Origin of the sequence: Flavobacterium sp. PL12 (genome assembly GCF_039123485.1) — a bacterium.
Taxonomy (GTDB): domain Bacteria; phylum Bacteroidota; class Bacteroidia; order Flavobacteriales; family Flavobacteriaceae; genus Flavobacterium; species Flavobacterium weaverense.
The window spans coordinates 1-88237 of sequence record NZ_JBANDI010000015.1 but is presented as its reverse complement, the minus strand read 5'-3'; the positions used below and the strand labels follow the sequence as shown (position 1 = coordinate 88237).

The window sequence follows — 88237 nt, the reverse complement described above, 5'->3', positions numbered from 1 at the left end:
GCTTATAAATCATTCGAAAACCTCAAAGAAAAATTAAATTTTGTCCTGACTAATTTTGGAACAAAATACGACATTAAATTTTAACCATTACTTAGCAGCTGAAAACATTAATTGTATTAACTAAAAATATCAGAAATAGATTCTCACACGCTACGTTGAAAAAGATTAAAACTAACTAAAACGCGTCATGTATTTTTGAACAATAGAATCTGTGTTTTCATTCCTAATTTTCTGTTCTAATTGAATGGGCGGAGAAGCTCTTTCTAAACAATTTTTCACAGCACAAGTTTCACAAGTAACACCTACAATCTGTTTCTTGATTGAATCACTTTCCATAAACTTGAATTTCTTCTTAACTGCGGGTGTAATTAAGATTCCAACTGAAATACTTCGAATACAATCTTCTTTAAATGGATCTGGTGTTGCTGAAGAGAATACAAGATATTCATTCTTACTGTTATCATAACTCGAAATCTGTGCGTCAAAAAAATGATTTTTTTTCTGACTTAAAGATTCTTCTATTGTTCGAATAGAAACCCATCTTCTACAATAATGCTCATTCATTTCATTAGCATGAGGCTCTTGCTGATTTGTAATATGTAATTCTTTTTTTATCTGATACGTATCCGTTCCTATTTTATGAGATAGACGAAGAAAAAATAAATTCTTTAATTGGAAATCTTTTGGTAAAATATTAGTCAACCTCTGATAAAATGATTCTGGCGAAACATTAAAACTGCTCATCAAAGCAATCATTTCTTGCGGTTTTGGATCTGTCTTTAGTAAAAACGTACTAAGTCCGTCAATTAATTGCTGTCGCTGGATCAATAAGGCTCCAGCGAAGTAAGAAGCATAGAAATTATTTAAAACCTGATCAAAATTATCAAATTTAATCCAGCTGAACGTATACAATCTTTCCGTAATTTGAAGATAATTATAAGCAATTTCTTTGGCCAAAATAAATGCTTTTTGCGGCTCATCGATGTCGAGTGAAAGTAACAAAGTTTTACTTTTTGGAACAAAAATAGATCTTAAATCTCCTAATTGTTCTTGCTCAGAAAAAACAAGTTCTTTAATTGTGTAACCATATTCCTCTTTTAAAATTGCAGAAAGTTCTTCAACAGATATTTTAGTTTCGCTATTAACATGAAAAGCTTTGGAGAAATCCAGCACCTTCTGCTCTAGATCTTCAAAATAATTATTCTGTGCTTCTTGATACGAGCGCAAAGCTGCCAAAAAGAAGCTTTCCCTTGTCAAATTATAATGCTGAGCAATTTCTATAATTGTACTTATAAACGCGTTAACCTTAGCTGGCGCATTTGCAATGATATCGATTAAATCATTTTCCTGTATACCAAAAAGCTCTAAAGGTATTTCTTTTAAAATCCCCGACTTTAAAATTTCACCGATAGGAGCGAGATTATTATCAAGCTTTAATGAAACCATATTATCATAAGAAACCTCTAATTTTTCAGCTAAAAGTATGATTTTATCTGTTTTTGGATACTTTTTCCCCTTTTCAATTTCATTTAAATATGATTTCGATAGGTCAGTTATTTTCGCCAACCCAAATAAAGATAAATTCTTATTTGTACGAGCCTGCTTCATTTTCAAGCCAAAAATCAGTTTGATATAATCCCTTTCTATGTTCATATTTCAAATGTAACCAAAAAAGAATAGACACCCAAAAAAATATTTTTCAATTTTAGCGTACGTTCGCTTGTTTTATAAAAAACTTTTTGTACTATTGCAATGTCGACATATAACATATTATTACTAAACCAACATTATTGTTAAATTTAAAATGCATTATCATGGATTTAAAAGAAGTATATTCGGAATATTTGTTAAATTTTACTAAAGAAGCTACCGAGCATTATCCGGGAATTTTAACTGATGAAGCAATGACTTTCTTGTCTGTACTTCATGAAAAATTCAATAAAGGGAGACTTACCCTCCTGAAAAACCGCGAAGATCAACAACTACTATTTGATAAAGGCGCTCTGCCCACTTTTCCCGTCGAGACCAAGAGCATTAGAGAAGGAAATTGGGAAGCTGCTAAAACTCCTGCAGATTTACTCGACCGACGCGTAGAGATAACTGGTCCTGTAGATAGAAAAATGGTTATCAATGCTCTGAACTCAGATGCAAAAACTTTCATGGCTGATTTTGAAGATAGCACTTCACCAACATGGAGTAATTTAATGACGGGACAACAGAATTTAAAAGACGCTGTAAATAGAACAATTACCCTTGAAGACACGAAAAAAAATAAAAAATACAGCCTGAATGAACAAACGGCAGTTTTAATCGTACGGCCAAGAGGACTTCATTTAAATGAGAAACATATTTTAATTAATAATGAACAAGCATCAGGGTCGTTAATAGATTTTGGACTTTACGCTTTTCATAATCATAAAAAACTTATTGATAATGGAAGTGCTCCTTATTTTTATATTCCAAAATTAGAGCACTACTTAGAAGCGAGATGGTGGAACGAGGTTTTTGAATTTACTCAAGAATATTTTGGTGTAAAAAACGGAACCTTTAAAGCAACAGTTTTAATTGAAACAATCACCGCGAGCTTTCAACTAGACGAAATAATATTCGAGCTAAGGGAACATATCGTTGGACTTAATTGCGGAAGATGGGATTACATTTTTTCTTATATCAAAAAATTAAGAAACAATCCAGCTTTCATTGTTCCTAATAGAGACCAAGTGACAATGACCGCTCCTTTTATGAGCGCTTATTCGCAACTTGTAATTCAAAGATGTCACAAACGTAACATTCACGCTATAGGAGGAATGGCCGCACAAATTCCAATCAAGAACAATGAAGAAGCTAATAAAATAGCTTTTGACAAAGTAATAGCCGACAAAGAACGTGAAGTCAAAAACGGCCATGATGGAACGTGGGTAGCTCACCCAGATTTAGTTCCTCTTGCAATGACAGTTTTTGATAAATACATGACTAATAAGAATCAAATTGATTTAAAACGCGATGATCTTCATGTAACGGAAGCTAATCTTTTAGAAACGCCTAAAGGAACAATAACTGAAGAAGGCATTCGAAAAAACATAAGCATATCTGTGTTGTACATCGCTTCTTGGCTAAATGGTCAAGGCGCAGCTGCACTACATAACTTAATGGAAGATGCCGCAACCGCAGAAATATCAAGATCGCAGTTATGGCAATGGTTACAAAACAAAGTGGTATTAGATAATCAAAAAGTGCTTTGTGAGAAATATTATCATCGATTAGCGATGGAGGAATTCGAAAAAATAAGAGAGAAAGTAGGTACTGAAAATCACGAAAAACAAAAGTATAAACTAGCGGAACAGCTGCTAGACATTCTAGTAGTAAACGATAAATTTATCGAATTTCTGACTATTCCAGGCTACAAATATTTATAAAGCATACAACACAACTATCAACAAACAACCAAAAAACTACAACGATGAAAACTACAGAAACAAGAATACAAGAATTAGTTACAGACTGGCTTACAAACCCAAGATGGGACGGAATTGAGCGACCTTACACAGCAGCAGAAGTTGTGAAATTACAAGGTTCGTACCAAATAGAGCACAGCGTTGCTCGTATTGGCGCTACTAATTTATGGAATAAATTAAACACTCAAGATTTTGTAGCTGGTCTGGGCGCGCTTACAGGAAACCAAGCTATTCAAGAAGTTGAAGCTGGACTTGACGCCATATATTTAAGCGGATGGCAAGTTGCCGCTGATGCGAATGTAGCTGGCGAAATGTACCCTGATCAATCCTTATATCCTGCTAATAGTGTTCCTCTAGTAGTAAAACGAATTAATAATGCACTTTTACGCGCAGATCAAATACAAGTTGTAAATGGAACTGCTGATAAAAAACAATATTTAGTACCTATTGTTGCTGATGCGGAAGCAGGTTTTGGTGGGAATTTAAATGCTTTCGAATTAATGAAAGCAATGATCGAAGCTGGTGCTGCCGGAGTTCATTTTGAAGACCAATTAAGTTCTGCTAAAAAATGCGGACATTTAGGTGGAAAAGTTTTAGTTCCTACACAAGAAGCCATTAACAAATTGATTGCCGCAAGACTTGCGGCAGATGTTATGGGAACGCCAACAATAGTTGTAGCAAGAACAGATGCTGATGCTGCAAACTTACTAACAAGTGATATAGATCCGCGAGATGCCAAATTTATAACAGGAGAAAAAACAGGAGAAGGTTTTTTCTATGTGAATTGCGGAGTAGAACAAGGAATTGATCGCGGATTAAGTTACGCTCCTTACGCTGATTTAATTTGGATGGAAACTAGTAATCCCGACTTAGATTATGCTCGAAAATTTGCTGAGGGAATACACGCTAAATTTCCTGGAAAAATGCTAGCGTACAATTGTTCACCCTCTTTTAACTGGGCTGCAAAATTATCAGTTCCTGAAATGGAAACCTTTAGAGAGGATCTTGCCGAAATGGGTTATAAATTTCAGTTCATTACTCTTGCAGGATTTCACGCCTTAAACACCAGTATGTTTGAATTATCAAAAGCATATAAAGAAAGAGGAATGGCAGGTTACTCTGAATTACAAGAACGCGAATTTGCATTGCAACAACATGGTTTCAAAGCCGTAAAACATCAAAGTTTCGTTGGAACCTCTTATTTTGATGCAGTACAAAACACAGTAACTATTGGAAAATCATCAACGACTGCAATGAAAAATTCTACGGAAGCTGCTCAATTCTAGCAACAACCATTTGTATTGATATTTTTAAACACTTCGAAATTTGATGTTTTTAAAAAAATGACAACTGAAATAAGCGCAGAAAATGAAATCTAAATTTTATTTTCTGCGCTTTCTCTTTTCTATTAAAATTTACCAAATGCTTCGCTCAAACCAATTTAATCTTAGTATTTTTGAGTAATTAAAAGTTTAAACTAAATTCTTATGAAATACCATCAAATTGAACGCAATCTATTTATAAAAAATCGCGCAAAATTCATGGCTCAAATGAAGCCAAAAAGTGTTGCGATTTTCAACTCTAATGATATTTATCCAGTTTCGGCTGATAGTACTTTACCTTTTGCACAACACCGCGACATATTTTATTTAAGTGGCGTTGATCAGGAAGAAAGCATTTTATTGCTTTTTCCAGATGCTCCTTATGAACATCAAAGAGAGATGTTATTTTTGAAAGAAACTAGTGCGCACATTGCAGTTTGGGAAGGCGAGAAATTAACTAAAGAGCGTGCATTTGAAGTCTCAGGAATCAAAACAGTTTATTGGTTACACGAATTTGAAAAAATCTTGTTTGAGATGATGACCCATTCTGAGACTATTTATATCAATACAAACGAACATTACCGCGCTACGGTAGAAACTGAAACTCGCGAAGCTCGTTTTGTAAAATGGTGGAAAGAAAAATATCCTGCGCATACTGTCGCTAAAAGTAATCCAATCCTTCAACGTCTTCGCTCAGTAAAAGAAACTGAGGAATTGGATTTAATCCAAAAAGCGTGTAATATCACTGAATTAGGTTTTAGAAGACTACTTTCATTTGTTAAACCAAATGTAACAGAGTATGAAATCGAAGCCGAGCTAATTCATGAGTTTGTAAGAAATCGTTCTAAAGGATTTGCTTATACACCTATCATCGCGTCAGGAAATAACGCTAATGTATTGCACTACATTGAAAACAATCAGCAATGTAAAGCCGGCGATTTAATACTATTAGATGTAGCTGCTGAATATGCAAATTATTCTAGCGATATGACTCGAACAATTCCAGTTTCAGGGAAATACACTAGCCGTCAAAAAGAAGTTTACAACGCAGTTTTACGTGTAAAAAATGAGGCTTCTAAAATGCTTACGATAGGAACATTGTGGAAACAATATCATATTGAAGTTGGTAAACTAATGACTTCAGAGTTACTTGGATTAGGACTCCTTGACAAGGCTGATGTGCAAAATGAAAATCCAGATTGGCCAGCATACAAGAAATACTTCATGCACGGAACTTCGCATCACATGGGACTTGACACGCATGATTACGGAATCCTAACGGAACCTATGCAAGCGAACATGGTTTTTACCGTAGAGCCGGGGATTTATATTCCAGCGGAAGGTTTCGGAATCAGACTAGAAGATAACTTAATCGTTCAGGAAAGTGGCGAGCCATTCAACATGATGCGAAACATACCTATTGAAATTGAAGAAATAGAAGATTTAATGAACGCATAATTCAGTAATTTATAAAGTATAAATCGGTTTGCAGCAATGTGAACCGATTTTTTTTTGGGCGCAACCCAACTTCCGTGAACTTCAGTTTGGTCGGGCTATCCACTACAAGTCCTCGCAACGCATAAAAATGCGATGCTGTGGGCTTTTCACTACTATCCCTTGCGCACTTCCACGAGAAAACATAAAATAATAAAACTCAAATTCTATACTACATCTAAAAAACTGTAACTTTATCTACCTAACAACGTCCTATTCAATACATATAGGATTAAGAACGTTTTTAAAAATTTAAAAAATAATCAATCTTCATAGCCCAGAAATACAAAATCTTAAACATAAAACCATGCAAGCACACGAAATCGATTATCACATATATGGCGAAGAAATGCAATATGTAGAAATAGAATTAGATCCACAAGAAATTGTAATTGCCGAAGCAGGTAGTTTCATGATGATGGACAACAATATTAAGATGGAAACTATCTTTGGAGATGGTTCTGTACAACAAAATACAATATTTGATAAGTTGCTAAGCGCTGGAAAAAGAGTACTAACTGGTGAAAGTTTATTTATGACCGCCTTTATCAATCAAAATAACGCAAAAGGCAAAGTATCTTTTGCTGCACCTTATCCTGGAAAAATCATTCCAATTAATTTGACTCAATACGACGGCAAATTTATTTGCCAAAAAGACTCTTTTCTCTGCGCTGCAAAAGGTGTATCTATTGGAATTGAATTTTCTAAAAAATTAGGTCGTGGTCTATTTGGCGGTGAAGGTTTTATTATGCAAAAAATAGAAGGCGACGGAATGGCATTTGTACATACAGGCGGAACTCTAGCTAAAAAAGAATTAGCAAACGGCGAAGTGCTAAAGGTCGACACTGGCTGTATTGTAGGTTTCACTAAAGATGTTGATTACGACATTGAATTTATCGGAGGAATAAAAAATTCAATCTTTGGTGGCGAAGGTTTATTCTATGCAACGCTTCGCGGACCAGGAACTGTCTACATACAATCATTACCTTTCAGTAGATTAGCTGATAGAATCATTGCTTCCGCACCACGAGCTGGTGGAAAAAGTCGTGACGAAGGAAGTTTGTTGGGCGGTTTAGGAAACTTACTTGATGGCGATAATAGATTTTAAATTATCAGTAAGTTCAGATTTTTCAACATTAAATATTCATGCTTACAAAGGTATGATTGCCATTTTTTTCAATACTAATTGGCAACTATATTAAAAAAATCTCCTTTAATCATCCACTTGATGCCATTCGTACTTCATCGAAATGACAAAGTAAAATGAATAAAGTAATAACCATTTTGTCTTTACATTAACTTATATATCTTCTATGGTTTAAAAAATTAAGCATTAGTTTTGTAAAAAAACAAACTTTGAAACAAATCCAATTTAAAAACACGCAAATTTCCTTTTCTGATACGGGGAAAGGAACTGCTATTGTTTTGCTTCATGGTTTTCTAGAAAATAAGAAGATGTGGGATTTCTACATCTCTGAATTTGCTAAAAAAAACCGAGTCATTGCAATTGATTTGTTAGGACATGGTGAATCAGAATGTTTGGGATATGTGCATTCGATGGAAGATCACGCAGATGCTGTTCAAGCCGTGCTTTCCGATTTACGCATTCGCAAAGCCATCTTTATTGGGCATTCAATGGGTGGATATGTAGCTTTGGCTTTTGCCGAACTATATCCTGAAAATACAAAAGGATTAGTTTTATTAAACTCTACAGCAAGAGCCGACAGCGACGAACGTAAAATAAATCGAGATCGTGCAGTAAAGGCTGTAAAGCAATCATTTATCAATTTTATTTCGTTGGCTATTGCTAATTTATTCAGTGAGAATAATAAGGAGTGTCTCGCTTTAGAAATTGAAAATGTAAAAAAGGAAGCGCTAAAAACACCTTTGCAAGGAATTGTAGCATCATTAGAAGGAATGAAAATTAGAATGGATCGTGAGGTCTTGTTGCATCTCACACCCTACCCTAAATTAATAGTATTAGGTGAAAAAGATTCTGTTTTACCCTATGAGGAAACTAAGGAACAATTAGAGAATACTTCAGTAAAATTGATTTCTTTTCCAGACGGACATATGAGTCACATTGAAAACCGCGATGAATTATTAGTTTTATTACTCTCCTTTTGCAAAAAGATTTAAAGCATTCCTTTTGACAGATAGCCTCTTTCAATCAATTCTTCTTTATTTATTAGATGAAACATTTTACCATCTTTCATTAACGCTAGCTTGGTGGAAACATCTATCACATTTTTATAATTATGATCTGTAATTATGATACCTTTTACTTTTGACTTCTCAGTTATTAGAGCATTTATATTTTCGATCATAATCGGTGACAAACCATTATATGGCTCATCAATTAAAACGAATTTGGAGTTATTATTTAAAATCAATTTGATTTCTAAGTAGCGAAGTTCTCCTCCAGACAAATGTTTGATTTTTTTATTTAATAAAGATTGAATCATTTCATCGGCATAAAATTCAACCAACTTTTCTTTACAAATAGACAATTGAATAGTTCGTTTTACGGATAAGGCATTTGGAATAAAATTGTCTTGTGGCAAATAACTAATTTGTTTCAGTAACGCACTCGTGTTAGCTTTGACGACACCATCAACTCTAACAAATTTAAAATCCGCAGATTCAATTCCGAATATTATTTTTAATAAAGTTGATTTGCCAGAACCGTTCCTGCCCAGAATACCAATAATATCGTTTGTTTCACATTTTAGATAAACATCAGAAATTATGATTCTTCCATCATATTGTTTTTGGACGCTATCAACTTCTAAAATATTTTTAATCATATTAACTTCAGAATTAAATTGATAACTAAAATCACAGCTACCGAAAAAATGAAATTCATAATAAAAGCGTAAAGCACTAAATGTACTTTTGAAATTCCGTTGTTATAGTAGAATAAATATTCGTTTTTAGCATTTACTTCTTTTATCAAAATAGTGACGCAGAAACCAAAAATTATAAGAACATATTTAAAGGTTTCAAATCCGCCAAATATCCAAGCCACAGTACTTAACGCCAAATTAATCATTAGCGTTGTTTTAAAGAATTCGAATATATTTGCCAGCTTTTTGATATTGCAATAAAATTAAATTTTTTCTAAAAACGGAATATTTACATCTAAAATCTCATTCAATAAAAGTGTAATTTGCTCTAAATATTGACTTAAAATTGTTTCATCAATAATAGAATTCATCTCTTTCTCTTCTTTAAATACAAATGGTAAAAATCCTGATTTTAAATTTTTAAACGAAATAATTCCAGCTTCAATTGGCTGCCCGTTAGCTTTCTCCTCAAACATATACGCATAAGCCAAAACCTGAATAATCTTGTCGCTCTTAATATCGTCCGTTAAACCGTTCCAGTTTTTTAATATTACGTTCGCCTTATCTACCTTTCCAGTTTTATAATCAATAATTCGAATCGTTCCGTTGCGTTCTTCAATTCTATCTACATTTCCTTTAATCAAGACTGGAAAAGGTAAACTACTGTGATGTAATGTGCGTTGATACGTTTGTTCTAAAGCAATTATTTTAATAGCATCACCGTTTTTAATACTCTCTAATTCTACTTTTAGAAAATTAGAAACATTTCGCTTTGCTACTTCAAAAGCTAATAAATTCCGACCTTTTTTTATTTCACCTTCTTTGTAAACAAGTTTAAATTGTTTGAGAACCTCAACGTCAATTTGCTTGAAACAGTTCAATATGTCACTTTCCGAGATAAATTTTCCAATGAATGGCTCATACAAAACTTTTAATGTTTCATGAATTATGGTTCCTAAAGTGTTCAAGGCAATATTCTCTTCCACTTCTTCCACTTCGCTAATACGCAATATTTTTTGGAAATAAAACTGAATAGGATTTCTAATATAACTCGTCAAAGCAGAAGGAGAAAATCCTTTCTCAGCAATTTCTTTTAAGCGCAACATCACACTTTCTGACTTTGGAATAATCATAGGTTGATAAGCGGTTTCAGGAAGAATAGCGTTGTAAATTTCGTGAGTTGTGTTATGGTTTGGTTGTTTTTCCACCTCGAGCTGCGTTATAAATCGGCTTTTTTCTCCTGCGTCTAATCCCTCACTTTCTGTATTATAAAGCAAGTAAATATTCTTAGCACGTTGAAGCAAGTGGTAAAAGTGGTACGTGTAAATAGCATCCTTTTCCTTGAAAGTAGGCAAACCTAACTCCCGTTTCACATCATAGGGAATAAAGGAATTTTGGGACTTTCCAGCCGGAAACTTACCTTCATTCATCGAAGTAACTATTACGGTATCAAAATCTAAAACTCTACTTTCTAATACTCCCATAATCTGCAGTCCATTTAAAGGTTCACCTTCAAAAGAAACTTCAGCAAGATCTATTACTTGTTTGTAAATTGCATAAAGTGTTTCAATCTTATCTATATGCTTATGTTTTGAGTAATACGTAATGAGTTTGTTGATAACTTTAAAAATTGCAAAAACGAAAGCTTTAGTAATTTTCTCTTCTTCACTGTCATTGCTTAAATTATTTTTTATCGTTTGTAATAATTGAGATATACTTTCTAAAACTGGAATAGAACCACTTTCCCATTTTTTAAATAATAATAGAAACAACTCCGACGGTATCACATTTAACTCCATCAATTTTTGATGCGTTATAAATGTGTAATTATTTTTATTTATTATTGCAACTAATGCTGCAGTTTTAGCATAAGGCTCAACTAGCGGATGCGTCAAAATATCTAAAACGTCTTTATAGTAAAGCACATAACTGCTGTTATTACGAGACAGCGCATTAGTGTGCATTTTAAATAATTTTGCAAGCAATATTTGAGCTGGATTATTTTTACTAGAATAACCCATTGTAATATTTAGCGCTCCAACGCTTGCAGGCAAAGAATATAAAAGTGGAACCAAAAGATTTTCATCTCCAAGTACAATTGCAACTTTATCTAATTTTCCTAATGGATTATCATTAGTTATATTCTCAATAATGCTTCCCGCAATTTTAGCTTGACCAATAGTTTTTGGAGTTCCTATTACATGAATATTCTTCGATTGAGAAAAATCATCTACAATCCATTCAAAAGGATTTGATTTATAATGTTTCCAGTTTTCTTTAAATCGACGCACAAACAATCCGGCATCATGATACGGATCATTTAGAAAAGTTTGATCCACATCCCAATAAATTTCAGCTTGGTCAGAAGCTATCAACTGCTGTATTATCTTTTCTTCAGCGGCATTCAGAGCATTAAATCCTGCAAACAAGAATTGCTTCTCTTGCACTGACTTTGTGAAATGGTTTAAGTTATTAACAGCTTCTCTATAAATTAAACCTTGGTACCCTATTCCCTTATTTAATAAGTGATCATATAAAGATTGATAGTATTTAGGTAATAATTTCCAAAAATCAACATATCTCTCTAATAAAGGAGTTTTATTTTTAACTTCAATTCCCCACTTTTTAATATCCTCAATATCTTTTAAATAGGAAAGAACGTGTGAAGGATCAAGAAGATAACGATCTATTTCATTAAAATCTTGCAGTAAAGTTTTAGCCCAATTTGCAAAAAGTTCAAAAGATTGCTGTTGCGACTTTTCGGTAATGGATAAATAGACTTCATAAAATTCGAAAAGCAATTCAATTGGATCAATAGTACGAATTCCAGAGATGTCTTGGACAAAATCTTCAATACTTATTATTTCTGGCGAAAGAATATTAGTATTTACTTGCTTTTTTAATGCTTCGATTAAGAATATCTTTGCGCGCTTATTAGGTAAGACGACAATTGTATTCGAAAGCGAATTAGAATACTTTTCAATTAAAACAGAAGCAATTTTATCTAAGAAAGAAATATTTATCATAATATAAAAATAAAAAAAACGCCCCGATAAATCGAGGCGTTTTCTATAAAAGTTTGAAGGCAATTATTTTTGTAAAATAACTTCTGTTCTTCTATTTTTTGCTTTACCAGCAGCAGTTTTGTTTGTTTCAACTGGTTTAGACTCACCATATCCAACAGCATTTAAGTTGCTAGATTTGATACCTCTTTCTAAAAGAGCGTCTTTAACAACTGTAGCTCTTTCTTCAGAAAGTGTTTGGTTGAAAGCATCTGAACCATCGCTATCTGTGTGTCCTTCAACACTAAATTTAGCGTTAGGATAGTTTTTAAGAATATTTGCCATAGCATCTAATCTAGCTGGAACATCAGCAGATTTGAAAGTAGATTTACCTGAATTAAAGTAGATTGCTCTAGCTTGAATTTTAAGGTTATCTAAAGCTTCAGTAGTTACTTCTGGACATCCTCTGTTACTAGCTGGACCAGCTACAGTAGGACAATCATCATCTTTGTCTAATACACCATCTCCGTCAGTATCCGGCCAAGGACAACCTGCGTTCTCTTTTGGACCTGCAACAGTAGGACATTTGTCATCTTTATCAGCTACACCATCTCCATCAGTATCAGGACAACCTTTTAAAGCAACTAAACCAGCAACATCTGGACAAGCATCATCTTTATCAGCTACACCATCTCCGTCAGTATCAGGACAACCTTTTAAAGCAGCTAATCCAAATTCAGTAGGACACTCATCTTCACTATCTTGAATACCATCTCCGTCAGTATCAGGACATCCGTTGAATTGCTTTAAACCAGCAACTTCTGGACAAGCATCATCTTTGTCATATATTCCGTCACCATCTGTATCTTTACCACCAAATTTGAAGATAATTCCAGCAGAATGTTGGAAGTGAGATGGAGCATCTGGAGTTCCAGAAGCATCTTCTCTATCTCCGAATGATTTTTTGTATTTTGATGCAAGCTCTAAACCTACATTGTCAGTAAACCATAATGTTAGTCCAGCACCAGGGTTTAATGTTCCGTAGCTACTATCACCAAAGAAAGTATAACCTCCACCAACAGAAAGAGAAGGATCAATCACTTTAGATTTAATTAGGTTCATGAAGCTATATTTAACTGTAGCGTCAATACCATAATACATTAAATCACCAGGATTAGAAACTACCATTCCTCTTGAATCATGACCAGGAGCAGTTGGATCAAATTTCACATACTTGTCAATCTTGTTTACAGATCCAGCAAGACCAAAAGAGAAATTATCCCCAACGTATCTAGATACAGATAAATAAGATACAGATGGAAGAACATTCCAGTTGTCTTTTACTGCAAATGGTTGAGAAAAATGACGATCAAGCCAATTATTTCCACCACCAGCACTTGTCCTAGTATCAACGGCATTAACTCCAAAAGAGATAGCCCAAGGATTGTTACTGTCTTGTGCTTGAGAACTTAATCCCATCACCATCATCACAGCAACAAAAATTTTGTTAAGATGTTTCATACTTAAATTTTTTAATTACAATTTAGTTAATTATAAGCAAAAGTAGTACGTAAATTTTAAACTACAAAATGAAATGTTAAAAAAAAGCCACAATGCCCACTAAAAGTGGGAATTATATAATATTTAACTCTTTTCCAGCTGCTGTAAATGCATCAATTGCCTTATCTATGTGAGCAGTAGTATGCGCCGCCGACAATTGTACTCTAATTCTTGCCTTATCTTTTGGCACTACAGGAAAAAAGAATCCTATAACATAAATACCTTTTTTCAACAACTCATTAGCCATTGTTTGAGATAATTTAGCATCATAAAGCATAACAGGTACGATTGCTGAATCACCATCAATGATGTCAAAACCAGCTTTTTTCATTCCTGCTTTGAAGTAATTTGTGTTCTCTTCTAACTTATCGCGCAATAAAGTATCTCTTTCTAAAATTTCAAAAACTTTAATTGAAGCTCCTACAATCGATGGTGCTAAAGAGTTAGAAAATAAATACGGTCGTGATCTCTGACGCAATAATTCAATAATTTCTTTTTTAGCGGTCGTGTAACCACCCATTGCACCACCTAAAGCTTTACCTAATGTACCAGTGATAATATCCACACGTCCCATAACACCTTTAGCTTCAAGCGTACCTTTTCCTGTTGCACCTATAAATCCTGCAGCATGACACTCATCAACCATAACCATTGCATCATATTTATCAGCTAAGTCACAGATTTTATCTAATGGCGCTACTAATCCATCCATAGAGAAAACACCATCTGTCACAATTAGTTTGAAACGAGTTCCAGCTTCAGTTGCTTTAATTAACTGCTGCTCTAAATCCTCCATGTTGCTATTTTCATAACGATAACGAGCAGCTTTACATAAACGAACACCATCTATAATAGAAGCATGATTTAAACTATCAGAAATAATACAATCTTCGGCTCCTAATAATGGTTCAAAAACTCCACCATTTGCATCAAAGGCAGCTGCGTATAGAATAGTGTCTTCTGTTCCGTAGAACTCTGCAATTTTTTTCTCTAATGTTTTATGAATATCCTGTGTTCCGCAAATAAAACGAACAGACGACATTCCGAAACCATGTGTATCCAATGCATCTTTAGCAGCTTGAACTACTTCTGGATGTGATGACAAACCAAGATAATTGTTAGAACAGAAGTTTAAAACTGTCTCGCCAGTAGAAATAGTAATTTCTGCTGCTTGTGGCGATGTAATAATTCTTTCCGATTTAAAAATTCCGTTATCTACAATTGTTTGAAGTTCCGTCTGCAGATGTTGTTGTATTTTTCCGTACATATTAATTTATTTATACATTCATTTATGCGAATAATTCATTTTAAAGCTACAAATTTACTACTTCGATTCCTTTTCCGATGTAAATAAGCGCTTTTTTAACAACCTTATAACCCATCGACTCAATTGCACTTTGATAATTGTCTAATTGTTGCTGGTATTTCACTTGATGTGTCCCCGTTTTATAATCAAGTAAAAACACTTCCTTATTCTTAGTTATTACCATTCGGTCAGGCTTTACAGTTTTTCCCTCCTTTTGAATTATGGTTTGCTCGTTCAAAATCTCATGCTTATCATCAAAATAGCTCTCCAACTCATTATGATTAATAATACTTAGAATTGTATTATAAACAATTTCACTTTGATTCTGTGTGATTAATCCACTTTCAATGGCTTTTACTAATGCTAAGTCTACATCAGTTTTTGATTTTACAAATGACAGAATTTCGTGAATAAGATTTCCATATTCAATAGCCTCCTGCTGCAAGGTTCCCCACATCAAAGCTTCTCTTTGTGCTATTTTTATATTCTTTGGATTTAAAACTTCTCGAACGAATGGAATCGTCTTAGAAGTATCAACATGTTTCTTTTTATTCGACAACTTGGTTTTGTCTCCAAATTCATAATTTAATTTTTCGACGTGGAAGTCGGCATTACTTTTAATATAATCAATAAAAAAAGTACACATGTTATTTGTTGGCACCTCACCTTTTCTAGATAAATTCATATTCGAAATTACATAAAGCTGCTCCTCCGCTCGAGTTAAGGCTACATACAAAACATTAATATTGTCTAATAACTCTTCCTGTTTTTTCAAATTATAAACTTCAGCGGCTTCATCGCCAAAACCTTCAACTGCACTACTATTATCAATCAAAACTTTGGGCAAACCAAAATCTTCTTCATCGGCATTAAGCCATAATTTATCTTTTGGCTTTCTATTGTAATCTTCTTCAGCAAAAGGAAATATAACAACAGGAAATTCTAACCCTTTTGATTTATGAATAGTCATAATCCTAACCGCATTATTTCCTTCAGGAGATGGAATACTAAATTTCTCTGCATTTTTATCCCAAAAACTTAAAAAGTCAGCTATTCCTGCTTGGTTTCGAATATCCCGTTCTAAAACAATGTCTAGGAAATATTGCACGTATGCATTGGTTGTATTGGAACTCAGAAATTTTGAGATTATAACTTCAACAGCCTCATATAATGATTTTTTTCGAATGTTTTCGAAAGAGAGCGCTACGTTGAAACTCATCAACCAGCTTTCAAAATCAACTTCAAGTTTTCTTTCCATTCCTTGCGCGATGAAATCATGAACTGGTAATTGATCTTGAATGTTTTGAGCTAAATATTGCAAAAAGTTAGCTTTTGCCTCTAAATCAGAATTGTTCTTTAAGTATTTCAATAAATGAATAATCAATCGGACTTCTGTCGCGTTTTGAATCATCAAGGTTTCTGACGACAAAAGTGGAATTTTTTGCTCTGTCAAATAATTAGCTATTGCGATACCCTGACTACGCTTTCTGGTTAAAATTACAATATCTTTAAATTCAAAACCTTCAGCTAATACAGTTTGTATTGTATTTAGAGTAGCTTGAACAAATAATTTGGTTTTATCTAAACCTTCATCTTCCACTTGGTTTTCAGTAGAATCCTCGGGTTTTTCTACTTTTGGAATGAAAGAAATGTTCACATATCCACCTGTTTTATTATTTGTTTTTTGGTGACTGTGATTAGCGTATAAATCTTTATAATCAGGATGTTCAAATTCATTCGACAACATTTTAAAGAAAGCATTATTAAACTCAATTACCTGCGAATAGGAACGGTAATTTTTATCAAGATGTTTTAGCTTTTTTTCTGGGTTATTGAATGGATTTTGATCTTTACTTAAATCTATAAATTGTTCTGCTTTTCCACCGCGCCATCTGTAAATTGACTGTTTTGGATCGCCTACAATCATCAAAGTTCCTTTTTCGCCATCTATTTCACTGGAGGTAGCATTATCAATTAACGGAATAAGGTTTTGCCACTGCATCTCAGATGTATCTTGAAACTCATCTATAAAAAAGTGACGATACCGCTCGCCTAGTCGTTCATATATAAAAGGAGCAGGTTGGTTTTGAATTTCTCTATGTATCAACGCATTAAATTCAGTAATAGAAAGTATGCTCTGTTCTGTTTGAATTTTCTTCAATTCATTACTAACCGTATTTAATAAGGAAAGTGGTGTGATATTTTTTAAAAATGCTTTATAAAAATCTCGTTTCTCAAATGCTTTATAAATTGTCGCTAAAATCTGAAGTAATTCAGGAATTAGGTTTTCAATAATTGCCCGGTCTTTAGCCGTTTTATTAATTTTTACATCATCAAATTCGTGATACGTTTTATTCTTTGGGTTAAACTTCCCTTCTTGAATACTAACCAAATGTTTTGGAAAGTAAGCTCCAGAAAATGACTTAACATCAATGCCGTTCTTATCAATTAGTACCAGTGCTTCTTCAGCCAGCGTAATGCTCTCTTTTTCTAAAACTTTGCAAGCCTCCGATAATTTTTGCTTGATAGCAACAAATTCAGAGATTGATTTATCTTGGAAATGAGTGATTTCATTCCGATTGTTTTCGTTTAAAATCAATCGACCCGTATCCAGAATTTCACGTGAAATATCCCAAGATTTATCATCATCAGTTTTCTCCATCGTGAAATCTACGAGTAACTTAGTCAACGTCTCATCTTCTCCAGCCTGTGCGATAATTGCATCAACAGCTTCGACTAATAAATTCTCAGTATCCAAGGTTACTTCAAAAGCCATTGGTAAGCCAAGATCATGCGCAAAAGCACGAATCACTTTGTGAGTGAATTTATCTATCGTAGAAATATCAAAAGCTGCATAATTATGAATTATGTGCTTTATGATTTGTTGTGATTTAGTTTTGATTTGGATAATAGAAAGACCTAGCGGCTCTTCCTCCCATTCTTCTGGTTTGTCTATTTTTCTAACGCCAGCAACCAAGTCTTGCATTAAATCCATTGCTTTATCGCTTGGCTCGTCTTTTGCAAATTCAGATAACCTACCTACTATTCGGCTTTTCATCTCATGAACCGCTTTGTTAGTAAAAGTTATGGCTAGAATATTGCGATAGGCATCATTTTTCTTAGCGACAAGAATAATTTTAAGATATTCTTTGACCAAAGCATACGTTTTACCAGAACCAGCTGAAGCGTCATATATAGAGAAGGAAGGTCTTTGCATTAAGATTTTTGATTTTTGATTAACGACTTTAGATTTCTGATGGAATCTCAACGTGTTATTTTTTCGGATACACTAGCCCTGATGGAAACGACATCCTTTCTTGCCGGAGTTCGGCGAGAAAGATATAGTGTACAGCAGGAAATAGCTCCTAAAAACAAACGTAATAATGAGTTGATTTTAAAATTTGGCTCTAAACTTCGGGATAAACCTTAAAAGTAGTATTTTTGCAGCATGGAAACAAATAGACAGAAAAAAATAGGTGGGGTTATCCAAAAAGATTTGGTAGATATCCTACAAGGTGAAGTGAGAAAAAACGGAGTTAGTAATTTGATAATTTCGGTATCCAAGGTTGTTGTAACTTCAGATCTATCTGTTGCTACTGTGCATTTAAGTGTTTTTCCACAAGATAAAGCAAAAGAAATATTAGAAGCGGTAAAGTCGAATTCTAAAACTATAAAACATGACTTATCGCAACGTGTGCGCTTACAATTGCGTAAAGTTCCGAACTTAGTTTTCTTCATCGATGATTCATTAGATTACATTGAAAAAATTGACAATGCTTTAGCAAATAGAGACAATCCAATAGAAAATAGAGATTTATTAGACAAACGCCGATTCCAATAAGATTTGAATTTCCCACTGTACGTAGCTAAACGCTATATTCTTAGTCATAGTAAAAACAACGCTATTAACATCATCAATCGAATTGCCAGCATGGGAATTATTGTAGGTGCAATGGCTTTGTTTGTCGTATTATCAGTGTTTAGTGGTCTGAAAGTTTTTAGTCTTTCGTTTACAAATGAAATCGATCCCGATTTAAAGATCAGTAGCACGCTGGGGAAATCATTTTTTATTTCTCCAACCCAAGAAAGTGAAATTAAGAAAATTGATGGGATTGCTTCGTACACTAAGATAATCGAAGAACGCGTTTTATTCACTTTTAATGGGAAACAAGATGTCACATACTTAAAAGGAGTTGATTCGAATTTCGTTAAAGTTAATGCAATTGAAAAAAAACTTTTTAATGGTCAATGGCTCAAACCAGATACTTATCAAGTTGTTGTAGGTTACGGAATCACTCAAAAATTCTCGATGGGACTGCTTGATTTTAATAACCAACTCGAAGTTCTGGTTCCAAAACCGGGACGAGGAGCGCTAGAAAATCCTGAACAAGCTTTCAACAAAACCGATATTATTCCTGTGGGAATTTATGCTATTAGTGAAGATCTTGATTCAAAATACGTTTTTGCAGATTTAGGATTAGCTCAAGAATTACTAGAGTACAGAACCAACCAAGTTTCAGGGATTGAATTCAAAATAAATCCTGCATCGAATGAAAATGACATCACCGATAAATTAAAAACAATATTCTCTAATAAAATTACAGTAAAAAACCGAGCGCAATTAAACGAGTCGCTTTATAAAATGCTAAATACAGAAAATATTGCTGTTTATCTGATATTTACTTTGGTGATTGTTGTAGCGCTTTTTAATTTAATTGGCGCGTTGATCATGATGATTTTAGATAAAAAAGGGAATTTAAAAACCTTATTTAATTTAGGAACTGAAATTAAAGATCTGCGTAAAATATTCCTACTTCAAGGAACATTACTGAGCGTTTTAGGTGGAATTATAGGCCTTACTTTAGGAATTATAATTGTGTTACTACAACAACATTTCCAGTTAATTATGATCACAGAAACTCTAGCTTATCCTGTAATTTTCTCCCTCGAAAATGTTTTAGTGGTAATGGGTACAATTGTAACTTTAGGATTCTTAGCTTCATTGATCGCGAGTAGCCGAGTGAGTAAGAAGTTGTTGGAGTAAGGGTTTTTGATTTCTTCGTCAGTTCGAGCGAAGCTCTCGGGTGAAGATTAAAGATTTCTGATTTCAAATTTATAAAAAAAAATTAAACCACCTCATAACCCATATACGCTTCTTCAATTTCATTCAATGCAGCGAATAATTCTTCAGGTTTATCTAAAGTTACTAATTGTTGTTTGTGGGGTTTAAAAGAATGAATTCCTTTGAAATAATTAGTGTAATGCGGACGCGTTTCTACAATTCCAAGACGCTCTCCTTTCCATTCCATTGCCCAAGTTAAGTGATCCCCGATCGCTCGGATATGCACTAATTTTCTCGTTATGGATAGCGCGTAATTGCATTCCGTGCCCATAAAGTTGAGCAAGTAAACAAAAAACTACAACCCTAAAAAAATTGTAGTTATTATTATTTTTGAGAAAAAAATGATAACAAAATATAAAGCTACAACAACAGACCAAGCCTATTTTATAACCATAACAACTGTGGGTTGGGATAGATATTTTTACAAGATTGAATCAAAAATATGTTATTACTAACGCATTAAAACATTGTCAAGAAAAGAAGGGTTTAGAAATATATGCCAATTGTTTAATGTCTAGTCATTTGCATTTATTGTGCAAAGGAACGGATGGTTTTATTTTATCTGACATTATGCAAGATTTCAAAAAGTTTACTTCCAAATAAATCCTAAAAGCCATACAAGAAGAACCCAATCGCTCGGATATGCACTAATTTTCTCGTTACGGATAGCGCGGAATTGCATTCCGTGCCCATAAAGTTGAGCAAATAAACAAAAAACTACAACCCTAAAAAAATTGTAGTTTTTATTATTTTTGAGAAAAAAAATGTCAACAAAATATAAAGCTACAACAACAGACCAAGCCTATTTTAGAACCATAACAACTGTGGGTTGGATAGATATTTTTACAAGATTGAATCAAAAATATGTTATTACTAACGCATTAAAACATTATCAAGAAAAGAAGGGTTTAGAAATTTATGCCTATTGTTTAGTGTCTAGTCATTTGCATTTATTGTGCAAGGGAACGGATGGTTTTATTTTATCTGACATTATGCGAGATTTCAAAAAGTTTACTTCCAAACAAATCCTAAAAACCATACAAGGAGAGCCCGAAAGCCGGAGAGAATGGATGCAAGATTATTTTCAAAAATCTTGTGAACACATCAAAAAAGAGCAAAAATATAAAGTTTGGCAAGGTGGTTATCATGCCGAAATTGTTGAAAGTAATTGGTTTATAAAACAAAAAATTGAGTACATTCATAATAATCCAATTAAAGATAAAATTGTAACACTTCCCGAAGATTATTTTTTTACTTCACCAAGAAATTATGCGGGATTAGAAATTGTTTTGATAGATTTGTTTTAGTTTCCAATTGTAATGGGCACGGATTGCAAATCCGCGCTATCGGGGTAAGTTTTCTGATTTCAGATTGAGGATTAACGATTTTTGATTTCAGATTTTATAACTACAATTTAAACTACCTCATAACCCATATACGCTTCTTCAATTTCATTCAATGCAGCGAATAATTCTTCAGGTTTATCTAAGGTTACTAATTTTTGTTTATGAGGTTTGAAAGAATGATTACCCGATCGCTCGGATATGCACTAATTTTCTCGTTACGGATAGCGCGGAATTGCATTCCGTGCCCATAAAGTTGAGCAAGTAAACAAAAAACTACAACCCTAAAAAAGTTATAGTTTGTTGTTTTAAGAACAGTTATATTTACAATAAAAATAGGTAGAAAATATAAATTTACGAAAAGGAGGAGTTAGTTTTGGGAGTTTTATTGTGTTCTCGAGCGGGACGCTCGCGCTAGCGGGGAGTTTATTACAACTCATATTTAGACTTTAAAGAGTTTAAAAACTCAAATGCATCGCCTCCCGAATTTGGATTTTTATTATGTCCAACTAATCTTTTATCTAATTCTTTTTTTTGATTTTCTGTCAAAGTAACTACATCAATTTCATGTAATAAAAAATCTTTCACTTTCTGAATAACAGAAGCGTCATTAATACTTTGAAGCAAGTCAATTAAAAAATATTTTTCTGATTGAACACTTATGATGAATTCTGTTTACAACATATATAACGAAAAAAGCTGAAATTTAAACTACCTCATAATCCATATACGCTTCTTCAATTTCATTCAATGCAGCGAATAATTCTTCAGGTTTATCTAAGGTTACTAGTTTTTGTTTATGAGGCTTGAAAGAATGAATTCCTTTAAAGTAATTAGTGTAATGTGGACGCGTTTCAACAATTCCTAAACGCTCTCCTTTCCACTCCATCGCCCAAGTTAAATGATTTCGAACCGCTTCTACTCTATCAATCACTGTAGGTTTTGCTAAATGTTCTCCCGTTTTCATGAAATGTTTGATTTCATTAAAAATCCAAGGATAACCTATTGCAGCGCGACCAATCATGATTCCGTCAACACCATATTTATTTTTATATTCTAATGCTTTTTCTGGGGAATCGATGTCTCCATTTCCAAAAATAGGCATCGTAATTCTAGGATTATTTTTCACTCTGGCAATGTGCGACCAATCCGAATGTCCTTTATACATTTGGGCACGAGTTCTAGCATGGATACTTAAAGCAGCAACACCTATATCTTGTAACCTTTCGGCAACTTCATCAATATTAATAGAACTATCATCCCAACCCAAACGGGTTTTTACGGTAACCGGCAAATGCGTACTATCGATAACTGCTTTCGTTAAACGAATCATCAAATCGACATCTTTCAAAACTCCTGCTCCTGCTCCTTTACAAACTACTTTTTTTACAGGACAACCATAATTGATATCAATTATATCTGGATTTACAGCAGAAACAATTTTAGAAGACATGGCCATCGCTTCTTCATCTCCACCAAAAATTTGGATTCCAACAGGACGTTCGTAGTCAAAAATATCTAATTTCATTCGGCTTTTAATGGCATCACGAATTAAACCTTCCGAAGAAATGAATTCCGAATACATTAAATCAGCACCATGCATTTTACACAATCTGCGATAAGGCGGATCGCTCACATCTTCCATAGGTGCGAGTAGTAAAGGGAAATCAGGTAATTCTATGTTGCCAATTTTGACCATCTGCTTAATTTTTGTGCAAAATTACAACTTTCAACTCAAGACTAAAAAATTTTCTTTTCGGTCAAGTATTTCCAGTAGCGTTTCGGGACATGTTGTAAGTGCAATTTTGTATTTTTTCTTTCTTTTATATTCGTGTGATCGAAATATTCCCACCACAATTTTTGGTACTGGATTTCAGAATCCGAGAAAACGGAACTACTTTTATCATCAATTAATTTTAGATCTAAATCTAAAGACACTATTTCGACATTTTTTAAATCATAAAAAACACCGTATTTCCTTCGAATGTCATAAATAAGCCATTTTTGATCTTGATATCTATTTTTGAAATGATTCATTATTAAAGTTAAGACATCAAAATCCGGATCAATTTTAGCGAAGTAAATTCCGTCTTTCAACAATTCGAATCTAATAAAAGCTTCCATTCTGTGTTTTTCTCTACCTACACTTTTTGTTAATTGTGATACTTGCAAAACAGCATCATTAGAAAAATCCTTCATGATGTTCTTGCTTTTATTAGCCAAAGCGTAGTTGATGACTTTAAATAAAAGATCTTCAACACCCACTTTCTCTGATAAAAAAGCATAAATTAAAGTCCGAACTCCATCATTTTGTAATTGATCAGTCAGTTTTTTTATAACCCGATCAGACTTTGTAATATCTGTTACAATTTCTATGGGAGTAGCAAAAATATTTTGCTGCGAATCGTCTTTTTTAATAATTTGTGGTTCTTGATATTTGAATTCGAAAATTTCAAAAACAGTAGTTAGAAAACCTTCAAAAGTACTATCGTAAGAAAGAATCGTCATTGAGTAATGATAATTGGTTGCTAAAAGGATTTTCGAATTTAGATTTGGTGTCAGACAAAATTATTTCTTTTAAGTTCAAAGCATTTAAAAACTTAAGATGTGAATTCTCATTACTTACTGAAATAAAATATCGAGCCCGATTAACAGCCACGCCAATTTTCTTGAGATGATCTAAATTTAAATTTGTAAAACGCCTCGATTGAACAATCTTATGCGCAGACTTCACTCCAATACCAGGTACTCGCAAAATCATTTCTAAAGATGCGTTTTGAATAATCACAGGAAACTGAGTAATATTGCGCAATGCCCAACTCATCTTTGGATCTACTTCTAAATCTAAAAACGGATTATTTTTATCCAAAATCTCATTGGCTTTAAAGCCATAAAAACGCATTAACCAATCCGCTTGATACAATCTATTTTCTCTAACCAAAGGAACTTGAGCACCTATTGCCGGCAATCTAGCATCATTCGAAATAGGGACATAACCCGAATAATACACGCGTTTTAAATCAAAATTTTTATAAAAATGATCTGCAACTTGAATGATTTGAAAATCATTTTCTTGAGCAGCACCCACAATTACTTGTGTGCTTTGTCCTGCAGGAGCAAATTTTGGCGTGCTTTTAAATTTTTTCTTTTCTTCTTTATATTGAATAAGCTCACTCTTAACAAAACCCATCGGTTTGATCATGTCTTGGTGATTCTTGTCTGGGGCTAGAAGTTTAAGTCCCGATTCTGTTGGTATTTCAAGATTCATACTTAATCGATCCGCATACAATCCAGCTTCCCGCATTAAATCATCAGATGCACCGGGAATACTTTTTAAATGTATGTATCCGTTAAAATTATGTTCGAGACGTAATTTCTTGGCTACGCGAACAAGGCGCTCCATAGTATAATCGGCATTTTTGAAAATTCCTGAACTTAGAAATAAACCTTCAATGTAGTTTCTTCGATAAAAATTAATTGTTAAATCAACGACTTCTTCTACAGTGAATGCCGCGCGTTGAATGTCATTACTTTTGCGAGTAACACAATAAGCGCAGTCATAAATACAGAAATTAGTAAGTAGTATTTTAAGTAACGAAACACATCTACCGTCTTCCGTATACGTATGGCAAATTCCCGTTGCCGATGAATCTCCTAATCCTTTGTTTTTATTTTTACGATTCCCACCGCTAGAAGAGCATGACACATCGTACTTAGCAGCATCTGCTAGAATTTCAAGTTTTTCTTTTACTTTTTCGTAATTCAATAGAAGTTTTTTATAGATTTTATACTGCAAAATTAAGTATAAAATTTTGCGTAACTACGTAAGAATTAGTTAATTTAAAAGTCACAAGATGTTAAAATTTAATGCCAATTAAATACACAAAATTGTTAAAAACTTTACCTTATATTTGCACATTAAATGCAGTCGCATTTGGATTTAAAATTGACAGACACAGAAGATGAAGCATATTAGAAATTTTTGCATTATTGCACATATTGACCACGGTAAAAGTACGCTTGCTGACCGTTTACTTGGCGCAACTCAAACAGTTACGGCTCGTGAAGAAAAGGCACAATTGCTAGACAGCATGGATCTAGAGCGTGAACGTGGTATCACAATAAAAAGTCACGCAATTCAAATGGAATATACATACAAAGGGCAGGAATATATCTTGAACTTGATTGATACTCCAGGACACGTAGATTTCTCTTATGAAGTTTCTCGTTCTATAGCCGCTTGTGAAGGTGCGCTTTTGATTGTAGACGCAGCACAAAGTATACAAGCACAAACGATTTCAAATTTATATTTGGCTTTAGAAAATGACTTGGAAATTATTCCAGTTTTAAATAAAGTTGATTTACCCTCTGCAAATCCTGAAGAGGTTTCTGATGATATTATTGACCTATTAGGTTGTGACTTAGAAGATATTATTCATGCTTCAGGGAAAACCGGATTAGGTGTTGAAAATATTTTAGCAGCAATTATTGAAAAAATTCCACCACCAAAAGGAAATGTTGATGAGCCTTTACAAGCTCTTATTTTTGACTCACATTACAATCCGTTTCGTGGAATAGAAGTTATATTCCGTGTTAAAAACGGACAAATTAAAAAAGGCCAAAAGATTAAATTCATGGCCACTGGAAATGAATATTTTGCTGACGAAATTGGTACTTTAAAGTTAAACCAAGTTCCGAAACAAGTGATATCTGCAGGAGATGTGGGTTATTTAATTTCTGGAATTAAAGAAGCAAAAGAAGTAAAAGTTGGTGATACACTAACTGACGCTAAAACGCCAACAACCAATATAATTACTGGTTTTGAGGACGTAAAACCAATGGTTTTTGCTGGAATTTATCCAGTTGATACTGAAGATTATGAAGAGTTAAGAAACTCAATGGAGAAATTACAACTGAACGATGCTTCGCTTGTATTTTTACCGGAAAGCTCGGCTGCTTTAGGATTTGGATTCCGTTGTGGATTCTTAGGAATGTTGCACATGGAGATTATCCAAGAGCGTTTAGAGCGTGAATTTAATATGACAGTGATTACAACTGTTCCCAACGTTTCTTATTTGGCTTACACCAAAAAAGATCCTACAACACCGCTTATCGTAAACAACCCTTCAGATTTGCCGGAGCCTTCGCGCTTAGACCATGTTGAAGAACCTTTTATCAAAGCTACTATCATTACTAAGGCTGACTACGTAGGAAACGTAATGAGTTTATGTATCGAAAAACGTGGCTTGATTACAAATCAGACTTATTTGACTACAGAACGTGTAGAATTAACTTTTGACATGCCGTTAGCAGAAATCGTATTTGATTTTTACGACCGTTTGAAAACAGTTTCTAAAGGATATGCTTCTTTTGATTATACACCAATAGGAATGCGAACTTCAAACTTAGTAAAAGTAGATATTTTACTAAATGCTACGATAGTAGATGCTTTATCTTCTTTGATGCACACGGACAATGCTTACTCGATAGGTAAAAAAATGTGTGAAAAATTGCGAGAATTAATTCCGAGACAGCAGTTTGATATTCCTATTCAAGCAGCTATTGGGGTAAAAGTTATCTCTCGTGAAACTATTAAAGCATTGCGTAAAGATGTAACCGCAAAATGTTACGGAGGAGATATTTCTCGTAAACGTAAATTGTTAGAGAAACAGAAAAAAGGTAAAAAGCGTATGAGATTAGTTGGTAATGTTGAGATTCCGCAAGAAGCATTTATGGCGGTTTTGAAATTGAATGACTAATCCCCCTAACCCCCGAAGGGGGAACTAGGAGTAAATATAGAAACCTGATGATGTAAAAATTATCAGGTTTTTTGTTAAAACACATCCGTGCAAAACGTAGGTACAAATCTTTGTACCTTTGCACTTTTAAAAATAATTTAAATAAAAAATGAGCGAAGTTTGATTGCTTCGTTTCTCGCAATGACTATGATAGAAGATAAAAACCCACAACGTACTAGCATCGCACAATTAGGCGAATTCGGACTAATAGATCATTTAACTAAAAATTTTAAAATAAATCAAGCTTCTACTTTAAAAGGAATTGGAGATGACGCTGCTGTTTTAGATTTTAAAGACAAGAAAGTAGTTGTTTCCACTGACTTGTTGATTGAAGGAGTTCATTTTGATTTGGCATACATGCCGCTAAAACATTTGGGGTATAAAGCAGTGGTTGTAAACATCTCTGATATTTGCGCTATGAATGCAAAAGCGACACAAATTACGGTTTCTGTTGCAGTTTCAAATCGTTTTCCATTAGAAGCCTTAGATGAATTATTCGCCGGAATTACACACGCAGCAACTGAATACAATGTTGACGTTATAGGTGGAGATACTACCTCATCACAAAAAGGACTAATAATAAGCATTACCGCAATTGGTGAAGCTGATGAAGATGAAATCGTTTATAGAAACGGTGCAAAACAAACTGATCTTTTAGTAGTTACTGGAGATTTGGGAGCCGCTTATATGGGATTACAAGTTTTAGAACGCGAAAAACAAGTATTCCAAGTTAATCCAAATTCACAACCAGATTTAGATGCTTATACTTATTTAATAGAGCGACAATTGAAACCTGAAGCTAGAAAAGATGTTCGAACTTTACTTCATGCTTTAGAGATTAAACCGACTTCAATGATTGACATTTCCGATGGACTATCATCAGAAATTATGCATTTATGCAAGCAATCAAACGTGGGTTGTAATTTGTATGAAGATAAGCTGCCTATTGATCCACAATTTATAAACGTGTGTGAAGAATTCAATATTGATAGTACAACAGTAGCTATAAATGGCGGTGAAGATTACGAATTGCTTTTCACTATTGCTATGGAAGATTTTGAGAAGATTAAAGGAAATCCAAATTTTACTATTATTGGTCACATGACACAAGAAAGTGAAGGAGTTCACTTAGTTACTAGAGCCAACACAAAAATTGCTTTAAAAGCACGTGGATGGAACGCATTAGAAGAGTAGATTTTTTAAATAGAAAGCATAAAAAAACGGCATTTCAAAATGCCGTTTTTTTATGCTTTCTAAATTCTTAAAACAGTAAACCTTTATTTTTAGCTTCCTTAACTAAATCAAAATCACTACCATCAACAACTTCTAATAATTCTTTCAACTTTATTTTCCTTTGTTTTATTGCGCTTATTGAGATCGGTATATATTGAGTCATATCATTGATATCCGTACCTTTTGATAAATGAAATAAAATTTGCTTGTCAAACTGATCAATTTTTATGATTTCTGTTTGCGATTGTCTTAACATTTTTATTACAGATTTACTGTAATAGTTATCGCCTTTAATGACCTTATCGAATGCAAAAATTAATTCATCGAATGTTAAATCATTTTTGATAACTAATCCGCTAGGATTTATAGTTTTTATTAGTGTTTCTATCTTTAGTAATTCAGTGTACATCGTAAGCAAAATAATTTTGCAATTTGGCATGTATTCAGATATTAACCTTGCTAAATCTTCTCCTGAAAAGATACCTTTTTCTTCATAACTTGGCATGCTAATATCCAAAAATGCAATATCAAAAGCTTCAGTTTCTGTATTTGTAATTATATTATATCCTGATTCGCAATCTTTAGCTTGTTCAATAATAAATTCAAATTGGTCTGGTTTAAAGCGCGTAATTGCATTTTTGTACCCTTGAATAATGAACGGATGATCGTCAACAATTAAAATTCTATTCTTTGATCTTCCATTACGTGAATCAGTTATCATATCTTGTGTAGCACCCATTTTATTCTATTGGTAACGTAACTGTTATAATTGTTCCTTGTCCTTTTTCCGATTTAATATCGACAACACCATCACATTCACTAGTGCGGAAAAGTATGTTTTGAATTCCAATACCTTTTTTAGCCGTTTTTACATTAAAACCGATTCCATCATCGCTGATTTTCAAAATTATATAATTATCTTTTTTTTCAAATTCAACTCTGATAGTATTTGCTAGCGCATATTTATTAATATTTTGTAATGATTCTTGAAGAATACGATACAAATTAATTTTTTTTGAATTACTAATTAACTCCCATTTAATAGTAGAATCAATACTAGAAATAAATTTTGGCTTGTAAGTTTTTTTCTGCTCTTCGAATAATTCATCAATGATAGCAACGAAGTTATTGATTAATTCCGACTTCTCTCTGTTTAAGTCATGAGAAATTTCACGAATATCTTGCTCAATATTTTTTAATTCTGATAAGTAATTGGTTCTCTGAACCACTGCATCCTCATCCTGAAATGCATTTAATCCGTCTAAATTCATTCGGACGCCAAACATCCGTCCCAAAACACCATCATGAAGTTCCCTTGCAACTCTATTTTTCTCTTTAATTCTATTGGTTTCAATTGTGTTTTGCTGTGAGATCATTAAATTGTAAATATCCTCATTAGCTATTTGCTGTTCTTGTTTGAATAATAACTCTCTATTTTTAGCTTTTTGTGTTTTGATGGTAAAAATGAATAAACCTAAGATTCCTAAACCACCAAATAAATAAACCAAATTTCTATTTTGTTCTAATAGATCTGTGTTCTCACTTTTTATTTGATCCGTCTCGTACTCAATGCGAGTGAATTTTTCACCCATAGTGCGCTCTGCTTTTTGCAAGCTGTCATTAACATGAATATATTCTTCAGTGTAATATGCTGCTTTTTGTGGCTCTATAGTAGAAAGTCTTTTAAGAGCTAACAAAACGCTTCTATAATTTTGAGAAATTATGGACTCTTTAAGCGACTCTTCAGCGTACTGCAATGATCTTACTGAATCCTTTTTAAATGCAAAATATTCTGACAAACGCATTTTACTAACGATAATACCAGAAGTTAAGTGTAAACTATCCCTAAATTTTAATGCATAAAAAAACTGTTCAGGCAAACCTTCAAAATCTCGGATTTTAAATTTTGAATATGCTAAATTATCTAATAACATAGCATATACAAACGGCTTATCCGTTTTTAAATTCTTTTGCTCTAGCCCTTCTTTGAAATAACGCAACGCTTTATCATGTTTGTTCATATTCTGATAGACATAACCTATATTATTAAGAGATGTCGCTTTTGCTTGAAAGACTGCTTCCACAATATCATTGTCAATGGAAGCTAAAGCTTTAGAATTATATTCAACTGCCTTTTCATACTCACCAATCTCATTATAAATTACACCTAACATATTATATGATTCATAAACTACATCACTTTTTTCTTCTCCTTTTACAGCTCTTAAAGCATTAAAAACAGCTATCTCACTACCCAAAAAATCACCAGCATTAAATTGTAGCAAAGCTTTATTTAATTTAGTTTTTGCTAAATTGTAATTATCATTTCGTTGCAAGTACATTTTTTCTGCTTTAGAATAATAGATAAACGCACTATCTGAAACCGTCTGAAGTAAATAAAAATCCCCTAGATATGTATAAGCTTTGAGTTTACTAACTGTATCATTATTTGCAATTGCTTTTTCTAAAATTATGTCAACCGTTATTTTGAAATTCTTCCAATCGTCCATGTTGTAATAACGATTCGCCACTTTAAACAAGTTAACTGTATTCAGAGAGTCACTAGGTTGATCAATTACAATTGAAAAGGCTTTCCGAGTAAAATCTTCTCTTTTTTCTCGCGACAAAGTAAAATCATTTGCCATTGAAAGATAAGAGGAAAGACTATCCTCTGAAGAATTGATTGTTGTGTTGAATTTGCTTTTTTGATTACAACCAAAAACAGCAAATGCTAGAAGTATAAATACGCAATAAATATTTTTCAATCGGTGTTTTGAATTTTACCAAAAATAGCAAAAGAATTTATATAAAAAAAAAGCTATCAATAAAATTGATAGCCTTTAAAATATATTAGTTAACATAAAACCTTACTAGTCCACTTTTTTGTTTCCGCCAACTGCACCAGCACCAATTATATCTACTTTCTTATTTCCTCCTACAGCGCCAGCGCCTATAATATCTACTTTCTTATTTCCTCCTACAGCACCTGCTCCTATAATGTCTACTTTCTTATTTCCTCCTACAGCACCTGCACCTACAATCTCTACATTACCATTAGCATCAATAACTATTATTGGATCTGTTTGATTTGAAGTGAAAGACGTTAAAGCGATTGCTAAAGAGAATAATCCGATTGTTAAGATTGACTTTTTCATAAATCTGGGGTATTATGTTGTTGTTTGTTTGTTTGTTTTAGGAATCACTTAAATTGCGAATCCTTTCGTAAAACTACATAAGCATCATAATTTATCGGTGTAAAAAACAGTGTATATGGTGAATTGCATCCAACTAGTAGTGAATGGCATTCAAATTATGGTAAGTGATTCATTTTTAAATTTCTAGGTAATTTCCGCTAGAAAGATCAGAAATAATCAGATCAATATTTTTCTTGTAGGATTTAGAGAAAGGCAGCTTAACTGCGCTACTTTTAATGTAGCAAAACGAGTTACCATTATGTATTCTCGAAATGTAGTTTCGATTTACAATATAACTATTGTGTATTCTAATGAAAGGATAGGATAAGACCGTTTCAAAATGTTTAAGCGTCTTAAAAGCAGTAGTTATTTCGCCATTATATAAGTAAATATCCGTGGAATTATTATCAGCACGCAAATAAGCAATGTCTTTTGCATCAATATATCGATAATCACCGTAAGATTTTATACATAAAATTAAAGATTGGTCATGAATAATCTGCTGCTGTTGCGGAATAAAAATTGGTTTCAGCACATTAGTACTTACCTTATATGAATTGTTTTCCCTTTCAATATTTGACTTTTTCAGCTTTAAAATCAGTTTTATAAAATCGATTCTTTTGAGTGGTTTTAAAATATAGTCTGTCACTCCATATTGAATAGCATCAAATGCCAAATTCTTCTTTCTAGTAGTTATTATAATTTGAGGGATTTTATTTAAATATCTGTGAAGCTCATTTATTAATAATAATGATAAATTACTCTTTGGATTATGAGGGTCTATTTCTAAAAGTACTAATTGTGGCTCCTGTTCTAGGATAAGATTGATTCCGCTTTCATATGTGTTTGCAGCTGCCAGAAATACAAGTTCTGAAAAAGAGTCGGCCATGCGTTTCGTTTCCAAAACACCTTCTTGACTATCATCAATAATAACGTAGGAATAATTAATCAATGGCTTGTCGTAGAATTTTTAGGCATTATTACATTAAATATTTAAAGTGAAATACACTTTAAAGCATTAAGTTAACAGGAGAATTGACTTTAACTGAGTGACAAAAAATATCGCTGCAAGAAAAAAACCTATTTAACATTCTAAAAATAAGCATTTAACCATTTTTACAATAATTGTTGTCCAAATGTTTTTTCTAGATGTTAAAATATTCGGCTAAAGTGCAAATATATCCGATAAACAGCATTTTATCTATTTAATACGTAAAAAAATAAATTACATTTTATTAGATTAATCCTACTCGAAATTTTTCGTACTAAAAATAACTCCTCTAAAAAATAGCAATTTTGATAGTGTTATTAATAATCTTGCAAGCCTTCATATGCTATTTAACCAAATTTTACAAATCACTCGCAGAACAATGATCTAAAAAATAAAGCACTAAAAATACTTGGAACTAAATATTATTTTTTACAAATTTATCTTACTTTTATCAAAAATTTACTACTATGAAAAAACTATTTATTCTTTTATGTGCAAGTTCTTTTTTATCAGGCTTTGCTCAAGAAAAAGAGACAACGGAATTTAAAAGAAATGAACTAAAGGGAAATGCATTAATGTTAGTGCTTGGTGCATTTGAAGGTACATATGAAAGAATTTTGAACGAAGAATCAGCTGTAGGTGTTTCACTATTTACTTCATATGATAAAAATATTGATACTAAATTTAGTTTAACTCCCTATTACCGTTTCTATTTTGGAAAAAAAACAGCTGCTGGATTCTTTGCTGAAGGTTTTGGTATGTTAAACAATTATGATTTCAGCACCTACAATTATAATAATGGTGTAAATCCAACTAATGATGAAGGAAATGTTACCGACTTTGCTCTTGGTTTTGGAATAGGCGGAAAATGGATAACAAAAAGAGGTTTTGTATTTGAAATCAATTCGGGAGTAGGTAGAAACCTACTTAATAATGAAAGCAGTTATAACGATTTTGAAATCGTTGGTCGTGGAGGAATTTCTCTAGGATATAGGTTCTAAAAAAATCTAAAATTAAAAAATCCCAAATTCTTTAAAAATTAGAATTTGGGATTTTTTTTATTTTTTAAATATTACATTTTCATCAACCAGTTTTTAATAGAAACTTCGTTTTCGATAATTAATTTCAAGTCTGAAATACTTACACGATCTTGTTTCATTGTGTCTCTATGACGAATAGTAACCGTTTGATCTTCTATAGTTTGATGATCAACTGTAATACAAAATGGAGTTCCTAGTGCGTCTTGTCTTCTATAACGTCTTCCTACTGCATCCTTTTCATCATATGCTACAGCGAAATCCCATTTTAAGTCTTCTATGATTTTATGAGCAATTTCAGGTAACCCATCCTTTTTAACTAATGGTAAAACTGCCGCTTTTGTAGGTGCTAAAACTGATGGTAATTTCAATACTGTTCTAGTAGATCCATCCTCAAGCGTTTCTTCTTTTAATGAAGTTGCAAAAACAGCCAAGAACATTCTGTCTAGTCCTACAGAAGTCTCTACAACATAAGGAACATAATTCTGATTTAATTCCGCGTCAAAATATTGTAATTTTCGTCCTGAAAATTGTTCGTGTGCTTTTAAGTCAAAATCTGTACGAGAGTGAATTCCTTCTAGTTCTTTAAATCCAAAAGGGAAATTAAACTCAATATCAGCAGCAGCATTAGCGTAATGCGCTAATTTTTCGTGATCGTGAAAACGGTAATTTTCTCTTCCTAAACCTAAAGAAAAATGCCATTTTAAACGAGCTTCTTTCCAGAATTCATAATGCTTCATCTCTTCTCCTGGGCGAACAAAAAACTGCATTTCCATTTGTTCAAACTCACGCATTCTAAAAATAAATTGTCTCGCTACAATCTCGTTTCTAAAAGCTTTTCCAGTTTGTGCAATACCAAAAGGAACTTTCATTCTTCCTGATTTTTGAACATTTAAGAAGTTTACAAATATACCTTGTGCTGTTTCTGGTCTTAAATACAAGTCCATTGCCGTATCAGATGAAGCTCCGAGTTTTGTACCAAACATCAGATTAAATTGTCTAACCTCAGTCCAGTTTCTAGATCCAGTTTCTGGACAAGCAATTTCTAATTCTTCAATTAATGCTTTTACATCTTCAAGATCTTCATTACCAAGAGAACGACCCATTCTTTCCAGAATTTCTCTCTCTCTTGATTTATATTCCATTACTCTAGCATTAGTACTAACAAATTCTTCTTCATTAAAAGCATCTCCAAAACGCGTACGCGCTTTTTCAACTTCTTTAATTGCTTTTTGATTTAGCTTTTCAGCATAATCTTCAATTAGTACATCTGCTCTATATCTTTTTTTTGAATCTTTGTTATCAATTAATGGATCGTTGAACGCATCAACGTGGCCGGATGCTTTCCAAGTTGTAGGGTGCATCAAAATTGAGGAATCAAGACCTACAATATTGTCGTTCATTTGAACCATCGCTTTCCACCAGTATTCGCGTATGTTCTTTTTTAACTCCACTCCGTTTTGTGCGTAATCATAGACTGCACTTAAACCATCGTAGATTTCGCTTGACGGAAAAATAAATCCGTACTCTTTTGCGTGCGAAACTACATTCTTAAATAAATCTTCTTGTTTTGCCATAGTGTTGCAAAAATATAAAAAGTACTCTACTTAAAAAAGTAAATAGTTGAACATTGAAGCACTGAATTGTTTATTTTTACAATTAAATCTCTGATTATATGTTTAAAAGCATCATTAATCTCTTTTTTCCAAAAGTCTGTTCCGGTTGTAATTCTTTTTTACTTACAAATGAGAATGTAATTTGTACAGTTTGCCGACATGATGTACCACTAACAAATCATCATTTGAGTTTAGAAAATGAAGCTTTCAAAAAGTTTTATGGTAGGATTCCGGTTGTGCACGCCTCTGCGCAATTGTACTTTCATAAAAAAGGTATCGTCCAGCAACTAATTCATAATTTAAAATACAAAGGACATGAAGAAATAGGAACTATTCTTGGCGAATGGTACGCTGAAGATTTAAAAGAAATCCAATCGCTACAATCTATAGATGTAATTATTCCCGTTCCATTACATCGCAGAAAATTAAGAGAACGAGGCTACAATCAAGTTACTGCATTTGGACTTGCGCTTTCTAGTAGCCTCAATAAACCATACGATGATACTATCTTACGGCGGAATATATACTCTAAAACACAATCTAAAAAAACACTTCTAGGCAGAACAGAAGGAATAGAAACTATTTTTGACGTTTCTTTCACAGAAAAAAATCACGATAAACATTTTTTACTAATTGATGATGTCATTACTACTGGATCAACGCTCGAGGCGTGTTCACGCGCTTTACTAAAAATTCCAGGTGCTAAAATTAGTATTGTTTGTATGGCGATGGCGCAATCATAAAAATTTAATAATTACTGACTTACATAGGTATTAAAATAACCACATTCAGCAATTACGTCCTTGTAATATTTAGTGTTAGAATAGTCGTTTTTCAAATTTTTAAATCCATTCCAAGCGAGAAAATATATTCCATCATCTTCGATATTCCACCAATTATTTGAAATGTAATATTTTTTATTATAGAATTCATTGCGTTCACATTTCGAAATTAAATAGGAACATTTTGCTCTTTGTTCGTCATTAGTTGCAGCTTGTAGAGCTTTTTGATAATACGATTTAGCCACTGAACAGTCTGTTATCTTGTTTTTAAAAGTATCCTTAAATTCGTAAGGACTTGATCCGTAACCAATAATACTTCCTTCATAAAATACTCGCGCATTTCCAAAATGAGATATGTTATAAAATGCATTTCCTAAAAGCAAAGCGTTATCAAAAACATCTTCTTGACTAGCAACTTTATCCTGCATTAACTTCATCGTTGAAAGAAACTCTATGAGTGTGTATTTAGTTTTTTGACGCTCGGCGTGTTCACAATCGTGACAGTCTTTAATTTTTCCATTAAATGGATTGCCATATAAAACTAGATATTGTAAGTCGCCAGACTGTTCCATAAAAGAAATAGCAGCTGGAATTTTATTAGCAAAAGTTGCTTGCACTGCTTGATACTTATTAATCTTATCTAAATCTAAATCGTATATTTTTTCAGCTATATTTTCTAAAGCAGTTTTATTTTTCTTCGACAAGAAGGCCTTCATATTTACAATGTCTTTTTCGTTATCATAAAAATCAGAACCTTTTAAAAACAACTCAGACATAACGTTGTTTTTCTGTGTTTTGAATAAGGCAGCTAGATATTTTTTACTCCAATTTGTTGCGTTTTCATAACGAAAGTTTTCCAAATTCTCTTTCGGTAATTCAAAATACAACCAGTTCAAATCTGATAAAACTGTTTTTTCAGCGCTGGGAGTTATTTTGTCAATTTTGCTTAAGTTATTTATGAAACGAAGTAGCCTTAGCTGATTAATAGCTAATGCTGTTTTCGGCATTTTACTTTCTGCAGTATCAAAATTTTTGTCTGCTTGTGCAAAATTACCGTTCAAGGTTTCTAAATATCCAGCAGCTACATTCCATAAATAAGGCTTTGAAGTGTTTTTTGATTTGGCTATAGCCATTACCACTTTAATCGCATCTTGATTTATACTGTCTTTTATTCCTTGTTTATTTTTAAGCGCGTTTTGCTCTTTAAAAGATTTATCAATTTTATTCTCTTGGATATTTATTAATCGTGTCAGCAAATACTCTAAATGTTCGCTTTTTGGATTTAGCGCATAAATATTTTGTATCGCTTGAACTTCATCATTATAATAACCTTGAACTGCCCAAAGCGCAATTTTTTCATCATTATTTTTGGCCATAGTCAATGACTGATTCCAATCTAATTGCTCTTGCGGATGAAAACTGTATGCCGCTACAATTCGTAACTTTGGACATTTATCAAAAACTTGAGCATATTGATAGTTAGATTTAGCGTAATTGCCTTTTTTATATTCTAGTCCAGCTAAGTAGGATAAAGCTCGATAATATAAGGTGTTTTTTGGAACAGAATTCTCCGTTTTTCTAAAAAAAGAATCAGCATTTTCTTTATTGTTGCTATAAAAATTAGCTTTGATTGTCAGTAGCCAATATCTGTTTTTTAAAAATGGATCCGCTGTTTCATTATACTTAGACTCTATAGTTTTTAAGACTTTAGTATCGGTAAAAACAATAGTTTTTTGCGGCTCGTAACTCCAGTCATTGTTATTCACTGAAACAGTTTCGAGTGCTTGTGCATTTTTTAAAAATGTGATAAAATCAATAACTTTCTTTTCCTTCAAATTAATTTTTTTCGACCACTTTGCAACTGTTGGATTGGATTTTTTAGTACTTAAAAAAGAGTAAAGACTAGCAACATCTACAGCGCTAGAATCGATCAAAAAGAACTTTACATCTTGCTCATTTATACTTCCTTTTAGATGAGTACTCCAATCAGCAATCATTTCATCATTGAATCTAATAGTGTGTTCTCTGTCAAAACTTATTCCGTAAAAAATATCGGTTGATAAAAAAAGCGGTTCATATGATTTATCAACAAAGGTTTCTGGAGTGAAATTAGAATCAAAAGTCCAACCCCAATCGCCATCGCCACCGCATGCGTAAATTGCAGAATAAATCAGTAATCCTATCGTGCTAAAAACGAGTAGTAACTTGCTTGAAGATATCTTTTTCATAATTTCTTATATTGATTTCGTCTAGATCGTAGAATATAATTTCTTTAGGTGTTTGTTTTAAATTTGATTTTAAATCGCTTGCCATTTCAAACAAATCCTTTTGCGATATTAATTCTAATTTTAAAATGTCTTTAGATTTGTAAAATGTGCCTTTTTTATAATTGGAGTGTATAACTTTAAAATATTTATTATGCTGAAACACAAAATTGGAATCTTTCTTAAAATCACCAACATTAATTTTACTTCTTAAACCTATTACACGTCCATCTCGACTATGAATAGCCCATGAATAAATAGGCAAAGCAATATCTATTTCTAAAGGATAATTCTGCAGACTTTGAATATATCGATTTGCAATATTCCTGTCATAAATAGAGTTTAAAGAATCAACAGCGATTGTTCCCATATTATAGTACATCAATACTCCTTTCCTAACGTTAGGAATTTTTGTTTTAGTGTAATATTTTATTTGGTGTAAACGAATAGTCGCCGACAGCGTTTTACCTGAAATGCTCTTAAAACTTTCTATGAACTTTAAATAAGAATCTCTACTCGCTAAAGTCCAGTCGCAATCAATTTGGATTTCCTCAACCTTAATTTTATTTTTATTATTTATTTGCTGTAAAAAATCAAATGTTTTTTTAGCTAATTCTTGAACATCTACTTCATTATTCAACATCACTTTATTTTTGACGTAAATTACTGGAACAATTGTATAACCATTTATTTCAGTTTCAAAACGAATAGGGGATAGCGGAAAAGCTTGATTCTTTGAATCCAAGTCAATATCAAAATAGCGCACATATATTTTTTGTACATCGTTATTTTTTAAAGTTGCTATCTCAATTTCGGATAGTTTGAAAATAGTTTTCCAATAATAAAATGAAACAATAGGCACCTCTCTTTTTGCACAAGAAAAAGTTAGTAACACTAAAATCAATAAAATTATTTGCTTTTTCAAAAAATTTTCTATGTTAAATACACTGCTAAAATACTTCTTTTTTAATTCCTAAACTGACGATCGAAATGCAAATAATTATTTAAACAATACAGATCACATTATTGAAGAATTGAAACAAATACTAACTGATTATCAAGTAAGTTCATATAAAAAGGAGTTTACTATCAATTTATTTAATGAAATTATAACAAAATAGAATTTCCGTTTCCAAACTTAATTGCCTAAATTTGACTACTATAACATTTTACATTAATTAAAACAATCATATTATGGCTTTTGAATTACCACAATTACCTTATGCGTATGACGCATTAGAACCTAATATCGATGCTCGTACAATGGAAATCCATCATACAAAACATCACAATGCTTACACGACAAATCTGAACGCTGCAATTGCTGGAACAGATATGGAAGGTAAAACTATAGAAAACATCTTGATTAATCTTGATATGAAAAACATGGCTGTTAGAAATAACGGTGGTGGTTTTTACAATCACAACTTGTTTTGGACTGTTATGGCTCCAAATGGTGGTGGTTTACCAACAGGTGATTTATTAGCTGCAATCGAAGCTGCTTTTGGAACTTTTGAAGAATTCAAAGCAAGTTTCAGTAAAGCTGGAGCTACACAATTTGGTTCAGGTTGGGCTTGGCTTTGCGTTCATAAAGGAGGAAAAGTTGAAGTTTGTGGAACACCTAATCAAGACAACCCATTAATGCCAGGAATTGGTTGCGGTGGAACTCCAATCTTAGGAATGGATGTTTGGGAACACGCTTACTACTTACATTATCAAAACAGAAGACCAGATTATATTGAAGCTTTTTTCAATGTAATTAACTGGACTGAAGTATCTAGAAGATATGCTTCTGAAAAATAATATTTTTCAAAAATAGCGTAGCTATTTTAAAATATAAAAGTCGAATAAACAACTAGTTTATTCGACTTTTTTTATGTCTATACTTTACCTAAAACAGTTTAGTTCGAAGTAAATCCTTCAGTTTATTCCAATAAAAAAGGTGGAATTGCTTCCACCCTTTTTGCCCCAAATCTACCATAAACTTAACCTACTAATGTTATGGTGACCTAAAATTATACTAGTAGTTTCTTACTACCAAATAAATTAGACAAACAGCTTATAAAACCGATAAACTGCCCTTATGCCTGTCTTATTAATATGCTCTCGCGTCTTTTCCTTCATAAAAATTCATAAAAGCTCGGCTTACTACTCGGTTTCCTCCTGGCGTTGGATAATCACCTGTAAAATACCAATCTCCTAAATTTTTAGGACAAGCAATATGTAAATCTTCAACAGTTTGAAATATAATTTTAACTTCCGCTTTAATTTCTGGTGAACTCAGCATTTCAGCGATTTTATCTGAAACTTCTTGAGGTTCGAATGGTGCGTAAATTGCAGTAACATAGTTTACAAGTGCAGTGTCTTCTAAATGTTCTTGCGCTTTACATTGAGCATAAACTTCATCCACTATATTATATAAGTTTCTTTCCTTTAAAAGTTCGAGTGCCGCTCTAAATGCCACTAATCCTTCCATTTTAGCCATATCGATTCCGTAACAATCAGGATAACGAATTTGAGGTGCCGATGAAACAATTACAATTCGTTTTGGATTCAAACGATCCATCATCTTGATAATACTCATTTTTAGCGTCGTTCCACGCACAATACTATCATCAATGATAACTAAATTGTCAGTTGGTTTTATAACGCCATAAGTAACGTCATAAACGTGCGCCACTAAATCGTCACGACTAGAATCCTCAGTAATAAATGTTCTAAGTTTCGCATCTTTAATCGCTACTTTTTCAGTACGTATTTTTACGGCTAGTAATTCTTGCAACGATTCCTTCGTTAATTTATTTCTATTTTTAAGGATAAAATTATTTTTCCTTTGATTTAGAAAATCTTGAGCTGCTTCTACTAATCCATAAAAAGAAGTTTCAGCTGTATTAGGAATATAAGAGAAAACAGTATTATCAGTGTCCTCATCAATAGATTTTAAAACTGCAGGAAGAATAAGTCTACCTAAAGTTTTTCTTTCTTGATAAATTTCTGCGTCACTTCCTCTTGAGAAATAAATGCGCTCAAATGAACATGATTTTCTAACTGTTGGCGTTAGAATTTCTTCCATAGTAACCGTTCCGTCCTTCTTAATAATCAATGCACTGCCTGGATCGATCTCTTGTACTTTATCAAAAGGAACGTTAAAAGCAGTTTGAATTACTGGTCTTTCAGATGCAACGACTACTATTTCATCATCTTGATAAAAATAAGCTGGACGAATTCCTGCAGGATCTCTAAAAACAAATGCATCTCCATGACCTAAAAGTCCTGCCATTGCGTAACCACCATCAAGATTTTTAGAAGCTCTTCTCAAAATTCGAGCTACGTCTAATCTTTCAGCAATAATTGGTGAAGCTTCTCTTTTAGTTAAGCCTTCATTTTTACATTCTTGATATAAATCTGTTACCGCATCATCTAGAAAATGACCTATTTTTTCCATTACAGTAACAGTATCCGCCATTTCTTTTGGATGTTGACCTAATTCAATTAAACTTTGAAAAAGTTCTTGAACATTAGTCATATTGAAATTTCCAGCCAATATTAAATTTCTATGCATCCAGTTATTCTGACGCAAAAATGGATGTACACTTTCAATACTATTTTTGCCAAAAGTTCCGTAGCGAACGTGGCCTAAAAACAATTCTCCTAAATATGGAATTTTCTGTTTTTGAAGTGCGACATCGTCAGCATATTCTGGATGAGCATTAAGTTCCTCATTTATCCTATCGTTTATTTGAGTAAAAACGTCTTGTATAGGTTGTGCCTCATTAGATCTAACGCGGCTGATGTATCTTTCGCCAGGTTCTACATCTAATTTAATACTTGCAAATCCAGCACCATCTTGTCCACGATTGTGTTGCTTCTCCATGAGAAGATACATTTTCTGGATTCCGTAAAATGCGGTTCCATATTTTTCCTTGTAAAATTCAAGCGGTTTGAGTAGTCTTACTAGGGCTATACCACATTCGTGTTTTAAAGCGTCGCTCATTGTATATTATTTGTAATTGTTGTGTTGTTGTATGAATGAACTGCAGTGACTTCTATATTTTATATCAATAAAACTCGCTACAGTTAGCTGCTATTTTATAAAACAAAAAAACCCCGTTTCCGAGGTTTTTCATACATTATAATTCTATATCAAATTGTGTTAATGACTTAAATTGTTTCAATCTCGCTGACACGTCACTTTTCTCTAGATCAACCATTTTTTCTGTTCCAAATTTCTCCACACAGAATGAGGCTAAATTTGATCCATGAATAATAGCGTTTTTCATGTTTTCGAATGAAATATTTTCACTCTGCGTAATATAACCGGCAAATCCACCTGCAAAAGTATCTCCTGCCCCTGTTGGATCAAAAACTTCTTCTAATGGTAATGCTGGCGCAAAGAAAACATCTTTGTTATGAAAAAGTAGAGCTCCGTGTTCCCCTTTTTTAATCACCACGTATTTTGGTCCCATTGTATGAATTTTGGCAGCAGCCTTTACTAAAGAATATTCTCCAGAAAGTTGACGTGCTTCCTCATCATTTATAGTAATTACATCTACGCGTTTTATAACTTCTAATAATTCCGGTAAGGCGCAGTCCATCCAAAAGTTCATAGTATCAAGTACTACTAATTTTGGTTGCTTTTGCATTTGGTCTAAAACACTGCTTTGAACTAATGGATGTAAGTTTCCTAACATTACAATATCAGAATTCTTGTAATCTTGAGGAACTTTAGGTTGGAAATCAGCCAAAACATTCAATTGCGTATCTAATGTATCTCTTGAATTTAGATCATTATGGTAGCGACCACTCCAGAAGAAAGTTTTACCTCCTTTAACAACTTCAAGACCTGAAATATCAATATTTCTAGAAGTTAATAAATCTAAATATTCTTGCGGGAAATCGTCTCCAACTACAGAAACTATAGCCGATTGTAGATTAAAAAAAGAAGCAGATAGCCCTATGTAAGTAGCAGCACCACCTAAAATTTTATCAGTTTTTCCAAAAGGAGTTTCAATTGCGTCGAAAGCTACGGTTCCAACAATCAATAATTTATTCATTATATACGTTTCGAATTAAGGTGCAAAGATAGTTTATAAGTAATAAAATTGCAATGCATTTAAAACGTAAAATTTTACTAATTTTTGTATTTAGTTCAAACTGTTTTTATAGTAATTTAGCTTCTGCTTTCTCGTAAAAAGCGTCTATAGAAAGCTCTTTTTGCATTGAAGCCATAACCGCTAATTCATCGCATCTTTCATTTTGCGGGTGATTATTGTGACCTTTTATCCATTTAAAATCTACTTTATGTTTGCGGTAAACGATTAAGAAGCGCTTCCATAAGTCAGAATTTTTGCGATCTACAAATCCTTTTTTTTCCCAACCAAGAACCCATTTTTTAACGACGGAGTCTACAACATACTTCGAATCAGAAACCACTAAAACTCTAGTATTAAGATTTTTTAATTTTTCGAGACCAACTATAACTGCAAGCAATTCCATTCTATTATTTGTCGTGCGACGAAATCCCTCATAGAATTCTTTTTTATATGGTTTTCCAACCCATTCCATCACTACACCGTAACCACCGTTTCCAGGATTTCCTTTGGCTGCACCGTCAGTATATATATGTACGTCGTATTCCATTTTATTTTTAAACTATACACTATGAGAATAGCGGTTACTATTTTATATGATTATCGAAAAGAAAAAATTAGTTTATAATTTCACTCTCGAATTTTGATCAACTATGAGTCTAACAAACTTTCAATCACTTGAGGAAAATATTCTTGTTCCAATTCGTGAATTTTTACTGCAACACTTTCTGCTGTCTCATCTGGATTTAAAGCAACAGCTTTTTGAAAAATTATGGCTCCTTCATCATAATTTTCATTTACAAAATGAATTGTAATTCCAGTTTCTTTCTCTTTATTTTGTACAATAGCGCGGTGTATATTCATTCCGTACATTCCTTTTCCGCCATATTTAGGAAGCAAAGCAGGATGAATGTTAATGATCTTGTCTGGAAATGCTTTTATGATGTTTTCAGGGAATTTTAAAAGAAATCCAGCTAATATAATCCAATCTGCACCAATACTATTTAGATTTTGTAAAACTTTACCTTCATTTAAATCTTCTTTTGAGAAAATCTGCGTTGGTACGCCGTACTTTTTTGCTTTTTCAATTACGCCTGCATTTTTGTTATTTGTAAAAATAGCAAGTACAGTTCCACTTTCTTTTTGTGTAAAATACTGAATGATATTCTCAGCATTAGTCCCCGACCCCGAAGCAAAAACAACAATTTTTTTCATATAATTTCACGCTTTTAAAAGCACAAAAAAACGCATAATAAATGAAAATAAATAGCAATGCGACTGCTTTGTTAAAATAAATTTTATACATTAGACGTCACATTTATTAACTTATTGGTTGTTTTCAAATAAAGTTTTTTATTTTTGCCAACAAATTAAATTCTAAAATTAAAGATTATGTCAGACATTGCATCAAGAGTAAAAGCGATTATCGTAGACAAATTAGGTGTTGACGAAAACGAAGTTGTAACAGAAGCAAGCTTCACAAACGATTTAGGAGCTGATTCATTAGACACGGTAGAGCTTATCATGGAATTCGAAAAAGAATTTGATATTCAAATCCCAGACGATCAAGCAGAAAACATTGCTACTGTAGGTCAAGCAATCTCTTACATTGAGGAAGCTAAGAAATAATAAGTTCACACCTGGTTTCTAGAAATTGAATTTCTTGAAACCGGGTGTTATTATTTTTTTTTAAAAAAATTAAATTCGAGATTGAATTTTCAATCAAAAATATATTTATTGTAATACCCATGGCTCTTTTGTAATTTAGTACAGTGAAGAATGCATGGGTTTTATTTTTTTAAGATAACAAAAAGTAAAGAATTTATGGTATTAAGACGAGTTGTAGTAACAGGTTTAGGCGCTCTTACACCTATCGGAAATAACATTGAACAATATTGGGATGGATTGATTAATGGCGTTAGCGGAGCTGCTCCAATAACCTATTTTGATGCTTCAAAGTTTAAAACGAAGTTTGCTTGCGAACTAAAAAACTTTAATGCTGAAGACTTTTTGGATAGAAAAGAAGCGAGAAAGATGGATCGTTATGCACAGTATGCAATGGTAACATCTGACGAAGCTGTAGTTGATGCTGGTTTCAATTTCGAAAAATTAGACAAAGATAGAGTTGGTGTAATTTGGGGTTCAGGTATTGGTGGTTTAGAAACGTTTCAAATCGAAATGTTAAACTATTCAGCTGGAGATGGAACGCCAAAGTTCAATCCGTTCTTTATTCCTAAAATGATTTCAGATATTGCTGGTGGTCATATTTCCATAAAATACGGATTTAGAGGTCCGAACTTCACAACTGTTTCAGCTTGTGCTTCTTCAACAAATGCCATTATTGACGCTTTCAATTATATTAGATTAGGTCATGCTGAAGTTATGGTAACTGGTGGTTCAGAAGCTGCTGTTACAATAGCGGGAATGGGTGGTTTTAACGCTATGCATGCCTTATCGACTAGAAATGACGATCCAAAAACAGCTTCTAGACCAATGGACAAAGACCGTGATGGTTTTATCCTAGGAGAAGGCGCTGGTGCATTAATTCTTGAAGAATACGAACATGCTGTAGCACGTGGTGCTAGGATCTATTGTGAAATAGGTGGTGGCGGTATGTCAGCAGATGCATATCACATTACTGCACCACATCCTGATGGATTAGGCGCTAAAAATGTGATGTTAAATTGCTTGAGAGATGCTGGTTTACAAGCAAGTGATGTTGATGGTGTAAACATGCACGGAACTTCAACTCCGCTGGGTGATCTAGCTGAATCTAAAGCCATTTTACATGTCTTTGGCGAACACGCTTATACAATGAATTTAAACTCTACAAAATCTATGACAGGCCACTTACTTGGTGCTGCTGGAGCTGTCGAAACTATTTCATCTATACTTTCGTTAAAACACGGAATTGTACCTCCTACAATTAATCATTTTACAGATGATGAAAATATAGATTCGAAACTAAACTTTACATTCAACAAAGCTCAGAAAAGAGACATGAATGTTGTAATGAGTAACACTTTCGGTTTTGGAGGTCATAATGCTTGTGTATTGGTTAAAAAATTAGAAATCTAGTTATATATGCGTATAATCAGAAAAATATTTTCAAAATCCCGTTCTCTAGAAGACGGGATTTTTTTTGATTCTATTCAGAAAATTTTAGGATTTGCTCCTATAAATCTTGATATTTATAAAAAAGCATTTACGCATAGATCTGCTAATCGTTTAGATTTAGCTGGTAATCCTATGAATTATGAACGTCTAGAATTCCTAGGCGATGCGATGCTTAGTTCTGTTATCGCAGCTTATTTATTTGACAAAGCGCCATTAGGTGATGAAGGTTATCTTACAAAAATGCGCTCTAAAATTGTAAGTAGAGAACATTTAAACGAACTAGGTAAAGATTTGAATTTAGCTAGTTTTATCGAAAGTAAAGTGCCTATTAATCACTTTGGAGATAACGTGCACGGTAATATATTTGAATCTCTAGTAGGAGCTATTTATTTAGATAGAGGTTACGAGTATTGCGAAAAATTTATACAAAAAAGAGTAGTTGCTCCTTACGTTGATATTGCTCGATTAGAAGGAAAAGTAATTAGCTATAAAAGCTTAATTATCGAATGGTGTCAAAAGGAAAAGAAAATATTTCACTATGATATTTTTGAAGACAACGCCATCGATGGGCAGCGATTATTTGGCGTCAAGCTTAGTATTGACGACAAAGTAATTGCCAAAGCGAGAGCTACATCAAAAAAGAAAGCAGAGGAAAAAGCTTCCCAACGCGCCTATTTTGCTTTTCAAGAAAAAATGGAGCGAAGATAAACTATGTATTCATAAAACTACAACGTTATCGTTCATAAATTAACAAAAACATCACGTTTGAACGCCAATTCTCAAGGTAAGAAATAGTATATTTACATCTTATTTTTTTCACGATATGGCTGTTCAAAAACTAGATCTTGGCGAATTTGACGAAATAGATTATTATTTAATTGCTATTCACACCTTGTTAGATGACTACCGATTAGCGTATTTCATCAATCAAAAATTACCCATAAATCTAAGTAAAAGTACAAATGATGTTCAAATCAATATAAAAGAGGGAGAAATAAATTTTTCTCGGTTTTTTTATAATGATGAAGAAAGCGCCTTCTCTTGGAACTTAATTCAAAATAAAAATGAGGTTATTCAATATAGTAATGATAACACTCAAAATTTATTTTCAAACTTAACCATGGAAGTGGCTACAAAAGCCTATTTACTTCCTGAATTTAAAAAAGTAGACTATTTTTTAAAAATAGAGAACAATGAAGAGGATTTAGACCTACTCAATGTGCAACTACTTTTGAATACTATAGATAACGTATCGACAGTTTACGTAGTTGATACCAATCAAATAAAATCTAAAAACAATTTAATTTTTTAATAAAAATGCTTACAAACAAAAAAACTAAAATTGTAGCCACACTTGGGCCTGCATGTAGTACAAGAGAAATCATTAAAGATATGATTGATTCTGGTGTTAATGTTTTCCGAGTAAATTTTTCACATGCTGACTACAATGATGTAAAAGAAAAGATAGACTTGATTAGAGGTCTAAATGATGAGTTTGGCTACACAACAGCAATATTAGGTGATTTACAAGGTCCTAAATTACGTGTAGGCGTAATGGAAGAAGGAACTGTAGTTCAAGATGGTGATTTAATTACGTTTACAACGGCTGAAGATATATTGGGAACTGCTAAAAAAGTTTTCATGAAATACAAGAACTTTCCAAACGATGTAAATCCTGGAGAGCGAATTTTACTTGATGATGGTAAACTGATCTTTGAAATTGTTGAAACGGATAAAATTTCAGAGGTTGTTGCAAGAGTTATTCAGGGTGGTGAATTAAAATCTAAAAAAGGTGTAAATTTACCAAATACTAAAATATCACTTCCGGCAATGACCGAAAAAGATATTGCTGACGCAATATTCGCAATTCAACAAAAAGTAGATTGGATTGCATTATCATTTGTAAAAACACCGGAAGATTTAAAAGATTTACAAGATCTTATTGCAAAACATTCAGATCATAAAATTCCAATTATTGCTAAAATCGAAATGCCAGAAGCACTAGAGAATATCGATAAAATCGTTGCATATTGCGATGGTTTGATGGTAGCTCGTGGAGACCTAGGTGTTGAACTTCCTGCTCATGAAGTTCCTTTAGTTCAAAAAGAATTAATTCGTAGAGCAAAAACAGCCAGAATTCCAGTTATTGTTGCCACTCAAATGATGGAGACAATGATTACAAGCTTAACGCCAACACGTGCAGAAGTGAATGACGTAGCAAACTCTGTTATGGATGGCGCAGATGCAGTAATGCTTTCTGGAGAAACTGCAACAGGTAATTATCCTGTACAAGTAATTCAAAAAATGTCGCAAATTATTCAAGCAGTAGAAGATTCTCCGTTAATTCATGTTCCACAAAATACGCCGCAAATAAAAACAAAACGATTTATTACAAAAACGATTTGTCATCACGCAGCAACAATGGCTAATGCGATTCAAGCAAAAGCAATCTGCACACTTACAAATAGCGGATATACTGCATTCCAGATTTCAGCTTGGAGACCAAATGCGCACATCTTAGTTTTTACTTCAAATAAGCGAATCCTTACGCAACTTAATTTACTTTGGGGAGTGAGATCATTCTTTTACGAAAAAACAGTTAGCACTGATGATACCGTAACCGATATTAATGAAATTGTAAAAGCTAAAGGTTTCGTTGAAAAAGGTGATTTCCTTATCAATCTAGCAGCAATGCCAATTAAAGAAAAAGGAATGGTAAATACTTTAAGAGTTTCTGAAATAGAATAGTTTTACTAATCCATTTTAAAATACAAAGCCGTCTTGTAAAATATACAGACGGCTTTATTATTTTAATAAATTTAAAATTTTAAGTCTAAAATTATTTAAGATTAATTAAACAATCTTGAGCAAAATAACATTTATATTTGAACAATAAAAAATCAATCTAATTATGAGTTTCAATTCAAAAAATCCATTTTTAAATACTAAAAACTTTTCGACAGCCGTTTCTCGTAAAAATGATTCAACAATCATTGATTACAATCAGGAAATGACGTTGAGCGGAACTATTAATAAAAGTTTAATTTTATTCTTACTGCTTACCGCTTCTGCAATGGTGATTTGGTGGATGGCATTCAATGGCATGAATCCTATTGCTCCAGCAATTGGTGGCGCAGTTATAGGTTTAATATTAGTAGTTATTGCTGCATTCAAACCACAATATTCACCTTATTTAGCACCGGGATACGCTTTGTTTGAAGGTTTATTCATAGGTGGTATTTCGGCTATATTTGAAGCTAAATATCCTGGAATAGTTATTCAAGCAGTTGGAGCAACATTTGTAACTTTTATGGTATGTCTTGTATTGTATAAGTACAAGATTGTGAAAGTAACAGAGCAATTTAAATCTGTTGTTGTAGCAGCGACTTTAGCTATTGCTACCTATTATCTTATTTCGTGGTTAATTTCAATGTTTACAAGCTTTGTGCCGGTGCATTATGGCAGTTCGTTAATGAGTATTGGAATTAGTGTTTTTGTTATCATTATTGCCGCTTTAAATCTATTTTTAGATTTTGATAGAATCGAAAAAGGAGCTGAGCAAAAAATGCCAAAGTATATGGAATGGTACGGAGCTATGGGATTAATGATCACGTTAGTTTGGTTGTACATCGAGTTCTTAAGATTACTATCTAAACTTAATAGCAAAAACTAATACAGTCAATCCTGATATAAAAAGAGAAACCCTTTCCAATTGGAAAGGGTTTCTCTTTTTTATGCAGCTTTCTCAAAAGCGATATAGTGACTCAGTTCCCCTTTTTTATTAAATACAGGATAACCTTTAATTAAACAAATGTAAGTCTCTCCATTCTTTTTGTAGTTGATCAATGTTTTCTCAAATGGTTTCATCTCTATTACAGCATTACGAATTTCAGTTGAGGTAGTTGCATTTGTATGTTCCCCTTGAAACATTCTCGGACTATTACCTAAAACTTCGTTAGCAGTATATCCATTCATTGCAGTTATATTATGAGATGCGAAAACAATTCTTAGTTTAGCGTCTGTTAAAATAATAACTTCTTCTTTAAGACTTTGCTCAAAGTTCCAGCCGTTATCAATCCATTTACTTTGCGAAGCAATGGAATTTAGTTTATTGTAATCTAAGAAAAAATTCTTAACTTCTTCTCGAAATATGTTATTGAAATCCCAGCAATACACGGGAGTAGTTTTACTATTTAAGGTACCGTGATGTCGCGCGATCGCCTCTTCGTATTGTTTAAAATCGTTCATAAGTTGTGTATTAAAAATCAAATGTAATTTTTATTAGAAACAAAAAGTAATAATTATACAACTTTAACCCTTGTTGAACGTGCTCAAAACTACTCTAAAAATCAAATTTAAGTTGGACAACAATAAATTCTTTTTGTTCTGTATTCAAATTACTTAAAGAAATACCTAACAGTCTTACCGATTCTTTCATGCGCTCTTGATATAAAAGTTCGCTCACTATTTCCAAAATCAGCGCTTTGTCAGAGACAAAATAAGGCATGGTTTTACTACGGGTTTGCTGCGTAAAATCACTGTACTTTATTTTCAGAGTAACCGTCTTTCCAGCCACCTTATGTTTTTTTAATCTCTTTTCCAAAGTAGCCGCTATTGCATCTAATTTTTCGATCATAAAAATTTCAGAAGTAAGATTGCTATCAAAGGTGTTTTCTGCCGCTACTGATTTTGTAATGCGATTTGATTTTACTTCACTGTTATGAATACCTCGAACAACATTGTAATAGAAGTTTCCAGACTTACCGAAATTTTTCTCTAAAAATTCAAGAGACTTACTTTTTAAATCTACACCGGTAAAAATACCTAATTGATACATTTTTTCAGTGGTTACTTTCCCCACGCCATAGAATTTCCGAATTGCTAAATTTTCCAAAAATAGTAGCACTTCATCAGGATTTACAGTTTTTTGTCCGTTTGGTTTATTGTAGTCGCTGGCAATTTTAGCGACAAACTTGTTGATTGATATTCCTGCTGATGCAGTTATACCAACTTTTTCAAAAATGCGTTGTCTAATTTCCTGCGCTAACAAGGTAGCACTTGGATTCCCTTTTTTATTAATAGTCACATCGAGATAGGCTTCATCAAGTGATAAAGGTTCAACTAAGTCTGTGTATTCGTAAAATATTTTCTGTATCTGGCTTGAGATTTCTTTATAACGATCAAATCGTGGTTTAACAAATATAATGTCTGGACAGTTTTTTTTAGCCATTACACCGCTGATTGCACTTCGAACACCAAATTTTCGGGCTTCATAACTTGCTGCAGCTACTACTCCTCCATTTTCTGAACCTCCAACTGCTATCGGCTTTCCACGAAGTTCTGGATTATCCATTTGCTCGACAGAAGCGTAGAACGCATCCATATCAACATGTATAATTTTTCTATTTGGAATTAAATCCTCCATCATAAATAAATTAAATAATCACCTCTATAGGAGAATGAAATTCTACTAGGAATTACTTTCCTTATCGATTATTAGATTGTGTGTTTTCTTTTCTGTTGGAAAAAAGAAACTCATTGGCTTTGCCTTAAAATGATTCCAGATTGAAATGGTTACAAATCTAAGCTCAAAAAGTGATATCGCACGAGAGCGGAATGCAAGACCTAATGAAAGACTGAAACTCACTATAAAGTTCACTAATCCTATTATACCAATACCAAATACTCCCCAAAATAACATAGAGTGACTTACTTTATAATTTGCTCCGTACAAGGCTAATGCGAGGTTTCCACTACCAAAAGTGATGTGTCTAATATCAAGATTCAATCCTAAAAATAGACCAATAGAAGCGGTACTACCCATAAAAACACCAAACCAAAAGTTTGATATTACACCAGCCCATCTTTTCTCATATAGTTTCGCCAATTTTACAGTTCTTGTTTTTCCAAAATTCCGTTTAAGAAATGGATGTTCTGTAATTCTAAAATAAACTTGATTGTGCTTGTCTCTATTAGCAACGCTACCCGAAATAATTCCTGATAAAAATAGAAATACTCCAGCGATGGCAGCGTGGAAAATCGCCAATGAATGTATCGGACTTAAATCTATCAGCAATGATTCCCACTTAGTGGCAGCAATATTATAGTGTAAAAAATAATCTATTAACCATATTCCCAATAGTGAAACAGGAAAAGCCATCAGTACGTTTCCAACAAATGCTATAAACTGAGAGCGAAACACGCGAGCAAATAAAACCGCAAATGCCTTATGCTTTTCAGCTCCTTTGCCTTCTTGAACAACTCCTTCTTCTAAAGCTCTAATCAAAGCAGACGCGGTCATTGCTGGTTGCTTTGTCGCCAATGTAAAACCTAAAATATAAATGGCGATGAAACCAAAAGCATAATTCATACTGTATAAAAAAGCATGCCCAAAGAAACTAGTATCTGCTTTAGAAAGTAATACTTTTATAACACATAGAATACCAACTATAAAACCTCCACCTAAAGCGGTTCTAAACATTTTAAAATATTCCTTTCTTCCTTCAGTGATGTAGTGCTCACCAGTTTTTGCAGTGTGCTGCGTTATTTCATAAGAAATCAATTGGGTACTTTCCCCAATGAATTTTCTAACGTTATTTTTGTAGCAGTTGAACCTTATCAGTTCAAGAGCCAATGCAATTCCATTATTCTTTTTGTCTTTATCAGTATCAACTGTCAACAATGATATTAAAAATTTTAAACGGACTAACTGCTGTCTGATTTTTAATAAATTCTGATTAACACGAAGGGAAATTCCATATTTTGAACTATTATGGAAAGCCTTGTCAACAAATCCTTCACATTGTTTTTGAAGCACTAACAATTGAGAGAATGATATATCATCAGATGCGATGTAATGTTTACCAGATGTTCGTATCCTTTCCTCAATTAAATACAGTTCTTGTTCGAAAGCAGAAAAAGGACTTTCTAAATCCTCAAATTCAGGAACCATTTTTATTACGTCTGTTTCACTGGCGCGACCACTAATTCTTTGTATTAGCAAGTGTTCTGCAATTAGAACTTCTGATAGCACGGAATTAGGTTCCATACTTTCATAAATCGATTTGAATTTTAAAAGTTCGTAAAGTTCTGATAATTGACTTAGCGGAATTCGGTTCAGCCAAATTGCATCATTAGCTAAGTAAAACACCTGATTAAGAACGTATTCTAAAGTGTCTTTTTGTGGTTGGTACGGTAAGAATTTTGCAAAAATTCTTTTTTTAACTTCAAAAATAAAATCAACATCTTGCAAAATCGCAGCATCAGAAAGTATCTTGTTAAATTTTCGATCCTTAAATATTTCTTTCAAATATATAGACAGCTGCTTCCGACAAGAAAAGTTCTGCTTTAAAAACGAGATCATTTCCTGTAAGTCTACCGTTTGTTCATCCTTAATATTTAAAGGCCTAATCAAACGAATCAATTCGACTAATGGCTCTAAAACATCATTCGTTTCTCGCCAAGATTGAGCCTCACCAAAAAATTCGATCAAAATTCCTGCCGCCGTAGCTTTTGGCTTTGCTGTAAAAAATAATTTCATTATTCTAATCAAATTTCGGTAAAAATACAAATAGGCGACACAACTTTCGATAAACTATTCATAAAAATTGATTTGCTACCGCAAAAAACAACAATAATAACATTCTCTTTATCTCTTGATTAAGTAATTGATAGATAAATGCCTATTTATTAAAGTAGGAAGTTAGCAAAATAATAGATTCTTTAAGAAAAACCAAAATTAAATTTTAAGTATATTTGGCTTCATAACAGTATCTTTATTAGAGAGAAAGATGAAAAAATGTTGTTTGAAATTAGAAAAATTCAAACCCAAGTCTACATATAATAGCTAACATAAAACCTAAAAAATGATTGAAATTGAAAGAAAGTTTTTAGTAAAAAATGAAGATTTTAAAAAATCCGCATTTACTAAAAATCACATTGCGCAAGGATATTTGAGTTCCGTTCCTGAACGAACTGTTCGTGTGCGAATAAAAGGTAATCAAGGTTTCCTTACTATTAAAGGAGCATCAAATGCAAGCGGTTTATCACGTTTTGAATGGGAAAAGGAGATTTCTGTCGAAGAAGCGCAACAATTACTACCTCTATGTGAAAAAGGCGTTATTGACAAAACTCGTTTTGACATAAAAATAGGAGAACATATTTTTGAAGTAGATGAATTTTATGGAGACAATCAAGGACTGATTGTTGCAGAGATTGAACTCGATACTGAAGAAACTTCCTTTGAAAAACCAGAATGGCTAGGAGAAGAAGTAACAGGAGATATAAAGTACTACAATGCTTATTTAAGCCATAATCCTTTTACTCAGTGGTAATTAATCAGCTAGAACTTCAATAGTAACTTGCATGGATCCGCTACCTTTATTAGCTACTATATCCATAAAAGCTCTTTTTGAAAGATCAATTTCTCTAGCTTTTACAAATGGGCCTCGATCCGTAATTTCGACAATTACCCATTTCCCATTTCTTTCATTTGTGACTTTTACTTTAGTGCCAAAAGCCAACTTTTTATGCGCAGCGGTATATTTATTGTTATCGAATCTACTTCCGCTTGATGTTTTTCTTCCAGTGAATTTATCAGCGTAATACGACGCGTGCGCCTCTTTCTTATACGGTTTGTAAATACCTAAACTATTAATCAAAGAGTCTGTTTTTTTTTCCTGAATTTCAATTATAGTCTTACTCTTTTTAATAGAATCCTTCTGAACAGGCACTTTTAGTTTGGGTGCACTATTATTTTTTTGAGCACTTGCAAATGTTATAACCGCCAACAAAAAAAATAAAGTAATTGATCTTTTCATATCTATTGTTTTAATTAAATCTACTTTACAAAAACCATACCTAGATAAAAAAAGCTCTATTTCTAGAGCTTTTTTTAGTATTTTACAACCACATAGACCATGGAATTCTACTTAAAATAAGTAATAAACCTAAGCCATAAAAAATAGAAAATGTTTTGAATTTTGATTCTGAAGTCAATAATTTTTTATGTTTAGTCCAACCAATTGTAATTAAAGCGATACCGATAATATTAATTAAGGGATGTTCTAAAGAGGTAAGGCGTAAAGCTTTATCTGACATTTGCCCTAGCGAAGCCAAACCTAAAGGCGATATAAAATATAATATCAATCCAATTAACAGTTGTGTGTGTATAGCAATCAAAGCTAATATGGCAATTTTTCGATCTTTGGCAGTAAATTCTTTTTTGGAAAACATTCCAATTAAAGAGTTAATTACTGCAATGACTAATACTAAAAGCGCTAGATAAGCCCAGCCCGAGTGAAATTTTTGAATAAAATTGTACATAAATAAGGTTTTTGTTTTTAACAAATATAGCAAAAAAAGGCATAAAAAAAACCCTCATTTCAATTGAAATGAGGGTTAGATTATTTTATGTTAAACTAGTTGAACGTGTAACGAACACCAGTTTGCATTTGCCATCTTGAAGAGTTTAAACCTACATCATCAAGTTGATTGATGTTGTTCCCAACAGTCGGGTTATATCTAAAAGTTGGTGTAGTGTTATCCGCTAGGAAACCAACTTGTTGTAACAATTGTACTTGGTCATTACTAGTGAAGTATCTTTTACCCCAGTTTTTATTTAAAAGATTGGTAAAGTTAAATACGTCTGCAGTAAACTCAATTGTATGTTTCTTTTTACCTACGTTCAATGTGAATTCTTGAGCGAATTTTAAATCAACAATATGAGTAGTTTTTAAACGGTCACCGTTACGCTCAGCATAACTTCCTTTTCTTCCTCTTAGATAATCATTACCTTCAATGAAAGCACTTAAAGCATCCCATTGTTGATCAGCTGTTAATTCTCCTGGAGCAGTATTTGTTAATTTATCCGCTAGGAAACCAACTTGTTGTAACAATTGTACTTGGTCATTACTAGTGAAGTATCTTTTACCCCAGTTTTTATTTAAAAGATTGGTAAAGTTAAATACGTCTGCAGTAAACTCAATTGTATGTTTCTTTTTACCTACGTTCAATGTGAATTCTTGAGCGAATTTTAAATCAACAATATGAGTAGTTTTTAAACGGTCACCGTTACGCTCAGCATAACTTCCTTTTCTTCCTCTTAGATAATCATTACCTTCAATGAAAGCACTTAAAGCATCCCATTGTTGATCAGCTGTTAATTCTCCTGGAGCAGTATTTGTTAATAATACAATTTCAGATTTAGCAGCAGGAACATAAATTAATGCTGAGTTAGAGAATGTATCTTGTAATAAACGACCGCTATCATTGTAAACATAGCTGATTGGAGTACCTTGAGCTCCTTCGTAGAAGAAACCAATTCTAGATTTAGTAAACTTATTCCATTTGAATGTAGCATTACCATTAGAAACGATTCTGCTTCCTGGATCAAAATCAGATCTTCCAAGAGTTAAATAGTTTGCACCATTAACAGTTTCTGTATTGTTCCACTGTGAACTGTTTTGAGATGAAGTTGCATCCATTAAAACAGTAGACTTACCATAAGAATATGTTCCAGAGATATTAGCATCAATAAAATTAGATCTAAAGTTTTTAGCTAATGTAAACGCTACATTGTATGCTTTACCTTCACTTGTATTTGAACCTAAATAAACACCTAAGTAAGAAGGGTCAACTCTAACACTTCCATTGTAACGTGGTCTTTTATCAGCACCAGTTAAATTACTTGATGAATTTTTTATATTTAAGTTTTCGTAAGTAACTGCACTGATATTATCATTGTATGTAATTTCAGAAGTTAAGATAAGACCTAAAGGTAATTTTTGATCTACAGCAAAACTTGCTTTGAATACCTGTGGTAATTTAAAATCTTTAGCAAACAAATCAATATTTCCACCTGTTTTTCCTGAACCTGGTCTAGGGAAAGATGAAGGAAGTGGAGCAATTTGACTATCAACGCTAGTATTTGGATTAAATACTGGCATTTGAGCTGCTGATGTAATTTGAATAGCACCTTGAGTTACTCCATTATTATTGTAAGTTCCACCTGGCCATACTAAAGGTAATCTTGAAGTAAATACTCCGAAACCTCCTCTAATTTGAGTTGATTTTTTACCGTTAACATCATAATTAAAACCTACTCTTGGTGCAAAGTGTGGAGTAGTAGTAATTCTTTCTCCTACGCTAGCGCCTTGTAAATCTTTACCTGCAGCTTGCAATAAAGCAATTGTTCTATTATTAAAGTCATTGTTACCCATACCTCTTTCCCAAACTGGTACGTCAACTCTTACTCCATAAGATAATTTAAAATTATCTGTTAATCTCATGTCATTCTGAACATAGAAACCAAATTGCTTAGTTCCAAATTCAGCTGCTCCTAAAGACTCATCACCACTACCTCCAATTAATGAGTAGTTTAATTGATATCTATTTGGTTTTTTGTTCAACAAGAAATCATCTAAGCTTGCGTAACGGTACGAACCGTAATTGTTTCCAAAAAACACATTTTTAGACTGAGAAAATTCATTATGAGTACCAATAGTTATTTTATTCATACCAACATTGATTTCAAAGTTGTCAGTAATTGTTAAAATTCTTTGGTCTAAAAGGTTTGCAGTAGAAAATCCTTCTGCACCAAAATAAATACTTTGGTTAGCTCCGTCGAAGATTTGTACAGTTGGAAAAGGATCTCCAGATGCATCTCTATCATCAGCAACATTTGTATAAGCAACAACTAAGTTATTTGAAAATTTATTTCCAAATCTTGAGTTTAACTCTAATGACGTTGAATTAGTAACAGAATTAAATACTTGACTACCATTAATAAAGTTAAGTGCAGTAGCTGATGAACGGCTTGGAGAAAATTGCTCAGCTGTTACATAACTATGTTTAACAGATAATTTATGGTTATCGTTAATATTCCAGTCTAATTTACCAATGATTTTATCACTTTTAAGTGTACGTACATTGTTTTCAAAAGAACCTGGATCGTAACCGTAAGTTGCTAATTTAGTTCTTAATTCTCCTAATCTATTTCCTGACAAACCTGTGTAAGTTGACAAAGCAAAAGGTTGTGGAGTTTCGTTATCTTGTCTTTCGTAGTTAACAAAGAAAAATAATTTATCTTCAACGAAAGCTCCACCTGCACGAACACCATATGTTTGCGCTGAGAAGTCAGCTAATTTTTGTCTACCTGCTGTTCCTGCTAATGAAGGAGGTGTTTTGGCAGCTAATGATTGGTCTCTGTATAAAAAATATGCAGATCCTTCAAAATTATTTGTTCCTGAACGAGTAATTGCACTAATTGCTCCACCAGCAAAACCTGATAATTTTACATCAAAAGGAGCTACACTTACTTGAAATTGCTCAATAGCGTCAATAGAAATGGGGCTTACTCCTGTTTGACCACCGTTTGTTCCGTTTGCAGCTAATCCAAAAACGTCATTACTAACAGCACCATCAATATAGATCGCGTTGAATCTATTATTTTGACCACCAATAGATAAAATATCATCACCTCTCAATTGAGCTGAAGGCGTTAATCTTGCAAAGTCAGAAATATTTCTAGATAAAGAAGGCAATGCCTTAATTTTATCTGAATTAATTACTGTTTGAGCTCCAGTTCTTTGTGAATTAAAAGTATTATCTCTCGTAGCTTTAACTACAACTTCTTGCAATTCATTAGACTCTTCAGCTAAAACAATTTTAAAATTTTTGTTTTCACCTAGTTGAAGGTAAGAACCTTCTTCTTCAAAGTTTTTGAATCCAACAAAGCTAACAACAATCTTGTACGGTCCACCAACTCTCATGTTTGAGATGCTGAAACTCCCTGAACCATCCGTAGATGCAGAGTAACGAGTACCTGAAGGAGTGTGCACTGCAAGGATAGATGCTCCTGGTAAGGTTTGAGAATCCTTATCGTAAACACTACCACTAATAGAAGAATTAGTATTACCCTGTGCGTTAATATTTGGGATAGCGCAAAAAAGTATCGCTAACACAAAAAACAACTTAAATAATTTTTTCATATTGATTAGTTTAATAATATTTGGCAAAAATATAACATTTTTGTTTTAAAAGGTTAACATAGCGTTAAGATTCCTCCAATTTTTAAACGCTTATTTTACGTAAAAATGATTAATTGAGCTTTTTGTTAAAAAAAATACATTTTTGCTTAAGAAATTAAATTATTATTAACATTTATATATTATTTCTTGAAATTCTATAAGCTTATTTTTTTTATTTATTTATAAAAAAATACTGTTACAGAGCTACTTATACTTAGAAAAGCACTGCTCATCTCAGATTAATTAGTTACTTTTCTTACGAAAAAAAAATAAGATTTGGTTTCGAACACATAAAACAGCAAATTTTAGGATAGATTTCATATAAATTTGTTCTAAAAATTATCAAATGATGATTTTGCAGAAAATTGAATTCACTTTGATGATCATTTAATATTTTAATATCAACCTATTTTAAATCATTCTTGACTAGTTGCTTTCAGAATTGCGGTAGCGATTTGATGGAATTTGCATTTAAGAAGTTGATCCTTGTAAAATGAATTACAGAAAACGAAACTTTAGAACATTAATTTTTGAATCAAACAGTTTTTTTTATTTTGAAACCAGTAAAGACTGTTAAAGATAGAATGGATTTTATTTTTTCAGAATTTGTCAATACTTTTTTGAGTTCTTCGTGTATAATGCTATTTGTTTTTCCGCTTAATTAAGTTTCTATTTTTGTTAAAAAGAGACATCAATTGAAGGTGTGATCCTTTTAAAAATAAAGGTGTAAAAAATCAGTGAATTTATGTGGGATTAACTTCTTAATATAATTTAATACAGTTATGAAAGACTATTGCATTTTAGGGTCGTGATGTACTAATATAATTATTAGAATTTAATAATTGATGTCTTTTCATTAGATACTTACAAAAAACCATGCTTGTATTTTTTGTCCTATGGATATAAATTAAAGCAGCACATAGCTTATGTACCAAGAATTGAAGATTGGCTCTGACCACCAAAAATAGAGCGGTGCTTAAAAAATAATTTAGCCAATATTAAATCCTCGAAAAACTAACAACGAAAACACTATAAATTAGCGATGCTGTCTAATTCAAATTTGAGAGGTGTAATTTTTTCCAGAAAGCGATTTTTGCTGCTACCTGTCATTGGCTCACCAGTTGGCAACTTTAAACGCAATGCATCAACCTGAACACCATTTTTCCAAAAACGATAACAAACGTGCGGTCCAGTGGCTAAACCAGTGCTACCTACTAAACCTATAACTTGTCCTTGCGTTACACGTTGTCCACGTTTAACTAAAATTTTAGACATGTGAAGATATTGTGTAGAATAGGTTCCGTTGTGTTTTACTTTGACAAAATTTCCATTTCCTGCTGTAAAACCACTTTGCTCTACAACACCACCCGCTGTAGTAGTAATAGGTGTTCCACGTGGTGCTGCGTAATCAGTTCCTTTATGTGCTTTCCATCGATGTTGAACCGGATGAAAACGACTCGAAGAAAAACGAGAGGATATCCTACTAAATTTTATAGGAGATTTAAGGAAGAAATTTTTAAGCGTTTTACCATTTTCATCATAATATTCGACTTTTTCAGAATTGGGATTCTGCGCAAATGGGAATGCATAAATAATTTTTCCTCTGTACTCGAAAAATGACGCTTCTAATTCCTCGACTCCATCATATATACTATCATTAATAAAGCGCTCTGTAAAAGTAATCGCAAAGCGATCTCCTTTTTTTAATTTCATAAAATCGATGGAGTACGCATAAATCTTGGCGATTTTACTTGCTAGAGCTCCTTCAATTTTGGCATTGCCTAAAGTTTCTGATAATGATTCTTTTAAAACGCCACCAATAGTGCGACGTTTAATAGTAATAGGTTTTGTTTTCTTGTAAGCCACTACTGCACTGTCACGCATATCAACAACATAATAAGTAAGGGCATCTGGTTGGTAAATAAAAACTTTTAAGTCGTGTTTTTTATTCTTAGATCGAAGTAATGTATATGGTTTATGATATCTAATGGATCTCACATTAAAAGTATCTTTTATAGCTGCAATAATATCGTAAACTCTTCGATCACCAATATTTTGATTTTCAATAATAGTTCCAAAAGTATCTCCTTTTTGTACTGTATCCTGCACTACATTATAGTCAGCATATACAAACCCAAACTCTGCCTTTTTGGGAACAACTTCTACTGTTTTTTCTTTTACTACTTCCTTTTTTTCTTTATTACAAGACACCAAAGAAAATAGCACTATTATAACTATGAATATTTGTTTCAAACCGTGTTTTTTAATTCAATCTACATTTCCGCTCCCCAATTTTTTAATTCATGCTCGCTCCATAACTCAGGAAAGAATATTCTTCTCTGATACTTAGGATGCATGTATTTTTTCCAGTCACTGCCACCAGTCGCTTCACCATCACCTTTACCACTACTATCAATATATTTTTTAGCAGTATTTAAATGTTGCATTACCCATGTTATGTTCACGGTATGATCATAGTGACGCATTGCTTGAATTAATTCTGGATTTTTTTGGTCTAATTCTGGCAATTGTTTGAATTTTTGCCAGATATTAATGGTGTTGTATTCCTCCATGTGGTTGAGGAATAATTTTTTGTATTTTTTTTCAAACTCATCTAAAAGAAAGGACTTTTTACCAGTGTGATAATCTTTTCCGGCTGCTTGCCAATATAAATGTTCGAAAGCAAAATCATAAGAAGTGCTTCTATCAATAGAATCTCTGAAACGGTGATCAATAAGATTAATCAAATCAGTTGAAGAAAATTCGATCAAGCGATATTGTGCACTTTGAAATCCGCTAGCTGGAGTCAAAGTATTTCTAAATTTCATGTATTGATCTACATCCATTCCATCTTCCATAATACTAAATGAGGTCGTTAACATATCAAAGTAACGACTGATTCTCATCAGGCGTTCCGTGAAAAAGACAGTGTCGATGTTCTCGCAATATGAAATTTGCTTCATCTCCCAAAGTATCATTTTGAAAATTAATTCATTAACTTGATGATACATTATAAAAACCATTTCATCAGGAAGCGTGGTTCTTTGAGTTTGAATATTTAGTAAAGCATCTGTTTGGATGTAATCCCAATAAGTAATGGGTTTAGACCAAAGTAATCCTTCGAGTTGAGTCTCTGTTTTTTGATTTATCGCTTGGTATTTAAGCTCAATTTCTCTTAAAAGGTATTCTGAATTCTCAATTTCGTTCATTCTTATTTTGTTTTAAAAGAATTTTTCAATCCTTTATATGCATCTATATCTGCCTTAATAGATCCTACAGCTAAACTAGCTTTTATTCGAAGCGGTAATTTATTTCCATCATCTGAAATCCAAACTGTTAGACTCTCTTGCTCTTTAAAAACACGTCCTGATTGTACTAACGGTCTAAATATCATAGAAGGAACAACGCCAAATTTAGTGGTTATATTTTCCCGACCAATAAACTTTAGCTTAAATTTTGTAGTTTCATCATCAAAAAACATGTCTATAGCAATAGCTTCACCCACTTTTAACTTATCAATATTAGGATGATTCCTCAAATAATAAAAAGTTGAAAGAATATCTTGTGTGTTTTTTGGGATCAATAAAGTTTTTTCACTCTTACTCTTATAGTCTTTAACTACTACACGATTTGTTGATTGATTGAAAAAACCTTCTTGGTTTTTAGTGTATCCACCTTCATTAATTTTTCGAACGTATTGAACTGGATTACCGGTTTCTTTATCAATATAGCTTTCGTACAAGTCATCAACTTTAAAGAAAAAGCGTGACATTCCAGTAGTATATCCTTTTCCAACGACGTGGAAAGCCTTTCTATTGTTGACTGTTGCGTCTTTAACTTCGAGCGTAGCATACCCAGCGTTTACAATACCGTAATGAATTCTAAATTTAAAATATTCGCCTACACCATAAGCATCTTCCTGAGGAGAATCAAAACTTACGGTAGCAATTAATATAAGGAGGAGTAGTATCTTTTTCATTTCTTTTCTTTGTCAGATTAAGGACTGTACCTGCAAACTTTGTTCCAAATATATTAAAACAAAAAAACTCAGTCAAATAATGACTGAGTTTTTATGCTATTAACTAACCAAAAAACTATAAATTATGAAATTTATATCAATTTAGGAAGGAAACCACCCCCTCCAGTTTTGCGAGTGCAAAGGTAGTTAACAAATCCAGTTATTATTAGTTAAAAATATACTTTAACATTATATGTGTAAAAAACGATACCGTTCATCGGTTAAAATTTCACATACTATAAAAATAAAGCCTTTCTACAACGTTCCGCGTAATGCTTGCTCTCGCTCTATAGACTCAAAAAGGGCTTTAAAGTTACCAGCACCAAAACCTTTAGCTCCCATACGCTGAATGATCTCAAAGAATAAAGTTGGTCTATCTTGCACCGGCTTGGTAAAGATTTGCAACAAATAACCCTCTTCATCAGCATCTACCATAATAGCCAGTCTCTCGATTTCACCTAGATCTTCTTTCATTAATTTCATGTGATCTCCTAAGCGTTCTGGAATCGCTTGATAATAGGTATGAGGTGGCGCTGACAAAAATTCGATTCCTCTAGCCTTCAATTGCGAAACAGTCTTAATGATATCGTCAGTTGCAATTGCGATATGCTGAATTCCAGGTCCACCGTAAAAATCTAAGTATTCCTCAATTTGTGATTTTTTCTTTCCTTCAGCTGGTTCGTTTATTGGAAATTTGATTCTACCATTTCCATTAGACATTACCTTACTCATTAATGCAGAATACTCCGTATTAATTTGTTTGTCATCAAACGAAAGGAAATTTACAAACCCCATCACTTCTTCGTAAAACTTAACCCACGTATTCATTTCGTTCCAACCGACATTACCAACCATGTGGTCAATGTACTTTAAACCTGTTGGTTCTGGATTATAATCTGATTTCCATTCCTTGTAACCAGGCAAGAATACTCCGTTGTAATTCTTTCTTTCTACAAAAATATGTACAGTCTCTCCATAGGTGTAAATTCCAGAACGGACCACTTCACCAAATTCATCTTTTTCAACCGTTGGTTCCATAAAAGAACGAGCGCCACGTTTCATTGTCTCTTCATAAGCACTTCTTGCATCTTCAACCCACAATGCAGCTACTTTTACTCCATCACCATGTTTTTTTAAATGGTCATTTATTGGAGAATTCTCATTTAATGGTGTAGTCAAAACGATACGAATCTTATCTTGTTTTAAAACATAAGAAGTTCTGTCTTTTACCCCAGTTTCTAGTCCAGCGTATGCTAATGATTGATATCCAAAAGCAGTTTTATAATAATGCGCAGACTGTTTTGCATTTCCTACGTAAAATTCTACGTAGTCTGTACCTAATAATGGAAGGAAATCTTGAGCTCCTTCAAATATTTTTTCTAAACCGTATTCCACTGATTTTAATTCTTTTGACATTTTTTTTTAATTTTTATATGCAGTTCTATTTTAAACGCAGATGAGGCGAATAAAACAGATTTACACGGATTTTATTAATTTTATATTGTTTTAAATTTTTAGCTCACAATGATTCAAATCTCAGATAAATTGATTTTTTGTCGTTTTTACGTTAAATGATAATGCGAAGTCTTAAAAAATATTAAGCGATAAGGAGCCTATAAGATTAAATGTGATTGCTTCGTCCCTCGCAATGACTACTCAACCCACGATTTATAATATTGACCATCGTCTAATCCCATCGCTTCTTCAGTAACCATAAGTGGACGGAAAGTATCAACCATCACTGCTAACTCATGCGTTTCTGTGTGACCAATACTGCGTTCCATCGCTCCGGGCGCTGGTCCGTGTGGAATTCCTTTAGGATGCAAAGTGATATGACCTTGCTCTATGTTATTACGTGACATAAAGTCACCATCTACATAATACAAAACCTCATCGCTATCAATATTGCTATGATTGTATGGAGCTGGAATAGATTTTGGATGATAATCGTATAATCTTGGAACGAAAGAACAAACAACAAAAGTTGCTGTTTCAAATGTTTGATGCACCGGTGGTGGTTGGTGCACACGTCCTGTTATTGGTTCGAAGTTATGAATACTAAATCCGTAAGGGAAATTATATCCATCCCAACCTACAACGTCAAAAGGATGTGAGGCATAAACTACTTCATGCATCATTCCTTCTTTCTTTATTTTAATAAGGAAATCTCCTTTTTCATCATGAGTTTCTAACTCAGAAGGCAAAATAAAATCACGCTCACAAAAAGGTGCATGTTCTAAATGCTGTCCTGACTCATTCTTGTATCTTTTAGGAGTGTAAAAAGGCGCAAAAGATTCGACATAGAAAAGTCTGTTTTCTTCAGTATCAAAATCGATTTGGTAAATCATTCCGCGTGGAATTATAAGATAGTCACCGTATACAAAAGGAATATTTCCCATCATCGTACGTAACTTACCTTTTCCTTTATGAATGAAAATCATTTCGTCAGCATCGGCATTTTTATAAAAGTAATCGCGCAATGATTTTCGTGGAGCAGCTAAACCTATTGTGCAGTCTTTATTTACCAACATAGGTTTGCGACTGTCCAAAAAGTCATCTTCGGCTTTCAATTCGAAACCTTTAAACAACAATGATTTTATATTTTTGCCAATAGCAATTTTTGGCTCTACAGAATACGATTTTAGAATTTCTTTAACCTGCGTAGGTCTGTGAACATGATAAAGCAAAGAAGAGTGACCATTAAATCCTTCTGTTCCAAATAGTTGTTCGTAATACAAACCGCCGTTTGGCTTTTCAAATTGCGTGTGACGCTTTTGAGGAAAACTCCCCAATTTATGATATAAAGGCATGATTTTTTAAATTAGAAGATTTGACAATTAGAAAATAAGTAAACGAGAAAATAACAGCATTTTGAAAACGAACTCATTCTCTACTTTATCTTATTCGTAGTATTATCTAATCGATCTACTATTCAGGATTTCTCTTGATTAGAAATTGTAGATATCCTAATAAACCAGGCCAAGTTATTTTCATAATAACAAATATCGGAATTTTAATTAATATAAATTATATTTAAAACATAAAACCAACACTAAACCAAGTAAAGCCTTTAGGCAACTCTGGTGACCAAGAATATTTTATTTCTATTGGACCAACTATAGTTTCTAAACCGTATCCTACGGCATAACCAGAATATTTTGGGATTGAAATCCAGTCCACTCCTTCAAATATTTTATCTCCGATATTAGCGAAATTGGCTGAAAAATTAATGTGGTTCTTTTTATAAAATTCGTAATCTAAAGTTCCAGTAGATTTAATATAACTATTTGCCACTATGCTCATGTAATCATAGCCATATAAATATTTAAATCCGTTAAGGGTGTTATAGCCGTAACCTCCCAAGATAAAATTAAAGAAAGGAACGCTTTTTTGTCCAAAACTAAATCCAGCATCAGTTTGAAATTTAATCGTTGCATTTTTAAATAACTTTGCTGCTACTCCAAAATCTCCTTTAGCAATAGAAAACGGTTGAAAATTTCCTGTGTAATCTGATGAAAATAAAAATGATTGAATGTCTCCATTAAAATACCATCCTTTTTTAGGGAAGTATTTATTATCGAACGAATCAAATTTCATGTACCCAAAAGCACTAACATAACTACTTCTGTCAATTATTGGGTCAACATTCGCGAGTGTTTCCGATTTGATTTTTAAATACTTGAGTTCTAATCCACCACCAACTAAAAATTTTTGTACAAATAAGGATTGAAAATACACTTGATTGGTAAGATCTGAAAAATCTACATTTAAAGTATTTATGTTCGTATTATTGACAGTATTAGGACTTATTTCTTTAGCAATATTTCGGTTAAATTGATTGTAATGCGATTTAAAACCAAAACTTAAATTGAATCCATTTTCAATATAATAATCTAGATTATATCTAAAGTTATCACCTAATACAATATCTAGCGACGCAATATCATTTTTTAAAAGTGCTTTTTTACGAGTCAAATTTATTAAGACACCACTCTTAAATAAATTATCGTAATGCAAACCAAATTTCAAATAGGTCTTTGTAGGATTCTCTTTTAAACTTAAATTTAAATCTACTCCTTCTGCATTAGGTTCAAATGCATAAGAGATCGAACTAAAGTTTTGAGTAGCATTAATATTGTTAATCCCTTTCAATAAATCGTTGTAAGTTATTTTTGTATTCGGTTTGAATCTCAATTTTCCACTGATATATTCTTTAGTATAATTTTCTAATTTATTAGTGTTAATAGAACGAATTTTTAAACTATCAGAATTTAAAATCAACTTTGGTTTTACGTATGGATTATCCTCATCAACTAATTTTTTTAATTGTTCGAAAACACCAAAAGCTGCTTCTTCACCTTTTATAATAATATCTTTCCCTTTATCAAATGAAATCACACCATATTGCGTAATATCTGGTTTAATATAAATATCAGTATTGCTAATGTTTTTTTTCATTCGTTCGATCGAATGTAGATTTGTGATTTGAACTAGAATTTTAGTCGCATCCTTTAACTGATTCCGGTCTAAAAGATCATTTTGGACATCAACACCTATAATAATATCAGCCCCCAGTTTTCTCACTTCTTCAATGGGATAGTTGTTAATAACTCCGCCATCAACAAGAATATCGCCATCTATTTCCACAGGAGAAAATAAAGATGGAAAAGCGGAACTCGCAATCATTGCTTGTGCTAAATTTCCTTTGTTTAATAGCACTTCCTTACCTGTTTCAATATTAGTTCCTATACATAAAAAAGGCGTTGGCAACTTATTGAAATCTGTCACATGCCTTACATTTCTTGTAATTCTGCTTAATAAATTATAATTGTACATTCCTTTTGATAAAGCTTCAGGAATTCCAATTTTCAGTTTGTTAAACGGTAAAACTAAAGCGTATAATTCTTCATTTCTTCTTTCGTAGAAGTTTTTAGAGGATCGCGGAATAAAATCATTGATTAATTTACTAAAGTCGGTGGCTTGAAAAATAGAATCAATTTGAGAAGCATTATAGCCAGAAGCATACAATCCTCCTATCACAGCACCCATGCTAGTCCCGCCTATGTAATCGACTTTAACACCTGCTTCTTCCAATACTTTAAGAACACCAATATGCGCAAATCCTTTTGCTCCACCACCACTGAGAACTAAACCTATTTTTGGTTTTTTTTGTTCTTGTGCAACAGTGCTTTGTGAAAGAAAAAATATAGCGATTATAGAATAGAATAATAGTTTTGAAAACGAGTCTAAGCCCCAGATAGAAGTAGAAAGCCGCGACAGTGAAAAATCTATTTTTTCTTGAAAAAAAAGAGCGCCCCTAGAAGCTCCTTTTTTTTCATTAGAATAAAAGATTTTTTGCAGAGCGCTTGAAACGGATAGCTGGAATAGGCTCATAGAGAAAGGACTAGTTATTCTTGTAAAATTCGACAATTTTTTTGGCTTTTGATACTCCTATAACGTCTGAAATATCTTTTTCTGTGGCTAATTTCAATCTTTTAACACTTTTAAAGTGTTGAATTAAAGTCAACATCGTTTTTTCACCAATTCCAGGAATGCTTTCAATTGAAGAATTTAGCGCTGCTTTACTCCTCTTATCACGGTGATGCGTAATCCCAAAACGGTGTGCTTCGTTACGCAACTGCTGAATAATTTTTAAAGTTTCGGATCTTTTATCCAAATATAAAGGAACAGAATCACCTGGATAAAATAGTTCTTCAAGTCTTTTTGCAATTCCAATTACAGTAATTTTTCCTCTCAAACCTAAATCATCAATACTTTTAAGTGCCGAAGAAAGTTGTCCTTTTCCACCATCGATAATGATTAGATTAGGCAATGGTTCGTTTTCATCTAGCAGTCTTTTATATCGTCGATAAACCACTTCGGTCATCGAGGCAAAATCGTCAGGGCCTTCGACAGTTTTTATATTAAAATGACGGTAATCTTTCTTACTCGGCTTTCCATCTTTAAATACTACACACGCCGCAACCGGATTTGTACCTTGAATATTAGAGTTGTCAAAACATTCTATGTGGCGCGGCTCTACAGGCAATCGTAAATCTTTTTGCATTTGCGCCATAATGCGTTTAGTGTGTCGATCTGGATCTACGATTTGGAGTTGCTTCAACTGCTCGATTCGGTAGAACTTAGCATTCCGAATGGATAAATCTAAAACTTGCTTTTTATCTCCTAATTGCGGAACCGTCACTTTTACATTTTCACCAACTTCAACTGCAAATGGAACTACAATTTCGCGTGATAGTAAATGAAAACGTTCACGAAGTTCAATAATAGCGAGTTCTAGTAATTCCTCATCTGGTTCATCTAATTTCTTTTTGATTTCCATAGTGTGCGAACGGATAATCGAACCATGAGAAATCTGGAGGAAATTTACATAAGCAGCGCTCTCATCAGAAACTATTGAAAATACATCTATGTTTGTAATTTTTGGGTTTACAATTGTAGAACGTGACTGGTAATTTTCAAGAATTTCTATCTTCTCTTTAATTTTTTGGGCTTCTTCAAAATGCATATCAGCGGCTAAGTTTGTCATAACGCGCTTGAAATCTTTCATGCTTTCTTTGAAATTACCTTTCAAGATTTCGCGAATAGCGTCTACTTGTTTTTGATAATTTTCTAAAGTTTCGTGTCCTTCACAAGGTCCCATGCAGTTGCCAATATGGTATTCGAGACATACCTTAAATTTTCCGCTTTCAATATTGCTTTTACTAAGATCGTAATTGCACGTTCGCAGCGGATATAATTCTTTTATTAATTCTAAAATAGTACTTACTGTTTTGAAACTCGTGTATGGACCAAAATATTCAGAACCATCTTTAACCATTCTTCTAGTGGCAAAAATTCGCGAAAAAGGTTCTTTTTTAATACACAACCATGGATAACTTTTATCATCACGCAACAAGACATTATAGCGTGGTTGCAGGGTTTTTATCAAATTGTTTTCTAATAAAAGCGCATCGGTTTCTGTAGGAACAACAATATGCTTTATAGTAACAATCTTCTTTACGAGCACATTGGTTTTAGCCGTATCATGAATTTTATTGAAATAAGAAGAAACTCTTTTTTTTAAATTTTTAGCTTTACCCACATATAAAATTTTCCCGTCCTTATCGTAATATTGATAGACGCCGGGATTGTCTGGTAAAGTTTGGATTTGGAGCGCTAAAGATGCTGGATTCATCTAACAAAGTTAATCTCAAAAATTACGATATACAAACTAAAATTTTCTTAAATAGTTATGCCAAAAGTTTTACGAGAAATTTAGTTCGTAATTGGTTATTATGGCTATTTTTATCTTTTCAAGATATAATGATGAAAATTAATACTACTCCTATTGTTCTTTTTGGCGAAACCATTATGCCTGGAGAGAACAAAACTATCAACGTTGAGATTGCCAGATTGCATACTACTACAAAATTAAACATGCCTATTATCGTTCGGCGCTCTAAATTTGACGGACCTATTGTACTTTTTTCAGCTGGAATTCATGGTGACGAAATCAATGGTGTCGAAATTGTGAGACAACTGATTCGTAAAAAGATAAATAAGCCGAAGAGAGGAACAGTAATTTGCATTCCTATAATTAATGTTTACGGTTTTATCAATAAATCCAGAGAATTTCCCGATGGAAGAGATTTAAATAGAGTATTTCCGGGCAGTAAAGCAGGTTCTTTAGCGAGTCGATTTGCTTTTCATATTTTAGCTGAAATTATGCCAATTGTTCAATATGGTGTGGATTTTCATGCTGGTGGAGCCAGTCGGTTTAATGTGGCGCAAATTAGAATAGCTCCCACTAACAGTGATTTAAAAGTTTTAGCCGATGCTTTTAACGCGCCATTTACATTATATTCTCGAAACATCGTAGGCTCCTTTAGAAATTCAAGTGAAAGAATGAACGTTAAAATGTTACTTTTTGAAGGTGGAAAATCACTTGACATTAATACGAGTATTGCTGACGAAGGTGTAAATGGCGCAAAACGTTTACTTTCTTATTTAGATATGCTAGATTCAAAACACATTGTAACCCAACAAGCATCACATACTATTTACATTGAAAAATCAGGTTGGATTCGGGCTAAATGTTCTGGATTACTGCACGATTTTGACATGATAGGCAAATTTGTAAAAAAAGGAACTGTCCTGGCTATGATAACAGATCCTTACGGAAAATTTGAAAGAAAAGTTAAAGCACCAAATGCTGGTTACATTATTAATGCAAATCATTCACCTATCGTATATGAAGGTGATGCGATTTACCATTTGTCGAATGCATTAGATTCAGAGGAAGCAGAATAAATTACTTAAAATGAAAAAAACAGAACTACGACTTAAATATAAAGAGTTAAGAAAATCACTTTCTGAAAATCAAAACGAAGAAATGAGTCTGGCTATAGCCAATAATTTAATCTCACTTCCTATTTGGCATAAAACCTATTTCCATATTTTCCTTCCAATAACAGAACATAATGAAGTAGATACCGAATTTATTTTGCATTTACTATCTGGAAAAGACAAGGAGATTATTATCTCTAGAAGTGATTTTGAGACGAGAAATATGCAGCATTTTCTATTGACTGATAATACAAAAATTGAGAAAAACGAATATAATATTCCTGAACCGGTTGATGGAATCGAAGTGCCTCCTGCTAAAATAGATGTTGTATTTGTACCGCTTTTAGCATTTGACATAAAAGGACATCGTGCAGGTTACGGAAAAGGATTTTATGATAAATTCCTTTCGGAGTGCAAACCAGAAACTATTAAAATAGGACTATCTTTTTTTGAAGCGGAGGAATTAATTGAAGACGTTTTTAAGGGCGACATACAGTTAAATTATTGTGTTACAGCTAAGAAAGTTTACGAGTTTTAAATGGTATAAAAAGAAAAAGAAACTCGATATTCCATCGAGCTCCTTTTTATATTTCTACTAAAACTAACTTTGGTTATTTTGGATCTAAAATATTCTCAATTCTCTTTATACAATCTAAGTAATGAAATTTTGTTTCTGCATTCGCTGCTCCACTTTTTGCGGTTGCAAGCGTTCCTTTCAAAACATTTAATTGCCCTCTTACTAATCCTCTAATATCAGATTGAGATACATTGTAATAATCTCTTGATGATCCTGCTTTTAATTCTTCGTCCATCAAAAAACTCATTCTTTCAATATACGCGCGCTGCAGGTTTCTTCTGTAAATAGTTACATTCGATCCTGAGCTAGCTTCTTTCCAAATACCTTTGCGCATGTCTTGAAGTAAGTCATTAGCGGTATAGTTATTTGCTCCTAAAATTTCAGCATCCATCAAGCGTCCTATTCGATCAAAGCTTAAAATAGTATTTAAATGACGAACTTGCAAACCTCTAAAACGCTCCGTATAACCTGAATAATTAATGTTTTTTAATGTAGGGATATTCACTAACCAAGTTGGTGATGCAAAAGCATTCGATTGTAACCACTGCATCGCTTCTTGCTGTTTTACTTTTGACACAACATCGTAAATACTTCCTTGTTGGTTTGGCTTTTTAGTGTTTTCATAAACTCCACCTACATTCGTCACGACATGTCCTACATATCGACCCCAAACATCCATCATTTCTTTATATAACTCCTCTAGATCTTCGTAATTATTAGTTACATCGCTTGTCCATTTTGACAAATTAGCAGCAACATATTCTAAGTTTTTAAGACCGTAAGTACTTGCTTTCACTGAATTGTTTCCAATGTCTTCCGTTTGCGAAGAAGGATCAAATGAACTACTTTGTTTCCCAAATTTATAATTCAAATCTCCTGCTTTTTCTAAAATCCATTTGTCTAATGTAGGAACTTCAGCTTCTGGAGATTTAACATTTGGAATCACACGATATCCCCAGTTTAAAGCATAGTGATCGTAAGGTCCCATTTGGCGAATAAAACGAACTCCTTTATCTCCTGGCTGAGCAATATAATTAAAACGAGCATAATCCATTAAACTTGCTGCAATTCCGTATTTCTGAGTAAACGCAGCATTTCTATAGCTTTCTACATCATAAGCACTGCTCGCTCCCATATTGTGTGGAAAACCTAGCGCATGCCCTACTTCATGAGCAATTACAAAACGCATCATCTCACCCATTTCTTCATCAGAAGTGTTTAAAGTTCTAGCGGAAGCATTAGCAGCTCCTGTTTCTAATAAATATCTATTACGATACGAACGTAAATGATTGTGATACCAGATAACATCGCTCTCAATAATCTCACCCGTTCTAGGATCAGAAACACTTGGCCCAACAGCATTACGCGTTGTGCTTGCCACATATCTAATTACAGAATACCGAATATCCTCCGGACTAAAATCTGGATCTTCTTCCTTTGTTGGTGGATCTTTAGCAATAATTGCATTTTTAAAACCTGCTGTTTCAAATGGTTTTTGCCATTCTTCAATTCCTTGTTTTATATATTTACGCAATTTTTCAGGAGTAGCTGGATCTAAATAATATACGATTGGCTTTATTGGTTCAACCAATTCTCCTCTAGCGTATGCTTCCGGATCTTTTGGCTCCAGCCTCCAACGGCGGATAAAAGTTTTACTATCTGATTTCAATTCATTGCTTCCGTAGTCAATTTGGTTCATTGTAAACCAACCAACTCTTGGATCTGCAAGTCGTGGTGTCATAGGAACTTCTGGCAACAAAATCATCGACTGATTCATTTGGATACTTATCGTCTCCGCATCTTTCATCACTGGAGGATTTGATGCGTTATAGGTAAAATCTTGAACGACTTCAATATTCATTGGAAAACTCTTCATTGCTGTAATAAAACTACGAGAGTCATCTAGTCCTTTAACTTTGTAGGATTCACGCATCGAAGCTGAAAGTCCGCTGATCGCTTTTACATCAGTGCTATAAAACTTAGTAACATCGATTACTGTATTTTCGGAATTACTGCTGAAAGCGACAATATCAAAAGCAAATAAAACAGGCTCATAATTATTGTTTTTTACCGAAAGACTAATTGGCAAACTAGAATCTGCAACAGCGCTATATGATTTCACTTTAAGCAGCACCTTATCTTGGAAACGCTGCCAAACGACTAATTGCTCATTCGTTTCAGAACCTGCGTTAACATAACCGCCACCTAAATCAGAAGGTAATTTAGAAAGCCGACTTACTAAAAGCATGTCTCTATCTAAAAGTTTATTAGGGATTTCAAAGAAGTATTTCTTATCGACTTTGTGAACAGTAAAAAGACCATCATCTGACTTGGCGTCTTTAGTAATTACTTTTCCATACTCTTTAATTGTGGTTTCTGGTTTTTTCTCAGGCAAAGCAGATGCAGCTTGCGCCATCTTTTCTTTTTCCTTTTTAGATTGTGCAAATTGACTCGTTGGGATTAACAAAAGTGAAGTTGCCGCAGTCAAAATAAAAAACTTTTTCATTTATTATTTTTTAGTGGTTATAGTTTTCCAAAAATAATTTTTACCATCCCAAAAGCGAATGTTCTTCTTTTCTTTAACTATTAATTAACAATTGTTAAATCGCGCATTTACTGCGACTTCTGAATAAATATAAAAGTAATTGCAAAAATTAGAGTTAAGACAAGGAGTTCTTTATAACTGCACTTTTAAAAATGTTATGAGAATAAATGTAAAAAAACAAGCGCTCTTGATTGTAATCAAGAGCGCTTGTTTTTGCGTACTAACTATAACTTAAAAAGCAAAAGGTAATCTACTCTTGTCCGTGAAAAGCTTTTTTATTGAAAAATATTAAAATTCCAACTCCTGTTGAAATCGCCATATCAGCTACATTGAAAATCGCATTGAAAAACGTAAATTCTCTTCCGCCCCAAATTGGTAACCAGCTTGGTAATATCCCGTGCCAAAAAGGAAAATATAGCATATCGACCACTTTACCATGAAACCAAGTTCCGTAAGGTTGATCTGAAAAAAGAGTGGCTAATTCTTGATGACTGTCATTAAAAATTACACCATAAAAAACGGAGTCAATTATGTTACCAAAAGCTCCTGCAAGAATTAGTGAAATTGCTACGATTAGATAATTTGAACTTTGCTTTCTTTCAACAGAATCCCATAACCAATACCCTATACCTCCTACAGCAACCAATCTAAATAAAGTCAGGAATAATTTTCCGTATTGTCCTGGAATTTCAGTTCCCCAAGCCATTCCCTCATTTTCTATGAACAAGATTTTAAACCATTTAAATACCTCAACCTCTTCGCCTAAAATGAAATTAGTTTTGATGTATATTTTTGAAACTTGGTCAACAAGTAATAGAATAAAAATAAGGAGATACGCTTTTCGTAATGACATTTTGTAAAATTTAATGGGCAAAAGTAGGTAAATTCTAAAAATTAAATTCCAAATCCCAATAATTTTATAAGTAAATTATGGAATTTGGAATTTAATATTAAAAATGTAAAATTCTTATCGTTGCAAGTTCTTTGCTTCGATACTCATTGTAGCGTGAGGAACAATTCTTAGTCTGTCTTTACCAATTAATTTACCGGTAACTTTACAAACTCCGTATGTTTTATTTTCTACACGGAAAAGTGCATTTTTTAAGTCACGTATAAACTTCTCTTGACGAATCGCCAGTTGAGAATTTGCTTCTTTTGACATCGTTTCGCTTCCTTCTTCAAAGGCTTTAAATGTAGGCGAAGTATCATCAGTCCCGTTATTCAAGTCATTCATGTAAGCGCTTTTGATTAAATTTAAATCAGATTGTGCTTTTTGAATCTTGTTCAGGATAATCTCTTTGAACTCTGCTAAATCTGCGTCAGAGTATCGTACTGTTTCGTCTGCCATTTTCGTATTATTTTGAAATTAATATCATTGTTTTTATTTCGTCGAATTCAATTTCTGTACCGTTTTCTATTTCGTCTACAAAAACTAAATCGCTCGTTAATGTTTCTGATTTGATGTAATCTTCATTTTTCAGAATCGCTGTTTCCAAAATCCCATCTCTTTTCAATTGGACTTTAATTTTATCAGTAACTTCAAATCCAGAATCTTTACGGATATTCTGAATTCTATTTACTAATTCCCTAGCAATTCCTTCTTGCTTCAACTCTTCAGAAATTGTAATGTCAAGTGCAACCGTTATTCCATTTGAGTTAGCGACTAACCAACCCTCAATATCTTGCGATGTAATCTCTACATCTTCTAGGGTTAAAAATACATTATTTCCCCCAATAATTACCTCTAAAGTACCTTTCTTATCTAACTCACTTATCTGTTCTTTTGTAAATCCTTGTATCTCCTTAGAAACCAGACCCATATCCTTACCAAAGCGCGGTCCTAGTGCTTTAAAATTAGGTTTAATCTGTTTAACAAGTATTCCTGAAGCATCATCTAAGAGCACAATTTCCTTAACATTTACTTCCGCTTTTATCAAGTCAGATACTGCATCAATTTCAGCTCTTTGATTTTCATCAAGCACAGGAATCATTACTTTTTGTAGTGGTTGACGCACTTTAATCATTTCCTTTTTTCGCAATGATAAAACTAATGAAGAAATCGTTTGTGCTTTCTGCATTTTACTCTCTAACGATTTGTCAACAAATTGCTCATTGTATTTAGGAAATTCGGCCAAATGTACACTATCAAATTGCTCTGACTCTGTAGCTAAAGTTAAATCTCTGTAAAGTTTGTCCATGAAGAAAGGAGCGATTGGCGCCCCAAGCTTACTAATGGTTAACAAACAAGTATATAATGTTTGATACGCTGCAATTTTATCTTGTGCATATTCACCTTTCCAGAAACGACGACGACATAAACGTACGTACCAGTTACTTAAGTTTTCTTGTACAAAATCTGATATTGCACGAGCTGCTTTTGTAGGTTCGTAATCTGAATAGAAACCATCTACGTCTTTTATCAAAGTATTTAATTCTGAAATAATCCATTGATCAATTTCAGGTCTTTCGTTCATCGGAATTTCAGCTTCTGCATATTTGAAACCATCAATATTAGCATACAAACTAAAGAATGAATACGTATTATATAATGTTCCAAAGAACTTTCTACGAACCTCAGCAATTCCTTCTAGGTCAAACTTTAAATTATCCCAAGGATTCGCATTTGAAATCATGTACCAACGCGTTGCATCGGGACCGTATTCTTTTAAAGTTTCGAAAGGATCAGCCGCATTCCCTAGACGTTTAGACATTTTCTGTCCGTTTTTGTCTAAAACTAAACCATTAGAAACTACATTTTTATAAGCTACTTTATCAAAAACTAAAGTCCCAATAGCATGCAAGGTATAAAACCAACCACGTGTTTGATCGACTCCTTCAGCAATAAAATCAGCTGGGAAATCTTTGTTTTGATCGATTTTATCTTTATTTTCAAAAGGATAATGCCATTGTGCATAAGGCATTGAACCTGAATCAAACCAAACATCTATCAAATCAGCTTCACGCTTCATTGGCTTACCAGAAGCAGAAACTAACGTAATTTCATCTACTACATTTTTATGTAAATCGATTAAATCATAATTGGACTCAGCCATATTTCCAATTTCGAAACCTTTAAAAGGATTTTCTTTTTGGAAACCTGCAGCGATAGATTTCTCTATTTCATTATATAATTCTTCAACTGAACCAATTAGGATTTCTTCTGTTCCTTCCTCGGTTCTCCAAATTGGTAATGGAATTCCCCAATATCTTGAACGAGATAAATTCCAGTCATTAGCATTTTTCAACCAGTTCCCAAAACGGCCTTCACCAGTTGCTTTTGGCTTCCAGTTTATAGTCTCGTTTAAATCGAACATACGATCTCTAACTTCTGTAATTTTTATAAACCAAGAATCTAAAGGATAGTATAATATAGGTTTGTCGGTTCTCCAGCAATGTGGATAACTGTGGACATATTTCTCCACTTTAAACGCTCTATTTTCTTCTTTTAATCGAATAGCTAGCTCAACATCTATAGAACGTTCTGGAGCTTCGCCGTCGTTATAGTATTCATTTTTGACATATTTACCAGCATATTCACCTACATGTGAAGTAAATTTTCCTTGTAAATCGACTAAAGGAACTGGAGTTCCATTTTCATCTAAAACTAACATCGGTGGAATTTCAGGAGAAGCTTCTTTAGCTACTTTTGCATCATCCGCACCAAATGTTGGCGCCGTGTGTACAATTCCTGTTCCATCTTCAGTGGTTACAAAATCACCTGCAATAACTCTAAATGCGTTATCAGCATTTTGGTATGGTAAAACAAATTTCAATAATTGCTCGTAACGGATGTCAACTAAATCAGCACCTTTACATTCTGCAAGAACTTGGTATGGAATTTTTTTATCACCTTCTTTGAAGTTTTCAAAATCAGCAAGTTCAGAACTTTCAAAAAATCCTTTACCAAATTGTTTTCCAACTAAGTTTTTAGCTAAAATTACTGTCGAAGAACGAAACGTGTATTGATTGAATGTTTTTACTAAGGCATAATCTATTTTTGGACCTACAGTTAAAGCAGTGTTTGAAGGCAACGTCCATGGAGTTGTTGTCCAAGCTAAAATAAAAATTTCATCTAAATCTAGCGCTTCTAACTTATAATGCTTTAAATTTTTTGAAGTGATGTAATCGTAAAACTTAGAGAACAGTAATTCTTTGTGCGCATCAATTACTTTGAATTGAGCTACAACAGTAGTATCAGTTACATCTCTATAACTCCCTGGTTGATTTACTTCATGCGACGATAATCCTGTTCCCGCTTTTGGAGAATAGGGTTGAATCGTGTAACCTTTATACATTAAATCCTTATTGTAGATTTGCTTTAAAATCCACCAAACGGTTTCCATGTATTTAGATTTATAAGTCACATATGGATCTTCCATATCAACCCAATAACCCATTTTTTCAGTCAAGTCATTCCATACATCCGTATAACGCATTACGGTTTTTTTACACGCTTCGTTATATTCTTCAATAGAAATGGTTTTCCCAATATCTTCTTTAGTAATTCCTAATTCCTTCTCTGTTCCTAATTCTACTGGCAAACCATGTGTGTCCCAACCTGCTTTACGCTTTACTTGGAAACCTTTTTGAGTTTTATATCTGCAAAAAATATCTTTAATAGCACGTGCCATCACGTGGTGAATTCCAGGCAATCCGTTTGCAGAAGGTGGACCCTCAAAAAATACGAACGGTTCGTTCCCTTCACGTGTCGTTACACTTTTCTCGAATATGTTTTCTTTCTTCCAAAAATCTAGTACTTCTGACGCTACTGTAGGTAAGTCAAGTCCTTTGTATTCAGTAAATTTTGTGCTCATTTTATCCTTTTCTTTAATCGAAGTGCGAAAGTAATAAAATAATGTCGAAAGTCGAAAGAGATTGCAGTTTTTGGAAAGGAGTTAGTAGATTAAAATTCATAAATTTTAAATGGCGTTACACTATATTTAATTTTTTTTATTTTCAGTTTATTAAAAAACACTCTTTTGCAAAAAAATTATAAAATTCTCACTCTTATTTTGGCAATCTTGATGCTACACTCTTGCGGAACCTATCGTATAAATAAAACCGCAGCGTTTACTAAATTAACTGATTTACAAACGTTAAGTGGAACCTATATCGGAAAATCTGAGGCGAGTTCAAAAAATAAAAACGTTAGTTATCTTTTAAAAAATTTCAATATTGATAGTGAGAAAGCTGATTTTGTTAATCTAATTTTCGAAGAGCCAAATATTGTGAAACTTAATTATTTAGTAGATTCAAAAGAAGGAACAGTACAGCGAGAAATAGTATTGAAAGGTGAGCGTAAAGAGCAGTTTTTAGAAATTTATTTTTCAAAACAACAGTCATTTGTTCCGTTGCTTTACAGCAAAGTAAATATAAAGCGGATACGTATTGGTCAAGATAAAGATGGCGACTTACTAATAATGGATTTCTACGATTATAGTGGAAATTTTCTGTTTTTTGGTGCCGGAAGTGATTTTGAGAAAGCATGTCATTACACTAAATTCGATAAACAAATTGGATTGTTTCCAGACTTCAAGAATGGTAAGTGGGGATTTATAAATGGCGATAAACAGGAAATAATCAGTGCAAAGTATGACTTTGCTTATGCCTTTGCTAACAATGCAGCTAAAGTAAAACTCAATCATAAATGGAGACTTATTGATTCTGATGGAAGAGAAATAACTCCAATCGTTTATGAAGTTCTCACTTCTGATTATGTTTTCCAAAAACAACCTGTTTATCTTGTAGAAAAAAATAATAAAAAGGGAATTTTAGATGTTCAAGGCAATGAAATAATACCAACAGTTTACGATTCTATTGATAGACTTTATAGTCCAGAATTTCGATTAAAACTTGGAGATAAATTTGGTCTTGCGACGAAAGAAAAAATAATTATTCCTGCTATTTATGACGAAGTAGAATATTTCGGGAATAGTCCTTATGTCGTAGTTAAGAAAAATGGAAATATTTATTTGGTAGACAAAGAAGGTTTTGAATATAAAACAGAAGTTACTCCATTAAAAGATGTTTTGTTCAAAAGTCAAACCCACTATTATAAACCTATTTTAACTTCGAAAAGGAAAATAAATTTGGACGAACAGTTTTCTAAATAAACTTAAAATAAAAAAAAGCCATTAAAATTAAATCTTGATGGCTTTGCTGGTTTTGGTTAATTACTTCTTATTGAAAATCTGAATAGAATTATCTAAGACATAAAATATATTTTCTGTCACAGGATCTATTTCATAAATTGGTTTATTATTTTTAAAGATAATTTTATCTAGTTCAACACCATCTGATTTTCTAACTTTTACTAAGACTTTCTCTCCTGTTTCTGCTTTTGCAAAAATATATGAGTAATCTCTATTTTGCTTCATCGTGTTAAAACGAGAATTAAACTTAGCTGCTACAATTCCCATTGCTGCTGATGCTACCGCTTGATTTTTAGATTTTTTCAATAATTTTTGATCAGCATCTTTACGAATGTTTCCAACAATATGACCTCTTTCATCTCTAACAACTAAATCAATTTCTTGTCCTGCAAATCCATTTACCGCTGATGCAGCTCCCATTGCAAAACTTCCGGCGATTGAAGCTCCTTTTAATAATCTTCGTCCCGTTTCTCCTGGCTGCTTATATACGTTGTGGTATTTAATAGTTCCGTCAAGCGCTACACCCATTACTTCTACTGGTCCTGATAATGCAACTCCCCAAGGATAATTTTCAATACTATTTAAATCTTTCTCATTTTTTACATTCACTTTTGCAAACGGCTCTGGCTTATCACTTATACTTGGATCAAATTTATAAAGTTTCTCGTCATTATAAACTAAGTAAGAATTTGTAGGCTCGTCATAAGTAGGCAATACTGGTCTTTTTTCGTTAAACTTAATATTACGTTTCCATAGTTTAACGCCTGTTTTATAATCTACCATGTTACCATAAGTTCCTGTAAGATACATCACTTTTTCACCTACTCTTCCTAGATTATAAATAGGATCTTCTTTGTCATCAGCAATTTCTATAAATTTTTTCCAAATCTTTTGCCCGTCCTTATCGATAAGCATCATTTCATTTTCTGCAACATATAAAAAATCTTGCTCAATAGAAATTACTTTTTTCAATCCGTCTCCTCTCGCATCTTTTTTCCAAATTTTTTCTCCTGAGTTTAAATTAAAAAAATTAAAACCACCGTAATGTGCAATCAACAACTTTGTTCCCCAGTCTTCTAAGTAAATTACCTTTTTAGTTTTAATAGATTCTTTCCAAATACTTTTACCAGTTTCTGTGCTCAAGACATTTAAGTATTCCTTAGTAGATAATAACCCTTTACTATTTACAACAACGATATTTTTATCATTTTGTGTTAGAAAGAATTTTGAATAATCTTCGTCAGCTTTCCAATTTAACTTTCCAGATTCTCTCTCAAAAGAGTACAATTTACCGTAAAGTAAATAGTAAACAACAGATCCGTTTACACGAGCAACATTTGTATTCGCTGATTCTTTTAGAGAAAAACTGAACAATGATTTGGCTTTATCAACGACTGTATTCCACTTCAAATTACCCGTTTTCATGTCAATTAATGCAATTGCCATATCACCACCACTTTTTAGAGTAAGCAAATACTCATCTGTTTCAGGAAGAAAATCAGATTGTGTAACCCAGAAAGATTCTTTAGAGGAATTATAAACTACTTTCCCAGTGTCTGTGTTTATAATTATAAATTTTGAATTGATGTACGCTTCAACATAAGGACTTCCTGCAATGCTTGTCAAATCGCTTTTGTCTTTGAATATTTTACCAAAATCTGGATCTGTCAAAATATCTGCAGCTGAAGTTTTACCAAAATCGTCACTAGTTAACGTCCATACTATTTTCTTAGTATCTGGGTTAATTCCTTTGATTGTGTTTCCTTCTTTGAAAACAACAATTCCAGTAATTTCGTTTTGAACTAAATCTTGAACATTAGATTCTGTAGTAATTTTTTCATCGTAATTCCGCTGCGAATATCCGGAAAAACTTAGTAATAAAATGGCAATAATTGATAGTGTGATTTTTTTTATGTGTACTCTTTAAATTATTTATAATTAAGTCTTATTATCGCTTTATACTTAAGAAAACAAATTTGAAAAGTGTTATTTTTAAGAAATCCCAAATATATATAAAAAATTTAAAATTTATTAAGAAAAAATTTCCTTCAAAATATCGAGTGATTTAGGCTTTTTAAAACCGTCTAAATGGAAACTATAGTAATCAATTAATACTTTTAAAACGATTTGTCTTTCGATAACATGGAAGGTTTTTTTATCACTGTCAAATTTTAAATCAATCAGTTTTTTAAATAAATTGGTTTCATGTTCAGTCAATGAACTAATTGCATGAAAAGGTGTAAAAACACCTTCTGTCATTTCGAAAAAAGGCATATTAACGTCAGAAGTATCAGGATAAAAACCCAAATATTTTGTAGTTTCCAACATCAGTATCAAATGGAAGTTGGCAATATCGTCGTGATTATCTAGCCATTCTAAGGCCGCTTCTAAAAATTCAAATAACGGTTGGTTTTTCTCTTCTTCATGAATCGAATGATGCAAGATTTCAGAAATAAACATCACAATCGTACTTTTATAAATATCTGAATGTATGGAGTGAAAAGGGGTACTAATTTTTATCTCTTTAAAATTCTCTAAAGTTCCTTTATTTTTATGAACCGCCTCAATCTCGAGAATTGTCAACGGCTGGAAATAAGCAATTTTTTGATTGGACTTTCTAGAGGAAAAAGCATCGCGAACAAAATAAGACTTTAACCCATGGGATAATGTGAAGCACTTTACAATTAGGCTTTTTTCTTGAAATTTTAATGACGAAATAACGATTGCTTTGGTTTTGACTTGCACTTATTCTTTATTAAATATTCGTTATTTTTTAGCTAGGGCTGCACTGAAAATCTACTTTGAGAAATTATCGAATGATCATCACCTTTTTAACCTTAGTCTCTACTCCATCTTGAGCAGAAATAAAAATCATATAAACTCCTGAAGCCACTTTATATTTTCCAAAAGCAGTTGTATCCCATTCTATCGTACCACCTTGAGCAGTAGTTTCATAAACTAAATTTCCAGCAACATCTGTAATTTTTACATTTGCTTTGTCTAATAATCCTGCAATTTTTACTGTTCCTTGGTATCCTGGACGAACAGGGTTAGGATAAACAAATGCATTATTAAGATCCTCACTTGCTGCCGTAGATGTTCCTTTAAAAGAAATTAATCCTTTGGCAGTTGCGATGAAAACTTCGCCTGTCACACTATTTATCGTAATATCATTTATCGTATTGCTTGGCAATGGAGAATTATTTATTGTAAAATGATATTTCGTTTCTTGACCATTTGGAGAAACGAAAAACAAACCAGAATCTGCGGTACCAATCCATTTATTGTTGGCTCCATCGACTTCAATATCAGTTATAAATTGTTCGTACAGCAATTCTTGCGCTAAATTATCATCCAAGATAATTATAGGGTTAGCGCTAATCTGTCCCTCAGTTTGGTAATTCCCGACGTTAGACAATACACGCAATCCTTTGTTAGTACCTATCCATAGTTGGCTTTTATTGTCTACAGCAATTGAGCGAACATCAGGCGATGGCAAATTACCTTTTTGGCTTCCTTCTGTAATCAATTTTAGAACGCCGCCCTTCTCATTGTAACCCACTACACCTCTCCTCGAAGCTGCCCACTTCGTATTATTTTTATCAATCACTAATCCTCCGTAATTAGTGAGCTCAGGCAATATTGTTGCAAAGGAAACACTTTGCCATTGCCCATTTGTCTTAAGAACTTTTAGCGCTTTTTCCACTAAATTATTAGTCAGCCATAAATTGCCCTCTTTATCGAAAACAGGATTATTGATACGAATATCATTAGGAGCCACGGCGACTTCAATACTTTGCAAACCATTTGGTGCCGTATTTTGTGGAGTAAATAGCTTTGTTGGTTTATCATTTTCTATTTTCAAAAGCCCCGAAAAAAAAGAAGAAATATAAACCTCATCATTATTATTAGGATTGATTGCGATGTTAGACAAAGCTCGAGCTCCTAAAACTTCTGAAGTAGGAATGTTTAGCCAAGTTGTATAATCAAATTTAGAAATTCCGTACAAACTAGGGAATCCTTGAGGTGATTGATACGGATTGTAATTTCCAGGATAAGAACCGTAAACTGCCCAAAGTGATTTAGGAGATGCTTGTAGTGAAAATATGTTGTTGCGAGAAGGACCAATAGGAGTAATATCCTCAAAATTAATCGTATTTGAAAGTGGTGACGTAATCATGCCGTTTTCTTTTGTTCCAATAAAGACAGTTTGAGCGATTATCGTAGCACAGCTAAAATTAGGTTTACTTTCTATTATTTCATTACTATTAATCTGACGTACGACATTCATTTGGTCATCAAATACATATACAGTATTTAGAGCCGTTACGGTAAAGTAACCCGCTGCTACACTACTGTATAAAAATGGTGGAGTAATTTGCTCTATTGATGCAAAACTATTCGAACCTGAATTAAATTTATTAATATTTCCGGCCGTATTTATTGTGTATAATTCTGTGCCAAAGGTATTCACACTCAGCCAGTTCCCCGAAGCAACTATTGACCACTGATTAAAATCAATTAGATTTTGATTAGCAATGGTTGCTTTTCTAATTCCATTACTAGTTGCAGCATAAATAAATCCATTATGAACTGCAGTTTGGTTCACTTTTAATTCAGCACCATTATCACCTATGAAGTAGGTATCACCAAATTGCATCGTTGCCAAATTAAACTGAACAATACCAAAGTCGCAGGAAACATAGGCAAAACCTTCATGTTCAAAAAAATGATTTACTTTTTTTATTTCTGATGGAAGCTGTTTACTAATTATATCAACGACTTTTAGCATACTACCATCCGCTTCATTAATCACTATTATGAGACCGTTTTCATAACCTATAATAGTTTTATTAAATTTTACACTGTGGTAAATTGAAGAAATAGTTTGTCCTGAAAGTCCATCAACAGTATTAGTAGTTTTGATAATGTTGTTACTGCTGTTTTTAGAAAATAAAGCATTTTCTGAAGCTGCAAATACAGTATTGGCAGATCCTGAAACGCCTTTAATTTCACTGTAAGAGAAGTAACCTTGCCACTGCAATTTATTTTGTGCAAATCCTATTTGGATAAAAAGCAGAAAGAAAAAATACAGACTATTATTTTTCATTATTTGCGTGAATATTGGATTACAAATATAGAACAAACGAAAGTCTTAGCATTTTGTTACTCAAAAAAAATGCCTTCACTTACTATTACATTAAGGGAAGGCATTTAGAAGTGAAAAAAGATAAATTTACACCACTCCTTGGGCAAGCATTGCGTCGGCAACTTTTACAAATCCAGCAATATTTGCTCCTTTGACATAATCAACATGACCTGTCTCATCAGTACCATATTTCACGCATGAAATATGAATGTCAGCCATAATATCTTTTAATCGTTCATCCACTTTTTCGAATGACCATTTTAAACGAAGTGAATTTTGCGACATTTCAAGTCCTGATGTAGTAACTCCTCCAGCATTTGAAGCTTTTCCAGGCGCATAAAATATCTTCGCTTGTTGGAAAACAGCCATCGCTGCTGGAGTAGAAGGCATATTAGCTCCTTCTGCAACGCAAATACAACCATTTTCTACTAATGCTCTCGCATCTTCCTCGTCTAATTCATTCTGAGTTGCACAAGGCAATGCAATATCACATTTGACATTCCAAGGTCGCGCACCAATGATATATTTAGCTTTAGGATATTTAGTTACATAATCCTTGATCGTTCCTTTCAATTCATTTTTAAGCTCCATGACATATTCTAATTTCTCAGTATCAAAACCATCTTCGTCATAAACATATCCAAGAGAATCAGAAAGTGCGATTACTTTACCACCAAGTTCATTTACTTTTTCAATAGCATACTGTGCAACATTTCCTGATCCTGAAATCACAACTAATTTATCTTGAAAACTATCTCCTTTTGTAGCTAACATACTTTGCGCAAAATAAACGGTTCCGTAGCCTGTAGCTTGTGGTCTAATTAACGAACCTCCAAAGGACATTCCCTTACCAGTTAAAACACCAGTAAATTCATTTCTCATTTTTTTATACTGACCAAACATATATCCAATTTCCCGAGCTCCAACACCAATGTCACCAGCCGGAACGTCAGTATCAGGACCAATATGCCTGCATAACTCATTCATAAAGCTTTGACAAAAACGCATTACTTCAATATCTGATTTTCCTTTAGGATCAAAATTAGAACCACCTTTACCACCACCCATTGGCAGTGTGGTTAAACTATTTTTAAAGGTTTGTTCGAAAGCTAAAAATTTAAGAATACTCAAGTTTACAGAAGGATGAAAACGAATTCCTCCTTTATACGGTCCAATAGCTGAATTCATTTGAACTCTATAACCACGGTTTACCTGCGTTCTACCATTGTCATCGATCCATGGCACCCGAAATATTACAATTCGCTCTGCCTCGACCATTCGCTCTAAAAGCATTTTGTTTTGATACTTCTTATTATTTTCAATAAACGGAATTACGGCTTCGGCAACTTCAAGAACTGCTTGCATAAATTCAGGCTCATTCGGGTTGTTTTTAGCAACTTCTTCGATAAAAGCAGATATACTTTGTGACATGATAAAATAGGATTAAAAACGTTCGAAAAAAATGATTTCTTGGTTTTACAAAGATAAGTCACAATCAAAATATTGAAGTTTTTTTTTTGTAATGGCCTAATTATTCGCCATTCGGTAATTAACGACTGCCAAAAATAATTTATAGCAAATATGAAATAAGGAATTTTATCGAATTCGTAAAATCAATAAAAATTAGGGTAAGAAATTACATATGAATATAAGACCAATTTAAAGTTAGTAAGCTAAAAAACGCTAGCTAAACCTTGAAAACACCTCTACTACTTTAAAATGTATTTAGTGGATACTCAAAAATAATAAATAATGTCTAGTCCTAAAAAAACGATACAGGATTAATAAAATAAATATACAAATTATTAAACAGTAGTGAGCAAAAGTTTACTACTGTTTTTTGTTTT

The 88237-nt window shown here is 33.0% G+C and carries 66 protein-coding genes and 1 pseudogene; 24 read left to right on the top strand and 43 right to left on the bottom strand.

Going from position 1 to position 88237, the window contains the following annotated elements; all coding sequences use genetic code 11:
• Positions 1-171 precede the first annotated feature (171 nt).
• On the bottom strand, positions 172-1653 hold the full coding sequence (locus tag RCH19_RS08780; RefSeq protein ID WP_343022902.1) for a helix-turn-helix domain-containing protein: 1482 nt from the start codon (positions 1651-1653) through the stop codon (positions 172-174).
• 161 nt (positions 1654-1814) lie between these two features.
• Between RCH19_RS08780 and aceB the strand changes: the two genes are divergently transcribed.
• The 5 genes from aceB (at position 1815) to RCH19_RS08755 (ending at position 8410) form a co-directional block, all read left to right on the top strand.
• Complete coding sequence (aceB, locus tag RCH19_RS08775; RefSeq protein ID WP_343022901.1) at positions 1815-3416, top strand: malate synthase A; 1602 nt, start codon at positions 1815-1817, stop codon at positions 3414-3416.
• Positions 3417-3460: 44 nt separating this feature from the next.
• Positions 3461-4741: an isocitrate lyase gene (gene aceA / locus RCH19_RS08770; RefSeq protein WP_343022900.1), complete on the top strand. Its 1281-nt coding sequence runs from the start codon at positions 3461-3463 to the stop codon at positions 4739-4741.
• 201 nt (positions 4742-4942) lie between these two features.
• Positions 4943-6235 carry an aminopeptidase P family protein gene (locus tag RCH19_RS08765; protein WP_343022899.1) on the top strand — a complete coding sequence of 431 codons (1293 nt, stop codon included), beginning with the start codon at positions 4943-4945 and terminating at the stop codon, positions 6233-6235.
• Between the two features lie 343 nt (positions 6236-6578).
• Entirely contained in the window at positions 6579-7379 is an 801-nt protein-coding gene (locus RCH19_RS08760) for a TIGR00266 family protein (RefSeq protein ID WP_121925107.1), read from the top strand.
• 248 nt (positions 7380-7627) lie between these two features.
• Positions 7628-8410, top strand: a complete 783-nt coding sequence (locus tag RCH19_RS08755; protein ID WP_343022898.1) for an alpha/beta hydrolase — start codon at positions 7628-7630, stop codon at positions 8408-8410.
• Here RCH19_RS08755 and RCH19_RS08750 read toward each other — a convergent pair.
• From RCH19_RS08750 to RCH19_RS08730, 5 genes are all read right to left on the bottom strand, one after another.
• Positions 8407-9078: an ATP-binding cassette domain-containing protein gene (locus RCH19_RS08750; protein WP_343022897.1), complete on the bottom strand. Its 672-nt coding sequence runs from the start codon at positions 9076-9078 to the stop codon at positions 8407-8409. The two genes, RCH19_RS08755 and RCH19_RS08750, sit on opposite strands and share 4 nt — an antisense overlap.
• Before the next feature lie 302 nt (positions 9079-9380).
• A complete protein-coding gene (locus RCH19_RS08745) occupies positions 9381-12143 on the bottom strand; it encodes a PD-(D/E)XK nuclease family protein (RefSeq protein WP_343022896.1) in 2763 nt (920 codons plus the stop codon).
• A gap of 63 nt (positions 12144-12206) precedes the next feature.
• Positions 12207-13640, bottom strand: coding sequence for an OmpA family protein (locus RCH19_RS08740; RefSeq protein WP_121924893.1), 1434 nt, complete (start codon positions 13638-13640; stop codon positions 12207-12209).
• A 112-nt stretch (positions 13641-13752) separates the two neighbouring features.
• Positions 13753-14946: a glycine C-acetyltransferase gene (kbl, locus tag RCH19_RS08735; RefSeq protein WP_343022895.1), complete on the bottom strand. Its 1194-nt coding sequence runs from the start codon at positions 14944-14946 to the stop codon at positions 13753-13755.
• 46 nt (positions 14947-14992) lie between these two features.
• On the bottom strand, positions 14993-18202 hold the full coding sequence (locus RCH19_RS08730; protein WP_343022894.1) for a UvrD-helicase domain-containing protein: 3210 nt from the start codon (positions 18200-18202) through the stop codon (positions 14993-14995).
• Positions 18203-18433: 231 nt separating this feature from the next.
• On the opposite strand from RCH19_RS08730, the gene rbfA reads away from it, so the two are divergent.
• Entirely contained in the window at positions 18434-18826 is a 393-nt protein-coding gene (gene rbfA, locus RCH19_RS08725; protein ID WP_073352883.1) for a 30S ribosome-binding factor RbfA, read from the top strand.
• A gap of 3 nt (positions 18827-18829) precedes the next feature.
• The gene (locus RCH19_RS08720) at positions 18830-20029 is read left to right on the top strand and encodes an FtsX-like permease family protein (RefSeq protein WP_343022893.1); all 1200 of its coding nucleotides are present in this window, start codon (positions 18830-18832) and stop codon (positions 20027-20029) included.
• Between the two features lie 82 nt (positions 20030-20111).
• On the opposite strand, the pseudogene RCH19_RS08715 reads toward RCH19_RS08720, so the two are convergent.
• Positions 20112-20312: pseudogene (locus tag RCH19_RS08715) on the bottom strand (tRNA dihydrouridine synthase DusB); the annotation flags it as partial.
• Between the two features lie 224 nt (positions 20313-20536).
• On the opposite strand from RCH19_RS08715, the gene RCH19_RS08710 reads away from it, so the two are divergent.
• Both RCH19_RS08710 and RCH19_RS08705 read left to right on the top strand, forming a co-directional pair.
• Complete coding sequence (locus tag RCH19_RS08710) at positions 20537-20710, top strand: transposase (RefSeq protein WP_343022892.1); 174 nt, start codon at positions 20537-20539, stop codon at positions 20708-20710.
• A gap of 161 nt (positions 20711-20871) precedes the next feature.
• Positions 20872-21414, top strand: a complete 543-nt coding sequence (locus tag RCH19_RS08705) for a transposase (protein WP_343022891.1) — start codon at positions 20872-20874, stop codon at positions 21412-21414.
• Positions 21415-21879: 465 nt separating this feature from the next.
• Here RCH19_RS08705 and RCH19_RS08700 read toward each other — a convergent pair whose 3' ends face one another.
• From RCH19_RS08700 to RCH19_RS08685, 4 genes are all read right to left on the bottom strand, one after another.
• On the bottom strand, positions 21880-22077 hold the full coding sequence (locus RCH19_RS08700) for a hypothetical protein (RefSeq protein ID WP_343022890.1): 198 nt from the start codon (positions 22075-22077) through the stop codon (positions 21880-21882).
• 79 nt (positions 22078-22156) lie between these two features.
• Positions 22157-23149: a tRNA dihydrouridine synthase DusB gene (gene dusB / locus RCH19_RS08695; protein WP_343022889.1), complete on the bottom strand. Its 993-nt coding sequence runs from the start codon at positions 23147-23149 to the stop codon at positions 22157-22159.
• Positions 23150-23190: 41 nt separating this feature from the next.
• Complete coding sequence (locus tag RCH19_RS08690; protein ID WP_343022888.1) at positions 23191-23958, bottom strand: TIGR03915 family putative DNA repair protein; 768 nt, start codon at positions 23956-23958, stop codon at positions 23191-23193.
• On the bottom strand, positions 23936-25216 hold the full coding sequence (locus RCH19_RS08685) for a putative DNA modification/repair radical SAM protein (protein ID WP_343022887.1): 1281 nt from the start codon (positions 25214-25216) through the stop codon (positions 23936-23938). Before RCH19_RS08685 ends, RCH19_RS08690 begins: the two co-directional genes overlap by 23 nt.
• A gap of 196 nt (positions 25217-25412) precedes the next feature.
• Between RCH19_RS08685 and lepA the strand changes: the two genes are divergently transcribed.
• Together lepA and thiL are read left to right on the top strand one after the other, a co-directional pair.
• Positions 25413-27209 carry a translation elongation factor 4 gene (gene lepA / locus RCH19_RS08680; protein WP_121924886.1) on the top strand — a complete coding sequence of 599 codons (1797 nt, stop codon included), beginning with the start codon at positions 25413-25415 and terminating at the stop codon, positions 27207-27209.
• 186 nt (positions 27210-27395) lie between these two features.
• Entirely contained in the window at positions 27396-28442 is a 1047-nt protein-coding gene (gene thiL / locus RCH19_RS08675) for a thiamine-phosphate kinase (protein WP_343022886.1), read from the top strand.
• Between the two features lie 67 nt (positions 28443-28509).
• Here thiL and RCH19_RS08670 read toward each other — a convergent pair whose 3' ends face one another.
• The 4 genes from RCH19_RS08670 to RCH19_RS08655 form a co-directional block, all read right to left on the bottom strand.
• Positions 28510-29220, bottom strand: coding sequence for a response regulator (locus RCH19_RS08670; protein ID WP_343022885.1), 711 nt, complete (start codon positions 29218-29220; stop codon positions 28510-28512).
• Between the two features lies 1 nt (position 29221).
• Positions 29222-31246, bottom strand: a complete 2025-nt coding sequence (locus RCH19_RS08665; RefSeq protein ID WP_343022884.1) for a tetratricopeptide repeat protein — start codon at positions 31244-31246, stop codon at positions 29222-29224.
• 105 nt (positions 31247-31351) lie between these two features.
• Positions 31352-31636: a 3-oxoacyl-ACP reductase gene (locus RCH19_RS08660; RefSeq protein WP_343022883.1), complete on the bottom strand. Its 285-nt coding sequence runs from the start codon at positions 31634-31636 to the stop codon at positions 31352-31354.
• Positions 31637-31811: 175 nt separating this feature from the next.
• Positions 31812-32627: a LytTR family transcriptional regulator DNA-binding domain-containing protein gene (locus RCH19_RS08655; protein ID WP_343022882.1), complete on the bottom strand. Its 816-nt coding sequence runs from the start codon at positions 32625-32627 to the stop codon at positions 31812-31814.
• 506 nt (positions 32628-33133) lie between these two features.
• On the opposite strand from RCH19_RS08655, the gene RCH19_RS08650 reads away from it, so the two are divergent.
• On the top strand, positions 33134-33667 hold the full coding sequence (locus RCH19_RS08650; protein ID WP_343022881.1) for a DUF3575 domain-containing protein: 534 nt from the start codon (positions 33134-33136) through the stop codon (positions 33665-33667).
• Positions 33668-33738: 71 nt separating this feature from the next.
• On the opposite strand, the gene RCH19_RS08645 is transcribed toward RCH19_RS08650, so the two are convergent.
• Positions 33739-35280 (bottom strand): glycine--tRNA ligase, encoded by a 1542-nt coding sequence (locus RCH19_RS08645; RefSeq protein ID WP_343022880.1) that lies wholly within the window; start codon positions 35278-35280, stop codon positions 33739-33741.
• A gap of 98 nt (positions 35281-35378) precedes the next feature.
• Here RCH19_RS08645 and RCH19_RS08640 point away from each other — a divergent pair, with 98 nt between their 5' ends.
• Positions 35379-36062, top strand: coding sequence for a ComF family protein (locus RCH19_RS08640; RefSeq protein ID WP_343022879.1), 684 nt, complete (start codon positions 35379-35381; stop codon positions 36060-36062).
• A gap of 11 nt (positions 36063-36073) precedes the next feature.
• Here the strand turns inward: RCH19_RS08640 and RCH19_RS08635 are convergent, their stop codons facing one another.
• Positions 36074-38329, bottom strand: coding sequence for a hypothetical protein (locus RCH19_RS08635; protein ID WP_343022878.1), 2256 nt, complete (start codon positions 38327-38329; stop codon positions 36074-36076).
• Positions 38289-39290: a hypothetical protein gene (locus tag RCH19_RS08630; RefSeq protein ID WP_343022877.1), complete on the bottom strand. Its 1002-nt coding sequence runs from the start codon at positions 39288-39290 to the stop codon at positions 38289-38291. Before RCH19_RS08630 ends, RCH19_RS08635 begins: the two co-directional genes overlap by 41 nt.
• Before the next feature lie 269 nt (positions 39291-39559).
• Here RCH19_RS08630 and RCH19_RS08625 point away from each other — a divergent pair, with 269 nt between their 5' ends.
• A complete protein-coding gene (locus RCH19_RS08625) occupies positions 39560-40168 on the top strand; it encodes a superoxide dismutase (RefSeq protein ID WP_121924878.1) in 609 nt (202 codons plus the stop codon).
• Between the two features lie 292 nt (positions 40169-40460).
• Here the strand turns inward: RCH19_RS08625 and RCH19_RS08620 are convergent, their stop codons facing one another.
• The 4 genes from RCH19_RS08620 to RCH19_RS08605 form a co-directional block, all read right to left on the bottom strand.
• Complete coding sequence (locus RCH19_RS08620; protein WP_343022876.1) at positions 40461-42359, bottom strand: amidophosphoribosyltransferase; 1899 nt, start codon at positions 42357-42359, stop codon at positions 40461-40463.
• Positions 42360-42495: 136 nt separating this feature from the next.
• Positions 42496-43419, bottom strand: a complete 924-nt coding sequence (locus tag RCH19_RS08615; RefSeq protein WP_343022875.1) for a PfkB family carbohydrate kinase — start codon at positions 43417-43419, stop codon at positions 42496-42498.
• A 106-nt stretch (positions 43420-43525) separates the two neighbouring features.
• A complete protein-coding gene (gene rnhA, locus RCH19_RS08610; protein WP_121924875.1) occupies positions 43526-44005 on the bottom strand; it encodes a ribonuclease HI in 480 nt (159 codons plus the stop codon).
• A gap of 101 nt (positions 44006-44106) precedes the next feature.
• Positions 44107-44670, bottom strand: coding sequence for a phosphoribosylglycinamide formyltransferase (locus RCH19_RS08605; protein WP_343022874.1), 564 nt, complete (start codon positions 44668-44670; stop codon positions 44107-44109).
• A 177-nt stretch (positions 44671-44847) separates the two neighbouring features.
• Between RCH19_RS08605 and RCH19_RS08600 the strand changes: the two genes are divergently transcribed.
• From RCH19_RS08600 to RCH19_RS08575, 6 genes are all read left to right on the top strand, one after another.
• Positions 44848-45084 carry an acyl carrier protein gene (locus tag RCH19_RS08600; protein WP_007137004.1) on the top strand — a complete coding sequence of 79 codons (237 nt, stop codon included), beginning with the start codon at positions 44848-44850 and terminating at the stop codon, positions 45082-45084.
• A gap of 195 nt (positions 45085-45279) precedes the next feature.
• Positions 45280-46533: a beta-ketoacyl-ACP synthase II gene (gene fabF / locus RCH19_RS08595; protein WP_343022873.1), complete on the top strand. Its 1254-nt coding sequence runs from the start codon at positions 45280-45282 to the stop codon at positions 46531-46533.
• 6 nt (positions 46534-46539) lie between these two features.
• Complete coding sequence (gene rnc / locus RCH19_RS08590) at positions 46540-47280, top strand: ribonuclease III (protein WP_343022872.1); 741 nt, start codon at positions 46540-46542, stop codon at positions 47278-47280.
• Positions 47281-47395: 115 nt separating this feature from the next.
• Positions 47396-47884: an IPExxxVDY family protein gene (locus RCH19_RS08585; RefSeq protein WP_121924872.1), complete on the top strand. Its 489-nt coding sequence runs from the start codon at positions 47396-47398 to the stop codon at positions 47882-47884.
• A gap of 5 nt (positions 47885-47889) precedes the next feature.
• The gene (pyk, locus tag RCH19_RS08580) at positions 47890-49320 is read left to right on the top strand and encodes a pyruvate kinase (protein ID WP_343022871.1); all 1431 of its coding nucleotides are present in this window, start codon (positions 47890-47892) and stop codon (positions 49318-49320) included.
• 163 nt (positions 49321-49483) lie between these two features.
• Positions 49484-50245 carry a Bax inhibitor-1/YccA family protein gene (locus RCH19_RS08575; protein WP_343022870.1) on the top strand — a complete coding sequence of 254 codons (762 nt, stop codon included), beginning with the start codon at positions 49484-49486 and terminating at the stop codon, positions 50243-50245.
• Positions 50246-50304: 59 nt separating this feature from the next.
• Here the strand turns inward: RCH19_RS08575 and RCH19_RS08570 are convergent, their stop codons facing one another.
• The 3 genes from RCH19_RS08570 to RCH19_RS08560 form a co-directional block, all read right to left on the bottom strand.
• Positions 50305-50820 carry a PAS domain-containing protein gene (locus tag RCH19_RS08570; protein WP_121924869.1) on the bottom strand — a complete coding sequence of 172 codons (516 nt, stop codon included), beginning with the start codon at positions 50818-50820 and terminating at the stop codon, positions 50305-50307.
• A 94-nt stretch (positions 50821-50914) separates the two neighbouring features.
• Positions 50915-51997 (bottom strand): DNA polymerase IV, encoded by a 1083-nt coding sequence (gene dinB, locus RCH19_RS08565; RefSeq protein WP_343022905.1) that lies wholly within the window; start codon positions 51995-51997, stop codon positions 50915-50917.
• Between the two features lie 45 nt (positions 51998-52042).
• On the bottom strand, positions 52043-54112 hold the full coding sequence (locus RCH19_RS08560) for a recombinase (protein WP_343022869.1): 2070 nt from the start codon (positions 54110-54112) through the stop codon (positions 52043-52045).
• Between the two features lie 325 nt (positions 54113-54437).
• Here RCH19_RS08560 and RCH19_RS08555 point away from each other — a divergent pair, with 325 nt between their 5' ends.
• On the top strand, positions 54438-54905 hold the full coding sequence (locus tag RCH19_RS08555; protein WP_343022868.1) for a CYTH domain-containing protein: 468 nt from the start codon (positions 54438-54440) through the stop codon (positions 54903-54905).
• Here RCH19_RS08555 and RCH19_RS08550 read toward each other — a convergent pair whose 3' ends face one another.
• From RCH19_RS08550 to uvrC, 10 genes are all read right to left on the bottom strand, one after another.
• Positions 54906-55391, bottom strand: a complete 486-nt coding sequence (locus tag RCH19_RS08550; RefSeq protein ID WP_343022867.1) for a septal ring lytic transglycosylase RlpA family protein — start codon at positions 55389-55391, stop codon at positions 54906-54908. It abuts the gene before it with no gap.
• An 82-nt stretch (positions 55392-55473) separates the two neighbouring features.
• The gene (locus RCH19_RS08545; RefSeq protein ID WP_343022866.1) at positions 55474-55896 is read right to left on the bottom strand and encodes a hypothetical protein; all 423 of its coding nucleotides are present in this window, start codon (positions 55894-55896) and stop codon (positions 55474-55476) included.
• Between the two features lie 95 nt (positions 55897-55991).
• Positions 55992-59561, bottom strand: coding sequence for a carboxypeptidase regulatory-like domain-containing protein (locus RCH19_RS08540; RefSeq protein WP_343022865.1), 3570 nt, complete (start codon positions 59559-59561; stop codon positions 55992-55994).
• Positions 59562-60629: 1068 nt separating this feature from the next.
• Positions 60630-61853 carry a peptidoglycan DD-metalloendopeptidase family protein gene (locus RCH19_RS08535; protein ID WP_121924862.1) on the bottom strand — a complete coding sequence of 408 codons (1224 nt, stop codon included), beginning with the start codon at positions 61851-61853 and terminating at the stop codon, positions 60630-60632.
• A 20-nt stretch (positions 61854-61873) separates the two neighbouring features.
• On the bottom strand, positions 61874-62809 hold the full coding sequence (locus tag RCH19_RS08530) for a tryptophan 2,3-dioxygenase family protein (protein WP_343022864.1): 936 nt from the start codon (positions 62807-62809) through the stop codon (positions 61874-61876).
• A gap of 2 nt (positions 62810-62811) precedes the next feature.
• Positions 62812-63579 (bottom strand): DUF3108 domain-containing protein, encoded by a 768-nt coding sequence (locus RCH19_RS08525; protein ID WP_121924860.1) that lies wholly within the window; start codon positions 63577-63579, stop codon positions 62812-62814.
• 294 nt (positions 63580-63873) lie between these two features.
• On the bottom strand, positions 63874-65034 hold the full coding sequence (gene hppD, locus RCH19_RS08520) for a 4-hydroxyphenylpyruvate dioxygenase (protein WP_343022863.1): 1161 nt from the start codon (positions 65032-65034) through the stop codon (positions 63874-63876).
• Positions 65035-65270: 236 nt separating this feature from the next.
• Positions 65271-66428 carry a homogentisate 1,2-dioxygenase gene (locus tag RCH19_RS08515; RefSeq protein WP_343022862.1) on the bottom strand — a complete coding sequence of 386 codons (1158 nt, stop codon included), beginning with the start codon at positions 66426-66428 and terminating at the stop codon, positions 65271-65273.
• A 223-nt stretch (positions 66429-66651) separates the two neighbouring features.
• Positions 66652-69012 carry a patatin-like phospholipase family protein gene (locus RCH19_RS08510; RefSeq protein WP_343022861.1) on the bottom strand — a complete coding sequence of 787 codons (2361 nt, stop codon included), beginning with the start codon at positions 69010-69012 and terminating at the stop codon, positions 66652-66654.
• A 10-nt stretch (positions 69013-69022) separates the two neighbouring features.
• Positions 69023-70816, bottom strand: a complete 1794-nt coding sequence (gene uvrC, locus RCH19_RS08505; RefSeq protein ID WP_121924855.1) for an excinuclease ABC subunit UvrC — start codon at positions 70814-70816, stop codon at positions 69023-69025.
• Between the two features lie 131 nt (positions 70817-70947).
• Here uvrC and RCH19_RS08500 point away from each other — a divergent pair, with 131 nt between their 5' ends.
• Both RCH19_RS08500 and RCH19_RS08495 read left to right on the top strand, forming a co-directional pair.
• Positions 70948-71931 carry a succinylglutamate desuccinylase/aspartoacylase family protein gene (locus RCH19_RS08500; RefSeq protein WP_343022904.1) on the top strand — a complete coding sequence of 328 codons (984 nt, stop codon included), beginning with the start codon at positions 70948-70950 and terminating at the stop codon, positions 71929-71931.
• A gap of 10 nt (positions 71932-71941) precedes the next feature.
• Complete coding sequence (locus tag RCH19_RS08495; RefSeq protein ID WP_343022860.1) at positions 71942-72505, top strand: 5-formyltetrahydrofolate cyclo-ligase; 564 nt, start codon at positions 71942-71944, stop codon at positions 72503-72505.
• A 73-nt stretch (positions 72506-72578) separates the two neighbouring features.
• Here RCH19_RS08495 and RCH19_RS08490 read toward each other — a convergent pair whose 3' ends face one another.
• The 4 genes from RCH19_RS08490 to ileS form a co-directional block, all read right to left on the bottom strand.
• Complete coding sequence (locus RCH19_RS08490) at positions 72579-75050, bottom strand: zinc-dependent metalloprotease (RefSeq protein ID WP_343022859.1); 2472 nt, start codon at positions 75048-75050, stop codon at positions 72579-72581.
• A 289-nt stretch (positions 75051-75339) separates the two neighbouring features.
• Complete coding sequence (locus RCH19_RS08485) at positions 75340-75942, bottom strand: lipoprotein signal peptidase (RefSeq protein ID WP_343022858.1); 603 nt, start codon at positions 75940-75942, stop codon at positions 75340-75342.
• A 114-nt stretch (positions 75943-76056) separates the two neighbouring features.
• Entirely contained in the window at positions 76057-76437 is a 381-nt protein-coding gene (locus RCH19_RS08480; protein ID WP_121924850.1) for a TraR/DksA C4-type zinc finger protein, read from the bottom strand.
• A gap of 7 nt (positions 76438-76444) precedes the next feature.
• Positions 76445-79903 (bottom strand): isoleucine--tRNA ligase, encoded by a 3459-nt coding sequence (ileS, locus tag RCH19_RS08475; RefSeq protein WP_343022857.1) that lies wholly within the window; start codon positions 79901-79903, stop codon positions 76445-76447.
• A gap of 165 nt (positions 79904-80068) precedes the next feature.
• Between ileS and RCH19_RS08470 the strand changes: the two genes are divergently transcribed.
• Positions 80069-81202: a WG repeat-containing protein gene (locus tag RCH19_RS08470; protein WP_343022856.1), complete on the top strand. Its 1134-nt coding sequence runs from the start codon at positions 80069-80071 to the stop codon at positions 81200-81202.
• Positions 81203-81262: 60 nt separating this feature from the next.
• Here the strand turns inward: RCH19_RS08470 and RCH19_RS08465 are convergent, their stop codons facing one another.
• The 4 genes from RCH19_RS08465 to gdhA form a co-directional block, all read right to left on the bottom strand.
• Complete coding sequence (locus RCH19_RS08465) at positions 81263-83125, bottom strand: PQQ-binding-like beta-propeller repeat protein (protein ID WP_343022903.1); 1863 nt, start codon at positions 83123-83125, stop codon at positions 81263-81265.
• A gap of 147 nt (positions 83126-83272) precedes the next feature.
• Positions 83273-83986: a DNA repair protein RecO gene (gene recO / locus RCH19_RS08460; protein WP_343022855.1), complete on the bottom strand. Its 714-nt coding sequence runs from the start codon at positions 83984-83986 to the stop codon at positions 83273-83275.
• Between the two features lie 64 nt (positions 83987-84050).
• Positions 84051-86351, bottom strand: coding sequence for a T9SS type A sorting domain-containing protein (locus RCH19_RS08455; protein ID WP_343022854.1), 2301 nt, complete (start codon positions 86349-86351; stop codon positions 84051-84053).
• 126 nt (positions 86352-86477) lie between these two features.
• The gene (gdhA, locus tag RCH19_RS08450) at positions 86478-87821 is read right to left on the bottom strand and encodes an NADP-specific glutamate dehydrogenase (RefSeq protein WP_343022853.1); all 1344 of its coding nucleotides are present in this window, start codon (positions 87819-87821) and stop codon (positions 86478-86480) included.
• Between the last annotated feature and the right edge of the window lie 416 nt (positions 87822-88237).

Coding starts and splice junctions, on each gene's coding strand:
- RCH19_RS08780 (WP_343022902.1), bottom strand. CDS start 1,653: ATGAACATAGAAAGGGATTATATCAAACTGATTTTTGGCTTGAAAATG.
- aceB (WP_343022901.1), top strand. CDS start 1,815: ATGGATTTAAAAGAAGTATATTCGGAATATTTGTTAAATTTTACTAAA.
- aceA (WP_343022900.1), top strand. CDS start 3,461: ATGAAAACTACAGAAACAAGAATACAAGAATTAGTTACAGACTGGCTT.
- RCH19_RS08765 (WP_343022899.1), top strand. CDS start 4,943: ATGAAATACCATCAAATTGAACGCAATCTATTTATAAAAAATCGCGCA.
- RCH19_RS08760 (WP_121925107.1), top strand. CDS start 6,579: ATGCAAGCACACGAAATCGATTATCACATATATGGCGAAGAAATGCAA.
- RCH19_RS08750 (WP_343022897.1), bottom strand. CDS start 9,078: ATGATTAAAAATATTTTAGAAGTTGATAGCGTCCAAAAACAATATGAT.
- RCH19_RS08745 (WP_343022896.1), bottom strand. CDS start 12,143: ATGATAAATATTTCTTTCTTAGATAAAATTGCTTCTGTTTTAATTGAA.
- RCH19_RS08740 (WP_121924893.1), bottom strand. CDS start 13,640: ATGAAACATCTTAACAAAATTTTTGTTGCTGTGATGATGGTGATGGGA.
- kbl (WP_343022895.1), bottom strand. CDS start 14,946: ATGTACGGAAAAATACAACAACATCTGCAGACGGAACTTCAAACAATT.
- RCH19_RS08730 (WP_343022894.1), bottom strand. CDS start 18,202: ATGCAAAGACCTTCCTTCTCTATATATGACGCTTCAGCTGGTTCTGGT.
- rbfA (WP_073352883.1), top strand. CDS start 18,434: ATGGAAACAAATAGACAGAAAAAAATAGGTGGGGTTATCCAAAAAGAT.
- RCH19_RS08705 (WP_343022891.1), top strand. CDS start 20,872: ATGTCAACAAAATATAAAGCTACAACAACAGACCAAGCCTATTTTAGA.
- dusB (WP_343022889.1), bottom strand. CDS start 23,149: ATGGTCAAAATTGGCAACATAGAATTACCTGATTTCCCTTTACTACTC.
- RCH19_RS08690 (WP_343022888.1), bottom strand. CDS start 23,958: ATGACGATTCTTTCTTACGATAGTACTTTTGAAGGTTTTCTAACTACT.
- lepA (WP_121924886.1), top strand. CDS start 25,413: ATGAAGCATATTAGAAATTTTTGCATTATTGCACATATTGACCACGGT.
- thiL (WP_343022886.1), top strand. CDS start 27,396: ATGATAGAAGATAAAAACCCACAACGTACTAGCATCGCACAATTAGGC.
- RCH19_RS08670 (WP_343022885.1), bottom strand. CDS start 29,220: ATGGGTGCTACACAAGATATGATAACTGATTCACGTAATGGAAGATCA.
- RCH19_RS08660 (WP_343022883.1), bottom strand. CDS start 31,636: ATGAAAAAGTCAATCTTAACAATCGGATTATTCTCTTTAGCAATCGCT.
- RCH19_RS08650 (WP_343022881.1), top strand. CDS start 33,134: ATGAAAAAACTATTTATTCTTTTATGTGCAAGTTCTTTTTTATCAGGC.
- RCH19_RS08645 (WP_343022880.1), bottom strand. CDS start 35,280: ATGGCAAAACAAGAAGATTTATTTAAGAATGTAGTTTCGCACGCAAAA.
- RCH19_RS08640 (WP_343022879.1), top strand. CDS start 35,379: ATGTTTAAAAGCATCATTAATCTCTTTTTTCCAAAAGTCTGTTCCGGT.
- RCH19_RS08635 (WP_343022878.1), bottom strand. CDS start 38,329: ATGAAAAAGATATCTTCAAGCAAGTTACTACTCGTTTTTAGCACGATA.
- RCH19_RS08625 (WP_121924878.1), top strand. CDS start 39,560: ATGGCTTTTGAATTACCACAATTACCTTATGCGTATGACGCATTAGAA.
- RCH19_RS08620 (WP_343022876.1), bottom strand. CDS start 42,359: ATGAGCGACGCTTTAAAACACGAATGTGGTATAGCCCTAGTAAGACTA.
- RCH19_RS08615 (WP_343022875.1), bottom strand. CDS start 43,419: ATGAATAAATTATTGATTGTTGGAACCGTAGCTTTCGACGCAATTGAA.
- rnhA (WP_121924875.1), bottom strand. CDS start 44,005: ATGGAATACGACGTACATATATATACTGACGGTGCAGCCAAAGGAAAT.
- RCH19_RS08605 (WP_343022874.1), bottom strand. CDS start 44,670: ATGAAAAAAATTGTTGTTTTTGCTTCGGGGTCGGGGACTAATGCTGAG.
- RCH19_RS08600 (WP_007137004.1), top strand. CDS start 44,848: ATGTCAGACATTGCATCAAGAGTAAAAGCGATTATCGTAGACAAATTA.
- fabF (WP_343022873.1), top strand. CDS start 45,280: ATGGTATTAAGACGAGTTGTAGTAACAGGTTTAGGCGCTCTTACACCT.
- rnc (WP_343022872.1), top strand. CDS start 46,540: ATGCGTATAATCAGAAAAATATTTTCAAAATCCCGTTCTCTAGAAGAC.
- RCH19_RS08585 (WP_121924872.1), top strand. CDS start 47,396: ATGGCTGTTCAAAAACTAGATCTTGGCGAATTTGACGAAATAGATTAT.
- pyk (WP_343022871.1), top strand. CDS start 47,890: ATGCTTACAAACAAAAAAACTAAAATTGTAGCCACACTTGGGCCTGCA.
- RCH19_RS08575 (WP_343022870.1), top strand. CDS start 49,484: ATGAGTTTCAATTCAAAAAATCCATTTTTAAATACTAAAAACTTTTCG.
- RCH19_RS08570 (WP_121924869.1), bottom strand. CDS start 50,820: ATGAACGATTTTAAACAATACGAAGAGGCGATCGCGCGACATCACGGT.
- dinB (WP_343022905.1), bottom strand. CDS start 51,997: ATGGAGGATTTAATTCCAAATAGAAAAATTATACATGTTGATATGGAT.
- RCH19_RS08560 (WP_343022869.1), bottom strand. CDS start 54,112: ATGAAATTATTTTTTACAGCAAAGCCAAAAGCTACGGCGGCAGGAATT.
- RCH19_RS08555 (WP_343022868.1), top strand. CDS start 54,438: ATGATTGAAATTGAAAGAAAGTTTTTAGTAAAAAATGAAGATTTTAAA.
- RCH19_RS08550 (WP_343022867.1), bottom strand. CDS start 55,391: ATGAAAAGATCAATTACTTTATTTTTTTTGTTGGCGGTTATAACATTT.
- RCH19_RS08545 (WP_343022866.1), bottom strand. CDS start 55,896: ATGTACAATTTTATTCAAAAATTTCACTCGGGCTGGGCTTATCTAGCG.
- RCH19_RS08540 (WP_343022865.1), bottom strand. CDS start 59,561: ATGAAAAAATTATTTAAGTTGTTTTTTGTGTTAGCGATACTTTTTTGC.
- RCH19_RS08530 (WP_343022864.1), bottom strand. CDS start 62,809: ATGAACGAAATTGAGAATTCAGAATACCTTTTAAGAGAAATTGAGCTT.
- RCH19_RS08525 (WP_121924860.1), bottom strand. CDS start 63,579: ATGAAAAAGATACTACTCCTCCTTATATTAATTGCTACCGTAAGTTTT.
- hppD (WP_343022863.1), bottom strand. CDS start 65,034: ATGTCAAAAGAATTAAAATCAGTGGAATACGGTTTAGAAAAAATATTT.
- RCH19_RS08515 (WP_343022862.1), bottom strand. CDS start 66,428: ATGCCTTTATATCATAAATTGGGGAGTTTTCCTCAAAAGCGTCACACG.
- RCH19_RS08510 (WP_343022861.1), bottom strand. CDS start 69,012: ATGAGCCTATTCCAGCTATCCGTTTCAAGCGCTCTGCAAAAAATCTTT.
- uvrC (WP_121924855.1), bottom strand. CDS start 70,816: ATGAATCCAGCATCTTTAGCGCTCCAAATCCAAACTTTACCAGACAAT.
- RCH19_RS08500 (WP_343022904.1), top strand. CDS start 70,948: ATGAAAATTAATACTACTCCTATTGTTCTTTTTGGCGAAACCATTATG.
- RCH19_RS08495 (WP_343022860.1), top strand. CDS start 71,942: ATGAAAAAAACAGAACTACGACTTAAATATAAAGAGTTAAGAAAATCA.
- RCH19_RS08490 (WP_343022859.1), bottom strand. CDS start 75,050: ATGAAAAAGTTTTTTATTTTGACTGCGGCAACTTCACTTTTGTTAATC.
- RCH19_RS08485 (WP_343022858.1), bottom strand. CDS start 75,942: ATGTCATTACGAAAAGCGTATCTCCTTATTTTTATTCTATTACTTGTT.
- RCH19_RS08480 (WP_121924850.1), bottom strand. CDS start 76,437: ATGGCAGACGAAACAGTACGATACTCTGACGCAGATTTAGCAGAGTTC.
- ileS (WP_343022857.1), bottom strand. CDS start 79,903: ATGAGCACAAAATTTACTGAATACAAAGGACTTGACTTACCTACAGTA.
- RCH19_RS08455 (WP_343022854.1), bottom strand. CDS start 86,351: ATGAAAAATAATAGTCTGTATTTTTTCTTTCTGCTTTTTATCCAAATA.
- gdhA (WP_343022853.1), bottom strand. CDS start 87,821: ATGTCACAAAGTATATCTGCTTTTATCGAAGAAGTTGCTAAAAACAAC.